This window comes from Kribbella sp. NPDC104740 (genome assembly GCF_055583505.1).
In genome coordinates this window covers 1,486,663-1,597,808 of record NZ_JBVJNV010000001.1, presented here as the reverse complement: position 1 = coordinate 1,597,808, position 111,146 = coordinate 1,486,663, and the positions used below count along the sequence as shown (strand labels likewise).

At 68.9% G+C, this 111,146-nt stretch carries 110 protein-coding genes, 1 other RNA gene and 3 pseudogenes (1 of these 114 running past the window's edge); 45 read left to right on the top strand and 69 right to left on the bottom strand.

The features are described 5' to 3' along the window. Positions 1-269 carry the 5' end (the start) of a Uma2 family endonuclease gene (locus ACZ6Z4_RS07420; protein ID WP_465559253.1) on the bottom strand. The gene continues 316 nt to the left of window position 1, outside the view, so 269 of the gene's 585 nt are visible here — the first part of the coding sequence; its start codon is at positions 267-269; its stop codon lies beyond the left edge, outside the window. Between the two features lie 129 nt (positions 270-398). Between ACZ6Z4_RS07420 and ACZ6Z4_RS07415 the strand changes: the two genes are divergently transcribed. Then, positions 399-665 (top strand): DUF3039 domain-containing protein, encoded by a 267-nt coding sequence (locus tag ACZ6Z4_RS07415; RefSeq protein WP_465559250.1) that lies wholly within the window; start codon positions 399-401, stop codon positions 663-665. A 9-nt stretch (positions 666-674) separates the two neighbouring features. On the opposite strand, the gene ACZ6Z4_RS07410 is transcribed toward ACZ6Z4_RS07415, so the two are convergent. From ACZ6Z4_RS07410 to ACZ6Z4_RS07400, 3 genes are read right to left on the bottom strand one after another with little or no spacing between them, the layout of a single operon-like run. Beyond that, a complete protein-coding gene (locus ACZ6Z4_RS07410; protein WP_465559247.1) occupies positions 675-1,232 on the bottom strand; it encodes a YqgE/AlgH family protein in 558 nt (185 codons plus the stop codon). Between the two features lie 7 nt (positions 1,233-1,239). Beyond that, the gene (locus tag ACZ6Z4_RS07405; protein ID WP_465559244.1) at positions 1,240-1,590 is read right to left on the bottom strand and encodes a VanZ family protein; all 351 of its coding nucleotides are present in this window, start codon (positions 1,588-1,590) and stop codon (positions 1,240-1,242) included. Then, positions 1,590-3,026 (bottom strand): NAD-dependent malic enzyme, encoded by a 1,437-nt coding sequence (locus tag ACZ6Z4_RS07400; RefSeq protein ID WP_363673117.1) that lies wholly within the window; start codon positions 3,024-3,026, stop codon positions 1,590-1,592. Before ACZ6Z4_RS07400 ends, ACZ6Z4_RS07405 begins: the two co-directional genes overlap by 1 nt. A gap of 119 nt (positions 3,027-3,145) precedes the next feature. On the opposite strand from ACZ6Z4_RS07400, the gene ACZ6Z4_RS07395 reads away from it, so the two are divergent. Further along, positions 3,146-4,141, top strand: a complete 996-nt coding sequence (locus ACZ6Z4_RS07395) for a LacI family DNA-binding transcriptional regulator (RefSeq protein ID WP_465559240.1) — start codon at positions 3,146-3,148, stop codon at positions 4,139-4,141. Positions 4,142-4,171: 30 nt separating this feature from the next. Here ACZ6Z4_RS07395 and ACZ6Z4_RS07390 read toward each other — a convergent pair whose 3' ends face one another. From ACZ6Z4_RS07390 to ACZ6Z4_RS07380, 3 genes are read right to left on the bottom strand one after another with little or no spacing between them, the layout of a single operon-like run. Continuing rightward, on the bottom strand, positions 4,172-5,179 hold the full coding sequence (locus tag ACZ6Z4_RS07390) for a substrate-binding domain-containing protein (RefSeq protein ID WP_465559237.1): 1,008 nt from the start codon (positions 5,177-5,179) through the stop codon (positions 4,172-4,174). A 16-nt stretch (positions 5,180-5,195) separates the two neighbouring features. Continuing rightward, complete coding sequence (locus tag ACZ6Z4_RS07385; protein WP_363673123.1) at positions 5,196-6,221, bottom strand: ABC transporter permease; 1,026 nt, start codon at positions 6,219-6,221, stop codon at positions 5,196-5,198. Next, complete coding sequence (locus ACZ6Z4_RS07380; RefSeq protein WP_465559233.1) at positions 6,218-7,765, bottom strand: sugar ABC transporter ATP-binding protein; 1,548 nt, start codon at positions 7,763-7,765, stop codon at positions 6,218-6,220. The genes ACZ6Z4_RS07385 and ACZ6Z4_RS07380 overlap by 4 nt, the downstream gene beginning before the upstream one ends. A gap of 175 nt (positions 7,766-7,940) precedes the next feature. Between ACZ6Z4_RS07380 and ACZ6Z4_RS07375 the strand changes: the two genes are divergently transcribed. Beyond that, complete coding sequence (locus ACZ6Z4_RS07375; protein ID WP_465559229.1) at positions 7,941-8,111, top strand: hypothetical protein; 171 nt, start codon at positions 7,941-7,943, stop codon at positions 8,109-8,111. Beyond that, positions 8,101-8,382 carry a hypothetical protein gene (locus ACZ6Z4_RS07370; RefSeq protein ID WP_465559226.1) on the top strand — a complete coding sequence of 94 codons (282 nt, stop codon included), beginning with the start codon at positions 8,101-8,103 and terminating at the stop codon, positions 8,380-8,382. Before ACZ6Z4_RS07375 ends, ACZ6Z4_RS07370 begins: the two co-directional genes overlap by 11 nt. On the opposite strand, the gene ACZ6Z4_RS07365 is transcribed toward ACZ6Z4_RS07370, so the two are convergent. The 3 genes from ACZ6Z4_RS07365 to ACZ6Z4_RS07355 are packed head-to-tail and all read right to left on the bottom strand — an operon-like array spanning position 8,379 to position 12,325. Next, positions 8,379-9,527 carry a CaiB/BaiF CoA transferase family protein gene (locus ACZ6Z4_RS07365; protein WP_465559221.1) on the bottom strand — a complete coding sequence of 383 codons (1,149 nt, stop codon included), beginning with the start codon at positions 9,525-9,527 and terminating at the stop codon, positions 8,379-8,381. The two genes, ACZ6Z4_RS07370 and ACZ6Z4_RS07365, sit on opposite strands and share 4 nt — an antisense overlap. A 45-nt stretch (positions 9,528-9,572) precedes the next feature. Beyond that, positions 9,573-10,511: an alpha/beta fold hydrolase gene (locus ACZ6Z4_RS07360; protein ID WP_465559217.1), complete on the bottom strand. Its 939-nt coding sequence runs from the start codon at positions 10,509-10,511 to the stop codon at positions 9,573-9,575. Next, positions 10,508-12,325 carry a hypothetical protein gene (locus tag ACZ6Z4_RS07355; RefSeq protein WP_465559214.1) on the bottom strand — a complete coding sequence of 606 codons (1,818 nt, stop codon included), beginning with the start codon at positions 12,323-12,325 and terminating at the stop codon, positions 10,508-10,510. Before ACZ6Z4_RS07355 ends, ACZ6Z4_RS07360 begins: the two co-directional genes overlap by 4 nt. Positions 12,326-12,419: 94 nt before the next feature. Between ACZ6Z4_RS07355 and ACZ6Z4_RS07350 the strand changes: the two genes are divergently transcribed. Together ACZ6Z4_RS07350 and ACZ6Z4_RS07345 are read left to right on the top strand one after the other, a co-directional pair. Next, a complete protein-coding gene (locus ACZ6Z4_RS07350; protein ID WP_465559211.1) occupies positions 12,420-13,175 on the top strand; it encodes a MerR family transcriptional regulator in 756 nt (251 codons plus the stop codon). A gap of 116 nt (positions 13,176-13,291) precedes the next feature. Next, entirely contained in the window at positions 13,292-14,359 is a 1,068-nt protein-coding gene (locus tag ACZ6Z4_RS07345) for a hypothetical protein (protein WP_465559208.1), read from the top strand. A gap of 327 nt (positions 14,360-14,686) precedes the next feature. On the opposite strand, the gene ACZ6Z4_RS07340 is transcribed toward ACZ6Z4_RS07345, so the two are convergent. Then, positions 14,687-15,679, bottom strand: a complete 993-nt coding sequence (locus ACZ6Z4_RS07340; protein WP_465559204.1) for an aldo/keto reductase — start codon at positions 15,677-15,679, stop codon at positions 14,687-14,689. A gap of 115 nt (positions 15,680-15,794) precedes the next feature. Here ACZ6Z4_RS07340 and ACZ6Z4_RS07335 point away from each other — a divergent pair, with 115 nt between their 5' ends. Genes ACZ6Z4_RS07335 through ACZ6Z4_RS07325 form a run of 3 tightly spaced genes read left to right on the top strand, consistent with a single transcriptional unit; the run spans position 15,795 to position 17,905 of the window. Next, a complete protein-coding gene (locus ACZ6Z4_RS07335) occupies positions 15,795-17,330 on the top strand; it encodes a fibronectin type III domain-containing protein (protein WP_465559201.1) in 1,536 nt (511 codons plus the stop codon). A gap of 42 nt (positions 17,331-17,372) precedes the next feature. Beyond that, positions 17,373-17,585 carry a hypervirulence associated TUDOR domain-containing protein gene (locus ACZ6Z4_RS07330; protein WP_465559198.1) on the top strand — a complete coding sequence of 71 codons (213 nt, stop codon included), beginning with the start codon at positions 17,373-17,375 and terminating at the stop codon, positions 17,583-17,585. Next, positions 17,582-17,905, top strand: a complete 324-nt coding sequence (locus ACZ6Z4_RS07325; RefSeq protein ID WP_465559194.1) for a DUF3140 domain-containing protein — start codon at positions 17,582-17,584, stop codon at positions 17,903-17,905. Before ACZ6Z4_RS07330 ends, ACZ6Z4_RS07325 begins: the two co-directional genes overlap by 4 nt. Here the strand turns inward: ACZ6Z4_RS07325 and ACZ6Z4_RS07320 are convergent. From ACZ6Z4_RS07320 to ACZ6Z4_RS07310, 3 genes are read right to left on the bottom strand one after another with little or no spacing between them, the layout of a single operon-like run. Continuing rightward, entirely contained in the window at positions 17,847-18,059 is a 213-nt protein-coding gene (locus ACZ6Z4_RS07320) for a hypothetical protein (protein WP_465559189.1), read from the bottom strand. The two genes, ACZ6Z4_RS07325 and ACZ6Z4_RS07320, sit on opposite strands and share 59 nt — an antisense overlap. Next, entirely contained in the window at positions 18,056-19,348 is a 1,293-nt protein-coding gene (locus ACZ6Z4_RS07315) for a hypothetical protein (RefSeq protein WP_465559183.1), read from the bottom strand. The genes ACZ6Z4_RS07320 and ACZ6Z4_RS07315 overlap by 4 nt, the downstream gene beginning before the upstream one ends. Positions 19,349-19,373: 25 nt before the next feature. Next, complete coding sequence (locus tag ACZ6Z4_RS07310) at positions 19,374-20,828, bottom strand: flavin-containing monooxygenase (protein ID WP_465559179.1); 1,455 nt, start codon at positions 20,826-20,828, stop codon at positions 19,374-19,376. A 65-nt stretch (positions 20,829-20,893) separates the two neighbouring features. Between ACZ6Z4_RS07310 and ACZ6Z4_RS07305 the strand changes: the two genes are divergently transcribed. From ACZ6Z4_RS07305 to ACZ6Z4_RS07280, 6 genes are all read left to right on the top strand, one after another. Then, positions 20,894-21,544: a TetR/AcrR family transcriptional regulator gene (locus ACZ6Z4_RS07305; protein WP_465559176.1), complete on the top strand. Its 651-nt coding sequence runs from the start codon at positions 20,894-20,896 to the stop codon at positions 21,542-21,544. 132 nt (positions 21,545-21,676) lie between these two features. Further along, the gene (locus ACZ6Z4_RS07300; protein ID WP_465559174.1) at positions 21,677-22,519 is read left to right on the top strand and encodes an EamA family transporter; all 843 of its coding nucleotides are present in this window, start codon (positions 21,677-21,679) and stop codon (positions 22,517-22,519) included. A 69-nt stretch (positions 22,520-22,588) separates the two neighbouring features. Beyond that, entirely contained in the window at positions 22,589-23,488 is a 900-nt protein-coding gene (locus tag ACZ6Z4_RS07295) for an ABC transporter ATP-binding protein (RefSeq protein ID WP_465559171.1), read from the top strand. Continuing rightward, complete coding sequence (locus ACZ6Z4_RS07290) at positions 23,485-24,219, top strand: ABC transporter permease (RefSeq protein WP_363673155.1); 735 nt, start codon at positions 23,485-23,487, stop codon at positions 24,217-24,219. The genes ACZ6Z4_RS07295 and ACZ6Z4_RS07290 overlap by 4 nt, the downstream gene beginning before the upstream one ends. 24 nt (positions 24,220-24,243) lie before the next feature. After that, on the top strand, positions 24,244-25,374 hold the full coding sequence (locus tag ACZ6Z4_RS07285; protein WP_465559166.1) for a sensor histidine kinase: 1,131 nt from the start codon (positions 24,244-24,246) through the stop codon (positions 25,372-25,374). Continuing rightward, positions 25,371-25,979 (top strand): response regulator transcription factor, encoded by a 609-nt coding sequence (locus tag ACZ6Z4_RS07280; RefSeq protein ID WP_465559163.1) that lies wholly within the window; start codon positions 25,371-25,373, stop codon positions 25,977-25,979. The genes ACZ6Z4_RS07285 and ACZ6Z4_RS07280 overlap by 4 nt, the downstream gene beginning before the upstream one ends. Before the next feature lies 1 nt (position 25,980). On the opposite strand, the gene ACZ6Z4_RS07275 is transcribed toward ACZ6Z4_RS07280, so the two are convergent. Further along, positions 25,981-26,781 carry an aminoglycoside adenylyltransferase domain-containing protein gene (locus ACZ6Z4_RS07275; RefSeq protein ID WP_465559160.1) on the bottom strand — a complete coding sequence of 267 codons (801 nt, stop codon included), beginning with the start codon at positions 26,779-26,781 and terminating at the stop codon, positions 25,981-25,983. Between the two features lie 91 nt (positions 26,782-26,872). Between ACZ6Z4_RS07275 and ACZ6Z4_RS07270 the strand changes: the two genes are divergently transcribed. Both ACZ6Z4_RS07270 and ACZ6Z4_RS07265 read left to right on the top strand, forming a co-directional pair. Continuing rightward, the gene (locus ACZ6Z4_RS07270) at positions 26,873-27,970 is read left to right on the top strand and encodes a sulfite oxidase (protein WP_465559157.1); all 1,098 of its coding nucleotides are present in this window, start codon (positions 26,873-26,875) and stop codon (positions 27,968-27,970) included. Between the two features lie 93 nt (positions 27,971-28,063). Continuing rightward, complete coding sequence (locus ACZ6Z4_RS07265) at positions 28,064-28,276, top strand: cyclin family protein (protein ID WP_465559154.1); 213 nt, start codon at positions 28,064-28,066, stop codon at positions 28,274-28,276. Between the two features lie 8 nt (positions 28,277-28,284). Here ACZ6Z4_RS07265 and ACZ6Z4_RS07260 read toward each other — a convergent pair whose 3' ends face one another. From ACZ6Z4_RS07260 to ACZ6Z4_RS07215, 10 genes and pseudogenes are all read right to left on the bottom strand, one after another. Beyond that, complete coding sequence (locus tag ACZ6Z4_RS07260; RefSeq protein ID WP_465559151.1) at positions 28,285-28,566, bottom strand: DUF6881 domain-containing protein; 282 nt, start codon at positions 28,564-28,566, stop codon at positions 28,285-28,287. A 2-nt stretch (positions 28,567-28,568) separates the two neighbouring features. Then, positions 28,569-28,931, bottom strand: coding sequence for an HYD1 signature containing ADP-ribosyltransferase family protein (locus tag ACZ6Z4_RS07255; RefSeq protein ID WP_465560605.1), 363 nt, complete (start codon positions 28,929-28,931; stop codon positions 28,569-28,571). Next, positions 28,926-29,303, bottom strand: a pseudogene (locus tag ACZ6Z4_RS07250) (polymorphic toxin-type HINT domain-containing protein); the annotation flags it as partial. The gene ACZ6Z4_RS07255 and the pseudogene ACZ6Z4_RS07250, both read right to left, overlap by 6 nt. 549 nt (positions 29,304-29,852) lie before the next feature. Further along, positions 29,853-30,743 (bottom strand): annotated as a pseudogene (locus tag ACZ6Z4_RS07245) (RHS repeat-associated core domain-containing protein); the annotation flags it as partial. 507 nt (positions 30,744-31,250) lie between these two features. Then, positions 31,251-31,628, bottom strand: a pseudogene (locus ACZ6Z4_RS07240) (hypothetical protein); the annotation flags it as partial. A 3,710-nt stretch (positions 31,629-35,338) separates the two neighbouring features. Beyond that, positions 35,339-38,125, bottom strand: coding sequence for a LamG-like jellyroll fold domain-containing protein (locus ACZ6Z4_RS07235; protein WP_465559148.1), 2,787 nt, complete (start codon positions 38,123-38,125; stop codon positions 35,339-35,341). A gap of 189 nt (positions 38,126-38,314) precedes the next feature. Beyond that, complete coding sequence (locus ACZ6Z4_RS07230; RefSeq protein ID WP_465559145.1) at positions 38,315-38,758, bottom strand: hypothetical protein; 444 nt, start codon at positions 38,756-38,758, stop codon at positions 38,315-38,317. 63 nt (positions 38,759-38,821) lie between these two features. Then, positions 38,822-40,333, bottom strand: a complete 1,512-nt coding sequence (locus ACZ6Z4_RS07225) for a multicopper oxidase family protein (protein ID WP_465559142.1) — start codon at positions 40,331-40,333, stop codon at positions 38,822-38,824. Then, entirely contained in the window at positions 40,326-40,733 is a 408-nt protein-coding gene (locus tag ACZ6Z4_RS07220) for a hypothetical protein (protein ID WP_465559140.1), read from the bottom strand. Before ACZ6Z4_RS07220 ends, ACZ6Z4_RS07225 begins: the two co-directional genes overlap by 8 nt. Then, positions 40,730-41,134: a DUF1707 SHOCT-like domain-containing protein gene (locus ACZ6Z4_RS07215; RefSeq protein ID WP_465559138.1), complete on the bottom strand. Its 405-nt coding sequence runs from the start codon at positions 41,132-41,134 to the stop codon at positions 40,730-40,732. Before ACZ6Z4_RS07215 ends, ACZ6Z4_RS07220 begins: the two co-directional genes overlap by 4 nt. Positions 41,135-41,459: 325 nt before the next feature. Here ACZ6Z4_RS07215 and ACZ6Z4_RS07210 point away from each other — a divergent pair, with 325 nt between their 5' ends. Genes ACZ6Z4_RS07210 through ACZ6Z4_RS07200 form a run of 3 tightly spaced genes read left to right on the top strand, consistent with a single transcriptional unit; the run spans position 41,460 to position 43,821 of the window. Then, complete coding sequence (locus tag ACZ6Z4_RS07210) at positions 41,460-42,266, top strand: ABC transporter ATP-binding protein (RefSeq protein WP_465559135.1); 807 nt, start codon at positions 41,460-41,462, stop codon at positions 42,264-42,266. Further along, positions 42,263-43,054, top strand: a complete 792-nt coding sequence (locus ACZ6Z4_RS07205) for an ABC transporter permease (protein ID WP_465559132.1) — start codon at positions 42,263-42,265, stop codon at positions 43,052-43,054. The genes ACZ6Z4_RS07210 and ACZ6Z4_RS07205 overlap by 4 nt, the downstream gene beginning before the upstream one ends. Next, complete coding sequence (locus tag ACZ6Z4_RS07200) at positions 43,051-43,821, top strand: ABC transporter permease (protein ID WP_465559129.1); 771 nt, start codon at positions 43,051-43,053, stop codon at positions 43,819-43,821. The genes ACZ6Z4_RS07205 and ACZ6Z4_RS07200 overlap by 4 nt, the downstream gene beginning before the upstream one ends. Positions 43,822-43,850: 29 nt before the next feature. Here ACZ6Z4_RS07200 and ACZ6Z4_RS07195 read toward each other — a convergent pair whose 3' ends face one another. From ACZ6Z4_RS07195 to ACZ6Z4_RS07170, 6 genes are all read right to left on the bottom strand, one after another. Further along, a complete protein-coding gene (locus tag ACZ6Z4_RS07195) occupies positions 43,851-45,206 on the bottom strand; it encodes an extracellular solute-binding protein (RefSeq protein WP_465559126.1) in 1,356 nt (451 codons plus the stop codon). Between the two features lie 7 nt (positions 45,207-45,213). Further along, positions 45,214-46,095 carry a carbohydrate ABC transporter permease gene (locus ACZ6Z4_RS07190; protein ID WP_363673192.1) on the bottom strand — a complete coding sequence of 294 codons (882 nt, stop codon included), beginning with the start codon at positions 46,093-46,095 and terminating at the stop codon, positions 45,214-45,216. Continuing rightward, positions 46,092-47,000, bottom strand: coding sequence for a carbohydrate ABC transporter permease (locus ACZ6Z4_RS07185; RefSeq protein WP_465559123.1), 909 nt, complete (start codon positions 46,998-47,000; stop codon positions 46,092-46,094). The genes ACZ6Z4_RS07190 and ACZ6Z4_RS07185 overlap by 4 nt, the downstream gene beginning before the upstream one ends. A gap of 14 nt (positions 47,001-47,014) precedes the next feature. Continuing rightward, positions 47,015-49,135, bottom strand: a complete 2,121-nt coding sequence (locus tag ACZ6Z4_RS07180) for an alpha-galactosidase (protein WP_465559120.1) — start codon at positions 49,133-49,135, stop codon at positions 47,015-47,017. Positions 49,136-49,299: 164 nt separating this feature from the next. Then, on the bottom strand, positions 49,300-50,061 hold the full coding sequence (locus ACZ6Z4_RS07175; RefSeq protein ID WP_465559117.1) for a nucleotidyltransferase domain-containing protein: 762 nt from the start codon (positions 50,059-50,061) through the stop codon (positions 49,300-49,302). Beyond that, entirely contained in the window at positions 50,051-50,968 is a 918-nt protein-coding gene (locus ACZ6Z4_RS07170; RefSeq protein ID WP_465559114.1) for a nucleotidyltransferase domain-containing protein, read from the bottom strand. The genes ACZ6Z4_RS07175 and ACZ6Z4_RS07170 overlap by 11 nt, the downstream gene beginning before the upstream one ends. A gap of 156 nt (positions 50,969-51,124) precedes the next feature. Here ACZ6Z4_RS07170 and ACZ6Z4_RS07165 point away from each other — a divergent pair, with 156 nt between their 5' ends. From ACZ6Z4_RS07165 to ACZ6Z4_RS07155, 3 genes are all read left to right on the top strand, one after another. After that, a complete protein-coding gene (locus tag ACZ6Z4_RS07165; protein ID WP_465559112.1) occupies positions 51,125-51,712 on the top strand; it encodes an ArsR/SmtB family transcription factor in 588 nt (195 codons plus the stop codon). Further along, positions 51,709-52,416: an SRPBCC family protein gene (locus tag ACZ6Z4_RS07160; protein ID WP_465559109.1), complete on the top strand. Its 708-nt coding sequence runs from the start codon at positions 51,709-51,711 to the stop codon at positions 52,414-52,416. The genes ACZ6Z4_RS07165 and ACZ6Z4_RS07160 overlap by 4 nt, the downstream gene beginning before the upstream one ends. Positions 52,417-52,556: 140 nt before the next feature. After that, positions 52,557-53,744, top strand: coding sequence for an SGNH/GDSL hydrolase family protein (locus tag ACZ6Z4_RS07155; protein ID WP_465559107.1), 1,188 nt, complete (start codon positions 52,557-52,559; stop codon positions 53,742-53,744). A 52-nt stretch (positions 53,745-53,796) separates the two neighbouring features. On the opposite strand, the gene ACZ6Z4_RS07150 is transcribed toward ACZ6Z4_RS07155, so the two are convergent. The 9 genes from ACZ6Z4_RS07150 to ACZ6Z4_RS07110 form a co-directional block, all read right to left on the bottom strand. Further along, entirely contained in the window at positions 53,797-54,603 is an 807-nt protein-coding gene (locus ACZ6Z4_RS07150) for an LLM class flavin-dependent oxidoreductase (RefSeq protein ID WP_465559105.1), read from the bottom strand. 93 nt (positions 54,604-54,696) lie between these two features. Next, positions 54,697-55,074, bottom strand: a transfer-messenger RNA (tmRNA) gene (gene ssrA / locus ACZ6Z4_RS07145). Between the two features lie 87 nt (positions 55,075-55,161). Further along, on the bottom strand, positions 55,162-55,722 hold the full coding sequence (locus tag ACZ6Z4_RS07140; RefSeq protein ID WP_363673210.1) for a DUF1707 and DUF4870 domain-containing protein: 561 nt from the start codon (positions 55,720-55,722) through the stop codon (positions 55,162-55,164). Positions 55,723-55,843: 121 nt separating this feature from the next. After that, positions 55,844-56,314 (bottom strand): SsrA-binding protein SmpB, encoded by a 471-nt coding sequence (smpB, locus tag ACZ6Z4_RS07135; protein ID WP_363673212.1) that lies wholly within the window; start codon positions 56,312-56,314, stop codon positions 55,844-55,846. Between the two features lie 21 nt (positions 56,315-56,335). After that, entirely contained in the window at positions 56,336-57,613 is a 1,278-nt protein-coding gene (locus ACZ6Z4_RS07130) for a peptidoglycan DD-metalloendopeptidase family protein (RefSeq protein WP_465559102.1), read from the bottom strand. Positions 57,614-57,823: 210 nt separating this feature from the next. Further along, positions 57,824-58,735 carry a permease-like cell division protein FtsX gene (gene ftsX, locus ACZ6Z4_RS07125; protein ID WP_465559099.1) on the bottom strand — a complete coding sequence of 304 codons (912 nt, stop codon included), beginning with the start codon at positions 58,733-58,735 and terminating at the stop codon, positions 57,824-57,826. 30 nt (positions 58,736-58,765) lie between these two features. Beyond that, positions 58,766-59,455 (bottom strand): cell division ATP-binding protein FtsE, encoded by a 690-nt coding sequence (gene ftsE / locus ACZ6Z4_RS07120; RefSeq protein ID WP_077013482.1) that lies wholly within the window; start codon positions 59,453-59,455, stop codon positions 58,766-58,768. 141 nt (positions 59,456-59,596) lie between these two features. Then, the gene (locus ACZ6Z4_RS07115; protein ID WP_344174524.1) at positions 59,597-59,761 is read right to left on the bottom strand and encodes a hypothetical protein; all 165 of its coding nucleotides are present in this window, start codon (positions 59,759-59,761) and stop codon (positions 59,597-59,599) included. Continuing rightward, positions 59,740-60,150, bottom strand: a complete 411-nt coding sequence (locus ACZ6Z4_RS07110; protein WP_465559095.1) for a hypothetical protein — start codon at positions 60,148-60,150, stop codon at positions 59,740-59,742. Before ACZ6Z4_RS07110 ends, ACZ6Z4_RS07115 begins: the two co-directional genes overlap by 22 nt. A 104-nt stretch (positions 60,151-60,254) precedes the next feature. Between ACZ6Z4_RS07110 and ACZ6Z4_RS07105 the strand changes: the two genes are divergently transcribed. Next, the gene (locus tag ACZ6Z4_RS07105) at positions 60,255-61,301 is read left to right on the top strand and encodes a carbohydrate kinase family protein (protein WP_363673221.1); all 1,047 of its coding nucleotides are present in this window, start codon (positions 60,255-60,257) and stop codon (positions 61,299-61,301) included. Here ACZ6Z4_RS07105 and ACZ6Z4_RS07100 read toward each other — a convergent pair. Further along, the gene (locus tag ACZ6Z4_RS07100) at positions 61,219-62,451 is read right to left on the bottom strand and encodes an MFS transporter (RefSeq protein ID WP_465559092.1); all 1,233 of its coding nucleotides are present in this window, start codon (positions 62,449-62,451) and stop codon (positions 61,219-61,221) included. The genes ACZ6Z4_RS07105 and ACZ6Z4_RS07100 overlap by 83 nt on opposite strands. A 238-nt stretch (positions 62,452-62,689) precedes the next feature. On the opposite strand from ACZ6Z4_RS07100, the gene ACZ6Z4_RS07095 reads away from it, so the two are divergent. The 4 genes from ACZ6Z4_RS07095 to ACZ6Z4_RS07080 are packed head-to-tail and all read left to right on the top strand — an operon-like array spanning position 62,690 to position 67,153. Beyond that, the gene (locus tag ACZ6Z4_RS07095; protein ID WP_465559090.1) at positions 62,690-63,976 is read left to right on the top strand and encodes an ABC transporter substrate-binding protein; all 1,287 of its coding nucleotides are present in this window, start codon (positions 62,690-62,692) and stop codon (positions 63,974-63,976) included. After that, a complete protein-coding gene (locus ACZ6Z4_RS07090; RefSeq protein ID WP_465559086.1) occupies positions 63,976-64,896 on the top strand; it encodes a carbohydrate ABC transporter permease in 921 nt (306 codons plus the stop codon). Before ACZ6Z4_RS07095 ends, ACZ6Z4_RS07090 begins: the two co-directional genes overlap by 1 nt. 1 nt (position 64,897) lies before the next feature. Beyond that, positions 64,898-65,743, top strand: coding sequence for a carbohydrate ABC transporter permease (locus ACZ6Z4_RS07085; RefSeq protein ID WP_465559083.1), 846 nt, complete (start codon positions 64,898-64,900; stop codon positions 65,741-65,743). Between the two features lie 18 nt (positions 65,744-65,761). Then, complete coding sequence (locus ACZ6Z4_RS07080) at positions 65,762-67,153, top strand: FAD-binding oxidoreductase (protein WP_465559080.1); 1,392 nt, start codon at positions 65,762-65,764, stop codon at positions 67,151-67,153. Here ACZ6Z4_RS07080 and ACZ6Z4_RS07075 read toward each other — a convergent pair. From ACZ6Z4_RS07075 to ACZ6Z4_RS07065, 3 genes are read right to left on the bottom strand one after another with little or no spacing between them, the layout of a single operon-like run. Continuing rightward, on the bottom strand, positions 67,137-68,129 hold the full coding sequence (locus tag ACZ6Z4_RS07075; protein ID WP_465559075.1) for a TIGR03842 family LLM class F420-dependent oxidoreductase: 993 nt from the start codon (positions 68,127-68,129) through the stop codon (positions 67,137-67,139). The two genes, ACZ6Z4_RS07080 and ACZ6Z4_RS07075, sit on opposite strands and share 17 nt — an antisense overlap. 12 nt (positions 68,130-68,141) lie before the next feature. Beyond that, positions 68,142-69,548, bottom strand: a complete 1,407-nt coding sequence (hydA, locus tag ACZ6Z4_RS07070; protein WP_465559071.1) for a dihydropyrimidinase — start codon at positions 69,546-69,548, stop codon at positions 68,142-68,144. Positions 69,549-69,593: 45 nt separating this feature from the next. After that, positions 69,594-70,433 (bottom strand): nitrilase-related carbon-nitrogen hydrolase, encoded by an 840-nt coding sequence (locus ACZ6Z4_RS07065; protein WP_465559068.1) that lies wholly within the window; start codon positions 70,431-70,433, stop codon positions 69,594-69,596. A 128-nt stretch (positions 70,434-70,561) separates the two neighbouring features. On the opposite strand from ACZ6Z4_RS07065, the gene ACZ6Z4_RS07060 reads away from it, so the two are divergent. Then, positions 70,562-71,569: a LacI family DNA-binding transcriptional regulator gene (locus ACZ6Z4_RS07060; RefSeq protein WP_465559063.1), complete on the top strand. Its 1,008-nt coding sequence runs from the start codon at positions 70,562-70,564 to the stop codon at positions 71,567-71,569. A 4-nt stretch (positions 71,570-71,573) separates the two neighbouring features. Here ACZ6Z4_RS07060 and ACZ6Z4_RS07055 read toward each other — a convergent pair whose 3' ends face one another. The 6 genes from ACZ6Z4_RS07055 to ACZ6Z4_RS07030 all read right to left on the bottom strand — a co-directional run bounded on the left by ACZ6Z4_RS07055 (position 71,574) and on the right by ACZ6Z4_RS07030 (position 78,278). Then, the gene (locus tag ACZ6Z4_RS07055; protein ID WP_465559061.1) at positions 71,574-73,928 is read right to left on the bottom strand and encodes a glycoside hydrolase family 31 protein; all 2,355 of its coding nucleotides are present in this window, start codon (positions 73,926-73,928) and stop codon (positions 71,574-71,576) included. A 12-nt stretch (positions 73,929-73,940) separates the two neighbouring features. Beyond that, positions 73,941-74,807 carry a carbohydrate ABC transporter permease gene (locus ACZ6Z4_RS07050; RefSeq protein ID WP_465559059.1) on the bottom strand — a complete coding sequence of 289 codons (867 nt, stop codon included), beginning with the start codon at positions 74,805-74,807 and terminating at the stop codon, positions 73,941-73,943. Beyond that, a complete protein-coding gene (locus ACZ6Z4_RS07045) occupies positions 74,804-75,685 on the bottom strand; it encodes a carbohydrate ABC transporter permease (protein ID WP_465559057.1) in 882 nt (293 codons plus the stop codon). Before ACZ6Z4_RS07045 ends, ACZ6Z4_RS07050 begins: the two co-directional genes overlap by 4 nt. Beyond that, positions 75,682-76,965, bottom strand: a complete 1,284-nt coding sequence (locus ACZ6Z4_RS07040; RefSeq protein WP_465559054.1) for an ABC transporter substrate-binding protein — start codon at positions 76,963-76,965, stop codon at positions 75,682-75,684. Before ACZ6Z4_RS07040 ends, ACZ6Z4_RS07045 begins: the two co-directional genes overlap by 4 nt. Positions 76,966-77,278: 313 nt before the next feature. After that, positions 77,279-77,956: a PhzF family phenazine biosynthesis protein gene (locus ACZ6Z4_RS07035; protein ID WP_465559051.1), complete on the bottom strand. Its 678-nt coding sequence runs from the start codon at positions 77,954-77,956 to the stop codon at positions 77,279-77,281. 127 nt (positions 77,957-78,083) lie between these two features. Next, positions 78,084-78,278 (bottom strand): hypothetical protein, encoded by a 195-nt coding sequence (locus ACZ6Z4_RS07030; RefSeq protein WP_363673252.1) that lies wholly within the window; start codon positions 78,276-78,278, stop codon positions 78,084-78,086. Positions 78,279-78,414: 136 nt separating this feature from the next. Here ACZ6Z4_RS07030 and ACZ6Z4_RS07025 point away from each other — a divergent pair, with 136 nt between their 5' ends. The 5 genes from ACZ6Z4_RS07025 to ACZ6Z4_RS07005 all read left to right on the top strand — a co-directional run bounded on the left by ACZ6Z4_RS07025 (position 78,415) and on the right by ACZ6Z4_RS07005 (position 81,205). Further along, positions 78,415-78,831 carry an SRPBCC family protein gene (locus tag ACZ6Z4_RS07025; RefSeq protein ID WP_465559047.1) on the top strand — a complete coding sequence of 139 codons (417 nt, stop codon included), beginning with the start codon at positions 78,415-78,417 and terminating at the stop codon, positions 78,829-78,831. A 70-nt stretch (positions 78,832-78,901) separates the two neighbouring features. Continuing rightward, positions 78,902-79,438, top strand: coding sequence for a TetR/AcrR family transcriptional regulator (locus ACZ6Z4_RS07020; RefSeq protein WP_465559045.1), 537 nt, complete (start codon positions 78,902-78,904; stop codon positions 79,436-79,438). 39 nt (positions 79,439-79,477) lie between these two features. Beyond that, positions 79,478-80,137 carry an alpha/beta hydrolase gene (locus ACZ6Z4_RS07015; protein WP_465559043.1) on the top strand — a complete coding sequence of 220 codons (660 nt, stop codon included), beginning with the start codon at positions 79,478-79,480 and terminating at the stop codon, positions 80,135-80,137. A 141-nt stretch (positions 80,138-80,278) separates the two neighbouring features. Continuing rightward, positions 80,279-81,034, top strand: coding sequence for a class I SAM-dependent methyltransferase (locus tag ACZ6Z4_RS07010; RefSeq protein WP_465559041.1), 756 nt, complete (start codon positions 80,279-80,281; stop codon positions 81,032-81,034). 18 nt (positions 81,035-81,052) lie between these two features. Beyond that, positions 81,053-81,205 (top strand): hypothetical protein, encoded by a 153-nt coding sequence (locus ACZ6Z4_RS07005; RefSeq protein WP_465559039.1) that lies wholly within the window; start codon positions 81,053-81,055, stop codon positions 81,203-81,205. Between the two features lie 194 nt (positions 81,206-81,399). Here the strand turns inward: ACZ6Z4_RS07005 and ACZ6Z4_RS07000 are convergent, their stop codons facing one another. After that, positions 81,400-82,578: a serpin family protein gene (locus tag ACZ6Z4_RS07000; protein ID WP_465559036.1), complete on the bottom strand. Its 1,179-nt coding sequence runs from the start codon at positions 82,576-82,578 to the stop codon at positions 81,400-81,402. Positions 82,579-82,742: 164 nt separating this feature from the next. Between ACZ6Z4_RS07000 and ACZ6Z4_RS06995 the strand changes: the two genes are divergently transcribed. Genes ACZ6Z4_RS06995 through ACZ6Z4_RS06985 form a run of 3 tightly spaced genes read left to right on the top strand, consistent with a single transcriptional unit; the run spans position 82,743 to position 85,088 of the window. Then, positions 82,743-83,825, top strand: coding sequence for a permease (locus ACZ6Z4_RS06995; RefSeq protein WP_465559034.1), 1,083 nt, complete (start codon positions 82,743-82,745; stop codon positions 83,823-83,825). Continuing rightward, on the top strand, positions 83,822-84,520 hold the full coding sequence (locus tag ACZ6Z4_RS06990; RefSeq protein ID WP_465559032.1) for a TIGR03943 family putative permease subunit: 699 nt from the start codon (positions 83,822-83,824) through the stop codon (positions 84,518-84,520). The genes ACZ6Z4_RS06995 and ACZ6Z4_RS06990 overlap by 4 nt, the downstream gene beginning before the upstream one ends. Position 84,521: 1 nt before the next feature. Then, the gene (locus ACZ6Z4_RS06985; RefSeq protein WP_465559030.1) at positions 84,522-85,088 is read left to right on the top strand and encodes an NADAR family protein; all 567 of its coding nucleotides are present in this window, start codon (positions 84,522-84,524) and stop codon (positions 85,086-85,088) included. On the opposite strand, the gene ACZ6Z4_RS06980 is transcribed toward ACZ6Z4_RS06985, so the two are convergent. After that, positions 85,061-85,954, bottom strand: a complete 894-nt coding sequence (locus ACZ6Z4_RS06980; RefSeq protein WP_465559028.1) for an EamA family transporter — start codon at positions 85,952-85,954, stop codon at positions 85,061-85,063. The two genes, ACZ6Z4_RS06985 and ACZ6Z4_RS06980, sit on opposite strands and share 28 nt — an antisense overlap. Positions 85,955-86,027: 73 nt before the next feature. Here ACZ6Z4_RS06980 and ACZ6Z4_RS06975 point away from each other — a divergent pair, with 73 nt between their 5' ends. The 3 genes from ACZ6Z4_RS06975 (at position 86,028) to ACZ6Z4_RS06965 (ending at position 90,059) form a co-directional block, all read left to right on the top strand. Continuing rightward, on the top strand, positions 86,028-86,936 hold the full coding sequence (locus ACZ6Z4_RS06975; RefSeq protein WP_465559026.1) for a LysR family transcriptional regulator: 909 nt from the start codon (positions 86,028-86,030) through the stop codon (positions 86,934-86,936). A 161-nt stretch (positions 86,937-87,097) separates the two neighbouring features. After that, the gene (locus tag ACZ6Z4_RS06970; RefSeq protein ID WP_465559023.1) at positions 87,098-88,525 is read left to right on the top strand and encodes a cellulase family glycosylhydrolase; all 1,428 of its coding nucleotides are present in this window, start codon (positions 87,098-87,100) and stop codon (positions 88,523-88,525) included. A gap of 88 nt (positions 88,526-88,613) precedes the next feature. After that, a complete protein-coding gene (locus ACZ6Z4_RS06965; protein ID WP_465559021.1) occupies positions 88,614-90,059 on the top strand; it encodes a PQQ-dependent sugar dehydrogenase in 1,446 nt (481 codons plus the stop codon). A 38-nt stretch (positions 90,060-90,097) separates the two neighbouring features. Here the strand turns inward: ACZ6Z4_RS06965 and ACZ6Z4_RS06960 are convergent, their stop codons facing one another. Beyond that, complete coding sequence (locus ACZ6Z4_RS06960; protein ID WP_465559019.1) at positions 90,098-90,973, bottom strand: helix-turn-helix transcriptional regulator; 876 nt, start codon at positions 90,971-90,973, stop codon at positions 90,098-90,100. A gap of 112 nt (positions 90,974-91,085) precedes the next feature. On the opposite strand from ACZ6Z4_RS06960, the gene ACZ6Z4_RS06955 reads away from it, so the two are divergent. Beyond that, positions 91,086-92,498, top strand: a complete 1,413-nt coding sequence (locus ACZ6Z4_RS06955; RefSeq protein ID WP_465559017.1) for an MFS transporter — start codon at positions 91,086-91,088, stop codon at positions 92,496-92,498. Here ACZ6Z4_RS06955 and ACZ6Z4_RS06950 read toward each other — a convergent pair. From ACZ6Z4_RS06950 to ACZ6Z4_RS06940, 3 genes are read right to left on the bottom strand one after another with little or no spacing between them, the layout of a single operon-like run. Then, positions 92,495-93,271 (bottom strand): pentapeptide repeat-containing protein, encoded by a 777-nt coding sequence (locus tag ACZ6Z4_RS06950; protein WP_465559015.1) that lies wholly within the window; start codon positions 93,269-93,271, stop codon positions 92,495-92,497. The two genes, ACZ6Z4_RS06955 and ACZ6Z4_RS06950, sit on opposite strands and share 4 nt — an antisense overlap. A 1-nt stretch (position 93,272) precedes the next feature. Beyond that, on the bottom strand, positions 93,273-94,394 hold the full coding sequence (prfB, locus tag ACZ6Z4_RS06945) for a peptide chain release factor 2 (RefSeq protein WP_363673284.1): 1,122 nt from the start codon (positions 94,392-94,394) through the stop codon (positions 93,273-93,275). A gap of 54 nt (positions 94,395-94,448) precedes the next feature. Then, positions 94,449-95,093: a TetR/AcrR family transcriptional regulator gene (locus tag ACZ6Z4_RS06940; RefSeq protein WP_465559012.1), complete on the bottom strand. Its 645-nt coding sequence runs from the start codon at positions 95,091-95,093 to the stop codon at positions 94,449-94,451. Positions 95,094-95,162: 69 nt separating this feature from the next. Between ACZ6Z4_RS06940 and ACZ6Z4_RS06935 the strand changes: the two genes are divergently transcribed. Then, positions 95,163-96,011 carry an SDR family oxidoreductase gene (locus ACZ6Z4_RS06935; RefSeq protein WP_465559010.1) on the top strand — a complete coding sequence of 283 codons (849 nt, stop codon included), beginning with the start codon at positions 95,163-95,165 and terminating at the stop codon, positions 96,009-96,011. Here the strand turns inward: ACZ6Z4_RS06935 and ACZ6Z4_RS06930 are convergent. The 8 genes from ACZ6Z4_RS06930 to ACZ6Z4_RS06895 all read right to left on the bottom strand — a co-directional run bounded on the left by ACZ6Z4_RS06930 (position 95,987) and on the right by ACZ6Z4_RS06895 (position 102,139). After that, entirely contained in the window at positions 95,987-96,781 is a 795-nt protein-coding gene (locus tag ACZ6Z4_RS06930; protein ID WP_465559008.1) for an SDR family NAD(P)-dependent oxidoreductase, read from the bottom strand. The genes ACZ6Z4_RS06935 and ACZ6Z4_RS06930 overlap by 25 nt on opposite strands. A gap of 112 nt (positions 96,782-96,893) precedes the next feature. After that, on the bottom strand, positions 96,894-97,292 hold the full coding sequence (locus tag ACZ6Z4_RS06925; RefSeq protein ID WP_465559005.1) for a Tad domain-containing protein: 399 nt from the start codon (positions 97,290-97,292) through the stop codon (positions 96,894-96,896). Positions 97,293-97,438: 146 nt separating this feature from the next. Then, positions 97,439-97,855 (bottom strand): hypothetical protein, encoded by a 417-nt coding sequence (locus ACZ6Z4_RS06920; protein ID WP_363673294.1) that lies wholly within the window; start codon positions 97,853-97,855, stop codon positions 97,439-97,441. A gap of 227 nt (positions 97,856-98,082) precedes the next feature. Next, the gene (locus ACZ6Z4_RS06915) at positions 98,083-98,478 is read right to left on the bottom strand and encodes a TadE/TadG family type IV pilus assembly protein (protein ID WP_465559002.1); all 396 of its coding nucleotides are present in this window, start codon (positions 98,476-98,478) and stop codon (positions 98,083-98,085) included. Positions 98,479-98,714: 236 nt separating this feature from the next. Then, positions 98,715-98,912, bottom strand: coding sequence for a hypothetical protein (locus ACZ6Z4_RS06910; protein WP_465559000.1), 198 nt, complete (start codon positions 98,910-98,912; stop codon positions 98,715-98,717). Between the two features lie 14 nt (positions 98,913-98,926). Further along, on the bottom strand, positions 98,927-99,865 hold the full coding sequence (locus ACZ6Z4_RS06905; RefSeq protein ID WP_465558997.1) for a type II secretion system F family protein: 939 nt from the start codon (positions 99,863-99,865) through the stop codon (positions 98,927-98,929). A gap of 130 nt (positions 99,866-99,995) precedes the next feature. Further along, a complete protein-coding gene (locus ACZ6Z4_RS06900; protein ID WP_465558995.1) occupies positions 99,996-100,856 on the bottom strand; it encodes a type II secretion system F family protein in 861 nt (286 codons plus the stop codon). After that, the gene (locus tag ACZ6Z4_RS06895; protein ID WP_363673306.1) at positions 100,856-102,139 is read right to left on the bottom strand and encodes a CpaF family protein; all 1,284 of its coding nucleotides are present in this window, start codon (positions 102,137-102,139) and stop codon (positions 100,856-100,858) included. The genes ACZ6Z4_RS06900 and ACZ6Z4_RS06895 overlap by 1 nt, the downstream gene beginning before the upstream one ends. 271 nt (positions 102,140-102,410) lie before the next feature. Here ACZ6Z4_RS06895 and ACZ6Z4_RS06890 point away from each other — a divergent pair, with 271 nt between their 5' ends. Further along, positions 102,411-102,908 (top strand): SigE family RNA polymerase sigma factor, encoded by a 498-nt coding sequence (locus ACZ6Z4_RS06890; protein WP_465558992.1) that lies wholly within the window; start codon positions 102,411-102,413, stop codon positions 102,906-102,908. A gap of 20 nt (positions 102,909-102,928) precedes the next feature. After that, the gene (locus ACZ6Z4_RS06885) at positions 102,929-104,176 is read left to right on the top strand and encodes a hypothetical protein (RefSeq protein WP_465558990.1); all 1,248 of its coding nucleotides are present in this window, start codon (positions 102,929-102,931) and stop codon (positions 104,174-104,176) included. A 37-nt stretch (positions 104,177-104,213) separates the two neighbouring features. Here the strand turns inward: ACZ6Z4_RS06885 and ACZ6Z4_RS06880 are convergent, their stop codons facing one another. The 3 genes from ACZ6Z4_RS06880 to ACZ6Z4_RS06870 all read right to left on the bottom strand — a co-directional run bounded on the left by ACZ6Z4_RS06880 (position 104,214) and on the right by ACZ6Z4_RS06870 (position 106,451). Further along, entirely contained in the window at positions 104,214-104,957 is a 744-nt protein-coding gene (locus tag ACZ6Z4_RS06880; RefSeq protein ID WP_363673312.1) for a GntR family transcriptional regulator, read from the bottom strand. Between the two features lie 103 nt (positions 104,958-105,060). Further along, positions 105,061-106,104 carry a Gfo/Idh/MocA family oxidoreductase gene (locus ACZ6Z4_RS06875; RefSeq protein ID WP_465558987.1) on the bottom strand — a complete coding sequence of 348 codons (1,044 nt, stop codon included), beginning with the start codon at positions 106,102-106,104 and terminating at the stop codon, positions 105,061-105,063. Then, positions 106,101-106,451, bottom strand: coding sequence for a DUF6086 family protein (locus ACZ6Z4_RS06870; RefSeq protein ID WP_465558985.1), 351 nt, complete (start codon positions 106,449-106,451; stop codon positions 106,101-106,103). Before ACZ6Z4_RS06870 ends, ACZ6Z4_RS06875 begins: the two co-directional genes overlap by 4 nt. Before the next feature lie 602 nt (positions 106,452-107,053). On the opposite strand from ACZ6Z4_RS06870, the gene ACZ6Z4_RS06865 reads away from it, so the two are divergent. After that, complete coding sequence (locus ACZ6Z4_RS06865; RefSeq protein WP_465558983.1) at positions 107,054-108,055, top strand: Gfo/Idh/MocA family protein; 1,002 nt, start codon at positions 107,054-107,056, stop codon at positions 108,053-108,055. A gap of 55 nt (positions 108,056-108,110) precedes the next feature. Here ACZ6Z4_RS06865 and ACZ6Z4_RS06860 read toward each other — a convergent pair whose 3' ends face one another. Then, complete coding sequence (locus ACZ6Z4_RS06860; protein ID WP_465558981.1) at positions 108,111-109,607, bottom strand: CoA-acylating methylmalonate-semialdehyde dehydrogenase; 1,497 nt, start codon at positions 109,605-109,607, stop codon at positions 108,111-108,113. Positions 109,608-109,719: 112 nt separating this feature from the next. After that, a complete protein-coding gene (locus ACZ6Z4_RS06855; RefSeq protein WP_465558979.1) occupies positions 109,720-110,898 on the bottom strand; it encodes a Gfo/Idh/MocA family protein in 1,179 nt (392 codons plus the stop codon). Positions 110,899-111,146: the final 248 nt, after the last annotated feature.

Genomic DNA, 111,146 nt, shown 5'->3' with positions numbered 1-111,146 from the left:
TCATCGGACAGGACGACGTCGAACGGGGCCGACAGAACGTACAGGTCGTCAGGACAGCTCAGCATCAGGCGGCTGAACAGACGACCGACCGCCAACTGATGCCGCAGGGACGGTGCCGGCGTCATGACCAGGACTCCGTCGATGAGCTCGTACCGGTGGCCGTCATTCGGCACCCGGTACAGATCGGCTCTGGTGATCGGGCGGAACGGGGCCCAGGGCATGCTGAATTCGGGTTCGGGCCGGGTCTCGATGGGTTCCACGAGTGTCATCGTGCCTCCTTGTTGTGGTCACACCAAGAACATGCCGTGATCTGCCCCGCGCCCGGCGGTTGTCCACAGACCAATTCGTGTCCACAACGTGCGGGCGCCCGCTGGCGCGGTCGGCCTACACTCGGTGCCATGAGTACTCAGTTGAGCCCGGGCGCGGAGACGGTTGTCGACGAGCGCACGCAGCCGTCGCTGGACAACGGTGACCACGAGCGGTTCTCGCACTACGTGCCGAAGGACAAGCTCACCGAGGCGATGGTGATGGGTACGCCGGTGGTCGCGCTCTGCGGCAAGGTCTGGGTGCCGAGCCGGGACCCGCAGAAGTTCCCGGTCTGCCCGGAGTGCAAGGAGATCTGGGACTCGCTCAACCCCGGTGACGACGACGAGGGTGACGAGTAGGCGCCCCAGTCAGTTCTGGGTGGGATCGTCCGGGTACGTCGCCAGGTAGGCCATCTGGTCCTTCTGGCGGCGCAGCACGCGCCGCCACAGGCCCTCGGGCTGCAGGCTGAAGACGTCGTCGGGCTCCGACGGTACGACGTACCAGGCGCCCTCGGTGATCTCGCCCTCGAGCTGCCCGCCGGACCAGCCCGCGTAGCCGGCGAAGATCCGCATCCGCTGGATCGCGCCCTCGATCAGCGCCGGCGGGACGTCGAGGTCGATCAGCCCGATCCGGCCGAAGCACTCGCGCCAGCCCGGCGGGTCCGCGGACTCGATCACCTCGGCGACCGCGAGCGCGCTGTCGGTGCCCACCGGGCCGCCCATGAACAGCACCCCCGGCTCGTTCACGGCGGTGGACCAGTCCGGCAGCACCTGGTCGACCTCGAGGTCGGCGGCCCGGTTGACCACCACGCCGAGCGCGCCGTCGTCGTCGTGGTCCAGCAGCAGGATCACCGAACGCCGAAAGGGCGGCTCGTCGAGCAACGGGGTCGCCACGAGCAACGATCCGGTCAGGGTCGAGGCCGTCATGACCCCATCATGTCGTGCCGCGGCGCTTTTGTACTGCGCGAAACCCGAGCCAGGCGCCGGTCGCCGTACCGAGCAGGTCGGCCAGCGAGTCCAACGGATCGCCGCTGCGCAGCGGCAGCAGGTAGTGCTGGACGAACTCGCTCCCGATCGCCTGGACGACCAGCGCCGCCAGCAACCACCGGGCCGGTACGCCGACCCGCAGGCCGAGGTACGCGACGACGGCGAAGATCGCGAAGTGGGCGACCTTGTCGAGGTACGGGATCCCCGCCGGCCCGGCCTGCCGGGGCGCGTAGAGCCCGTACAGCTGGACCAGGCAGGCCAGCACGAAGCCGGCCCGCCAGGCCCACACACTGCGCACTACAGCGACAGCGACGGCGCGTCGTCCGGGAAGACCTCGGCGGCCGGGGCCTTGCCGCCGGCGGCGTCCCGTACGGCGTGCGCCACCATCGTGTGCACCTCGGGGTGGAACACGCTCGGAATGATGTAGCTGGCGTTCAGCTCGTCGTCGGTGACGACGCCGGCCAGCGCCTTCGCGGCGGCCAGCTCCATCTCGATCGACACCGAGGACGACTGCGCGTCGAGCAGACCGCGGAAGACGCCCGGGAAGACCAGCACGTTGTTGATCTGGTTCGGGAAGTCGGACCGGCCGGTCGCGACCACCGCGGCGTGCTCGCCGGCGGCGGCCGGGTCGACCTCGGGGTCGGGGTTGGCCAGCGCGAACACAATCGCGCCGTCGTTCATGGTGGCGATGTCGTCGCCGTTCAGGATGTTCGGCGCGGACACCCCGATGAACACGTCGGCCCCGGCCACGGCGCCCTTCAGGTCGCCGCTGAACTGGGCGGCGTTGGTGTTCTCCGCGATCCAGCGCAGCTCCGGCGACAGCCCGTCGCGCCCGGTGTGGATGACGCCGCCGATGTCGGCGACGCAGGTGTCCTTGACCCCGGCCGCGATCAGCAGCTTGAGGATCGCCGTACCGGCCGCACCCGCGCCGGACAGCACGATCTTGACCTCGCTGATGTCCTTGCCGACCACGCGCAGCGCGTTGTACAGCGCGGCCACGACGACGATCGCCGTCCCGTGCTGGTCGTCGTGGAAGACCGGGATGTCGAGCTCCTCGCGCAGCTTGGCCTCGATCTCGAAGCAGCGCGGCGCGGAGATGTCCTCCAGGTTGATCCCGGCGAAGCCCGGCGCGATCGCCTTGACGATGCTGACGATCTCGTCGGGGTCCTGGGTGTCCAGGCACAGCGGCCAGGCGTCGATCCCGGCGAACCGCTTGAACAGCGCGGCCTTGCCCTCCATCACCGGCAGCGCGGCCTTCGGGCCGATGTTGCCCAGGCCGAGGACGGCCGACCCGTCGGTGACGACGGCGACGCTGTTGCGCTTGATGGTCAGCCGGCGCGCGTCCTCGGGGTTCTCCGCGATCGCGAGGCAGACCCGCGCCACCCCGGGGGTGTAGATCATCGAGAGGTCGTCACGGTTGCGGATCGGGTGCTTGGCCTCCATCGAGATCTTCCCGCCGAGGTGCATCAGGAAGGTCCGGTCGGAGACGCGGCCGATCTCGACGCCCGGTACGGCGCGCATCGCCTCGACCAGGCGGCCCGCGTGCGCGGTGTCGGCGGCGGCGCACGTCACGTCGATCCGGAGGCGCTCGTGGCCGGAGGCGGTCACGTCGAGCGCGGTCACCAGGCCGCCGGCCTGCTCGACCGCGGTCGTCAGTTTGCTCACCGTCGAGCCGCCCGCGGGCACCTCGAGCCGGACGGTGATGGAGTAGGAAACGCTCGGCAAGGCAGTCACGCCCGCGATCTTCTCATGGCCGTGGTGACGCCCCGGAGGTTCCGTACGTTGCGTCCATGAGCCGTCGCTGGGTAATCCTTTACTCGACGGCTAGGCTCGGCCCAGCGGAGGGAGGACGAATGGCCACGATCAGCGACGTCGCGGCGCTCGCGGGCGTCTCCACGGCGACCGTGTCGCGGGCCCTGAACGGCAAGGCGACGGTCGATCCCGACCTGGTCACGCGGGTCCGCAAGGCCGCCGACCAGCTCGGCTACCAGCCCAACGGGCCGGCCAGAAACCTGCGCAGGCAGGAGGCCGCGGTGGTTGCCCTGATCATCTCCGACGTGGAGAACCCGTTCTTCACCGCGATCGCCCGCGGCGTCGAGGACGTCGCGCACGAGGTCGGCTACTCGGTGGTGCTGTGCAACTCCGACGAGGACGCGAGCAAGGAGAACCGCTACATCGACATCGCGATCCAGGAAAGGGTTGCCGGTGTCATCTTGTCGCCAACCGGTACGACGTCCTCGGTCGAGAAACTGGCCGCCCGCGGGACGGCCTTCGTCGCCGTCGACCGGCCGTTGCCGCAGCAGGACAGCGATGTGGTGCTCGTCGACACCCGCCTGGCGGCGCGGCAGGCGACCGAGCATTTGATAGCCCAGGGCTATCAACGAATCGGTTGCATCACCGGCCCGGCCGGGGTCCGTACGGCGGACGACCGGCTCGCCGGCTACCGCGACGCGCTCAAGGCCGCCAAGCGGCGCAGCTCGACCAAGCTCGTACGCCGTACCGAGTACAAGGCCGCCGGCGCCCACAAGGCGGCGCAGGACGTGCTCGGCCAGGAGGAGCCGCCGGACGCGTTGCTGGTCGCCAACTCGGCGATGGCGGTCGGCGTGCTGCAGGCCCTGCAGGAGAACAAGATCCGCCCGGGCCTCGACGTCGGGATGGTCGCCTTCGACGACGCGCCCTGGGCCGCGCTGGTCGATCCCCCGCTGTCGGTCGTCGCGCAACCGGCGTACGAGATCGGGACGGTCGCGGCCCGGTTGCTGCTGGCAAGGATCACCGACGGCAGCCGGCCGCCGACCACGACCACGCTCGGCGCCCGGCTGATCGAACGCGGAAGCTCCCACCGCGGCTGACCTCGCCGCGGTGGGAGCCTCTCGAGCTACTCAGCCGTTCGGGTTCTCCTCGGCGTAGATCGACGCCGCGTTGGCCTTGTCGATCAGCCGCGTCGGCAACGTCTGCGACTTCTCGATCGTGCCGCAGTCGACCAGGATCTTCTTCGCCGCCGCGACCGCTTCCTTGCCGTTGGTCGGGTAGGTGAAGGTCGCGGTCAGCCGGCCCTGCTCGACGGCCTTGATGCCGCCGGACGGGATCGGCAGCGCGTCGATGCCGATGAACTTCATCTCCTTCTCGCGACCGACCGCCTTGGCCGCCAGGTACGCGCCCTCGGCCATCGGGTCGTTGTGCGCGTAGACCACGTCGATCTTCGGGTTGGCCTTGAGCAGCGCGTCCATCTGCGCCTGGCCCTTCTCCCGCAGCCAGTCGCCGGAAGCGGTGGCGATGATCTTGATCTTCGGGTTGGCCTTGATCCCGGCGGCGAAGCCCTCGTTACGCTCGGCCTGCGGCGTCGCGCCGGCCAGGCCCTTGAGCTCGACCACCGAGCCGCCGTTCGGCAGCACCTTCTCGGCGACGTACTTGCCGGCCTCGGTGCCGATCTGGACGTTGTCGCCGCCGATGAAACCGGTGTAGGCGTCGCCCTCGACCTTGCGGTCCAGGACCAGCACCGGAATGCCCTTGTCGAAGGCCTTCTTGACCACCGCGGTCAGCGGCTTGGCCTCGTTCGGGCTGATGATCAGCAGGTCGATCTGCTGGGTGATGTAGTTCTCGACGTCGGCGACCTGCTTGGCGTTGTCCTGCGCGGCGTCGGCGAACTTCACCTCGAACTGCGGCACCTGCGCCGCGGCGGCCTTGATGTCGTCGTCCATCCGCTGCCGGTACGGCTCGGCCACGTTGGCCTGGCTCATCCCGATCACGTACTTGCCGTCGGCCCCCTTGCACTCCTTGGAGCTCTGCGCCTGCGGTTCGTCCGACGTCCGCTCGCTGGTGGTCCCGCACCCGGCCAGGACCAGGGCAGCGACGGCCGCGACGGCCAGGGACAACTTGTGGATCTTCATCAGGGGTGGACCTTCCTCACGAGGCGGGCCGGAGCCGTTGCAGCGCGGCCGCCGCAACGATCACCAGGCCCTTGATCAGCAGCTGGATGTTGGAGTCGATGTTGTTCAGGGCAAGGATGTTGTTCAGTACGCCGAGCAGCAGCGCCCCGGCCACGGTCCCGGCCACCGAGCCGCGCCCGCCGGCCAGGCTGGTGCCGCCGATCACCACCGCGGCGATCGCGTCCAGCTCGTAGCCGATGCCGTCGTTCGGGCTGCCCTGGTTGAGCTGGACGGCGTGCACGACCCCGGCCAGCGAGGCGAGCAGCCCGCAGATCGCGAAGACCGCGATCTTGACCCGGATCACCGGTACGCCGGACAGCCGCGCGGCCTTCTCGTTGCCGCCGACGGCGTACAGGTGGCGGGAGAACGCGCTGATCCGCAGGAACACCACGGCCGCGACCGCGACCACGGCGAAGATCAGCACCGGGATCGGCACCAGGCCCCCGAAGGTCCGTTCACCCAGCAGAGCGAAGGTCGACGGCGCCTCGTTCGGCCCGTCGCCGTACGCGATCGCGACGCCCTGCCCGTCAGACCAGATCCGGGCCAGCCCGCGCGCTATCTGCAAGCCGGCCAACGTCACGATGAACGACTGGATCCCGATCATCGCCGTCGCCATCCCCTGCAGCGCGCCGAAGACCAGGCCGATCGCGAGCACCACCACGATCGAGGGCAGGAAACCCCAGTCGCTCTCGACCATCAGCACCGCCGAGCCGACCGCGGCCAGCCCGAGCACCGCGCCGACCGACAGGTCGATGCCGCCGATCAGGATCACGAACGTCATCCCGACCGCGATGATGCCGATCTCGGAGACCGCCCGGACCACGTTGGCCAGGTTGTCGGCGCTCAGGAACAGGATCGAGCCGTCGCGCCGGGGCGAGAAGATGATCGCGGCCACGAACACCGCCAGCAGCCCGAACACGCTCTGGAACCGGAACAGCGTCGCGGCCACGCCGCCGGACGCCCGCTCGACCGGCATCGCGGGCTTGTCCTGCACGGCGGTCACTGTGCTACCTCGTCGAACACGGCGCTCTCTCCCATGGCAGCGGCGAGCAGATCGCTCTCGCCGGAATCAGATGTCTTGAACGACGCGACGTCGCGTCCGTCCCGCAGTACGACGACGCGGTCGCAGACCCCGATCAGCTCGGGCAGCTCCGACGACGCCAGCAGGACGCCCAGTCCCTGCCCGGCGAGCTCGCCGAGCAGGCGGTAGATCTCGGCCTTGGCGCCGATGTCGACGCCGCGGGTCGGCTCGTCGAGCAGCAGCAGCTTCGGCTCGGTGAGCAGCATCTTGCCGAACACGACCTTCTGCTGGTTGCCGCCGGACAGCGTCCCGACGTCGTCCTGCAGCCGGCCGAACTTCAGCCGCAGCCGGTCGGCCATCTTCACCGACGCGACCCGTTCCATCCGGCGCGCGATCACGCCCAGCCGTCCGTACGCCGGCAGGCTGGACACGACCGTGTTGGCCAGGATCGAGTGGAACAGCACCAGCCCGGACGCGCGCCGGTCCTCGGGGACCAGGCCGATCCCCTGGGCCAGCGCGTGCCGTGGGTTGCGGGGCCGGATCTCCTGGCCCTGCAGGACGATCCGGCCGGTCTGCGTTCCGCCGGGCGCCACGCCGTACAGGGTCTCGAGCAGCTCGGTGCGGCCGGCGCCGAGCAGGCCGCAGAGGCCGACGATCTCGCCGGAGCGGACCGTGAGCGAGATGCCCTCGGGATCGCGGCGGCCCGGTCGCGGGCGGCGGGGCTTCAGCACCAGGTCCTCGACGCGCAGCAGCTCGTCGCCGGTGGAGACGTCGGGTGTGCTGAACATGGTCTGCACCGGACGCCCGACCATCGCCTCGACCACCTCGGCCGTGCTCAGCGCGCGCGGGTCGAAGCTGGTGACGATCTGCCCGTTGCGCAGCACGGTCGCGCGGTCGGCGACCTGGGCGATCTCCTCCATCCGGTGGCTGATGTAGACGATCCCGACGCCGGAGCGGCGCAGCTCGCGGATCACCGCGAACAGCCGCTCGACCTCGGAGTTGGTCAGCGCGGACGTCGGCTCGTCCATGATCAGCACGCGGGCGTCGAGCGAGATCGCCTTGGCGATCGTGACGAGCTGCTGCTCGCCGACCCGCAGCTCGCCGACCGGGCGGCGCGGATCGAGGTTCACACCGCTGCGTTCCAGCAGCGCGCGGGCCTCGCGGTCCATCCTGCGGCGGTCGACGGTCCGGTACGGCGTGCGCAGCTCGCGGCCGAGGAAGATGTTGTCGGCGACCGAGAGGGCGGGCACCAGGTCGAGCTCCTGGTGGATCATCGCGATCCCCGCGGCCTGCGCGTCGGTCGGCCCGTGGAAGCTGACCGGCGTACCGGCGATCTCGATCTGCCCGTCGTAGTCGGTGACGTCACCGGACAGGATCTTCATCAGCGTGGACTTGCCGGCGCCGTTCTCGCCGAGCAGCGCGTGCACCTCGCCGGAGCCCAGACTGAACTCGACCTGGTGGCACGCCTGCACCCCGCCGTACCGCTTGCCGATCCCCGACATCCGGACCAGGGCGGACTCGGCCATGACACCTCCGCGATCGGGTGAGTAATCGATTTCCCGGACGCTATGCCTGTGCTTGCCAGCCCGTCAACCCCTGGTTCGTTCCCGGACCGGAATCGATACCGGAACACCGTAGGAGGAGGGTGCCGCGGGCAGAACCTCTTCGATCCGGCTGGAAAGGCCGCCGTACGATCTGGCGGTGAGCATCGACCTGAACGTCGGGCCGCTGGCGGGGTCTGACGACAGCCCGTTCCAGCGGTTCCTGCTCGCGGCGCTGGAGGCCGCGAACGGGCACCTCGCGACGCTCGGTCTTCCACCGCACGACGAGCCTCGCGGGCCGGGTGGATTTTGCCGAGGTCGTGCACCTTGAAGTCGAGGGCGAGAACGTCGCGCTCGGCTCGGCACCGCGGTTGTTGTTCGAGTGCGCGCGGGTGCTCACGCTGATCGGCGCGGACGACTCAGACCTGAAGGTTGCCGTCGAGAGCTTCGGGGCTCAGCGGCTGGCTGAGCCGTTGCCGGGGTTTCCCGAGGAGCTACCGCTGTCGGACTACGGCGAGCCGGTTGGTGTGCTCGGGTGCGGGCAGCTGCTGTGGGCAGCCGGTCATGCGGTGCAGCTCAACGCATCCGTGTACGTGCACTAGTCCTCGTCGAGCCACGCCCGTACGGCGTCGTTGTGCTCGCCCAGTCGCGGCGGCGGCAGATTCGTCTCGCGCGCCCCGGCGTACGGGTTGTCGTCGAAGCGCAGCGGCGGGCCGGGGAGCTGGATCTTGCCCAGCTCCGGGTGCTCGACGTCGACCAGCAGGCCCTGCGACCGGGTCTGCTCCCACTCGTACACCTGCTGGAAGTCGCGCACCTTGCCCGCTGGGATCCCCGCCTCCGCGAGCCGCCGCAACCACACGTCAGCGGGCTCCGCGGCGAAGGCGGCTTCGATCGCCGCGGTCAGGAGATCGCGGTGCGCGACCCGCTCGGCGTTGCTCGCGAAGCGCCCGTCGTCCGGGTCGAGCCCGACGATCGGCGCGAACGTCCGCCACTGCCCCTCGCTGCCGACCGCGACCTGGATGCTGTCGTCCCGCGTGGAGTACATCCCGTACGGCGCGATCTGCGCGTGGTGGTTGCCGACCCGCTCGGGCAGCTGCCCGGCGACCGTCCACTTCGTCCCGTGGAACGCGTGCACGCCGACCACCGAGGCGAGCAGCGACGTCCGGACCACCCGGCCGCGCCCGGTGATCGCGCGTTCGTGCAGCGCCGCGAGCGCGCCGTACGCGCCGTACATCCCGGCCAGCAGGTCGGCGATCGGCATCCCGGTCTTGGTCGGCTCGCTGGCGCCGGTGATGCTCATCAGCCCACCCTCGCCCTGCGCGATCTGGTCGTACCCGGCCCGCCCACCCTCCGGCCCGTCGTGCCCGAACCCGGTGATCGACAGGATCACCAGGCCCGGATTCAGCTCGTGCAACCGCTCGACGGAGAACCCGAGCCGGTCGAGCACCCCCGGCCGGAAGTTCTCGATCAGCACATCGGCCTTACCGACCAGCCGGGTCAGGAAGTCCTTCCCCTCGGCCGACTTCAGATCAGCCGTCACCGACTCCTTGTTCCGGTTCGCCGACAGGAAGTACGTCGACTCGCCACCCACGAACGGCGGCCCCCACCCGCGGCTGTCGTCCCCACCGGCCGGCGTCTCGACCTTGATCACCCGCGCCCCGAGATCCCCCAGCATCATCGCGGCATGCGGCCCGGCCAGCGCACGGGTGAGGTCGACCACGACAACGTCCGAGAGAAGGTTCTGCACCCAACCACCCTAGGGGCGCAGCGCCATGGCGCAGTTCACAGCGCTCTAGGCGGCGGCCTTGCGAGCGAGTGATGCCAGGCGGTGGGTGACGTCTCTGGGGCGTTCCTGCATCAGCATGTGCCCGGCGCCCGGGTACATCCAGAGGCGGGAGGACGGGATCAGCTGGGCGATGCGGTTGGCGTGGCGTGGGGGCAGCAGGCGGTCGCGGGTGCCGTGCATGATCTCGACCGGGATGGTGTCCAGGACGGCGAGGGCGTGGCCGAGGTCGTGCTGGGTGATGGCCTCGAAGAAGCCGCTGAAGGAGCGGCCGGGGAGCACTTGCAGGTCGGCGAGCAGGACGTCGACCTCGGCGGGGTCGACCTTCTTGCCGAACACCAGTTGCTTCACCGCCGGGCGGCGGAGGCGGGTCGAGGCGAGCTGGCGCCAGGCCTTCAGCTCGGCCTCGACAGCTTGGCGCCGCTCGATGCGGGCGCCGGCGAGGTTCATCGCTCGCGGCGCGACCAGCGCGGCGGCGCCGTCCAAACGCGCCGGCAGCCCGAACGCCCGCGACGTCATCTGGCCGGACGACGTGCTGACCAGCGCCGCTCCAGCGATCCGCGAGCCGAAGAGCTCCGGGTGCCGGTCGGCGAGCGCCATCAGCGTCATCCCGCCCATCGAGTGCCCGGCGTACACCACCGGCCCAGTCGGCGCGACCTCGTCGAGCACCGTCACCAGGTCGTCGGCTAGCTGCTCGATGCGCGTCGTACCAGCAGGCGCCGCATCCGAGCGTCCGTGCCCGCGGTGGTCGTAGGCCACGACTCGCACCCCGTCCACCCCCAGTACGCCGGGCAGCCCCGCGAACTGGTGGTGCCAGCTGCGGGTCGAGCACGTCCAGCCGTGCGCGAGCACGACCGTCACCGGCGCGTCGGCCGAGCCGGTCGTCTCGACGTGCAACCGCACGCCGTCCGGCGTGATCACCCCAGCTCGCTCCGCCTGCATGGTCATATCTTCTCCACTCGATCCGCTTCGCGCTCGGACGCGCCGCTCAGGTACGCCGCGCGCATCCGCCCGCCGCGGGCGCCGCGCCCGACCAGCCAGGCGATCCCGAGGATCTCCAGCAGCCCGACGACCGCGAGCAGTGCGTACCCGCCGTTCCACATCCACTGCGGTACGTCGGTCCGCTCCTCCCGGCGCAGCACCTCCTGCTCGCCGATGAACTGCACGGTCTGCCCGTTCGACACCTGCACGGCCGGCTTCTGGATCGCCGCGTCCTCCGGCGCGTAGACCCAGGCCGCGACCAGGTCCCGCGCGCCCTGGTGCAGCCGCACCATCGACTTCCACTTCCCGTACATCGGCAACGGCTCCTGCGACCGGTAGACGCCGTCGGCAACCTTCTGCAGCGGGTGCAGCTCGAGCCCGCCGCCCTGCCAGGCCATCGCCTCGAACCAGCGCGCCCCCTCGGCCGCGTCGACCGGGTCCACCTTCACCGTCACGTACGCCGTCGGCTCGGCGCCGGTGGCAACTTGTTCCAGCGAGATCGTTGCCGACACCCCCGGTTCGGCCGACCGCGGCACGCAGAAGAACACCACGCCGAGCACCGCGACCAGCCCGACAGCTCCGAGCTGATGCGTACGCCGTACGTCGGACGCCACCCGCGCCTCGCCCGCGACCTCGGCGTACCGGGTCGCCAGCCACGCGCCGACCAGCCCGGCGCCGATCCCCGCGACCACCCCGAAGCCGAGCGCGGACGGTAGCATCGACGAGGGCCAGCGGATCGGCATCCAGACCTGGCTCCAGCCGTACTCCGCGAGCAAGCCGACGGTCCCGGTCAGCGCACCCGCGACCGCACCCAGCCGGAACCGGTTCTTGTTGCCCAGAGCAAGCGCCGTGAGCTCGACCAGCACCGCTTCGGCGATCAGCAGCGGGAAGTGCCCGAGGATCTCACCGAGCGGCTGGTCGACCGCCCAGGCGATCCCGCCGCGGATGATCAGGTAGACCGCGAGCGCCCCGAACGTGCTGAACGGCCCGCGCCGCGCCCGCAGTACGGTGAAGGCGAGAGCGGCCCCGAACACGATCAGGATCGGCTGCAGCACCAGCGGGAACTGCGGCACGCCGTAGTTGAACTCGGTGCTGAACAGGTCCCAGGCGATCAGCAAGGCGCCGACGGCAACGATCTCCTGGAACCGGCGCCACCGGTTGCTCCCGACAAGTTGTTCGACCTCGGCCGAGGCCAGCAGCCGGGCGAAGATCGACAGCACCACACCGCCGATCATCAGCAGGTGGGTCGGCCCCCAGAGCGTGACGTCCTCGCCGAACAGCCGGTGCCAGACGTCGTCGAGCGGGAAGCCGACCAGCGCGAACGTCCCGCAGACGGTGACCAGCGCGGCGCTGCACGGGATGTGCCAGCCCTGGGTCAGCTTCAGCGTCCGGGCCGGCAGCGGCTTGCGGGCGAGCGCGATCGGCAGCACGCCGGACACGATCACGCCGAGGATGCCGAAGAAGATCGGGTAGTGCGCCGGGGTCCCGAACGGGCCGGTGTCGCGGCCCTTGTCGATGTGCACCGCGATGTCCCACCAGACCCCGAAGGCGCAGGACAGCAGCGAGACGGCGTGCAGGTACGGCGTGAGCGCGGCCCATCGGGGGACTCCGTCCAGTCTCCCGATGGTGTCCGCGAGACGCCCTACCAGCGTGGCGTGCCCGGTGCGTTCCCGCCACAGCAGGACGGCGAGTGCGGCGTACAGCAGTCCGACGAGTCCGGTGACGATCGCGATCTGGTCGAAGCTCGCGGTACCGGTCGAGGCGGCCAGTGGGACGGTCATCGCGTCACTCCTGCGGGATCGGCGGGACAGCGGGCATGCGCCATGGAGGATGTTACATAAGATATGTAACGTCGAGTCTGGAAGACTGTCAAGCGTGGAGGGACAGCAGGCACCCGAGGAGTACACGGTCGACCAGCTCGCCGCGAAGGTGGGCATGACGGTCCGCAACGTGCGTGCGTACGCCGGACGCGGGCTGATCCCGCCGCCCCGGCTGGTCGGCCGGACCGGGTACTACGGCGCCGACCACGTGGCGCGGCTCACGCTGGTGCGCGAGCTGCTCGACAAGGGCTACACGCTGGCCGCGGTCGAACGGATGATGAGCGAGCTCCCGGACGGCGCGCTCGCGCTCGGGGTGTTCGAGACGCTGGTCAGCCCGTGGTCGCCGGCCGAGCCCGAGGTGATCACCGAGCACCAGCTGGCCGAGCGCGCCGGGATCCCGCACGACGCGAGGACGATCGAGAAGCTGATCGAGCTGGGCATCGCCGAGCGTGTCGAGGACGACCGGCTCCGGATCCCGAACCCGGACCTGCTCCGCACCGGCCTCGAGGTGATCAAGCTCGGCGTCCCGCTGGACGCGATCTTCGAGATGCTGCCGAAGCTGTTCGAGCAGGCCGACCAGGTGGCGAAGATCTACGTCGAGCTGTTCCGCGGCACGGTCTGGCGGCAGTTCGCCGACGCGGGGCTGCCCCCGGAGGGCTGGCCGGAGATCCAGCGCACGCTGGAGAACATCATCCCGCTGGCCGGCCAGGCCCTGGTCGCGGCGTTCCGCGAGGCGATGGGCCGCGAGATCGAGGTCGCGGCGTACGAGGAGCTCGGGCTGCCCCCGAACGACCTACCGTCGACCGGCTGATCCGGTAGCGCGATGTAACGAAGCTGAAGCCGGGACCGATAGTATCGGCAATACACGCACCTAACCCGCCAGACTCCCCCGAAGGATTTGAACCATGAATCATTTGGAGATTTAAGGTGGTTGGCAGGGATGCGCTGGTTGGCTATGTACTCGAAGAACTGATTGCCAAGCTGATTCAAAGCGCGGGCTACCGCGTGCTGACCGACGAGTCTGATGACCCCGAAGAGTTGACGACAAGGCCAGGAACAGGTGACCTACTTGTTCGGGGCCGTGGCGGCGTGCACCAAGTTGACGTGCTCGGTGAGTTCACAATTATTCCCGCCTTCAGTCAACCGATTCGCCTGTTCGTAGAGGCCAAGGCGCGAAAAGGAAAGACCGGAATCGGTGTGGTACGCAACGCCGTTGGAACGATTAACGACGTCAACCAAGCATGGATGATCAGATACTCGAAGAGTCGATCGCGGCGAACTTACCTTTATGCCCTATTCTCAGCAAGCGGATTCAGTAGGCCTGCCCAAGACTATGCACTTGCTCACCAAATCTCTCTTATAGATCTCTCTGGACCGGAATGGGCTCCGCTCCTCAGAGTGGCTTCCCAGACGGCCGACCGAATTCTTCGATCAATGCCAGGTGGCAATCAAGGGTTCCCGACAGCCCGCTTTCGAACCCTCGCTAGATCATCATTGGGAACGGCTAAGATCGGAATGCAGGAGAGCCTGCACGGCGCAGCCATCGAATCGGCGAGTTGGCTGAGAGCCGAATGTGAGACGATGGCCGCAGACCTGTCTGATGCCTTAAATGGCGCAGTCCTGGTGTTTCCCGCAGGAGGCCAAGCACTTCTCGCCAGGGTCGACGACATCGAGCAGTTCTTATCCATTGTCGACACCGCTCCAGATCAGCGCGTTTGGATCGACCCTCAAAGCGTGCGCCGGGGTGCAACATCAAGACGTTGGATTATCAGGAGCACTGACCACGAAAGCTACACAATCCAACTGACCTTACCAATTGAAACTGAAGAACAAGCCGTCGGAGAAGGTGAGCGGCGCGAGCAGGCGCCAGTTGCGATAAATGACCTCGGCGGCCAACTAGATATTCTGTGGGACCCTAGCGGTGAACTCGCACAAAGACTGCCAGGGCCTCGCATATTTCGGCTTCGATTCAGCACCCGAGGAATGCGTTCCTAAGTCGACCGGTAGGGGAGTCATATCTACCGGATATCCCAAACAAGCTTCACCGGGTATACCTGATTCAAATCCTGGCGCCACCTGGTCAGACCGTGCGACCTAGCCTCAAAGACCTCCCGACGAGCAGCCACATCCCCTAAGCCAGCCGTCGACCGTAACCCACCCGAATCCCCGCCGAGCTGAACGACGCCCTTGCGGTGTAGACACGGTGCATCCCAAGATGCCCACAGTCGGGCAGTCCGGTCTCGGCCCAGGATTGACCCCTTCCGCAGAACCACAGCGAACTCGTATGCGATATCCATCCCGAGGTCGTACCAAACCGCGGTATTACCCTCGTCGGACGAACTGCGGCATTTGCAGGATGTTGTGCGGGTACGGCAGCGGCTTCTCCCCCGCCTCGGTCAGCCGCTGCATCTGCTCCTCCTCCAGCACCCAACCGGCAGCCCCCAGGTTGTCCGCCAACTGCTCCGGCGTCCGCGCTCCGATGATCGGCGCGGTCAGCCCCGGCCGCTGCATCACCCATCGCAGCGCGACCTGCGCCGGCGTCTTGCCGGTCTCCTCAGCGACCGCCACCAGCGCGTCGATCACCCGCCAGGTCCGCTCGTTGTCGTGTGCCGCCCAGTCCTCAGCGCTCGATCGCGACTCAGCCGGCGGCGCACCAGCAGCCTTCGCGTACTTCCCCGACAACCACCCACCAGCCAGCGGACTCCAAGCGATCACCCCCGCACCTTCATTCAAGGCGACCGGGATCAAATCCAGCTCGGCGTCCCGATCGAGCAGGTTGTAGAGCGGCTGCAACGCGACGTACGGCTCCAGCCCGCGATGCCGCGACAGGTCGATCGCCTTCTGGAACTGCCACCCGGTCAGGTTGCTCGCCCCGACGAACCGGACCTTCCCGCTGCGCACCAGCGCGTCGAGCGTCGTCAGCGTCTCCTCGATCGGCGTCGCGTCGTCCCAGACGTGAATCTGGTAGAGGTCGATGAAGTCGGTCCCGAGCCGCCGCAGACTCGCCTCGACGCCAGCCATCACGTGCTTGCGACCAGCACCCCGCACCGGCAGCCCGGGCGCCGCTTCGCCGTACACCTTGGTCGCGATCACCAGCTCGTCGCGGTCCCGCGTCTTCAGCCAGCTGCCGATCATCTCCTCCGACACCCCGCCCGAGTAGGTGTCCGCGGTGTCGACGAACGTCCCGCCTGCCTCGACGAAGGCGTCCAGGATCCGGTGCGCGGTGGGCTCGTCGGTGCCGCCGCCGAACGTCATCGTGCCGAGGCACAGTTCGCTGACCTGCAGACCGGTGCGGCCGAGAAAGTTGGTGTCCATCCGGCCACTCAACCTGCTGGAGCGCGCTCCAGGTCAAGGCCCCGATTTCCCGGACTCCTGAGCGCACAGTTAGCGTAGCGTCGCACACTGTGACTCGCCGGGGTTGAGGACGTTCATGAAGAAGCTGGTTCTGGCAACCGTGACCGTTGCCGCCGTGGTCGCTGCCGCGCTCGTCCCGTCCGGCCCACCGGTCCAGGCCGCGCAGCAGGCCAAGGCCAAGACCGCCGCGCCGGGCTTCGGTTCCGCCGTGTCCTCCGTCGCGCGCCCGACCTGGCAGACCGACGACAGCGTGAACGCGCTCGCGACCGCCGGCAACACCGTGTACGCCGGGGGCCTGTTCACCCGGATCCGGCCGGGCGGGAAGCCGATCGGCGAGGGCGAGGCCGTGCGCCCGTACGTCGCCTCGTTCAACCGGACCACCGGCGCGCCGAGCGGCTGGGCGCCGCGCCTGAACGGCGCCGTCTGGTCGATCGCGACCAGCGCCGACGGCCGCTGGGTGGTGATCGGCGGCGACTTCACCAGCGTCAACGGCGTACCGCGCAATCGCGCAGCGATGTTCAACGTCGCGAACGGGCAGCTGACCAGCTGGAACCCCTCGGTCAGCTACCGGGTCTCCGCGCTCGCGATCTTCGGCAACACCGTCTACATCGGCGGCTCCTTCGGCCGCGTCGCCGGTACGACGCGCAACCGGCTCGCCGCCGTCTCCCTGAACGGCGCGCTGCTGCCGTGGAACCCGAATGCCGACGACGACGTGCACGCGATCGACCTGACCGACGACGGCCGCCGGGTGCTGGTCGGCGGCGGGTTCAAGAAGGTGGCCGGAGGCAACCACTACGCGCTGGCGATGCTCGACCCGATCAACGCCAAGGCGTACCCGCTCCCGGCCGCGGCGGCGATCCCGCCGCCGACCGACGAGTGCGTCAGCCGGGTCAAGGACATCGACACCCAGGGCAACCGCGCCTTCGTCGGCAACGCCGGCAGCGGCCTCGGCTGCTACGACGGCATCCTGGCCGCCGACACCAAGACCGGCAAGCTGGTCTGGCAGAGCAAGTGCCTCGGCGCGACCGAGGCGGTCAAGGCGATCGGCGGCTGGCTCTACAAGGGCTCGCACGCGCACGACTGCAGCCAGGACCGCAGCTTCGGCGACGGCAGCGGCATCCGGCACCTGCTCGTCCAGAGCACGACGACCGGCAAGTTCGGCCCCTGGTTCCCGAACACCGACGTCGGCGGCACCACCGAGGTCGGCCCGCTCGCCTTCACCTCCGGCGGCAACGACCTCTGGGCCGGCGGCGACTTCCTGTCGGTCAACGGCAAGCCCCAGCAGGGCCTGACCCGCTTCACCAACGCCGCAGGCGGCGCGCTCCCGACCCGCCCGACCGCACCCAAGGTCGCCAGCCCCGCCAAGGCCCGTACGACGGTCACTTTCCCGGCGGTCGTCGACACCGACAACATCACCCTCACCTACACGCTCTACCGCGGCACCACCAAGCTCGGCAGCTGGACCCGCAACTCCTACCCGTGGTCGCGCCCGACCGTCACGACGTACACCGACACGGGCGTCAAGACCGGCCAGCTCCCGGCGTACCACGTCGAGGTCACCGACGGCCGCACCCGCACGAAGGGCGCCTCGGCGACGGTCAGGGTCCGGTAGCCCGGGGTACCGGGGGCTGGAATCCGACTGAAGGAGCTCCCGGTGAACACGTTCCGCAAGGGCGACAAGGTGGAGTGGGACAGCCACGGCGGCACCGCCCACGGCACCGTCGAGAAGAAGCTGACCGAGCGCACCCACGCGGGCAAGCGCACGGTCGACGCCTCACCCGACGAACCGCAGTACCTGGTCCGCAGCGACAAGTCCGGGCGGACGGCGGTCCACAAGCCGTCGGCGCTGCGGAAGGTGTCGTCATGAGCGACGACGTGTACGCCGAGTTCAAGGACGCGGTGAACATGACGCCGTCGAGCCTGCGCGACTGGCTGGACACCGACGAGTCGAAGCAGGTCGGGCAGAAGTCGTCCGGCGGCTCCGAGTCGGTCGGGCATCGCAGCGGCCGGCGGATCGTCGAGCTGCTCGGGACGAAGAAGGCGGATCTCAGCGACGCCGATCTCGACCACATGCGCAAGGTCGTCGGCTACGTGCACCGGCACCTGAAGCAGCGGCCGTCCGGGGACGTCACGGAGACGGACTGGCGCTACTCGTTGATGAACTGGGGGCACGACCCGAAGAAGTAGGGCCGTCCTCGAAGTCGCCGAGGTCGCTGTCCCAGTCGTCGTCCTCGACGCTCGCCTCCTTGCGGCGGGCGATCCGGACGAAGGCGGCGATCAGGAGGATCGGGCCGAGGAACATCGCCAGCTCGGGGATGCCGCCCAGGTGCTGGGCGATCACGAGGCGGTCACCAGGGCGATGCCGCCGGCGGTGAAGGCGACCATGGCGGCGAGCATCGGGTACTGCGCGCGGCGCATCTCGCGGCGGCGGAACAGCAGGGTGGCGCGATCGTGCGCGGACACGACCCCGAGTACGTGTCCGAGCACGATCGCACCGATCTGGACCCCGGCGATCAGTCCGGTGCCGAGAACGCCGTAGTCGATCCCGGTCGCGCCGACGCCGAGCAGGTCCCAGCCGCGACCGAACGGGTCGGTCGCGAGCAGGACACCATCCTGCCCCTGGAACACCGCGAAGGAGAAGTAGTGGGCGACGGCGTACCCGATCGCGATCGGGACCAGCGAGTGCGCGAAGGCCCCGGGAAGGCCGGCGTTGCCGAGGGCACCGGGGCGGACGGAGGCGGATCCGGTCGCTCGGGCGGCGCCGAGGAAGAGAGCGGTCACCAGGGCGATGCAGGCTGCCAGACCGAGCGTGTGGACGAGCACGTGATCGGAGTCGCCGGTCAGCGACGTCCAGGCGCCCCAGCGGGAGATGCCGTCGAAGGCCGTTGAGCCGAGCAACAAGCAGAGGAGCGCGACCAGGCCGGGCTGCTGCGGCATGGTCGCGAGGCCGGCCAGGGGGTTGCGGAGGACGAGCTGCCGGTTCTCGCGGCCGAGCGGGCTGAGGCAGGCGAGCACTTCGGCGTACACCTCGAAGCTGTCGCCGACCGCGAACCAGCGCGGGCCGTAGACGATGCCGGCGGCAACGTTCACGACGGCGTACGCCGTGACGAAGGTGGCGACGACGAGCGGGGCGGAGCCTTCGGGGTAGGCCAGTTCGAGCCAGAGGAAGCCGAAGAGCCCGGCGACGGCCGGCCAGTAGGCGATGCCGCTCGGGAGCCGGCGATGGGTCCGTCGAGGGACCAGCGCGGCGAGCGTGCGTAGCGGGTTGGCCAGCCGCCAGACCGGGCCGAAGAGCAGTGAGAGCGGGATGATGCCGACCCAGATCCAGACGTAGAGCCAGGTCGGCGCCGGGTTGAGGGCGGGCGACGTACTGCCGAACCAGGCGGCGCCGAGCAGCAGCGCCAACGCGAGAACGCCCACGACCTTGAGCCCCCACCGAACCACCGGCGTGTCCACCAACTGGGTGAGCACCCGCAGAGGGCTACCGGAAGCGACTTCAAAGCGTGGTTTGGACCAGAACGCGGCCAGCGCGAAGAACGACACCGCAACGGCCGCGGCCGCCGAGTAGATCGCCAGCCACAGCGGCACCGGCAGGTCCCCACGCCCGCCGATTCCGTGCAAGGGGATCATGGGTCCGAATGTAACACGCCCTATGTCACATAGCTACTGTCTGATACTCCGACCGGTCGAACCGCCGGGTCAGCTGCCGGAACCGGAACGTGAACGACGGCCACAGCGTCGTGTTCCGCCCCTGCGCGTCCAGGTACCAGCTCGTGCAGCCACCGCGCGTCCAGACCGTGTTCCGCATCGACGACCGCACGCCGTCGACGAACGCCCGCTGCACCTCCGGCCGCACCTCGACCTGCCGCAGCCCCTCGGCGTCCATCGTCTTCAGCACGTCCAGGATGTACGCGATCTGCGACTCGATCATGAACACCATCGAGCTGTGCCCGAGCCCGGTGTTCGGCCCGATCAGCAGGAAGAAGTTCGGGAAGCCCGCGACCGCCGTACCGAGGTGGGCTTCCATCCCGTCCGACCACGCCTCGCGCAGCGTCAGGCCGTCGCGGCCGTGCAGCATGTCCATCACCGGCAGGTCGGTGACCCGGAAACCGGTGCCGTAGATGATCGTGTCGACCTCGTGCTTCACCCCGTCGTCGGTGACGATCGCGGTCGGCGTCACCTCGGTGATCCCGTCGGTGACCACGGAGACGTTGGGCCGCGCGACCGCCGGGTAGTAGTCGTCGGAGATCAGCACCCGCTTGCAGCCGAGGGTGAAGTCCGGCGTCAGCTTCGCCCGCAACTCGGGGTCGCGGACCTGCTGCTTCAGGTGCTTCTCGGCGACCTTCTGCGCCTGCGTCATGATCGCGGGCAACTTGGTGAACCCGAGCGCCATCGTCTCGCGCCCCCAGTAGATCCCGGCCCGGACCGCCTTCTGCACCAGCGGGAACCGCCGGTACACGGCTTTCTCGGCCCGGCTGATCTTCCGGTCCGGCCGCGGCATCACCCACGGCGGCGTCCGCTGGAACAGGTGCAGCTCCTCGACCTCGGGCTGGATCGCCGGCACGAACTGGATCGCCGACGCGCCGGTCCCGATCACCGCGACCTTGCGGCCGCTCAGGTCGAGATCGTGGTTCCACTGCGCCGAGTGGAACACCTCTCCCTCGAACGACTCGATCCCGTTCAGCTTCGGGTACGACGGCTCGGCCAGCGGGCCCATCCCGGACAGCAGGATGTCGGCGGTGAAATCGCCCTGGCTGGTGTGGATCAGCCAGTGGTCGTCGACCCAGTGCGCGTCCTGGACGGCATGCCCGAAGCGGATGTGCGGCCGGACCGCGAACCCGTCGGTGACCTGGCGCAGGTACGCCTCGATCTCGGGCTGCGGCGAGAACGTGCTCGACCACTCCGGGTTCGGCGCGAACGAGAACGAGTACAGGTGCGAGGGCACGTCGCAGCGGCAGCCCGGGTAGGTGTTGTCCCGCCAGGTCCCGCCGACGTCCTGGGCCCGCTCGAGCACGACGAAGTCGTCGTACCCGGCCTGCTTGAGCCGGACCGCCATCCCGATTCCCGCGAAGCCGGTGCCGATCACGACGATCCGGTGCTGCTGAGGCATGCGCTCGCCCTTCGTCGAAAGAACTTACTCCCAGTAAGTTACTCCGAGTCAGTTAGACTGCACAAGTGACCTCGACCACGCAGCCGATCCCGCCGGGCGCGCCGTCCGGCGACGCTCCGGTCAGGCGGAAACGCGACCGCGCCGCCCGCGAGCGCGAGATCCTCGACGCCGCCGAGCGGATCTTCGGCGACCACGGCTACCAGGGCACCTCGATGGACGAGATCGCCGCCCAGGTCGGCGTCAGCAAGCCGCTGATCTACCAGTACTACGGCTCGAAGGACGGCCTCTTCCTCGCCTGCCTGTCCCGCCTGCGCGCCCAGCTCCTGGAGGCGGTCTCCGAAGCCGTCCTCGCCGCTCCCGACGCCGAGCAGGCCATGTACGCCGGCTTCGTCGCCTGGTTCCAGTTCCTCGACGACCACCCCCGGTCCTGGTCGGTCATCGTCGACGAGGGCATGCTCTCCGCCGGCCCGGCCGCCCAGGCCGCCGACGAGGTCCGCGCCGACTTCGTCGAACTGATCGCGACGATGGTCCGCCTGAACGCGCCCGCGACGACGGACGAGGAGGAGATCCAGATCGTCGCCCAGACAATCTCCGGCGCGACCGAACGGCTGGCGATCTGGCGCACCCGCCTCGAGTCGCCGCCGTCGCCGGAGAAGACAGCAAGAACCCTGCAGGACCTGCTCTGGCAAGGGCTGGCCAACCTGCAGCAGCCCTGACAACGGGGAGGTCGGCCCAGACCGACGCTGCCTGTGGATAACCCAACTCCGCTGCGGACCTTCACTTGTAAACTCAACAAGGAAAGAGCAGGCGGGGGCGGCGGGCGTCCGGGCTCGTGATCTGATCCTCCTGTGCGCGTTCCACCCACCGCCATGGTCCTCGGCGGCGTCGTCTCGGTGCAGTTCGGCGGCGCCCTGGCCGCGACTCTGATCCACGAGATCGGTGCCCCCGGCACCGTCGCCGTCCGGCTCGCGCTCGCCGTACCGATCCTGCTGCTGATCGCCCGCCCCAGCCTGCGCCGCCGCTCCCGCCGCGACCTCGGAGCGGTGCTTGCCTTCGGCACCGTGCTCGGCCTGATGAACCTGTGCTTCTACCTGTCCCTCGAACGCCTCCCGCTCGGCGTCGCGGTGACCATCGAGTTCATCGGCCCGCTCGGCCTGGCCGCCGTCATGTCGCGGCGCCGCCGCGACTTCATCGCCGCCGCGGCCGCCGCGATCGGCGTCGTCCTGGTCAACGGTCACGAGCTCTCCGAGGTCGACTGGCTCGGCGTCGCCTTCGCCGCCGCGGCCGGCGTGCTCTGGGCCGGCTACATCCTGCTCAGCGCCGAGACCGGCCGCCGCTTCGCCCAGCTCGACGGCCTCGCGCTGGCGATGGTCGTCGCCACCGCGATCACCGTCCCGGTCGGCTTCGCGACCACCCCCGACCTGATCCACTGGCGCACGATCCTGATCGGCCTCGCGATCGCCGTACTGTCCTCGGTCCTGCCCTACTCCCTCGAAACCCTCGCACTCCGCACCATGCGCCCCGCCGTCTTCGGCATCCTGATGAGCCTCGAACCAGCCGTCGGCGCGACCGCCGGCTACCTGATCCTGCACCAGCTCCTCACCCCCGTGCAGCTCGCCGGGATGGCCTGCGTCGTCGGCGCCTCGATCGCGATCACCCGCACCTCACAAACGGAAGCCCCCGACCTCTGACGGATGTCACGGTCACCTCGTGACGCCCGATCCAGGCTCGCGCGCGCCGTTCCCAGGAGCATTCTGGGTATGACGACAACGACTGCGGTCACCCTCAGCGGAGTGACCAGGAGGTACGGCGAAGTGCAGGCCGTGGCCGGGGTGGACCTCACGATCCGGTCGGGCGAAGTCGTGGCCCTGCTCGGTCCGAACGGCGCCGGCAAGTCCACCACGCTGGAGATCCTGCTCGGGCTGGTCCGCCCGGACCAGGGCACCGTCCAGCTCTACGGCAAGACGCCGGTCGAGGCGATCGCGGCCGGGCAGGTCGGCGTGATGCTGCAGAGCGGCGGCATCATCGAGGACGCCAAGGTCGGCGAGCTGATCGACCTGGTCGCCGGGCTGCACAAGGACCCGCTACCGGTCGCCGACGCGCTGCAGCGGGCCGGTATCGCGGACCTGGCCGGGCGCAAGCTCAAGGCGCTGTCCGGCGGTCAGAAGCAGCGGGTCCGGTTCGCGATGGCGATCGTCGCGCAGCCCGACCTGATCGTGCTCGACGAGCCGACCACCGGGATGGACGTCGAGTCGCGGCGCGACTTCTGGGCCGCGATGCACGCCGAGACCGCGCGCGGCCGGACCGTGCTGTTCGCGACCCACTACCTGGAGGAGGCCGACGCGTACGCCGATCGCGTGGTGCTGATGCGGGCCGGCAAGATCGTTGCCGACGGCACCGCCGCGCAGATCAAGGCGAGCGTGTCCGGCCGGACCATCCGGGCGACCGTGCCGGGGGCGGACCTGGCCACGCTCGCGACGCTGCCCGGCGTACGGAACGTCGAAACCCGCGGGGACGTGGTGCTGCTGCAGTGCGCGGACTCCGACGGCACCCTGCGGTACCTGCTGGCCAACACGCCGGCCCACGACATCGAGATCACCTCGGCCGACCTGGAGGACGCCGTCCTCGCGATCGGCGCGGCACAGGAGAGCAACGCATGAACCTCGACTACCTCAAGTTCGACATCAAGCGCACGCTGCGCAACCGCCGCGTGCTGATCTTCGCGGTGCTGATGCCGCTGGTGCTGTTCCTGATCTTCGGTGCCACGCTGCACTCTTCCGACTCCGAGGGCGGCATCTCCGCGATCGCCTACGTGATGGTGAGCATGGCCATGTTCGGCTCGATGAACGCCGCGATGAGCAGCGGCGGCGTGATCGCGATGGAACGCGACGGCGGCTGGAACCGGACGCTGCGGCTGACGCCGCTCAAGCCGCAGGCGTACGTCGCCACGAAGGTGATCCTGTCGCTGCTGCTCGCGGTCCCGCCGCTGCTGGTCGTCTTCCTGGCCGGGATGATCATCGGCCACGTCGACCTGAGCGCCGGCCAGTGGATCTCGGTCGCGCTGGTCTCCTGGCTCGGCGCGCTGCCGTTCGCGGGTCTCGGCCTGGTGATCGGGTACGTCGCGAAGCCGGACAGCGTGCAGCCGATCACCGGCCTGACCACGATGCTGATCGCGGCCTTCGGCGGGCTCTGGCTGCCGATCGAGCAGATGCCGCACGTGATGAAGACGATCGCGCAGCTGACCCCGGCGTACTGGACCGGCCTGAGCTCGCGCAGCGCGCTGTCGGAGAGCGGGCTGGACATGCACGCGGTCTGGATCGTGCTGGTGTGGACCGTGGTGCTCGGGGCGATCGGGCTGCGCCGCTTCCGCGCGGACACCGCCCGCGCCTGAGCCGAGCGGGTTACCGTGACGACTGTGAAGACCGCACCGATCCTGCTGGGGACGGCGAGCGACGGCACCCGCCGTCGCCCGCCGAGCCGGTGGGGGTGGCTCGCAGCGATGATCTGGCTGTTCTACCTCGCCAGCCCGCTGAAGGAGATCCTCCAGCACAGCGACGGCCTGACCCGCGTGGTCGGGATCGTCGCGCTGCTGCTCTTCGCGGTCGGTTACATGGCCTTCTTCGTCTGGATCCGCCAGGTCGGCCTGAACGCCGGCGGCATGCCGGTCTGGCAGCGCGTCGGCTACCTGATCGGTCTGCTCCTGCTGGCGGCGCTGATGCTGCCGTCGGCCGGGCAGACCGCGCTGACGACGCTGGTCTACATCACGGCGATCGCGATGGTCTCGCTGGAGCTCCTGGTCGCCATCCCGATCATCCTGGTCCTGCTCGGCGGCGCCGAACTGTCGATGCGACTCGTCCCCGGCTGGCACGACGACAGCAGCTACGGACTCGCGATCTTCCTGTCCGCACTGGCCGTGTTCGGGCTCCGGCGGGCGATCCAGCGCTCGATCGAACTGACGATCGCCCGCCAGGACTTCGCCGAGCTGGCCGTCCAGGAGGAACGCAACCGGTTCGCCCGGGATCTGCACGACATCCTGGGCCACTCGCTGACAGTCATCACGGTCAAGGCCGAGCTCGCGGGCCGGCTGATCTCCGCGAACCCGTCGCGGGCCGCTCAGGAGGTCGCGGAGGTCGAGCAGCTCGCGCGCGCGGCGCTGGCCGACGTACGGGCTGCTGTCGCTGGGTATCGCGAGCTGAGCCTCGCCGGTGAGCTGGTGTCGGCTCGGGCGGCTTTGGAGGCCGCGGAGATCCGCGCGGATCTGCCGACCACGGTTGACGACGTACCTGAGTCGCACCGGGAGTTGTTCGCCTGGGTGGTGCGTGAGGGCGTCACGAACGTCATTCGGCACTCGGGGGCTCGCAAGTGCAGCGTGCGGTTGAGCGCACAGCAGATCGAGGTGCTGGACGACGGTCGGGGGCCGACGACCTCACCGGGCGGTCACGGGCTGATCGGGCTCCGCGAGCGCGCCGACCAGGTCGGAGCGACCTTGTCCGTCGGCCAGGCGCCCGGTGGCGGGTTCCGGCTGGCTGTCAGAGTGGGTCCGTGAGCATCCGACTGCTGATCGCCGACGACCAAGCGCTGGTCCGCGGCGCGCTGGCCGCCCTGCTCGACCTCGAACCCGACCTCGAGGTCGTCGCCGAGGTCGGCCGCGGCGACCAGGTCCTGGGGGCCGCCCGTACGGCGAAGCCGGACGTCGCGCTGCTCGACGTCGAGATGCCGGGACTGGACGGAATCGAGGCGGCCGCGGCGCTGCGGGCCGCCGTACCGGCTGTGCGGATCCTGATGGTGACCACGTTCGGCCGGCCCGGCTACCTGCGCCGTGCGATGGAGGCCGGCGCCGCGGGCTTCGTCGTCAAGGACACGCCCGCCGCGCAGCTCGCCGACGCCGTACGCCGGGTGCATCAGGGTCTGCGCGTCGTCGACCCGTCGCTGGCCGCCGAGACGCTGGTCGCGGGGACCAGCCCGCTGACGGCCCGCGAGTCCGACGTACTGCGGGCCGCTCGTACAGGCGGGACCGTCGCGGACATCGCCCGCGAGCTGCACCTCTCCGAGGGGACGGTCCGCAACCACCTGTCCTCAGCGATCGGCAAGACCGGCGCCCGGACCCGCGCCGAGGCCGCCCGCATCGCCGTCGACAACGGCTGGCTCTAACTCACCCAGCCGGCTCTACAAGTGCGCGGAAGGCTTCCAGCGCATGCCAATCCCATCCGTGCCCATCGGTCCCTCGCTCTTCCGGCGTGACCCGTCGCGCACTCCGGTAACACCTCAGCGCCTGCTCGACCACCGGCCTGTGCTCCTCCGGCAGGTTCCTGATCCCCCACTCCCCACCCTCTTCCTTGCTCACCACCTGCGGTGATTCCCGCACCATCAACACCCGGCACGCGTTCAGCACCCCGTAGTACGGCTCCGCCAGCAGATCCACCTCAGCCAGATCCGCCTCGATCGCCGCCAGATAGTCCTCCGCCGGCACCTCCGCGAACATCTCCGCCGGCCCCGGCCCACTCACCGCGACCCCGCGCGCCCTCACCACCGTGACGTGCGCCGCCAGATCCGGATCGACCCCCGGCCCGGCGTACTCCCCACTCAGCGCCCGCTCACTCCAGTACGCCGAGTAGTGCACCTCGAACTCCCGCGCCCCGCGCGCCGCCTGCCGCTCGGTCAGCACCGACACCTCGAGATCCCCCACCATCGGCCGGCCCTGCGACCGCTCCGCCAGCACCCGCGCGACCCGCTCCCGCTCACTCCCCGTCAGCGCATCCCGCACCACCACCAGCAGATCCACATCACTCTTGGCGCGGTAGAAGCACCCCATCGCCAGCGACCCGTGCACGTACACCGCGTTCGGCGTCAGCCCGGTCGCCGCCAGCGCCTCTCCGACGTACCGTTTGATGTCCTCGTCGCAGGAAGCCCATGACTGCGCTCGGTCACGAGGATGCGGTACGTCGTACGTCATGAGCCGACCGTAGCCAGGTCGGCGAGTTCGCGCTCTTGCTTTTCCCACCGCCGCGCGGCATAGGCTGACCTCCAGGGGAAGGGAAGTCGCCATGACGATCGAACAGTTCAGCGCCCGGGGCCGCCTGGCCGACACCGGCGAGGGCATCACCACCGACGAGCTCCAGCTGGCCGCCCGCAACCACGGCATCCCGCTGGAGGCGCTGCGCTACGACCTGACGCCGCCCGGGCTGCACTACGTGCTGGTCCACTACGACATCCCGCTGACCAACGCCTTCGACTGGCGCCTCACCGTCGACGGTTGCGTCGAGCAACCGATCGACTTCGGCCTGACCGAGCTCCGCGCGATGGGCCGCCAGACCGTCCGCGTCACGCTGGAGTGCGCGGGCAACGGCCGCGCCCAGCTGCACCCCCGGCCGATCAGCCAGCCCTGGTTGATGGAGGCCGTCGGCACCGCCGAGTGGACCGGCGTACCGCTGGCCGCGCTGCTGGAGGCCGCCGGCGTACGGGCGGACGCCGTCGACGTCGTCTTCACCGGCGCCGACCACGGCGTGGAACGAGGCATCGAACAGGACTACCAACGCGGCCTGTCGGTCGCCGAGGCCCTCGACTCCAACGCCCTCGTCGCCTGGGAAATGAACGGCATGCCCCTCCCACCCCAACACGGCTACCCGCTCCGCCTGGTCGTCCCCGGCTGGTACGGCATGGCGTCGGTCAAGTGGCTCCGCTCCATCGAGCTCATAGACCACCCCTTCACCGGCTACCAGAACGCCGAGGCCTACCGCATCCGCACCGAGCCCGACGAGCCCGGCGTAGCCGTCACCCGCATCGAACCCCGAGCCCTCCTCATCCCTCCCGGCCACCCCGACTTCATGACCCGCCACCGCTTCGTCCCCGCCGGCGAGGTCCTGCTCCAAGGCCGAGCCTGGTCCGGCTGGGCCCCGGTCGACCGCGTCGAGATCTCCACCAACGCCGGCGCCACCTGGCAAGACGCCACCCTCGATGCCTCCAGCAACGAAGACCTCGCCTGGCGCCCCTTCACCTTCACCTGGCAAGCCACCCCCGGCGAACACATCCTGACGGTCCGAGCCCACGACAAATCCGGCCGAGTCCAACCCATCGAAGCCCCCTGGAACCGAGGCGGCTTCGCCAACAACACCGCCCAACGCCTCACTGTTCTGGTTCAGTAAACCCGCGTGTCGCTCCTGCCGTTGCCCACTCCCCGCCACATCATCAGAAGTGGGCAACGCACCGATTCCTTCTCCCCAGGAGCGATCCGCGCGATGAACGACTTGAACCTGCACGCGAGAATCTTCCGCACCGGCACGGCGTGGTACGCCGACATCGACGACCTCGGCGACCCACTCCCGGAAGACCCGTACTGGTACGGCGTCTACGACACCCAACGAGCCGCCATAGACGCCGCGTGCACCCGAATCGCCACCCTCCACCAAACCCAGTGCCACCGCCTGAGCCACAGCCCGCTTTCCGCGTAGCGCGCCGATCACGAGGGAGAGCGAGACCGAACCCACGCCTGCTCGAAGTCCTTCGCATCGATCAACTCGGCATCGAACTCAGGCTGGTTAGAAATCTCCTCAAGCGCCGGAAATGGGATCTCCGAGAGTCCGACTGTCGCGGTCTCGTGATTTCGGTCTGCCCACTCGGCTCGCCCATCCCGATAGAACTGAACTTTCCGGGTTTCGTAACCGTCGTCACCCAACTCACTCAGATAGAGCACAGGCTCATCTTCAAAGTCATGCACCCAAGCGACCTTGACGTACCTCAAATCTAATTCCTCCCTGAGCTCAGGATGCGCCCGGTGAGATCCAACGGCCCACTGTTCGGAACAACGAACACACCGGGCCTCCCTTCGGCTGCGACAACATTCAGGCCCCTAACATCAATTTCGACATAGTGCGAGAACCTCCTCCCGGCCCAGGGAACTCTCAGAAAAGCCGCCGATAGTTGACCCGGAGTCCTGGTTCCTGGCTTTATATCCGACAGATACTGACCGTCTCCGTGACGAGCATCATTTGGGTTGTTTGCCTTCAGGGACGCGCGCAGCTGGCCACTTGCGATGATCCCATCGTGCCCCGCCTCATTTGTGTAGTGATAGAGACTTCTAGGGCAATTTGCGTTGTGAACGAGCACTGGCGTCTCACCCGTCAACACATAATACGTGTGAACCTTCCCTACGGTGAGGTTGTGCACGCGCGCCGGGGCGATGTACTCGCGGGCACCGCTGACCGTGATCGCTGCCCTGGCCATCGGCTCCGATTGCAACAGGTCACCGACTCGTAGATCACCGGCATCGACCCACCTGTGGTCGATCGGCCGGTAGAACGGGTGCCCTTGTGTAGCGACGACAGTCGACTGTTCGGTCTTGTTTCCGATACGGACGGTCGCGGTGAGCTCAACCAGCTCCTTCTGACCGTGACCTACGATCGTCGCCACTACTGGTTGTGCAGAAGTTTTACCAGTGTCCGGATCTGTCGCCAGCACCTGGTCACCGAGTTGCAACTCCTCGATGGGTCTGGAGGAACCATCGGCCATGACAACTCTGGTGCCTGGCACGAACGAGTTGCAATCTCCGAGTGCCTTGACTGATATCCGCCAGTCCTTGACGGCATCGACAGCCTGCTCAGCGAGCTTGCTGATCTTTGCTATCAACGCAGCCGCCTTGCCCCACTTGAGTGGAGAGCCATACTTGACGGCGAGTTTTCCGAGAATCCCGCCAGCGAAAGAGCTGAGGACGGTGACGCCGGTGGCAAGGCAAGAACTAATATCGCCTTGCGTGAAGCAGTTCAGCGCGTCGGTGACCCCCAGTTCGTCGGCGATGATCTTGACGAGGTCCTTGATGACTCGTTTGACCTTTGCCTTCGATTCGGCCGCCCGCTTCTTGTGGCTCGAGATCTGGTACTGGATCTCGTTCTGGACCTTTTCCTCATAGGAGATCGAGTTCCATTTGTCGACAGACTTCTTGTCGTCGTTGTAGACCTCGCTCTCGTTCTCAGGCTTGGTCGCTACTTTTCCGCCGGACGGGAGGTCGACGATCACTGCCAGACCGTCCGGGTCCGACATCGACACCGGACTGTTGGTGGCGTACGCGTAGGCGTTGAGCTGTTGCGGGTTGTTGTGGTCGACCACCGGGTCAACCGAGATGAAGCGGCCCAGGTCTGGGTCGTACTCTCGGGCACCCAGGTGTGTCAGACGAGTCGATGCGTCGAGTTGGCCGTCGACGAAGCCTCGGCTCTTGCTGTCCCAGGTCGACGATTGGCCTCTCGGGGTGCCGAACGGGTCCATGTAGCGGCGGGAGAGCTCGCTGGAGGTTCGGTCGATGCTGACCGTGGCGGTGCCGTGGTGGTCGGCGAAAAGGTTTTCTACCGCGTTCTCGCCGGTGCGCATCGCGACCGTGCCGCCGTTGAACTTGTAGTAGCGCGTCGACGAGACGGTGTCGGCGGCCTTGTCGAGGCGGACCTCGGTGTCGCCCAGGTAGAGGGTCGCTCCCGTCGGGTCGTGCTTGATGAGGCGGTCGCCCTCGGCGTCGTAGACGAAGTCGGTGGTGCCACTCGGGCCGGCGATCGACTTCAGGCTGCCGTCGACGTCCCAGGTGAAGGTGTCGGTGTCGCCGGACTCCGTGCGGGTCGCCATGTTGCCGGTAGCGTCGTATGTGTAGGAATCAGCTGACGTACCACCGGGTCCGGTGCTCGTCACTCCGGTCGTGGCGTGTGGGCGCGGCAGAGAGCCTGCCGGGTAAGAAAACTTGCGGACAGTGTTGCCGGCCGCGGCATGAGAGGTCTCTTCGGCGCGGTTGCCGGACTTCCAGTAGCCGTACGTCTTCCAGTACGGGTACGTCGAGCCGAGGTTGCCGGTCGTCGGAGCCGTGGTGCAGGACGCGTTCGACGTTGTCCGCGCCTCCGTGAGGCGACGGAGGAAGTCATACGTGAAGCACTGGCGATCCATGCTCGCGCCCTGGGCCTGCGAGTGGGCGATCGCCAGGATGTTGCCGCCGGCATCGTAGGTGTAGTCGAAGGAGTCGTCGGTCTTGGCCTGCGTCTGGCGATCGACCTTCATCCAGGTCAGGCGGTGCGTTCCCTCGTCGTAACCGAAGGTCTGGTGGGACGCCTTTCCGTTGAGGACGTCGCCCATCGTGTAGAGCGTGGGTTCACCGAACGGTGTGTAGTTCGCTCCTCCAACGTACGACGACCAGCCGCCCATTGCCACCAGGTTGCCGCTGTCGCTGTAGATCGTCTTGACTGTTTCATTCGGCAGCCCCGGCACCTGCGGCATTGTCACCTCGGCGACGCCGCCGTCGGGGTTGTACTTCGTCGACGAGGTGTACTCGCCGGCTAGCTTGCCTTCGACAGCCGGGATCGTGACCTTCGTCCCCGTCGGCCGGTTCAAGGCGTCGTAGCCCGTGATGGCCGAGATGTAGTTGTTGCCGCCTACCGTGCGGGTCGACGAGGTCAGCAGCCCCTTGCCGAGCGTGTCGTACTTCCACGACGCGAGCACCGTGCCGGTTGCCGAACCACTACGAGTAGCGGTTTTGCGGTCCAGGTTGTCGTACTCGAAGAACAAGGACTGGTTCCGTGCGTCCTTGGTCGACGTCAGCCGGTCGGCGGCGTCGTACGTCGAGGTTGTCGTTCCCTTGTCCGGATCAGTGGTCGAGATCTGGCGGCCTCGAAGGTCGTAGGTGTAGCTCCACGTGCTGCCACCCGCGTTCTTGACGCTCGCCAGCTCGTCGCGAGGCGTGTAGGTGTAGACCGTGTTGTCCGACGCCCCCTGCACGGCACCGCTGGGGTACTGGCGAAGCTCGACCGTGTTTCCCCGCGTGTCGACGACGCTCATCGTCGCCGTCTGGCCGACCGGTGGGTCGACGCCGACGAAGTTGCCGCCGTACGACGTGGTGGTGCGCCAGAGCTCGGAGTTCTTCGACTTCATCGTCTCGACGGTGACCCGGTTCGCGCCGTCCACGGTGTAGACGGTCTGGGTCGGGATCTGGACGTCGGTGACCTGGAAGATCTTGTTCGACGGGCCGCTGGAGTTGTCGAAGTACGGGCCGCCCTTCTTCTCCACGACACCGCGGAAGCTGTACTTGGTGTCGGTGATGACGCGGCCGTCGCCGTTCGCGCTCGGCGCCTGGGTCTGGCGTTCACGCAGCAGGCCGTCGAAGAGGGTCCGGGTGTTGGAGTAGGTGCCGTTCGGCAGGAGTTCCTGGGACGAGACGATGTTGGGCTGACCAGCCGTTTTCGACAGCAGGTAGGAGAAGACGGCGGAGGCCGACTTCCCTTCGGCCTTGGGCCGGTCAGGGAGCCACACCGAGGTCAGGCGCCCGGAGCCGTCGTAGGTCAGATCGGTGCGCTTGTCGTTGGCATCGATCTCGACGGTCGGCGAACCCCACGCGGGGTCCAGCGTCGTCTCGCTGGTGTTGTTCAGGGCGTCCGTCGTCTTGGTACCCGTCACCGGGCCACTCAGCGCGGGCACGTACTCGACCTTGCTGGTCCTCCGGTTGAGCCCGTCGTAGGTCTCGGTCGTCCGCCCGAGCTCGTCGTAGATCATCCGGGCGCGCTGTTCGTAGACAGGAGTGCTGCCCGTGGCGGACATCGTCTCGACCTTGGAGACCAGGCCCCGGGTGGGAGCGGCGTCCAGCGACGTGCTCTGGTCGTAGTACGTGCGCTCGTCGGACACGATCTGACCCGGGGCCGGATCTGCGACAGCGCAGCTGACGGAGGCCGTCTCCTTGCGCTTCACCGTGTCCATCACCCAGCCGCTGGAGCGCTGCGCGTACTCGTACTGCGTGCAGCGGTCGTCGTCGCCCTTGCTCACGTCTCCGAGGTCGCTCACCGAGGTCGGCAGGCCGAGTTGGTCGTCGAACTGGCTGTCGGTTCCGGACACCCGGTAGGTACCGTCGGTCAGCCGGGTCCGGACGCGAACGAAGCCGGTTGCCAGCAACGTCGCGATGTCACCAGGGCTCGACGCGGTCTGCTTGAGCCACGGCGTGTTGACGGTCCCGGTGATCTCGGCGCCGCCCGAACCGTTGTACGTGACCTGCTCGCGGACATAGCCGTTCAGGCGATCGAAGTCGTCGTAGCCGGTCGTGGACTGCGAGTCTTTGATCTGGACGCTCTTCGTCTGGGTGCCCGCTTTGTTCAGGCGGTCGCCATGCAGACCCCGGAAGTAGAGGAACTTCGTGGCGGTCTGCGACCCTGCCGGGCCTTCGAGCACCGTCACGTAGTTGTAGCCGCGCCAGTCGCCCCAGGTCCGGTACTTCAGGGCGGTCAGTTCGTTGTCGTCGAAGTGCCAGCCGGCGCTGCCCGCGTAGCTGTACGCCGTGTCCTTCGTCGGCGAGTCGCCGACCAGGTCGGTCTCGACCGTCCGGGTCACGATGTACTTGTGGAACCAGTGCAGGGTCGGGTTCTCGCCGCCCTCTCTCGTCCAGTACACCGGGAAGCACCGGCGGGTGTTCGTCGGCGCGGTTGCTTCGGCCGGGTTGGTGGTGCAGTCCTTCGCCGAGTAGTTGACCGAGATCAGCGCGCCCGACTCGGTGCGAATGCCGTTGACCCGCGGCTTGTTCATCGGGAACGCGCCGTTGGTGAAGTCACCTACGCGGTTGGACATCAGCGTGCCCTCGAAGGTGACCGGCGGATCGACGACCGCGGTGCCGTTGGCCGTACCGCTGTGCGTGATGCTGTTGAGCCAGAGGCCGGCCGACGTACCGTCGCCCGGGTCCTTGAACTCCTGCCCGAAGTCCCAGCGGTCCACGGTTCGGTAGTTGCCCCCGCCCGTGTGAACTCCGGTGTACAACGCGTCCAGCCGCTTGCGACTGAAGAACGCGGGCGAGGTCTTGCCCGGGCAGGTCGTGGCGGACGCGCAGATCTGGTCGAACGGCACGTCGGGCCACTTCGAGGCGTTGGCCGCTGTGAGCTGCTCGGGTGCGCACGTGACCGCTCCGCTCGGGAAACAACGCTCGGCGACCTCGAAGACGACCCTGGCCGGCGCCGCGACCGACGCGTCGGTGCCGTCGCGCTCGCCGTACTCGATGCTCGTCAGGTAGCTGCCGCGGTCGTAGCTGGAGACCGCGGTGTTGTTGTTGCGGCCGTAGTAGTTGGTCTCTTTCGCGTACCGGTAGGTCATGACGTTGCCGGACGTGTCGATCACCCGGTCGACGTTCCACCGCCAGGGCTGCGCACACTGCGAACCGGCGAAGTCGCCGGCCTTGAAGCAAGCCTCACCGTCGTTGTTGCCGTACACCGGAACCATGGAGACGGAGTTCGACCTGCTCGCCCCGAAAGCAGCCGGGTTCAGGCCGAAGAAGTACTGCGTTCCGTCCGTGGTCGTGAGGCGCCAGTGCTCACCGCTCACCGGACCGTTCACGGCGTCGTTGTCCGCGCCGGACAGTCGCTCGATGCGGGATCCGTCGTCCTTCTGCAGCTTCCAGCCCTTGACCGGGTCGTACAGCAGCTCACTGGAGTGACTTCCCAGCGAAAGCGTCGCGTTGTCGGAGCGCCAGCACAGGTCGCCGGTCTTGGTCTTGTTGTTCGACTCCGCGGTCATGTCGTCCGCGCACGAGACGTACTTGCGCTCGACGTAGCCGGGTTCCAGGGTGTGCCCCTGCCCGATCCACGAGCCCTGGTTGTTGGTCGACGCGGTCTGACCGTCGAGCGAGCCCGACGAGTAGCCGATCGAGAGCTCCGGCCGGGGACCTGTTGTGCCCGGCGGCACTCGCAGCGGGTAGCTCCAGTTGAAGTCGCCGGTCTGCTTGCCGACACTCCAGGTCGAGGCCGGCGACAAACTGGTCGCGCTGTACGCGCCGTTCGGGCCGTCCGCGGCAGCCGCTACGGCGAACGCGGCGACAGCCGAGCCCGACTTGTTGGCCGGTACGTCGACGTCGGCAGTGACGGTCTCGGTCTTGGCATCGACCGCCGAGCCCGGCACCACCGTCGCCTTCGAGCAGGTCGTCTCGTTGGAGCAGTCGAGTCTGACCATGCGGAGTCTGGTGGCCCAGTCCCCGCCGTACGCGTTCTTGAAGTCCGAGTACTTCACCTGCAGCCGCACCTTGCCCGGAGCGGCTGTCTTCTCGGCGGCTGCCACTCGCAGGACAACTCCACTGACGCCGAGTTGCTGCGCGCGGTCCTGCCCGAGCACGTCGACCCGTACGGACTTGACGGCCGCGGCTGCCTTCGCCGAGGCGGCCGACGGGGCGACCGTGACCGGAGACGCGCCGACTCGCTGCGGCGTCGTCACCGTCTTGGCCACACCGGTGAGGCCGACGGGCGCGAGGTTGACGACGCCAGTGGTCGCGGCGGGCCAGGTCGGCGACGTGACGTCGGCGGCCTTGCCCGGCGACTTCTCAGCCGGGAGATCCTTCTTGCCGGTGAACTCCGAGCCCTCGACCGGATCGGTCTTCTGCGGTGTCGGCGCCGGGCGGCTGTACGCCTTGGCCTCGGCTGCTGGGACGTAGGAGGCGACACCGGCGATCAGGCTGACGCCCAAGACCGTGACGAGGGCCGCTCGGCTTCTTCGCAGGGTGGGCCTACTGAGCTTCATCGTCCGTCCCATCAGTTGTCTCCGAAGGAGTAGGCCTGGATGTAGTCGTCGCTGACGACGTTCTGGTAAAGCCGGACGTCGTCCACCGCGCCGCGCAGGAAGTGCGTGCTCTGCCCGTCGATCGCCAAGCCGGTTCGGAACGGGCCGGAGCCGTCGGTGACGCTGGCCGACTCCTTGAAGTACCCGCTGCTGCGGGGGATGCCGTCGACGGCCAGCTTGAGGAAGTGGTCACCTGCCTCGTACACCGCCGCGACGTCGATCCAGTCACCCTCGTTGTGCGCGATCCACCCGGTCTCGAGCTTGGCCGGGCCTGCCGAGTCGTTGGTGGCAATGGTGAACGCGAACTTGACCTTTCGCTCGCTCGGAACATCATCGCCAGGGTCCGCGGTGTCCTTGCCGGTCCAGGTCATCTCCGTGGTGCCCAGCGTGAAGCTGCTGAGGCCCGGCCGGTCCTCGCTGAGGATGACCTGGCGGTTGCTCTTGATCCCGAGCTGCACACGAGCCATCACACTGAAGTTGTGACTGGTGTCCACGATGTTGGTCGCCGACGTCGCCGTGGTGGCACCGGTCGTCTGCAGGCCCGGCAGGTAGACGGCCCGGTCGGTGGGAAGCACGGCGGACTGGTCACCACCGGTCCAGGTGGCTCCGGTCCCCAGGTACATCGTGCGGCTGTTGCCGCTGCCGTCGACACTCGAGGATCCGGTGCCCTCGTCGAACATCCACTTGCCGTCGACATCCGGCCCGTTCACGCGCAGCACCACTTCGCCGTACCGGTCACTCGGGTTGCCCGCGGCATCGACGCTCCAGGCACGGATGTACCAGGGACCGATGTGGGCCGGTGTCGCCGTCAGCGTGCCGTTCGCCTTCGGAATCACCGTGGATCCGGGGCTGAAGGTGTCGAACGCGTAGCGGAAGCCGGTGACGTCGTTCGAGGGGCTGGCGATCTTGAAGCTGACGGCCTTGCCTGGCTGGTAAGGACCGGCCGTCGTCGCCACGATGGTCGGCGCCGGCGGCTTCGCCAGGTCCACCGCGAAGTAGCACTCGGTCGACCAGGCGGAGTGCGCGTCCCCGTCCCACGCTCGAGCCCGCCAGGCGTAGGTCACGTTCGAGTCCAGGACCTGCATCTCACCGCTCGGTATGAACCGTACGTCGGTTCCGGTGTTCGAGTAGCCCGCGGTCTTGAGCTGGCGGTACGGGCCGGCGTCGATCGCCCTGCGGACCTCGAACTCGACCATCGCCTGGTCGCCGTCCCACGCGTCTGGGTCTGTGACGCCGACGATCAGACGTGGCTGGGCGTCTCCGACGATCGGGGCGCTGCCTGCGGTGGTGGCACAGCTGGTCACGGGGTCCTCGGTCCGCGGACGCACGACGGTGGGCGCGAAGTTGTAGGTGATCGACAGCTCGACGTCGTACCGGAACCGCTTCCAGGCGTTCTGGTCGGACTCGTCGGCCGCGCGCATCCCGAGGTAGATGGTGGAGGCGTTGGCTGCCGCCTGTTGCGCCACCCCCGACTGCACGTTGAACGGCACCCAGGATCCACCCGGGTCGCATCCCTCACGGCCGTGGGCGACGGTCGCGGTTCCCAGCCGTTGCTGCCAGACCGACGCTCCGGAGCCTGCGTTCCAGTTCGTGTTCTCGGTGACCCGCGCCGTCTTCCAGACCTCGACCGGCTTGGGCGTGCACGACGCGGCCCAGGTCTCGAACGCGGTGAACGTGGCCGAGAGGATCTGGGCCTGAGCGACCTTCGCGACGTCGAAGCCGAAGAAGAGACGCTTGCGGCTCCACGGCTCGAACGCCTGGTACCCGACGCCCTCGTCGTTGGTCCAACCCCAGTACGGCGTACCTGGTTGGGCCTCGTTGATCATCGAACGCGCTACGCGGGTGCCCCTGACCGCTGGGTCGATGTGCAGGGGGTAGACCGTGCCGGGTGCATCGACGAGCGACTGCTGCGGCGTGATGGTCAGGCTGTCCTGATCGATCCCGACGGGCATCGCGGCGACCGTGTCGCCCTCGAGTGGCTCGGCGCCCCGGTCGGCCGAAGCCGGCTCGGCCTTCCGATCACCCGAGGAGTCCCACATCACCGGCTTCGGTGCGCTGAAGATCGTCGTACCGATCTCGTCGACGGCCTCGATGCCGCCGCCCGGCGAGTTCCGGACGGTCAGTCCCGGGGCGTCGAGGCCGAGCTCGATCTGCTGCAGCTGCGGCAGCTTGGCGGCCGCCGGGGTGTTGACGATCAGCACCTGGGAGAAGGAGTCGTTGGTGACGTTCACCCGGAGGTCGACGTCGGGGTAGACCGACTTGTACGTCATGTTGTCGCCGTCGACGACCGGCGCGGGCAGTGGCCGCGGCCAGGTCAGGGCGAACTCGTGCCCTTCCTTGGTGAGCGTCACCAGGTTCTTGTCGCCGCCGTCGGAGAACTCCATCTCCATCGACGTCGCCGCCGGCCGGATCACGCCGTCCTGGTGGGACAGAGTCGGGTCGAGGTCGACCCACTGGCCGTTCCGCTTCTTCCGGACCGGCTCCGCGGACTGCTCGAGGGTGAAGGTGCCGTCGGGGTTCGCGAAGTTCTTTGATGTCTCGGTGCGCTTCTCGACCACTTCGACCCGCTCGCCGGACTCTGCGGCTCGCTTGGCCGCACTCTTCTCCGGCTGCTTGGCCGGAGAAGCCGCCGGCGGCGGCGTCGCGGCGGTCGGCAGTGCTTGCAGCCCTCCGCCGGCGACCAGAGCGCCGACCACGAACCAGACAGCTGTACGCCGGCTGTGCCGGCGTGAACGAGACGTACGAGAGCCCCAGGTCACTTGCCCCACCCCACAGATCGATACAAAAGACAGTCGAGGGGTAACTCTGGGGTTATGTCGGGCTGTTGAACAGCGACAACCCATACAGTTCGGTTTGCATGGGTCGGTGATTCGGGTCACAAGGCGAATCGCCTGGATAATAGGCGCTCGCGGCGCTTCTCGCCTGCTCCGGCGGCGTTGCGGAGGTGGTTATTGCACCTTGTTGCGACGGCCGGTCAAGGCACCGGACAAGAGAGCCGCGAGGGTGATTGCAGGCAGCGCCGTGGCGGCGACCGTAGTCGTGTAGTCGAGCCAGCTCGGTGCCCAGTCGGCGGTGGTGATGAGTAGGCGAGTCCGATCGTCGGGATCGACGACGACGGGGACGTACGTGTTGGCAGCCGGGAGGGACAGGAGTTTGTCGGCGCCTTCGAGGGGAGTGGGGGCCGCCGTGTCGGGGTGGCGGACTATGACTGTGGTCATTTGGGTGTGGAGGGTTGTGGAGTAGACGGCGACGACCTCGACCTCTCGGACGGGTTGGGTTTCGATGAGGTGCTCGTTGTCGTCGAGGTGGGACAGGGCGAGGGGGGTGATGACCAGCCCGGCGAGCAGGACCGCGAGGGTGGCGGCGGTGCGGAGGGCTGTGGGGCAGGTCATCTTTCAGGGATACCTCACCGGGGGTGGGTTCGCCTGGTGGCGTGGTGGTTCGACACTGAATGGTTACTCCGGCTCGTTGCCGTTGCCGATCTTGTACGGCGTGCCGATGCCCTCGTACATCAGGTGGGTCATCAGGCCCTGTGACGCGTGCGGGAGGTTGTGGCAGTGGTCCATCCAGACGCCGGGGTTGTCGGCCAGGAAGGCGATTTCGTAGGTTTCGTCGTCGTCGACCTCGAGAGTGTCGGTCCACCAGGGGGTGCCTGTGGACGGGACGCCGTTGCGGGAGAGGACGACGGCGTGGTGGCCGTGCAGGTGCATGGGGTGGGACTGGCCGCTGGTGTTGGAGATCTTCATCTTGACGACATCGCCGGCGGTGACCATGAACATCGGGACGTCGGGGTACTTGTGGCCGTTGATCGTCCACCACAAGCCGGGTACGCCGTCGAGGAAGCCGGGGCTGCGGCCGATGCGGTACTCGAACGTGCGGTCGGGATTGCTGACGTCGAGGCCCGGAGTGGTGGGCTTGCCGTAGGTGAGGAGATCGATGGTTGCTGAAGACAAAGAATCTTCAGGGCCTGGTACGCCGGGCGGCGCGATCGTCAGGGCGACGCCTGCGTCGAGGCGGAGGCCGGTGGCGGGGACGGTGACTTCGAAGTCGGCTCGGGCTCCGGCGGCGAGGGGGAAGGCGTCGGTGGTCGGGGTCGGGCCGTGGAGTTCGCGGCCGTCGACGGCGACGAGTTTGGATGGTGCGCCGACGAGGCCGACGCGGATCAGGGCGTTGTCGGTGTTGATCATTCGCACGCGGAGCGTCGTACCGGCGGGGACGTCGACGCGGGAGGTGCCGGTCGAGCCGTTGACGGTACGGCGGCCGTCGTAGGTGTGGATAGCGGCGATGACGTCGCGCGGCGACGTGGCCGTCGCGGGAGGCGCACCGATGACGATCGTACCGAAGAGCCCGTTGCGGACCTGCTCGCTGGAGACCTGGTGGGAGTGGTACCAGTACGTCCCGGCGTCCGATGCCAGGAAGCGATAGGTGTGCCGCCCACCGACCGGTACGGCGTCCTGCGTGACGCCGGCGACGCCGTCCTCGGCGTTCGGGACGTCGATACCGTGCCAGTGCAGGGTCGCGCCGTCGGGGACGGACTCGTTCACCAGCGTCACCTCGATGAGATCGCCAACGGCGGCGCGGATCAGCGGGCCGGGTGAGGAGCCGTTGAGCGTGTAGCCGTCGACGGACTCGCCGGTTGCCAGCGTGATCGAGGCCTTCCGGGCGGTCAGCGTCACCGCGACGTCGGGCGTGCCGGTGCGCGGGCCGGTGAGGTCGGCGACGCTGCGGCCGCCGTGGTGCTGATGATGCGCGGCGCCGCCGCCGTAGTCGGCGTACCCCATGTCAGTTGCCGAGTACGACGACGGGACGAGGCTGGTCGCCCAGAGGTACGCCAGCGGCGCGAGCACCGCCAGCGTCACCCCTAGGGCGATCAGCCGGTTCCGGATCGTACGCCGGCCGCCGAGCGCCGCCGGGCGATCAGACGGCCCGGGGCGATCCTCCGGCGTACGAGCCTCCTCCTCAGGCACTGGCGACCACCGAAGCCGCAGCCCGCCGTGACGCCGCGCCCGCGACACCGGCGATCGCGAGCCCGTTGATCCCGTGCAGGATCCCCAGCGCGGGCAGCCCGAACGACACCACCGCCAGCACGAACTGGAGCGCGACCAGGCCGACCACAATCCCGGCCAGAGCACGCCCACGCGGCACATCGGTCAGGAACGACACGATCAGGAAGATCAGCGCGAGCAGCCCGATCGCCGTCCCGGCCATGCTGTGGTAGCTCTGCCCGAAGTTGCTGTAGTCGGCGCCGATCGTCGCCCCGTCCTCCGCGTCGGCCGCGGTCGTGAACCCGGCCAGCGCGATCGCCGCCACCTGCAGCACCACTGCAAGCGCGATCAGCGAGGCGAGCACCCGGTACGCCGTCCTCATGCGTGCCGCCGCTTCTTCACGAACACAACCGCCGCGACGATCAGCAGCAACGGCAGCACCGGCGGATGTCCACCACCGACCACACACCCGACGGACAGCAGCACCAGGAGCCCAGCCAACGCAATCAACAACGGCAGAGGAAGCCGCCGCAACGGCCCCTTCGAAGCCCACGGCGGACGCTGCCCAGACCACGGCGGCCCCTGCGGACCAGCCTCGGCCTTCTTCTCCCCCGGCAGATCCGCGAACACCGCCCCCAGATCCCCCGCGGTCTTCGCCTGCAGGATCCGATCCACCCGCTCCCCGTGCTCCTCCGCAGTCAACCGCCCGGCCTCGTAGTGCTCCCCCAGCCGCCTGACCGCCTCCTCGCGTTCCTGGTCCCCGACCCGCACGTTCTCGTTCATGACACTCCTCAAGTGGTCGCAAGAATCTGATGCCACCGATCGTGTCGCCCGAGCACCCCTCGCCGCGTCGCCTCCGCGGCGGCACCTCACCTACCTCCGGCGGAGCACGGCAGCCACCAGACGTAGTACGGCGTACTCCCCACGGCGTACGCCGACTCAGGGCCCGCCCAGGGCCGGTCCCTGAAAACCACAGGCGCGCCCGCACCGCGCGCGACTAAACTCGTCGACGGCCGCCCGCCGTCATGTGGGCCGGCTGCCGGCAGACTCCGGCTTGCTCCATCGACCCGGCTCCCCAGTCTGCGTGGGCCGGCCCTGGAGGCGCGCGATGAACGCGATCACCGCGACCGACCTGACAAAGGTCTACCGCTACACCGAGCAGGAACCCGGAATGCGAGGCGCCCTCAAAGGCCTGCTCAAACCCGTACGCCGGCAGCGCACCGCCGTCGACGCGCTCACCCTGACCGTCCCCGAGGGCCAGGTGATCGGCCTGCTCGGCCCGAACGGCGCCGGCAAGACCACCACGATCAAGATGCTCTGTGGCCTGCTCCGCCCGACCGGCGGCCAACTGACAGTCCTGGACCACGAGCCGCACAGGCGATCGTTCGACTTCCTCAGCCGGATCTCGGTCGTGTTCGGCCAGAAGTCGATGCTCTGGTGGGACGTCTCGACGTACGACTCGCTGCTGATCCACCGCGAGATGTACGCGATCCCGAAGCCGACGTTCGACGCGAGCGTCGCCGAGCTCACCGAGCGCCTCGACGTCGCGCACCTGGTCAACATCCCGGTCCGCAAGCTCTCGCTCGGCCAGCGGATGCGCTGCGAGCTCGTGCTCGCGCTGCTGCACCAGCCGGCGCTGCTGTTCGCCGACGAGCCGACCGTCGGCCTGGACGTCGTCGCGAAGCTTGCCCTGCGCAACTTCCTCGCGGAGATGAACCGTGACCACGGGACGACGATCGTGCTGACCAGTCACGACATGAGCGACGTCGCGGCACTGTGCCACCGGATCGCACTGATCGACCACGGCGTCCTGGGCTTCGACGGCGACCTCGCCGAGCTCCGGGAGCGCTCAGGTCAGCACGCGGATGCTGACCTGGACCAGGTCCTCGCCGCGATGTTCAAGAGCCGCTCATGACCCGGCAACTGCGGCTGCTCCGGATCCTGACCGTCCAAGAGGTCCGGATGATGATGAACCACCGCTGGTGGCTCTTCCTGCTCCAGATCGCCAACGTCCTCCCGCCGGCGATCGCGCTGCTGGTCTGGCACGGCGCCATCGCCCAGGGCGCCGACCCGCCCGTCTCCACGACGTACCTGACCAGCTACCTCGTCCTGGTCAGCGTCGTCGCGATGATCACGTCCAGCTGGACCTCGGGCTTCCTGGCCGAGTCGATCCGGCTCGGCGGCCTCAACTCCTGGCTCGTCCGTCCCTGCTCGACCCACCTGTCGTACCTGGCCAACAACTCCGCCGAGAAGTTCCTCAAGCTCGGTCTACTGCTACCACCGGTCGCTGCACTCGGCCTGGTCTTCCGCGACGACCTGCGGCTACCAGGCGATCCCCAACGCTGGCTGCTGTTCCTACCAGCACTGGCCGTCGCAGCAGCGATGACCTTCGCGCTGGACGTACTGATCGGCTCCCTGGCGTTCTGGATGGAGGACATCGCCGCCGTCGACCGCCTCCGCTACCTGCTGGCCAGGCTGCTCTCCGGCGGCCTGGTACCACTAGCGCTCTTCCCAGAAGCGTTCCAGCCGTTCCTGCACGCCCAGCCGTTCCGCTTCGTCATCTCGTTCCCGCTGGAGGTCCTGCTCGGTACGACGCGCGCGATCGACTACGTGTACCAGGCGGGCTGGTTCGCCGTACTGGTCGGCGGGGCGGTCCTGGTCTGGCGGCGGGGGCTGCGTGACTACCAGGGCGCGGGCGCATGACGCCGCGGCTGTTCTGGGCCTGTCTGAAGCAGGCGATCCGCCGGGACCTGCAGTTCCGCAGCCAGACCGCGATCAACGCGTTCTCGTCGGTCGGCGACCTGGTGCTCGGCGTCGTACCGGTCCTCATCCTCACCGACGCCGGCGGCACCTCCTGGTCCGGCCCGCTGGCCGTCGCCGTGGTGGGCCTGTTCGGGATCTCCACCGGCCTGATGGACTGCTTCGTCCGGCCGAACCTGGCCAAGATGCACAGCTACGTCCGCCAGGGCGACCTGGACCTGATCCTGATCCGCCCGGTCAACGCGCAGCTGTTCTCGGGCCTGCGCTGGATGGAGCCGGCCGAGCTCGGCCGCGTGCTGTCCGGCGCCGCGATGGTCGCGGTCGGGTTGCACCTGGCCGACGCCAGGCCCGACGCCGCGCTCGTCGTCCAAGCGATCGCCTGGGCGGTGATCGGCTTCGCCGGCTTCAGCCTGCTCTGGGCCAACCTCGCCTACTCGGCGTTCTGGTTCGAGAGCGCCGAGCCGGTCAACGAGATCGCCGGCCAGGTCCGCGAGGCCGGCAAGTACCCGATCAGCTACTTCACCGGTACGGCGCGCCTGATCCTGATCACGCTCGCCCCGGCCGGTCTCGTGGCAGCGGTGCCGGTCGAGACACTGACCGGCACCGCCACACCATTCCTGCTCGCCCTCCCGGCGCTGGTCGCCGGGCTCGTCGTCACCAAGCTCCACTGGCACCTGGCCAGCCGCCGCTACAGCTCAGCGAGCAGCTGACACAGCGTTTCACATCCAAGTACGACGTTTCAGGACGCCGCCGAGAGGATCTGGTTGACGTCGTCGTTGGCCTCGGCCAGCGACGACGGCTCGGCCTCGAACGCCATCACCGCGTCCATCGCCGGGGTCATCACCGCGGTCACGTCCGCGGCGTTCGGGTTGGCCGGGTACGGGAACACGTCCCCCGCCGCGACCGGCTCCAGGAACGGCGTCACGTCCCAGCCGTCGGCCTCGAACGCGGCCTTGGCCAGCGGCAGCGACGCGCTCACCGCCGGGAAGACCACCCCGGCCTTGGCGACGATGTCCTGCGCGGTCTGCGACCCGAGGAACTTCACCCACGCCCACGAGGCGTCCTTGCGGGTGGAGTCGCCCCAGATCGTGTCGGCCAGGCCGTTCATCATCGACATCCGCTTGCCGTTCGGCCCCTGCGGGAGCCTGGCCAGCTTGGTCTTGACCTGCTTCAGCCCGGCGTACGTCTCCAGCATCCAGGACCCGTTCGGCGTGATGGCGTACTTGCCGGCCCCGAACGACGTGGTCACGTCGACCCCGGACTTGGCCTGCGCGTACGTCGGCATGAAGCCCTTGGTGATCAGTCCGCGCCACCAGCCGATGGTCTCGGTGAACTTCGGGTCGCCGTAGAAGAACTTGGTCCCCCACGGCTCGCCCTCGGAGTACTTCCAGTCGTTGGTCGCGGCGTACCAGCTCCAGCTGGTCTGGCCGTCCGCGCCACCGGCGTCGCCGTACCCGAGGCCGTAGACCTTGACGTTGTCCTTGTCGAAACCGGGCTGGTCCCCGCGCCGGCCCTTGGAGTCGACGGTCAGCCGGGCCACGATCTGCTCGAAGGTGCCCCCGTCCTGCGGGTTCCAGGTCATCGCGTTCAGCTGGTCGGTGCTGATCCCGGCCGCCTCGGTGAGCGCGGAGTTGTAGAAGTAGACCTCGGTGTCGAAGTCCTTCGGCAGGCCGTAGCGCTTGCCGTCGGCACCGATCCAGCGCTCGGCCAGCCCCTTCTGGTAGATCGACAGGTCGACCCCGTCGCGCTCGACGAAGTCGTCCAGCGCCAGCACCTGACCCTTGTCGGCGAACAGCGGGTACTTCGCCGAGTGCGACGTGAACACGTCGGGCGCCGTACCGGAGATGAAGCCGGTGACGAGTTTGTTCCAGTAGTCGTTCCAGCCGTACTGCTCGATCTTCACGCTGTACTGCGGGTTCTGCTCGTGGAACACCTTCGCGCACTCGGTGTACATCGGCAGCTGGGCGGAGTCCCACAGCCAGTAGATGACCTCGCCGGAGCCGCGGGACGCGGCGCCGTTGTTGCAGCCCGCGACCGCCGAAGCGGCCAGTCCGGCCAGCGTCCCCTTGAGCAACGTGCGTCGTGAAATGTTCATCCGACCCTCACTTGATCCCGGAGAAACCGATGGAGTTGGTGATCCGCTTGGCGAAGGCCAGGAACAGGATGATCATCGGCAGCGCCGCGATCAGCGTCGCCGCCATCAGCCCGGCCCAGTCCGGCCCTCCCTGCGGAGTCTGCGACCGGAACACCCCGAGAGCAACGGTGAGCACCCGGACGTTCTCCTGCTGCCCGACCAGCAGCGGCCAGAAGTAGTCGTTCCAGGAGTTGATGTAGGTCAGGATCGCCAGCGTGGCGATCGGTGCCGCGCTGATCGGGATCACGATCCCGAAGAAGATCTTGCGGTGCCCGGCGCCGTCGATCATCGCCGCCTCCTCCAGCTCCCGGTTGATGCCGAGGAAGAACTGGCGCAGGAAGAAGATCGCGAACGGTGTCATGAAGGCGCCCGGCAGGATGATGCCGGCGAAGCTGTTCAGCAGCCCGAGGTTCTTGATCAGCACGAAGTTCGGCAGCGTGGTGAAGATCGGCGGCACCATCAGCGCGGCCAGGAACAGCGCGAACACCTTGTCCCGGCCGGGCCAGCGCAGCCGGGCGAACGCGTACGCCGCCATCGCGCTGAAGAACACCTGGCAGACCGTCGTCACCGTGGACACGATCAGCGAGTTGCGCAGGTACAGCCAGAAGTTGACCGCGGCACCGGAGCCGCCCTGGGCCTGCGCCTCCTCGACCGTCGACAGCCCGAGCACCCGCTTGAAGGCGCCGAGCGTGGTCTCGACCGGGAGCAGCGAGTTCGGGTGCCCGGCGAGCTGCGTGTTGTCCGACAGCGCCGTACGGAGCATCCAGTAGAACGGGAACAGCGTCAGCAGCATCAGGACGACGAGAACGACCCAGGCGACCGTACGGCCCGGAGTGATGGACTTCCTCATGCCAGGTCACTCTCCTTGGCGCGGAGCAGCCGCAGCTGCAGCAGCGAGACGACCGCGAGGATCGCGAACAGCACCAGCGCCATCGCCGAGGCGTACCCGAAGTCGAACCGGGTGAACGCGCGCTCGTAGATGTAGTAGTAGATGACCCGGGTGGCGTTGATCGGGCCGCCCTGGGTGGTCACCGCGATGGTGTCGAAGATCTGGAACGAGCCGATCATGGTGACCACCAGGACCATCACCAGGACCGGCCGCAGCAGCGGCAGCGTGATCCGCCAGAACGTCTGCATCTCACTGGATCCGTCGACCTCGGCTGCCTCGTAGACGTACGACGGGATCGTCTGCAGGCCGGCGAAGACCAGCAGCGCGGTGTAGCCCATGTGCCGCCAGATGTTGATCCCGGCAACGGTCGGGATCGCCCAGTGCGAGTCGCCGAAGAACGCGACCGGATCGATCCCGATCAGCTCCAGCCCCTGGTTGACGATGCCGACCTGGAAGTCGAGCATCCAGTACCAGACCAGCGCGACCACCACGTTGGCGATCAGGTACGGCAGCAGCATCACCGCGCGGACCGTGATCGACTTGGTCAGCCGGTACATCAGCATCGCGATCAGCACCGCCAGCACGGTCTGCAGGCCGATGTTGATCACGACGTACTCGACCGTGACGACGAGCGCGTTCCAGAAGAAGCTGTCGTGGATCATCCGTTCGTAGTTCTGCAGCCCGTTGAACTCCGGCGCCTGCAGCAGGCTGTACTCGGTGAAGCTCAGGTAGGCGCCGCGCAGGGTCGGCCAGATGTAGAAGACCACGAACCCGACGGTGGCCGGGGCCAGGAAGATCATCGCGACCTTCAGGTCCCCGAGACTTCGTCGTTGTCGCTTCGGTGGGGCACTCGTCGTCACGGTCACAGCCGATCTCCTCCTCAGTCGATGGCCTGGACGTCCAGCAGGATCGCGTTCTCGGGCCACTGGGCCGGGGTCTGGACCCCGACGGCGGCCAGCGTCGCTCCGTTCAGCTCGACCCCGTCGGCCCACCAGGCCGCGGTGTTGCGCGGCTCGGGACCAGGGGTCGCCCTCTTCGTGACCCGGTACGTCCGAGCAGCGTCGAGCCCGGGCAGCCGGACCCGGCCCAGGTCGGAGGTGATCGACTGGGTCAGCTGGACGGCGCTGTAGACCGCGCGCGACCCGTCCTGCGCGACGACACCGTGCAGCAGGAAGTCCTCCGAGCCACGGTCGGCCCGGACCACCCGGCCGGTGTGCAGCAGCGGCCGGAGCTCCTTGTGCAGCGCGACCCACCCTGCCAGCTCCGCGCGCTCCTCGGCCGACGCCGCGCTGATGTCCCACTCGATGCCGAAGTGGCCGAACAGCGCCGTGGTCGCCCGGAACGCCAGCGTCTGGGTGCGGCCGGTGGTGTGCGCCTTCGGCGGGCCGACGTGGCAGCCGATCAGCTCCGGCGGGAGCAGCAGCTGGGTGTAGCGCTGGATCTTCTGCCGCTCCAGCGCGTCGTTGCTGTCGCTGCCCCAGACCCGGTCGGTCCGCTCCAGTACGCCGAGGTCGACGCGCGCGCCGCCGGACGAGCAGGACTCGATCTCCAGGCCGGGGTGCCGGGCCTTCAGCTCGTCGAGCAGCCGGTACAGCGCCAGGGTCTGGGCGTGGATGCCCGCCGTCCCGGTCTGCTGGTTGCCGCCGTCAACGAAGTCGCGGTTGTGGTCCCACTTCAGGTACGAGATGTCGTACTCGTTCAGGATCGAGTCGAGCCGCTCGAGGATGTAGTCGTACGCCGCCGGGATGCCCAGGTTCAAGCCCTGCTGGTGCCGCGCGGTCGGCGGCATCCGGTTGCCGGTGGCAAGGATCCAGTCCGGGTGCTCGCGGGCCAGGTCGGAGTCGGGGTTGACCATCTCCGGCTCGACCCAGAGGCCGAACTGGAGACCGAGACCGGTGACGTGGTCGACCAGCGGGTGCAGGCCCTTCGGCCAGATGCCCTCGTCGACGTACCAGTCACCCAGGCCGGCGTGGTCGTCGCGGCGGCCGCGGAACCAGCCGTCGTCGAGCACGAACCGCTCCGCGCCGACCTCGGCAGCCGCGTCGGCGAGCGCCTTCAGCTTGTCCAGGTCGAGGTCGAAGTAGACCGCTTCCCAGGTGTTCAGCACGACCGGGCGGTCGGTGCTGGGGTGCGTCGAACGGGCGCGCAGGTAATCGTGGAAGCGCGTCGACAGCTGGTCCAGGCCGACGCCGTACGAGCCGTAGATCCAGGGGGTGCCGTAGCTGCCCTGCGGCTCCAGGCGGCCCTCGCCCGGCAGCAGCAGCTCGCCGCCGCCGATGACGGCGTACCCGCTCATGCCGCGCTCGGCGTACGACCGGTGGTTGCCGCTCCAGGCGGTGTGCACGGCCCAGACCTCGCCGGTGCCGAAGTCGAAGCCGCGAGTGCCGGCGATCAGCAGCAGCGTCGCGTCGGCGCCGGTACGGCCGCGGCGGTTGTCGCGGATGTGCGCGCCCTGCGTGAACGCGTGCCGCTGCGGGTGCCGCTCGCCGATGTGCCGGCCGGTCATGTCGAACAGCTCGGTCGCCTCGGTCGGCACCGGGAGCGCGAGGACCAGACCGTCCACCGTGTACGGCGTACCGCCGGTGTTCGTCAGGTCGGCCTTCGCCTTGACCAGACCGGAGTCGGTCAGCTCGACGGTCAGCGCGAGCGTGAGCTGCGCACCGGCGTCGGCGGCCTGGACGCGCACCGTGTTGCCGTCCTGCTCGACGCTCTGCAGCTGGAACGACGCGGAGAAGTCCTTGCCGTCGCGGTGCCCGTTCAGGCCCGGGAGGCCGAACCAGCCGGCGGAGTACTCGGGGACGATCGCGACCGGGAGGTTGTCGTCCAGACCGTTGCCGGTCTGCACCGCGCCGGCCCCCTGCCTGAGACCAACCAGGGCCGCCTCGGACAGCTCGCCGAGATCCGCACCCCAGTGCAGCACCGACGGAAGAGCCGGACCCGAGCAGTCCAGCACGAGACTGACGCCCGCCGAGCGGAGCTGCAGCACCTTGATGTTCGACACTGTTGATTCACTCTGCTTTCTGATTGATTTCAGGACGGAACTATTTACCCTGACACGCCGAATGTCAATGCTTCACGAAGTTAAGTAAGTACCCTACGCCTTTACAACGTAGGAACGCCCGACTACCGGAGTAGTCGGGCGTTCTCTGTGTGGTTCTGGCCGGCTCAGCCGAGCCTGGCGCGCACCACCAAGTCGTGCAGCGCATCATCGGCCGACGGCCGCTCCGGCAGCGCACTCGCCGCCTCCGCCTCGTCGAGCGCCGCCTGCAACGCGACGACATCCTTGGCCAGCTGCTCGGCGGCCGGCCCGACGAGCGGCCCGTGCTCGGCCTCCGCCTTCGCCGCCATCAGTTCCGGCAGGTACGCCGGCGCTTCGCGCAGTTCGAGCAGCTCGCGCAGATCCGCCTGCACCTCACCGGTCCGCATCAGGTGGATCCCGGTCAGCAGCACCCGGAACGTGTAGAGCAGCGGCTTCAGCTCCCGCTTCTTCCCGAAGAAGTCCCACTGCGTCTTGCCGAACCCGCGGTAGTGATGCGCGTGCCACTTGGTGATGCACCCAGGCGCGAGCGCGACCAGTTCCTCATGCTCCGGCGTCGACGCAACCACCAGCGGCGACAGCACCTGCTCGAGCACATAGCCGTTGCGACGCAGCATCAGTCGGACGAACTTCACCAGGTCGTGAGTGACCAGGTCGACCTCGGCGTCATTCTCGAACCAGGTCCGGTCGAGCGTGTCCGGCCCGGCCTTCAGCCCGACGATCTCCTCGAGCGGCAGCACGTGGACACCGCGCAGGTCGACGTCGGAGTCGCGCGACGGGAAGCCGTACAGGTGCGCACCGGAGACCGTCGCGAAGAGCAGCCGGTACGGCTGGCCGGCGATGATCTTCGCGAGCTCGCTGAAGTCGAGGTCTCGCATGTCACGTGTCATCGACGCCCCTCCTCCGGACCGATCTGAGCCAGGCGTCGACCCTGGCGACGTCGGGCGTCGCGGGCAGCATGGTTTTCTGCAGCGCCCGGTCGAGCTCCTCGTGCAGGCCGAGTCGCCAGCGCTCGACCTCGTCCCACGGCAGCGCGCCGGCCTTCACCGCGAGCAGCCGCTCGCGATCGTCGCCGACATCCACGACGAGCTTGCCCTCGGCCAGCAAAGTGCGGGCCGACAGCAACAACCGGATCAGGTGCATGACGTGCTTCCACTTCGGCGAGCCGTCCCGCCGGAAGTCCGCCTCCAGCTTCTTGAACTGGCTCAGCACGTAGCCCGAGTAGGTCTGGTACGCCAGCTGCGAGAGGAACGCTTCGCGCAGGTCGAGCAGTTCCTCGCCGAGCGGCGTGCAGGAGACGACGAGCGGTGAGTGCAGCACTTCGAGCAGGTTCGGGTTCGCCTTGAGTGCCAGCTCGCAGAAGCGTTCGACCTCCCACGAGAACCACTCCTGCTCCGGCCCGTCCACGTGCGTCGGCGGCTTCGCCAGCGACCAGAACGACGCGGTCGGCGCGACGTACACGCCGCGGGTGTCGGTGTCCGAGGTGTCCGTGTCGAGCCCGAACGCCCGCGACCCGACCACCGCCGCGTAGATCGTCCGCTCCCGCACCAGCACGTCACCGTCGGGCGCCTCGATCCCGATCGCCTCGTCCTGGTACGCCGTGCGCAAGCTCAGCTGATCCCGCCGTGCCATCGTCGCGCGCCCGTCGACCAGACGGACGTCGTACCGGCCGTCGGCCGTCACCCCGCTGATCCGCCCGGTCGCCCCACGCTGAGCGGTCCCGCCGGCGTCATCCGGCCCGGCCACCCGCAACACCACCTGCGTCCCCACCGGCAACTGCGGCCCCTCGATCGCCATGCGGCTCATCCTCCCCCAGCATCGGCCCACACCCACCACTGTCCAACCTCCCCGCCGGCCCGCGACACGCCGCGACACGCCGGCGAAAAGCTCCGACGGCGCCGCTTGGACAGTGGTGGGCGTCCGCCGACCCTATTGACAAATTTTCCTGTCAATATGACGCTGGTTCCCATGCAGCGCTACCTCGACGAACCGGACGCCGTCCGGATCGCGCTCTCGCCGATCCGCCGGCAACTGCTGGACCTCCTCCGGGAGCCGTCCTCCGCGACCCAGTTGGCGACCGCGCTCGAGCTGCCGAGGCAGCGGGTGAACTACCACCTGAAGGAGCTCGAGAAGGCCGGTCTGGTCGAGCTCGTCGAGGAGCGGCAGCGGCGCGGATTCGTCGAGCGCATCCTCAAAGCCTCGGCGACGATCGTCGTCGACCCCGGCGTGATGGGCCAGGCCTTCACCGCGATCCACGACCAGTACGCCGCCGAGCACCTGGTCGAAGTTGCCGCCGGCACCGTTCGGGACGTGGCCGGGATGCAGCGCAAGGCCGATGCCGCGGGCCAGCGGCTGCTCACCTTCACGCTGGAGACCGAGGTCCGGTTCGCCGAGCCCGGTGACGTGCACCGCTTCACCGACGCCCTGACCGAGGCCGTCCGGCAGGTCGTCGAGTCGTTCGACACCGCCGACGGCCGCCCGTACCGCCTGATCGCCGGCGGGCACCCCGCCGTCCGCCGTACCGAAGGAGAACAGACATGACCGAGCCGACCCCGCAGATCGTGGTCACCATCGCCGCACCGGTCGAGGCGGTGTGGGACGCGCTGCGCGACAAGGACAAGATCCGGCACTGGCACGGCTGGGAGTACGAGGGCGGCGTCGACGGCTCGCTCGACCAGGAGATCGACCTGATCTACTTCGACCACGTCGCGGTCGAGGACGCCGAGGCGCACGTGCTGGACATCCAGGGCGGCGACAAGTTCGAGGTCGAGCCGCACGAGGGCGGCGCGAAGATCACGCTGACCCGGGCCGCGCACGGCGACAACCCCGACTGGGAGGCGTACTACGACGACATCACCGAGGGCTGGACGACGTTCCTGCACCAGCTCCGCTTCGCGCTCGAGCGGCACCCGGGCGAGCCGCGCCGCACGCTCTTCTACTCCGGCACCGGTGTAAATCAGTTCAACCTGCCGGACCTGCCCGCCGGTACGCCGTACGAGCTGGACCTGCTCGGCGAGCAGGTGACCGGCACGGTCTTCTTCGTCTCCGAGCACCAGCGCGGCCTGACCGTCGACAGCTGGGGCGACGGCCTGCTCGTGCTGAGCCACCTCGGCCCGAACGAGCAGAAGCCCGCGGGTGCCGCGATGGCCGTCCTCAGCCTGTACGGCGACACCGATCGCGAAGAGATCGACAAGCGCTGGAACGACTGGTGGACGAGTCACTACCCGGCGCCGACCGCCGGTTGAAATCTGACGCAACGGTGACAGCGCGCAAAGGTGTCAGCACTCTCGGTCTGTTCTGAGGGGTTACCGGGGAGTACATTCTCGCTGCAACGGCGGCCGCGACGAGCGGCCGCCGGCCCTCCGGCGAGAAAGGCCGTCCGCCCATGCGCCTTCGTCTGTGTGTCGCCCTGACCACCGCCCTGCTGACCACCGTGATCACCACCGCCCCCGCCCGTGCCGACGGACCCGGCACCGGTACGCCGTACGTCGTGACCGTCGGCGACTCCTACATCTCGGGCGAGGCCGGCCGCTGGGCCGGCAGCTCGAACAACTCCGAGGCCCCCGCCGACGCGCTCGGCGCGCACGCCTACCACGACAACGCGGCCGGCACCGGCGAGCAGATCGCCAAGTGCCACCGCAGCAAGTCCGCCGAGGCCTACATCGGCGGCGGCGTCGGCGGCCTCAACCTGGCCTGCTCCGGCGCCCGGACGGCGACCTCGAACGGCGACGACTTCAAGCCCGGCCTCGACTTCTTCGACAACGGCGCCGGCCGGGTCGGCCAGGCCAAGCTGCTGCAGCAGTTCGCGACGACGCACAACGTCAAGCAGGTGGTCGTGTCGATCGGCGGCAACGACTTCAACTTCGCCTCGATCGTGCAGTCCTGCGTCACCGACTTCCTGCTCTCGCCGTCCTGGTTCCCCGACTACTGCAAGGACGACTCGTCGGTGGTCGCGAACTTCACCGCCGCCAACGTGAGCACCGTCCGCGGCCGGATCGCGACGTCGTTCCAGAACCTGCGCACCGCGATGCGCAACGCCGGGTACGCCGACAACGCCTGGTCGCTGGTCGTCCAGACCTACCCGTCCCCGATCCCCGCCGGCAGCGGCTTCCGCTACGGCCAGACCGGCTACACCCGCCAGAACATCGGCGGCTGCGGCTTCTGGAACGCCGACGCCGACTGGGCCAACGCCACCGCGCTCACCACCATCAACAACACCGTCCGCGCCGCGATCGGCCAGTCCGGCCTCACCAACACCCGCCTGCTCGAACTCCAGTCCACCTTCAACGGCCGCCGCCTCTGCGAGAAGACCGTAGGCCTGTACGAGGAAGTCGGCCTGACCTCCTGGACCCAGCCGACCGCCGTCGACCGCACCGAATGGGTCAACCAGATCCGCACGGTCACCACGATCGGCTCGAACTACTTCATCCAGGAGTCCATCCACCCCAACTACTGGGGCCAACTCGCCCTACGCTCCTGCGTCCGCCAGACCTACCTCCAAAACCGCGGCGGCACGTGCGCGATCGCAGGCACCGGCCTGGCCGGCGGGGAGCCACGGATGACGCTGAACTGAACCAGCTCTCAGCGGCGGCCGTCCCCGGCCGCCGCTGCAGTGTGGCCTTCGTTCAGACCGCCCCCTGCAGCTCCCCCGCCCACCGGTAGTCCTGCTGCCACCCCTGCCCGGTCGGCGCCAGGATCAGCCGTTCGACACCCGCTTGCTCGTACGCCGCCACCTGGTCGGCCGCTTTGGACAGGTCGGCGTCCAAGACCGGCGCGACGATGCTGACCGTCGGGCGCGGGCGACCGTGCTTCTCCGCGAGCTCGCCCAGCAACTGCAACCTGTCGGCGACGTCCCCGACAGGCAGTCCGATCGGCACCCACCCGTCGCCGAAGCGCGCCGCTCGGTCGAGCGCCTTGGTGCCGGCGCCTGCCACCAGGATCGGCGGCACGGTGGCCCCCGGTGCGAGCGTCACTTCGACGCGGTCTCGCATCACAGCGCCTGTTTCCACCACAGCAGCGTGCCCAGCGATCAGGTCCGGGAGCACCTCCAGCGCCTCGTCCGTCAGCCTCCCCCGGTCGGCGTACGACACCCCGGCCGCCCGCCAGCCCACATCCCCGTGCGCCGGGTTCCCCGTCCCCACGCCGAGCACCACGCGGTCCCCCGACACCTGCTGCAGCGACGCCACCTGTTTGGCGGCCCACGCCGCCGGGCGCAGCGCGAGCAGCATCACGCCGTACCCGACCTTCACGTGGGAAGTCACCGCGGCCGCCGTTGTCAGCGCGACCGTGCTGTCGACCATCGGTCCGCTCGCCACCAGGTGATCCGTCGCCCACACCGACCCGACTCCGGCCGCCTCAGCCGCCCGCGCAGCCTCCGCGACCTCCCGCCCGGTCTCAGCAGTCGGCAGGAACAACCCCAGCTCGATCGTCATACCAACCGGCAACCCACCAGACCCGCAGACTCTTCCCACCAAACGCAAGAAGACCGGTCCCGAGGGACCGGTCTTCTCAAAACTCGCAAGGGGTGGTGGAGGTGGCGGGAATCGAACCCGCGTCCTTCGGCGCCGACCCAAGACTTCTCCGGGCGCAGTCTGAATTAGTGCTTTCTCAGTCCCAGCGCTCGCACAGACACGTCGCTGACAGACTCAGTCACTGTAAATGTCCCATGCCCACCCCGTGACCGGGCTAGCACAGCAAGCTTCCTAGCTGAGGCCAGGAACCGGGTCGGAAGCACTCCCGGGCTGACCGCTTCTTTAAGTGCTCAGGCTGTCAGGCAGCGAGAGCGAAGCTCTGACGCGTATTAGCGGCAGTTATTGTTTTCCAGAGATCGTTAACGAGATAACCCTGGATCCTCGGCCCGCTTCTCTTGGAACGTACGTCCAAAGTCGAAACCGTTCACCCCCTGTTGAGTTGTCAAACTCCTACCGGTCCTCAGACCAGCAGAAGACCAACACTACCAAGTCCAACCCCGGAACCGCACCAGGGATTCCCTACTTGAGCAGCCGCAGCGTGAACGGGTACTTGAAGTCCGACCCGAGCAGCGCGGCCAGGCCGCCGATGCCGGTCAGCACGAACCAGACCAGCCCGACGATCGGGAACAGGAACCCGGTGAACCCGTCGGTGATCCCGGTGACGATCCCGAGCAGCGTGAACACCGCGAGCGCGCTGATCTGGAAGTTCACCGCCTCGACGGCGTGCTTGCGGACCACCGGGTTGGTCTTGCCGGCGGTCGCGACGACCAGCGCCGGGCCGACGAAGAACGTCGGGTACCCGAGCCAGTGCGAGATCGTGCCCATCCCGCGGCCGGAGCTCTGGTAGGGCTGCAGCGGCGCCGGGCGGGTGAACGCGGCCGGCGCGTAGGTGGGGACCGGGCGGGCCAGCAGCCCGTCGAACGAGCCGTTCAGCTCGGCCCGGGTCTTGGCCTTCAGCGCCAGCTCGAGCCGGGTGTCGAACTCGAGGTGGGTCAGCCGGCCGTCGGCGTACATCTCTTGCAGGATCTCGACCGCACGGTCCCGTTGGGCCGGCGTCACCAGCAGCTCTGAAGTGGACATGCCCCCACTTTGCTGCCGAAACGCCGTCCACCCCATCGGGTGCCGCCCGGAGCCACCCCTGAGCCGACCCCAGGGACCTCCGTACGACGATCGGCCACGCCCGTGCGCCGACCCGCGCCGATCAGCGCCGGCTGCGGTCCGACAGCGCCCGCTGCGCCTCCCGGTTCGCCTGCCGCTCGGCCAGCGCGTGCCGCTTGTCGTAGTCCTTCTTGCCGCGCGCCGTGGCCAGCTCGACCTTCGCGTACCCGTCCTTGAAGTACAGCGACAGCGGCACCAGCGTCACGCCCTGCTGCTCGACCGCGCGGATCAGCTTCTCCATCTCGTCGCGATGCAGCAGCAACTTGCGGGTCCGCCGCGGGTCGTGGTTGGTCCACGTGCCGTGCGTGTACTCCGGGATGTGCAGGTTCTGCAGCCACAGCTCGTTACCGCGCACCGAGCCGAAGGCGTCGACGAGCGAGGCCCGGCCCAGCCGCAGGGACTTCACCTCGGTCCCCGTCAGCACCAGGCCGGCCTCGACCACGTCGTCGATGTGGTAGTCGTGTCGCGCCTTACGGTTCTGCGCGATCGGCTTCTGGCCGGTCTCTTTCACCATCCGGCCAGTATCCCACTTCACTCACAGGTACTTCATCGGGTTTGTCACGCGCCCGTCGCGGTAGACCATGAAGTGCAGGTGGCAGCCGGTCGAGTAGCCGGTGGTCCCGACGTACCCGATCACCTGGCCTTTCTTCACGTGCTGGCCGACGCGGGCCTTGTAGCGGGACAGGTGGTTGTAGACGGTGGTGATCGAGTCGCCGCCGATGACGCCGTGGTTGACGAAGATCCGGTTCCCGTAGCCGCCGTTGTAGTAACGGTCGGTGACCACTCCGCTGGCCGCGGCGTGGATCGGCGTACCGCAGCCGGCGCCGAAGTCGGTGCCGTCGTGCAGCTTCCAGTAGTGCAGGATCGGGTGGAACCTCATCCCGTACGGCGACGTGATGTAGGTGTTGATCGGGAAGCTGAGCCCACCGTCGTTGTCCGGCTCGTCCGGTACGTCGCGCGGCGGCCGGTGCTCCTTCTTCGCCTTCGCCCGCTCCGCCGCCTCCGCGGCAGCCTTGCGCCGGGCCGCGGCGGCCTTCTCGGCCCGCGCCCGCGCGATCAGGATCTGCTCGACCCGGGACCGCTCGGCGACCAGCGACTGGTAGTGCGCCAGCTCGGAGTTCTTGTCCTTCTCCGCCGCCTGCTGCGCGACCAGCCGGGTCGCGGTGACGGCCGCCGCGGCGGCCTTCTCCGTCGCGACCTGCTGGGTCAGCGTGGTGACTTCCTGGACGGTCCGCGCCGCCTCGGCCTTCTGCGCCGCGACGATCCGCTCCGCCTCGGCGAGCTTGGCCTGCTTGTTCGCGAGCTGCGCCTGGGCGTTGTTCAGGTTGGTGATCGCGTTCCCGGTGATCCCGAAGACGTTGCGCTGCACCTGCATCCCGCTGGCCAGGTCGGCCGGCGAGGCGCCGCGGAGCACGATCGACAGCCCGACCAGCGGGTTCTGCTGCTGGTACGCCGAGCGCACGGCGCGTCCGGCGAGCGCCTGCTTGGCGGCGATCTCCTTCTGGCCCTCGGCAACGTTCGTCCGCGCGGTGCTCAGCGCCTGCTCGGCGGCGCGAAGCTTGCCCGCGGCCACCACGTCGGCGGCCTTGGCCGCGGCCAGCTTGCCCTGGACGGCGGCGTACCGGGCCTGGACGGCCTGGTACTGCGTCTCCGCCTGGTTGTAGGCGGCAACGGATTTCGACAGCTGGTCGTAGGACTCGTGCAGATCGGCCTTGGACTGGTTGATCTGGCTGTCGAGCTGCTTCTTCTGCGCGTTCGGATCAGGTGGGTCCGCCTGGGCAGACGGAACCACCGCCAGCGCTCCGGCGGTCATGGACAGGACAACGCAGCAAGCGGCGACAACCGTCTGCCGGGCGGCCGGTCGCTTGCGTGACCGGTCGCTCGATGTGGCGGTGGCGCCGATGCTGTCGTCTCGCTTGATGCGTCCCCGCTCACGCGGGTTCGCACCGGGGAAGTGCGGGACCACAGTCGACCCCTTGCTCTGGGTTGAGTTGTCGTGCTACTGCACGATAAGTCACCGAGGTCAGACTTTGAGGTATTTCCGCGTCGTCAGGAATGTCGGGACCACGGCGAGCACCAGGCCGACGACCACCATGATCAGGGTCGCCTGGAAGGTTTCGGCCGCGCCGACCCACTGCCAGACCCGGAACGTCTCCTGGGCGCGCTGCATGACGACGAAGTAGACGCCGACCCAGAGGGTGCCGCAGGCAAGGACCGCGCCGATCAGGGCCGCCAGCACCGCTTCGAGCAGGAACGGTAGCTGGATGTAGAAGTTCGAGGCGCCCACCAGGCGCATGATGCCTATCTCCCTACGTCTGGCGTACGCCGCCAGCCGGATCGTGTTCGAGATCTGCATCAGCGCGGCCACCAGCAGCAGGGCTGCCGCGACCAGCGCTCCGACTTGCAAGCCGTTCAGCGCCTTGAAGAGTGGATCGAGGTACTGTCTCAGGTCCTGCACGGTGTCGACGCCGGGTAGGCCGGCCACGGCGCTGACCAGGTTCTGGTAGCGCTGCGGGTCCTTCAGCTTGACCCGGTACGACTCCTGCATCTGGTCCTCGGTGACCGTGGAGACGATCGGCGAGTCCTTGTACAGCTTCTTGAACTGGTCGAAGGCTTCCTTCTTCGACTCGCCGAAGACGCCCTCGGGCGCGGTGTCGGGGCTGGCCTCGATCACCTGCTTGATCCGGTTCTTCTGCTCCGTGGTCACCTCGGCGCCGGTGCAGCCGCGGCCGCCGGAGTCCTTGGTGCACATGAAGATGGAGATCTGGATCTTGTCGTACCAGTTGCCCTTCATCAGGTCGACCTGCTCGCGAGCGAGCAGCGCGCTGCCGAACAGCGACAGCGAGACCCAGATGGTGACGACGACCGCGATCGTCATCGACAGGTTCCGCTTCAGACCGATGCCCAGGTCGGAAAGAATGTAGTTCAATCGCATAGCAAGTCAGTCCCTAAGATCAACGCAGTCTCAGTGCTGGTAGCCGTAGACGCCGCGCGACTCGTCGCGGACGACGTGGCCGTTCTCCAGCTCGATCACGCGCTTGCGCATCTGGTCGACGATCGAGACGTCGTGGGTGGCCATCACCACGGTCGTCCCGGTCCGGTTGATCCGGTCCAGCAGCTTCATGATGCCGACCGACGTGCCCGGGTCGAGGTTTCCGGTCGGCTCGTCGGCGATCAGGATCATCGGCCGGTTCACGAACGCGCGGGCGATCGCGACCCGCTGCTGCTCACCGCCGGACAGCTCGTCGGGGAGCCGGTCCTCCTTGCCGTCCAGACCGACCAGCTCGAGCACCTCGGGCACCGTCTTGCGGATGTGCGAGCGCGGCTTGCCGATCACCTGCAGCGCGAACGCGACGTTCTCGGCGACGGTCTTGTTCGGCAGCAGCCGGAAGTCCTGGAAGACGGTGCCGATCTGCCGGCGCATCTGCGGGATCCGCCAGCTGGCCAGCCGGTTCAGGTCCTTGCCGGCGACCATGATGTGGCCCTTGGAGGTCCGGTGCTCACGCAGCACGAGACGAAGGAACGTCGACTTGCCGGACCCGGAGGTGCCGACCAGGAAGACGAACTCGCCCTTCTCGATCTCGACGTTCACGTTCAGCAGGGCAGCCTTGGACTGACCCTCGTACGTCTTGGAAACATTCTCGAAGCGGATCACGGGACATTCCGGCCGTGGTCGGGAACAGGGAGTGACGTGTCGGTAACCACGAAAGCACCGTACGCCACCGGGAGCGGCCGCCGATCAGTCTAGGGGCATCCGGGCGGTGTTCCGGTCAGGCGTGCCGCCCTCGCCGCGCGCTCAGGCGGGAGCGGGCGCCGTACCGCTGCCGTTCTCCGGCCGGGCGTCCGCAATCCGGGCGACGCCGGGCTCCGGTTTGCGTCCGGCCCGGCGGGCCGCCTCGACGTGCAGCCGGGCCAGCTCCACGGCCTGCCGGGAGACCTTCACGGTCTTCTTCTCAGCCATCGGCGGGCTCCTTCTTCCTCGACCACCTCGATGTCGGCGTCGGTCTCGGGGTCGGCAAGTTCAGCGTACGTCGACTCGCCGACGCGGTCGATCGCGACCGCGGCGGTCAGCGCGGCGACCAGCTCGTAGTCCTCGGGCTGCAACAGTTCCGACCGCATCAGTGAACGCAGCGTGACCACGCCGGCGTCGGTCCCGGTGTCGTCGTCGTTCATGATCTGCTCGACCGCCCAGCGGACCATCCGCATCGTCTCCTCGCGGTGCCGCCAGGTGTCCAGCTCGCGGTCGGACTTCCGGGTCAGGTACGCGCCCAGGGCGACGCCGCCGAGCGCCAGCAACGGGCTCAGCACGGTCATCACGACCCCGACCACCGAGATCCAGGTCGGGATCACGGACACACCCCCACAGCCATGGCCGTCCTCCCAAATCCCTGGTGATGACCGGTCGATGATGTTACGAAGGACAGCAAACCACTCACCACCGACAAGGACGTCACGTGGAAGATCCGGACTGCTACGACGTGTTCGTGCAGGGCACCGTGTTCCTGGACATCGTGCTCACCGGACTGGAGACCGCCCCGACCACGGGGACCGAGATCTTCGCCGAGGGGATGGGTTCCTGCCCGGGCGGCGTCGCCAACTTCGCGATCGCCGCCAGCCGGCTCGGCCTGCGCAGCGGCCTGGCCGCGGTCTTCGGCGACGACGTGTACGCCGACTTCTGCTGGCGCACGCTGGCCGACCAGGAGAAGGTCGACCTGTCGCACTCGCGCCGGATCGGCCACTGGCACTCCCCGGTCACGGTCTCGATGTCGATCGACCGGGACCGGGCGATGGTCACCCACGCCCACGAGGCGCCCGGCGACCCGAGCAAACTGGTCGGCCCCGGGCTGAAGACCCGCTCGGCGATCGTGCCGGTCGCCGAGGAGCTCCCGGGCTGGACTGCCGAGGCCCGTGAGTCCGGGGCGCTGCTGTTCGGCGACGTCGGCTGGGACCCGACCGACACCTGGTCACCCGCGGTGCTCGACGTGCTGGAGGGCTTCCACGCCTTCACCCCGAACGCCGGCGAGGCGATGGCCTACACCCGCACCGACACCCCCAAGGCCGCGCTGCACAAGCTCGCCGAGCGGGTGCCGCTGGCGGTCGTGACGAACGGTTCGGACGGCGTACTGGCGATCGACTCGGCCACCGGCGAGGAGGAGCACATCCCCGCGCTGCCGGTGCGGTCGTACGACCCGACCGGTGCTGGGGACGTGTTCCTGGCCTCGCTGGTGCTCGGCACGCTGCGCGGCTGGCCGCTGGCGCACAGGCTCGCGTTCGGCAACCTGTGCGCCGGGCTGTCGGTGCAGCACTTCGGCGGCTCGCTGGCGGCGCCCGGCTGGGGCGACATCATCGACTGGGTCCGCGACCACAGCCGCACTCGCCCGGGCGGCGTCGATCCCGAGATCCTGCGGCACTACACCTTCATCGGCGACGTCCTGCCCGAGGGCCCGGTCCCGATCGTCCGCCGGGCCGGCGCGACCATCGCCCGGCTGTCGGACGCCTGAGCAGCGTCACCGACACCAGCACGAGCAGCACTCCCCCGGCAACGAACCCGTACGACGACCCGGCCCGGTCGATCAGCAGCCCGGTCAGCGACGCCCCGGCGGCGCTGCCGAGGTTGTTGGCCGTGTTGATCCAGGTGCTCGCCTCGGTGCGCTGGTCCGGCGGCGTGAGCTCGTCGGCCGCGACGTACGACACCACGAACAGCGGCGACACCGCCAGCCCGAACGCGGCCATCACCACGCCCAGCACCACCAGGTGGCTGACCAGCGAAGCAGCAAGCAGCCCAACAGCCAGTACGCCGATCAGCCCCGCCAGCTGCGTCTCAGCGGGCCGCGTGTGCTTCCGGCGTCCCCACGCCAGCCCCCCGACGACGCTGCCCAGCCCGATGCCCGCCTCGACGAAGCCGGCCGCTCCCGGCCGCCCCTCCGCCTGTGCCGCACCGGCGATACACAGGTACGCCGTACTGACTCCGGCTGCTGTCACCAGGATGACCAGCAGGATCCGGCGCAGCCCCCGGTTGGTCAGTGGGCCCAGCGGATGCCGGGCCGGGCTCGGTGGGCTGGTCCGCCGGGTCAGCGGCGCGGTGACCATCAGGCAGGTACCAGCGGCCAGCAGCGCCGCCGTACAGATGAGTGATGCGGGTGCTGACCAGAAGCTGATCAGCAGACCGGCCAGCAACGGCCCGGCGAGGTAGAGGGACTCCTCGCAGATCGCGTCGAGCGCGTAGGCGCGCTCCTTGAGCCCGGTGTCGTCGGTGATGAGCCGCCAGTTGGCGCGCATCGACGGGCCGAGCGGTGGGGCGAAGAGGCCGGTCACGGTGACCAGGGCAACCAGGAGAGCCGGCGTAGTGAGCTGAGTGGCTACGACCAGGCCTAGTGCGCAGACGAGAGCCAGTGGCGGCAGGACGACGCGCTGGCTGTAGCGGTCGACCAGTCGAGCTTTGAACGGCATCGACAACGAAGACAGGCCGAAGCCGGCTCCAGCGGCTCCGGCGACGGCGAAGGATCCGGTTGCTGCGTGGACAGTGAACAGAATGGACAGCGGGAGCAGACCGTACGCCAGCCGGCCGAACAACGCGGGCACGAAGGTGCGCAGCGCGGACGGCAGCAGCAGGACAGCACGGTAGCTCCCAGCACGCGTGGTGCTGGACATGAGAAGGCGCTCCTAGAGAGCCCCGGCCTCGGACAGAGACGGGGACGACAGATGGGCTCGGTAGCGAGCCCTCTCTAGTGCGGCAGGCGGGACATGCGGCACACCCTACAGCGCCGAGCGCCCCGCGCCACTGGTTTTCCGAGAGCCGGAAATAGGGCACCTGGGAACCCGGGCGGCCGTAGGGTCGATCCAGGGCGCGCGGGCTGTGGGACCGCGCCAGAGCTGGAGGTACGACGAGATGCCGGGTGCTGACGGGTTCAACCGCAGGAGCTTCCTCGCCCTCGGAGGCGGGCTGGCCGCGATGGCCGTCGCCGGCTGCGGGTCGAACACCGGCCGCGGCGACTCCGGCGGTGGTGGCGCCTCCGGCGACAAGCCGGCGCTCGCCCAGTGGTACCACCAGTACGGCGAAGCCGGCACCCAGCAGGCCGTCGAGCGCTACGCCAAGGAGTACCCGGACGCGACCGTCACGGTTCAGTGGTCCCCCGGCGACTACGACAAGAAGACCGCGGCCGCGCTGCTCACCGACGGCGGGCCGGACGTCTTCGAGTACGGCAACGGCCCGTCGATCGACATGATCAAGGGCGGCCAGGTCGCCGACCTGACCGATCTGCTCGGCGACGCGAAGAGCGACTTCACGCCGTCGCTGCTGGCCCGGGTGACCTACCAGGGCAAGCTCTACGCGATCCCGCAGGCCACCGACATGCAGCTGCTGGTCTACCGCAAGAGCCTGCTGCAGCAGGCCGGCGTCCAGCCGCCGACGACTGTCGACGAGCTGATCGCCGCCGCGAAGAAGTTGACCACCGACAAGGTGAAAGGCCTGTTCGTCGGCAACGACGGCGGCGTCGGGATCCTCGGCGGCCCGGCGCTCTGGTCGGCCGGCGTCGACTACCTGACCGAGGACGGCAAGTTCGGCTTCGACAGCCCGGCCGCGGCCGAGTCGCTGCGCAAGCTGCGTGAGCTGTTCACCTCGAAGGCGTTGTTGCTCGGGGCACCGACCGACTGGTCGGACCCGTCGGCGTTCACCCAGGGCCTGACCGCGATGCAGTTCACCGGGCTGTGGACGTTCCCGGTGATCCAGAAGGCGTTCGGTGACGACTTCGGCGTCCTGCCCTGGCCGAAGCTGAACGCGACCACCGGCGCCCCGAGCGTCCCGGTCGGCGCGTACGGCGCGTCGGTCAGCACCAAGTCGAAGAACGTCGACGCGGCGAAGAAGTTCGTCAAGTGGCTGTGGGTCGACCAGACCGACAAGCAGCTCGACTGGGCGCAGAGCTACGGCTTCCACATCCCGGCCCGCAAATCGCTGGCGGAGAAGGCCGACAAGCTGAAGTCCGGCCCGGCCGCCGACGCGGTGAAGTTCGTCAACGAGAACGGGCACGCCCAGACCCCGCTGCTGTGGACCCCGAAGTCCGGTACGGCGTACTCGGACGCGGTCAGCCGGATCGTCAAGAACGGCAGCGACCCGGCCACCGAGATCAAGGCGGTCAAGGCCGTCGTGGAGGCTGAGCTCGAGCGCATCGCCGGCTGATGCCGGCGCTCGCCACGCGGCTGCGCGGCCGCTACGACCGCAACCTGTGGTTCGCGGTCTTCGTCGGCCCGTTCGTGCTCGGGCTGCTGGTCTTCGTCTACGTACCGATCGTCTGGTCGGTGGTGCTGAGCTTCTTCGACGCGCGCAACACCGTCACGCCGACCAAGTTCGTAGGCCTGGGCAACTACCTCGACATGCTCCGGGACTCCGCGTTCCGGTCCAGCCTGCTCACCTTCCTGCTGTTCGCGCTGTTCATCGTCCCGACCACGTTCGTCTTCTCGCTCGGCCTGGCCCTGCTGGTGAACCGGACCCGGGTCGCCAGGACGTTCTTCCGCTCGGTGTTCTTCCTGCCGACCGCCTGCTCGTACGTCGTGGCGTCGCTGATCTGGAAGCTGTCGATCTTCAACGGCGTCCGCTTCGGCCTGGCCAACACCGTGCTGGGCTGGTTCGGCGCGGAGCCGATCGCCTGGCTCTCGGTCACTCAGCCGCCCTGGTACTGGCTGGTGATCGTGTCCGCGCGGATGTGGCTGCAGACCGGGTTCTACATGATCCTGTTCCTGGCCGGCCTGCAGCGGATCGCGCCGGCACTGTACGAAGCGGCGGCGATCGACGGCGCGACCGGCTGGAAGGTGCTGCGCTACATCACCCTGCCGCAGCTGCGCGCCACGTCGACCGCCGTATTGCTGCTGCTCCTGATCAACGCGTTCCAGGCGTTCGACGAGTTCTACAACCTGCTGTCGAGCGCCAGCGGCTACCCGCCGTACGCGCGTCCGCCGCTGGTCTACCTGTACTACGCGGCGCTCGGCCAGGGCCAGGACTTCGGCCACGGCAGCGCCGGCGCCGTGCTGCTGACGCTCCTGATCGCGCTGGTCGCGCTGGTGCAGGGCAGGTTCCTCGGACTCGGCAAGCGGGAGGACTGAGATGGCCATCCAGCGATCCAGCGCCGACCGGGCCGGCTCGGTCGTCCGGTACGTCGTACTGGCGGTCCTCGCGCTGCTGTTCCTGCTGCCGTTCTACCTGCTGGTCCGCAACGGCCTGTCGACCGAGCAGGACATCACGTCACCGGACTGGAAGCTCTTCCCGTCGTCGCTGCAGTGGCACAACGTCGTTGACCTCTTCAACGATCCGCTGGTCCCGATCGGTCGGGCGCTGCTCAACTCGCTGGTGATCTCGGTCGTGCAGACGGTCGGCGTCCTGGTGATCTCCGGCCTGGCCGGCTACGGGCTGGCCCGGATCCCGTTCCGGTACGCCAACGCGGTCTTCTACTTCATCGTCGCGACGCTGCTGATCCCGGCCGCGGTCACGTTCGTGCCGAGCTTCGTGCTGGTCTCGACACTCGGCTGGGTGAGCACGCTGCGCGGGCTGATCGTGCCCGGGTTGTTCCAGGCGTTCGCGACGTTCCTGTTCCGGCAGTACTTCCTGAACTTCCCGCGCGAGCTGGAGGAAGCGGCGCAGCTCGACGGTACGGCGTACTGGGGGACGTTCTGGCGGATCGTGGTGCCGAACTCGACCGGGTTCATCGCCGCGATCGGGACGATCACGTTCATCGGGTCCTGGAACGCGTTCCTGTGGCCGCTGGTGATCGCGCCGGACCAGAGCGCCTGGACGGTGCAGGTCGCGCTGTCGACGTTCCTGACCGCGCAGACCGTCAACCTGCCGCAACTCTTCGTCGCCGCCAGTGTCGCGATCGTGCCGCTGGTGGTGATGTTCGTCTTCCTGCAGCGCTGGATCGTCGAAGGCGTCGAGCGCTCGGGGATCAGTGAATAGTCTCTTGGAGGGGGCACCATGATCGACCAGTTACGCAAGGAAGTCTCCGGACCGGTTCTCGCCCGGGGCGACGAGGGCTTCGCGGCCGAGGTGGTCGCGCAGAACACCGCGACCGTGCACACACCGGAAGTTGCTGTCGGCATCGAGTCCGAGGAGGACGCGGCGGCCGTCGTACGGATCGCCGCCGCCACCGGTACGCCGGTCCGGGTGCTGGCCACCGGCCACGGTTCCGCCGTACCGGTGACGGACGGGATCCTCGTCACCACGCGGCGGCTCGGCGGGGTGAGCATCGACCCCGAGACCCGGATCGCGACCATCGGCGCCGGCGTGCGCTGGGCCGAGGTGATCGCCGCGGGCGCCGAGCACGGGCTCGCACCGATCGCCGGCGCGTCCGACAACGTCGGCGTGATCGGCTACACCACCGGCGGCGGCCTCGGCCCGCTGGCGCGCAACTTCGGCTTCTCGTCGGACTGGGCGCGCAGCTTCCGGCTCGTCACCGCCGACGGCACCGTCCGGACGGCGTCGGCCGACGAGAACCCGGACCTGTTCTGGGCGCTGCGCGGCGGCAAGTCCGGCTTCGGCATCGTCACCTCGATGGACTTCGAGTTGGTCGAGCTGAGCACCCTGTACGGCGGTTCGCTGATCTACGACGCCGACCAGATCGCGCCGGTCTTCAGCGCCTGGGTCGACTGGACCAAGACGCTGCCGAGGGAGGCGACCACGTCGGTGGTGATCCTGCGGCTGCCGCCGCTGGAGTTCATCCCCGAGCCGCTGCGCGGCAAGACGGTGCTGAGCCTGCGGTTCGCGTACGTCGGCGACCCCGCGGGCGGACGGTCGCCGAAGGTCGACGTCGCCGAGGGCGAGCGGCTGCTGCAGCCGATGCGCGACGCGGGGACGGCGCTGATGGACGGCGTACAAGAGATGCCGGCGTCACGGATCGCGGACATCCATAACGACCCGCGGGACCCTGGTCCGGGCTGGGACCGCGGGCATCTGCTGTCCGACATCGACGCCTCGTTCGCCTCGGCATTTCTCGGCGTGGCGGGCCCTGACCAGCAGATCCCCTTCGTGGCCGTGGAGATCCGGCACCTCGGCGGAGCGGTCGCCCGGGACGTCCCCGAGGGCTCGGCCGTCGGCGGCCGCGGGGCGGCGTACACGCTGATCCTGATCGGTGCGCCGGACCCGTCGCTGTTCGCCACCGTGCTCCCGCCCGCCGCCGAGGCCGTCCTGAAACCGCTCGAGCCGTGGAAGTCGCCCGAGCACAACGTCAACTACGCCGGCGGCCTGACCGTCCCCGGCTCCTACGAGGCCTGCTGGCCGGCCGAGACCTTCCAGCGCCTCGCCGAGATCCGCAAGACCTACGACCCGAACGTGCTGTTCCCGTACGGCCCGCCTACAGCGCAGGGATGACGTCCCGCCCGTACGACGCCAGGGTCTCCTCCTTGGCGTCGTGCTGCAGGTAGAGCGCGAACTGGTCCACGCCGAGGTCGCGCAGCTCGCGCAGCCGGGCGAGGTGGTTCTCGACCGGACCGAGGATGCAGAACCGGTCGACCACCTCGTCCGGCACGAACGCGGTGTGGGAGTTGCCGGCCCGGCCGTGCTCGGCGTAGTCGTAACCCTCGCGGCCCTTGATGTAGTCGGTCAGCGCGGGCGGGACGGTCCCGCTCGCGCCGTACCGGGCGACGATGTCGGCGACGTGGTTGCCGACCATCCCGCCGAACCAGCGGGTCTGCTCGCGCTGGTGCTCCAGGTCGGCACCGACGTACGCCGGGGCCGCGACGCAGAACTTGATCGCCGCCGGATCGCGCCCGGCCGCCTCGGCCGCGCCGCGGACGGCCGAGATCATCCAGGCGGCGATGTCCGGGTCGGCGAGCTGCAGGATGTAGCCGTCGCCGACCTGCCCGGTCGCGGCCAGCGCCTTCGGCCCGTACGCCGCCACCCAGACCTCCAGCGCACCGTTCTCGACCCAGGCGAACTTGAGCTGCTGCCCGCGGTACTCGACCGTGCGCCCGCAGGCCAGCTCGCGGACGACCTCGACGCACTGCTTCAGCTCCGCGATCGTGCCCGGCTTCGCCCCGAGCGTGCGCAGCGCGGAGTCGCCGCGGCCGATGCCGCAGATCGTCCGGTTGCCGAACAGCTCGTTCAGCGTGGCGAACTGGGAGGCGATCACGGTCCAGTCCCTGGTACCGGGATTGGTCACCATCGGGCCGACGATCACGTTCTGCGTCGCGGCGAGGATCTGCGGGTAGATCACGAACGGTTCCTGCCAGAGCAGGTGCGAGTCGAACGTCCAGACGTGGCTGAAGCCGGCCTGCTCGGCCTTCACCGCCAGGTCGACGACTGCCGAGGCCGGCGGATCGCACTGGAACACCACTCCGAAGTCCACCGGGCTCCTCCTTCAGACCAGGTACGACGACAGGCCGCGGCGCAGGTACCGACCGTGTCCCTTCCGCCCATGGTAGTTGCCGTCGGCCACGATCACGCTGCCGCGCGAGATCACCGTGTCGACATGTCCCCTGATCTCGAACCCCTCGTACGCCGAGTGGTCCATGTTCATGTGATGGGTCTCCGCGCTGATCCGGGTCTGGCCGTTCGGGTCGTAGACCACCACGTCGCCGTCCGCGCCCGGCTGGATCACGCCCTTCCGCGGGTACAGCCCGAACATCCGGGCCGGCGTGGTCGCGATCGTCTCCACCCAGCGCTCCAGCGACAGCTGCCCGTCGACGACCCCTTGGTAGACCAGGTCGACGCGGTGCTCGACGCCGCCGATCCCGTTCGGGATCTTCGAGAAGTCGCCGATCCCGAGCTCCTTCTGGTCCTTCATGCAGAACGGGCAGTGGTCGGTCGACACGATCGCCAGATCGTTGCTCCGGAGCCCTTTCCACAGGTCGCGCGCGTGGTTCTCGTGCTTGCTGCGCAGCGGCGTCGAGCAGACCCACTTCGCCCCCTCGAACCCGGGCGCGCCGAGCTGGTCCTCGAGCGTCAGGTACAGGTACTGCGGACAGGTCTCGGCGAACACGTTGCGGCCCCGGTCGCGCGCGGCGGCCACCGCTTCGAGCGCGCCACTGGCCGACAGGTGCACGATGTACAGCGGGCAGTCCTCCGCGACCTCGGCGAGCGCGATCGCGCGGCTGGTCGCCTCGGTCTCCAGCGCCGGCGGCCGGGTGATGCCGTGGTAGATCGGGTCGGTCTCGCCGCGGGCCAGCGCCTGCTGGACCAGCACGTCGATCGCGATCCCGTTCTCGGCGTGCATCATCACCATCGCGCCGTTCGCGCGGGCGGTCTGCATGGCTTTGAGGATCTGCCCGTCGTCGGAGTAGAAGACCCCGGGGTAGGCCATGAACAGCTTGAAACTCGTGATCCCCTCGTCGGTGACCAGCTGGTCCATCGCCTTCAGCGCGTCGGTGTCGACGCCGCCGAGGATCATGTGGAACGCGTAGTCGACGTGGCAGTTGCCCTCGGCCTTGGCGTGCCAGGCCGCTAGCCCGTCCTGGACCACCTCGCCGGTGCGCTGCACGGCGAAGTCGATGATCGTCGTCGTCCCGCCCCAGGCCGCTGCCCGGGTCCCGGTGTCGAAGGTGTCGCTGGCCGCCGTACCGCCGAACGGCAGCTCCATGTGCGTGTGCGCGTCGATCCCGCCCGGGATCACGTACTTGCCGGCCGCATCGATCACCTCGTCGGCCTGCACCTGCGCACTGTGCTCCGGGTCGAAGACCGCCGCGATCTTCTCGCCCACGATCAGCACGTCCGCCGGGTGGGCGCCGGCCGGCCCCACCACCGTCCCACCCTTGACCAGCAACGACATCCTCGACGCTCCTCCGCTAGGGGGTTGGTGCTAGGGGGTTTGGTGCTAGGGCTTGGTCAGGTCTCCGTAGGCGTCCGGCCGCCGGTCCCGGTAGAACTGCCACCGGTCCCGCACGGTGTCGAGCAGCCCCAGGTCCAGGTCCCGCACGATCAGCTCCGGGTTGTGGTCGTCGCCGACCTCCCCGACGAACTTCCCCTCCGGGTCCACGAAGTACGACGTCCCGTAGAAGTCGTTCTCCCCGTACTCCTCGACCCCGACCCGGTTGATCGCCCCGATGAAGTACTCGTTGGCCACTGCCGACGCCGGCTGCTCCAGCTTCCACAGGTACGACGAGAGTCCCCGGCTGGTCGCGGACGGGTTGAACACGATCTTCGCCCCCGCCAGCCCGAGCGCCCGCCACCCCTCCGGGAAGTGCCGGTCGTAACAGATGTAGACCCCGATCCGGCCCACCGCGGTGTCGAACACCGGATACCCCAGGTTCCCCGGCCGGAAGTAGAACTTCTCCCAGAACCCCTTCACCTGCGGAATGTGGTTCTTCCGGTACTTCCCCAAGTACTTGCCGTCAGCATCGATCACGGCCGCGGTGTTGTACAGCACCCCCGGCTGCTCCTGCTCGTACATGGGCAGCACCATCACCATCCCGAGCTCCGCCGCCAGCGCCTGGAACCGCTCGGTCGTCGGCCCCGGCACACTCTCGGCGTACGCGTAGAACTCAGGATCCTGAACCTGACAGAAATAGGGCCCGTAGAACAGCTCCTGGAAGCAGATCACCTTCGCCCCCTGAGCGGCCGCCTCCCGCGCATACCCCTCATGCGCCTTGACCATCGACTCCTGGTCCCCGGTCCACCCCGTCTGCACCAACGCCGCCCGCACGATCTCCGCCATCGCGAACCTCCCGCTAGCCGAGCACCCATGCTCCGCCCGATCACCACCCGGAGTCAACGACCCTGCTACTTGTCCACAGCCGGGTGAAGGTGCAACCCCGGTAAGGTCTTGCTGTGGAGAGGGTTACGTTGCGAGACGTTGCCGCGCGGGCCGGGGTTTCGATGAAGACCGTGTCGAACGTGGTGCGTGGGTACAAGCACGTGAGCCCCCGGATGCGGGAGCGGGTGCAGGCGGCGCTCGACGAGCTCGGGTACCGGCCGAATCTGAGTGGGCGGAGTCTCGCGACCGGGCGGTCGAGCATGCTGGCGCTCGCCGTACCGGATCTTCGGCGGCCGTACTTCGGGGAGCTGGCGCATGTCTTCGCCCGGGTGAGCACCGAGCGCGGGTACCGGCTGCTGCTGGAGGAGACCGGCGGTACGGCGGAGGGCGAGCGGGCGGTGCTGCGGGATCTCGAGGTGGGGGTCGTGGCGGGCATGGTGATCCACCCGCAGGCGCTGACCGCCGCCGAGCTGGAACTCCTGCGGCACGACACGCCGCTGGTGTTCCTCGGCGAGGATCCGCGCCCGCCGACGGCTGATCAGGTCGCGATCGACAACGTCGCCGCCGCGGCCGAGGCGGTCGCCCACCTGGTCGCGCTCGGCCGGCGGCGGATCGGCTTCCTCGGGCACGAGGTCGGCCCGCTCTCCAGCCCGTCGGAGCTCCGCCTGACCGGCTACCGTCAGGCGCTGACCGCCGCCGGGCTCCCGTACGACGAGACGCTACTGGTGGCCCGCACCGAAGGCGACGCGATCGGCGCCGAGGCCGCACTGGACGCGGCGCTGGAGTCCGGTCTCCAGGTCGACGCCCTCCTCTGCCGCGACGACCTCGCCGCCGTCGGCGCACTCCGCGCGCTCACCAGGCACGGGTACGCCGTACCGACCGATGTCGCCGTCATCGGCTGGGACGCGATCGAGCTGGGCGCCAGTACGACGCCCAGCCTGACCAGCGTCGAGCCCGACACCCACGCGCTGGTCGAGCGCGCCCTGGACCTGCTCCTGGACCGCATGGAGACACCCGACTCCCCCGGGCACCAGGCGACGGTCGGGCATCGCCTGGTCTTCCGGGAGAGCGCTCCAGCAGCCGCTAGCCCGGGCTGAGCCGTCAGCCCACGACAGCGCCCAAGAGCTCGATCACCGCGGCGCGCACCGGCTCGGGCAGATCCACCGCCGCCAGCTCCGCGATCCGCTCGGCCGCGGGCCGATCGGCGGTGATGATCTCCCAAGCCTCCAGCTTCTCCGGGTTGCCGCACTGCGCCCGCTCCAGCAGCTGCAGGATCGCCTCCGACTGATCGATCCCCACCCGCAGCTCACCCTCGACCCGCACGACGGTCTCCACGTCAGCCCGAGCGCTGAACGACACACTCCACCGCCCATCGCCCCCGACCACCTCGACCGGCTTCCCATCCACACTCACCGCCCCGGAAGACAGCTTCGCGAGGAACGTGATCGTCCACCCCCGCACCTCCGGCACGACGTCAGCCCGGTCAACCGCTCCGACCCGGAACGTGCCTTGCTCAGCATCCCAACCGAGCGCCGTCCGTACCGGAGCATCACTCACCCGGTCGTCCTCGGCGTCCTCCAGCAACTCGAACTCTCCGGACGACGCCGGCGCCACCAGCACCTCGAACGACCCCGGGTTCCGCGTCGCGTCCAGCTCATCCGTCAGCGGCAGAATCCCACCGGCCTTCAGCAGCACCGGAATCGACTCCACCGACCGGTGCAGCTCCACCGCCCGGTCTCCCCGGTAGACCGTCCCGGTGAACACGTCCGTCCACACACCCGACGGCAACCAAGCCCGCACCCGCCCATGCAACGACTCCGGCGACCGCGGCGCGGTGATCGGCGCGACCACCAGCTCCGTCCCGAACGCATACTGATTCGGTACGCCGTACGCCTCCGCCCGCCGCGGCTCCAGGTGATACATCGGCCGCACCAACGGCGTACCGGCCGCAGCCAGGTGGTTCATCGAGTGCAGATAAGGCACCATCCGGTGCCGGTACCGCAAAGCCTCCCCCATCGCCGACCGATGCTCGGACGGGAACGCCCAAGGCTCCTTCCGGATGAACGGGTTGTTCGCCGAGTGCAGCCGCGAGATCGGTGAGAACACCCCGAACTGCACCCACCGCGTCGCCAACTCGTCGTCGCGGACGCCCCGCGTGTGACCGCCGATGTCGTGGCTCCACCAGCAGTACCCGATGTTCGCCGCCGTCGCCGTGAACTCCGGCTGGAACGCCAGCGACGCCCACGACACGACCGCGTCCCCCGAGAACCCCACGGCGTACCGGTGACTTCCCGGCCCGGCGTACCGCGAGAACGTCATCCCGGGCCGCCCGTCGCGTGCGGCGTCGAGCGCATGGAAGTGGTTCAGCAACCACAACGGATCGACCCCGACGGCGTTCGAGCTCGACCCCTGCTGCCAGTCGATCCACCAGAAGTCGACGCCCTCGGCCTCGAGCGGGTGGTGCAGTTGCTCGAAGTACGCGCGCAGGAACGTCTGGTCCGTCGGGTCGAACGGAATCGCCGCGCCACTCTCCGGATCGACCCCAACAGCCCGCGCCACCGCAGGGTAGGCATCCTCAAATGCCCGTACGCCGTCCGCCGGGTGCAGGTTGAGCGTCGTCCGCAGCCCCCGCTCGTGCAGACCCTTCAGAAACGCCGGCGGATCAGGGATCAGCGACCGCTCCCACGAGTACCCGGTCCAGCCGTTCCCGTACTCCGGCGGCACCGAGTCCACGCGATGCCAGTCCATGTCGATCACCGCGACCGAGAACGGCAGCTCCTCGTCAGCGAACCGGTCCATCAGCGCCAGGTACGAGTCGCTCGTGTACGGGTGGTACCGGCTCCACCAGTTCCCCAGCGCCCACCGCGGCAGCCGCGTCGGCGCACCCGACACCGCGTAGAACGCCTCGACAGCCGCCGCGTACTCGCGCCCGTACGCGAACACGTACAGGTCCCGCCGGCCATCGACCCGCGTACCGATCCACCCGTCGTCCTCGAACAGGAACGACTCCGAGTCGTCCAGTACGGCGACGCCGTTCGGCGCCACGACTCCCGGCCCGAGCTCGGCGCGACCGTCGACGTCGTCGAGCGTGCGCGTCGTGCCGCCGAGATCGCGCGACGGTTCGCCGTACCGCCAGCGGCCGCTGTCGCGCCCGAGGCACTCGACGAGCAGCCCGTGCGTCGAGAACGGCTGCCCGTCGTACCGGAGCCGGGCCCGCTCGGTGGTGATCACGACGCCGCGCTCGTCGCGCTCGACGGTGAACTCGACCGGCGCGACGTCCCGGCGTACGGCGAAGGTCGAGACGCGGTCCTCGAACGCGCCGTCCTCGGACCACTCGATCCGGAACAGCCCACTGCCGAGCACCGAGACCCGCCAGTGCTCGCCGCTGACCTGGTGGTCGGCGCGCGCTCGCGGTGATGCCTCGGGCAACGGCCGGACAACGGGCAGGTCGGTCATGGATCTCCTCGGTCAGCTCTTGACGGCGCCCTGGGTGACGCCGCTGATCACCCAGCGCTGGGCGAACAGGTACACGATGATGGTCGGGGCCATCGTCATCAGGTAGGAGGCGAAGGCAACGTTGTAGTCGGTGCCGAAGTCGCTCTGGAAGATGTTCTGCACGACCGGGAGGGTCTGCAGTTTCGGGTCGGCGGTGATCAGCGACGGCAGCATGAAGTCGTTCCAGGATGCCAGGAACGCGAAGATCCCGACGGTCGCGTTCATCGGGCCGAGCAGCGGCAGCACGATCCGGCGGAAGATCTGCCAGGTCGAGGCGCCGTCGATCCGGGCGCTCTCCTCGAGCTCGGCGGGGACCGTGCGCAGGTACGCCGTGTAGAGCAGCACGCTGAACGACAGCTGGAACATCGCGTGCAGCACACCGACCCCGACCGGGTTGTCGAGCCCGGTCAGCGCGGTCAGCTTGATCTGCGGCAGCGCGACCACCGGGAACGGCAGGAACATTGCCGCCAGCAAGTAGATGAACGACCAGCGGAAGAACCGGCGGTTCCAGTTCTTCGAGATCGCGTACGCCGCCAGCGAGCTGAGCAGCAGCGTCAGCACCACAGTGATCACGGCGACCGCGAGCGACACCGAGAACGCGACCGGGAAGCGGGTCAGCTCCCACGCGTCGGAGAAGCTGCTCAGGTTGAACGGTTTCGGCAGCGCGAACGCGTTGCCGTCGACCGACTGGCCGCTGGTCTTGAACGCCATCGACAGCGTCACGTACAGCGGCGCGAGCACGGTCAGCGACGCCAGCGCAAGGACGATCGTGACCGGCCAGTTCGTACGGCGCTGCCGGCGCCGGCGGGGCGCGACGGCCGTGGACTGCAGCGTGGTCACAGGCGGACCATCCTTCCTCGGGTGGCGACCAGCTGGACGATCGAGATCAGCACGGTGAGGACGAAGAACACGGTCGCGTTGGTCATCTGGTAGGCGTAGTCACCGCCGGTGAAGCCGCCGAAGATCGTGATCGCGACGCTCCGGGTCGCCGTGCCGGGGCCGCCGCCGGTGAGGCCGACGATCACGTCGTACGCACCGAGGTAGCCCTTCACCCCGAGGATCGTGTTGATCACGATGAAGCCGCTGATCAGCGGGACCGTGATCGAGCGGAACTGGCGCCACGGCCCGGCGCCGTCGAGCGCGCTCACCTCGTACAGCTCGCCGGGGATCGCGGTCAGGCCGCCGAGGTAGACCAGCATCGCGCCGGGGATCGTCTGCCAGGCCGAGACGATCACGATCGACAGCCAGGCCAGGTCGGGGTCGCCGAGGATGCTCTGCTCCAACGGCGCGAACCCGGCCGAGGTGGCGATCGCCGGGAGCGTGTTGGAGAACAGGAAGCTGAACACGTACGCGACGACGATGCCGGACAGGACCATCGGGAGCACGAACACGCTGCGCAGTGCGGCGGCCGCCCGGATCTTGGCCGACAGGCCGACCGCGAGGGCGAGCGCGATCAGCTGGGCGATCACGACGGTGACCGCGGCGAAGCCGATCGTGAACGTGTACGACTCGAGGATCGCCGGGTCGTCGAACAGCGCCTGGTAGTTGCGCAGGCCGAGGAACGACCAGTCGCCGACGCCGATGTAGTCGGTGAAGCTGTAGAAGATGCCGACCAGCGCGGGACCGACGACGAACGCGGTGAACAGGATCAGGGTCGGGACGAGGAAGAGGTAGTAGACCGGTTCGACTCTGCGCCGGGCCGGTTTGCGGGTGCTCACGTGGTTGCTCCTCGCTTGGCGAGCCGGCGCCAGTCGGCGTCGAGGTCGGTCAGCAGCTTGTCGAAGTTCCCGCTGCCGATCGCCGACTGCAGGTAGTTGCCGAGCGGAACCGAGGTCGGGATGAAGGTGCCCGCGCCCTGGTAGAACGCGCCGCTGTCGACGTACGGCTGGAGGCCCGTCAGGCGCGGATCCTTCTGCGCCGGGGCGTCCTTGGTGGTCGCGTAGGCCAGGTTGTCCTGGTTGTAGGCGTTGATGATCTCGGGCCGCATCAGGAACTCGACCAGGTCGCCGGCCGCCTGCACCTTCGCCGAGCGCTGCGGGATGTAGAGGCCGAGGTCGACGTTCACCCGGGCCTTGCGGTCGGCGGCGTTCTCGCTGACCGGGAGCGCGAAGGTCCCGATCTCGAGCTTCGGGTCGACGAGCGCGATCTGCCCGATCGCCCACGGCCCCTGCAGGTACATCGCCGCCTGGCCTTTGCCGAAGGCGAGGTTCCCGTCCTCGTAGGAGCGGACGGCGTGGTCGGGATTGAAGAACGTCGAGATCGTCTTCGCCCGTTCCATCGCGACCGCGAACGTCTTCTGGAACGACACCTCGGATTCCGGCCCGACGTTCTCGCCGATCTGGTTCATCTTCGCGAAGAAGTCCGCGGTGTCGACCAGGCTGCCCACGGAGTAGTCGAACAGCCCCTGCCAGATCGTCCAGGTGGTCCGCCCGGTGGCGTAGACCGGGACGATCTTCGCCTTCCTCAGCTCGGTGCACACGGCAACGAACTCGCTCCAGGTCGTCGGCACCGGCAACTGGTGATCGGCGAAGATCTTCTTGTTGTAGATGACTCCGGCGGCGGCCAGCGAGTACGGCAGCACCGCCGTACGGCCTGGGTACGTCGCGTACTGGTCGGTCAGCCCACCGATATCGCTTCTGATCCGCTGCGCCGAAGGCAGGTGCGACAGGTCGCTCAACTGCCCCCGCTTGATGTAACGCGCCAGCTCGAGGTTGTCGTTGAAGCACCCGACGTCGGCCGGCTCGTTCCGCACGAACTGCGGCGCGATCGAGGAGGTGGTGTCGTGCACCACCGTGATCCCCGGATGCTCCTTCTCGAACGCCCGCAGCAGCCGGTCGAAGTACGCGATCACTTCCTGCTTCTGCTCGAAGAACCGGAGCTTTCGCCCGTTCTGGGTCCCCGGCGAGCACCCCACACCCAACGCGGCGACCGCCGCAACACCACCCAGCCGCAACACCGCCCGCCGACTCAACCCGCCCTGCCGGACGCCAGAACCCACGAGCCATCTCCCAACCTCGACTTTTACAGCGCTGTAAATTTACAACGATGCAAAACCCGGGTCAAGGAAGCCGTCTCAGAGCGTGATCCGCGCCGGATCGACAGCCCGCGCGTCCCAGGCGAAGTCGTTGCCGTCGAGAACCCAGAGCTGCCCGGGGGCGCTCGGCCAAGACGGCGACGGTGTTCGCGAAGAGGGTCTCCCACCGGCACTCGACGTACGCCGTACCGACCGGGAGCTCGAGGTTGGGTGGGTGCAGCCCTGGCTTCGCGGGGACGATCGAGATGTCGCGCCAGTCGGCGCGCTTTTCACTGGCTCAGAACGTGATCGTACGGGTGGGCGACGGGAGGACTCGGCCGCCTACTGTGGTCCAGCCGCCCGACAGGTTGGTGGTGATCAGCTGCGAGCCGGAGCCTTGGGTGATGTGGAGCGAGCGGGCCAGGCGGGCGGTGAGCTGAGTCGCGGCCGAACCGGTGGCCTCGTCTTCGGGCACACCCATCGCCGGGGCGAAGACCCGAGCGCGGATACGGCCTTGGGTTTCATCCTCCCAGGCCCACAGATAGGTGTGACCGGCCGAGTACGCCTCCGGGTTGGCAGCGAGCACGTCGGCGGGAGTGTCGAGCTGCTGCCAGTCGAAGGTGCTGCCCCAGGAGGCATTCGCACGCACCGCGGTGATGCCGTTGCTGCGGACAACCGGGACTTCACCGGCGGGAACGCGCAGCACGTCGATCGACTGCCCCTGCGCGTGCAACCACCAGGCGACGCCGACGGTCGGGTGGCCGGCGAACGGCATCTCGCCGGTCGGGCTGAAGATCTGGATCCGGCCGGTCGCGGCGTCGTCGACGAAGACGGTCTCGCTGTAGCCGAGCCGGGCCGCCAGCTGCCGGCGGGCCTCGGGTGCGACCAGTGCGCCGTCGACGATCCCCAGCGGGTTGCCGAACGCGCCCGCGGGGTCGACGAAGACCCGGACGACGTGAACGTCCACGGTGGTCATTCGGTCGGACCGCAGACGGGCGTACGGCGTACTCGGGTGGTCACCTGTTCAGACGGCCGACCGACGTACGGCGCTCGGATGGTCATCCGCTCTGGCCGACCGACGTACAGCACCCTCGGGTACTCGGTCAGAGGACGAGGATCGCGGCGATCACAGCGATCAGGACGACGCCGGCGCCGACGGCGGCCAGCATCCGGCCGTTCATCTTCGGCTCTTCCTTGGCGTGGACCTCGCCCTCGCTGACGAAGGCGCGGAACATCTGGGTGCTCGCGCCCGGGTCCTGCTCGTTCTCGGTGGCGTGGTTCGTGTTCTGGTCAGCCATGGGCCCGACCCTACCGGCGGCACCGCGGCGTCAGCACACTGCAATCGCCGATCTGACCCGACTCTTACCGTCCGTACACGCAGCGTCCACGTTCGGCTGATCGACGGCCACGGATCGCGCATGTACCATTTGGTACATGCGCTTCGATCACTCCACCACCGTGAACGCCCCGGCCGAACGCGTCTGGGCGGTCTTCAGCGACGTCGCCCACTGGCCCGACTGGACGCCGACCGTCGACGCGGTCGAGCGCCTCGACGAGGGCGCCCTGCGGGTCGGTTCCCGGACCCGGATCCGCCAGCCGAAGCTCCCGGTCGCCGTCTGGGAGGTGACCGAGCTGAAGGACGGCGAGTACTTCGAATGGGTTTCCCGCGCACCGGGCATCAAGACCACCGGCGGCCACCGGGTGATCAGTACGCCGGAGGGCACGGTCGCGACGGCGACGATCATCCAGGAGGGCCCGCTCGGCTGGCTGTTCGGTCGCCTCTACGCGAAGCTGACCAGGAACTACATCCAGCTCGAAACCGAGAACCTGAAGAGAGTCACCGAGGCGTGAGCAACCATCCGAAGGCTGCACCCGAGGACACCGCGATGGGGCCGGCCGCGGACGACCGGGTCCCCGGCCGGTGAGCCGGGAGTCCTTGCTCACCGACGCTGTCGAGCACTTCGCGAAGAACGGCATCGGGGATGCCAGCCTGCGAGCGATCGCGACGTCGATCGGTACGAGCCACCGGATGCTGATCTACCACTTCGGTTCGCGCGAGGGGCTGCTCGCCGAGGTTGTCCGGACGGTCGAGCAGCAGCAGCGCGATCTGCTCGCGGAGCTCGAGGACCTTCCCCTCGAACAGCAAGCCGAGGAGTTCTGGCGTCGCGTCACCGAGGCGACGCTGATCTACGGCCCGCTGTTCTTCGAACTCTCCGCCCACGCGATGCAGGACCTCCCGCACACCGAGGCCCTGAAGGCCGACCTGATCAACGTCTGGCTTCCCCCGCTGATCAGGCTCTGCGTGAAGTCCGGAATCCCCGAGGACCAGGCACCGGCGTACGCCCGCCTGGGCCTGGCGTCCTCACGTGGACTGCTCTTCGACCTCCTGCTCACCGGCGATCGCGCGGGTGTCGACGAAGCCTCGGCGCTGCTCAACCACCTCTTCACTCTCCGCTGACACGATCACCGCAGTAGGTTCGACCCGGAGGTGGGACTCATGCCCCAAGCAGCAGGCGAGCTCGTCACCGAGACCTTCGACTACGACGGCGGCCGGCCGGTCACCGTCTACGTGCCACCGGATCCACCCGAGGCGGTCGTCTACGCCGGGGACGGCCGGCTCATCTCCCAGTGGGGCGGACACCTCGAAGCCGCCGACGGACCGCCCACGATGATCGTGGGCGCCCATCGGACCCACTCCGAGGACGAGATGGACCGGATCAAGGAGTACTCCCCCTCCTTCGACGAGCAACGCTTCGCGGCCCACGAGAAGTTCTTCGTCGAGGACGTCCGCCAGTGGGTCACGAGGCACTTCGGCCTCGCGCTGCCCGCGGAACGTACGGCGGTGTGCGGAGTGTCGGCGAGCGGCGAACTTTCCCTGGCGCTGGGGCTGCGGCACCCGGACCTCTACGGCGTGATCTTCTCCGCCTCACCAGGTGGCGGCTACAAACCACCGGAGACGCTACCGAGTCCACTACCCCGCACCTATCTGGTCGCCGGCACTCTGGAGCCCTGGTTCCTGGAGAACGCGACCCGCTGGGCCGATGCACTCCGTGAAGCCGACGCAGACGTCGTACTGACGGAAAGAGCCGGCGACCACGGCGATCCTTTCTGGGCGGAAGAGTTCCCACTGATGGTCAAGTGGGCCTTCGGCCGGTAGCGGCTCCAGCAGCCCACGGAGCAGCCACCACCTGGACCGAGGACCCGGAACGCTCCGGATCGGCCCACGCGATTCGCGAGCATCGCTTCGGCCGCGCGATATTCGCTGTGCCTTTCACTGTCATCCAGCCAGGATGGATGCGTGGTCACAGACGAGATGCCCGGGCACTGGTACGAGGACTACGAGCGTGGCCGGCCCGGCTACCCAGATCAGGTCGTTGATCTCGCCGAGCTCACGCCGTCGGGGACGGCGCTGGAACTTGCCGCCGGTACGGGCAAGTTCACCCGGCAGCTGGTCTCGAGGATCGCGCACGTGGTGGCTGTCGAACCGGACTCCGGCATGCGCCGTCTGCTCGTCTCGGGCTGTCCTGGCGTCGAGGTGATCGACGGTAGCGCGGAACAGATTCCGCTCGCGGACGGCGCGGTCGATGCGGTCTTCGTGGCCCAGGCCTTCCACTGGTTCGACAACGAACCCGCGTTGCGGGAGATCGCCCGAGTCCTGCGACCGGGCGGGGCCCTCGTGGTGATGTGGAACGTGGCCAGCGGATCAGCTTTCCCGTCCATCACGGCTGTCGAAGAGCTGCTCGCCCCCATCTGGCCTCGAGACTCCGGGTTTCCGCTCGACATGATGAGTGGCGATTGGGCACCCAGTGCCTGGAAGCTGCCCTTCGCCAAGAAGACGTTCACCGAGATCCAGGAAGTGCGGCTGGCGAATCCTCAGACCGTCGACTCGTCAGGGCTCGTCGCCTACTTCGGCTCGATGGGCTGGATCGCAAACCTTCCGGACGACAAGCGACAGCCGCTGGTGGACGCCATGACGTCTCGACTAACTGCCGAAGAGTATGTGTTGCCCTGGCAAACCCGCGTGCAGTGGACACGACTCAGCTCACCGAGCTGACCACCCAACGGTGCATGGATGGATGTCGGCCCGGCTGCTCCCGTCACTCCGACATCCGGCGACAACTTCGCGACCGGCTCGGCCGGCTCGGCCGGCGGCCGGCTCGGCTGGCTCGGCCGGCGGCCGGCTCGGCTGGCTCGGCTGGCGGCCGGCACCAGCCGGCTCGGCTAGCATCGGCTGGCACCGGCTGGTGGCACCGGCTGGGCACACGCAGCGCTGCCGGTGTGAGTTGCCAGGTCCGACGGCACCGCGGTGGTCGCGTGAACTGGGCGACTGGCCGGCCGAGGGCGTGAGGTCCACTGGGTCCTGCGGATGGGTTGGTCCTTGCATCGCGTGAAGGTCGGCACGCCTCGGACCGGCGGCGGCTACTCGGGTTCCGTGGGGGTTTGGATCCAGCCGGTGACCACCGGGAGACCGGTGGGTCGGTGGACGGCGGTGAAGGCGAACGGGCGGTCGAGGGTGACCGCCAGTCGTGGCGATTGCGGTAGCACGGCGGCGGCTCTGGTCATGCCGAACGCCGTGATCGCGGCGGCTTCGAAGCCGGTTGCGTAGAAGCGCGCCAGAACCGACTGCTTGGCCTGCCCGACCGCCAGCGGGTCGGGGCTGATCGCGGAGAAGTGACCCTGCTCCCCCGGGTCCGTGCTGACCGCAGTGAGCCCGAAGAGCGAGCGCAGTGCGAGCAGATCGTGCTCCACGGAGACGGAGAACGACGGCAGCGCGAGGGTGAGATCGGGGACCGGGGCCGTGCTCTGGGCGAGCGTCACGGCGGGCGCCAACTGATCGCCTCGTTCAGCGCCGACCAACAGCGAACTGCCGGGCCGACCACCATCAGAACCAACAGCAGTCAGCAGACCAGCCAGTACGTCGGGCTGAGGCGTTTCAGGGGCCGCAATACCCAAGAGAACATCCACGTCGGCATCACCCGCGACCGTGACGACGGTCAGCGGCCCTGCGACCGGGTCGTCGTGGACGCGCAGCGAGTCCAGGTCGCGGTCGCTGCGGTCGAGCCAGTGCCACGCGCCGGCCCAGTCGCCGTCGTGGATCCGCTTGATCTGCTCGCGGAACGGCCGCGCCCAGGTCAGCCGCAGCGACAGCGCCGAGGCCAGGACGAGCGCGAGGTCGGGGGTGAACTCGAGCGGCATCTCGCGGATCAGGTCGCCGGTGTGCTCGGCGGCCCAGGTGTCCAGGTTCAGCTTGTCGACCGACGGGTCGCCCGTCAGGATCCCGGTCAGCTCGGTGGGCAGGACGCTGTCGAAGGACTCGCTCAGCTTGAGCTGCTGGTGCACCCACAGGCCGAGCGCCGCGTGCAGATCCGTCGAGCTGTCGAGGGCACCGATCAGCTCCACCGCCTGCGCGGCGGCGGCTGCTGGGTCGGCACCGGCCGCTTCGGCGATCTCGGAGCGCCCTGGTTCGTCGGCGGCTGTGCTCAGCAGCGCCAGCAGTGGCCAGACCCCCAGGCCGGAGATCACGGTGTTGCCCGGCGCGAGCGTGCGCGCCCAGCGTGAGGTGAGGCTGTTGACCGCGGTCACGACGTTGGCATCCATGCGTTCCACCCTGCCATGTCACCGAGGACCCCAACAGGAACTCAACCGGCCCTTTACCGGCCCTCTGCCGGACCACCCAGTATTCGGCGGAACGACGGTGATTTTCATTTGCGGACACGCAAGGTAGTCGAGCACCTCCGGTCTGCTGTGTCAGGATGCCGCCCATGAGCACGCCCGAAGTGACGGAAAACGCCGAACTGACGCCGTCCCCGCCACCACCCGAGACCCCCCAAAAGGGCGCCGAGACCGGCCACGAGCACGGCCACCAGCCGACCGACCCCAAGGAGCCCACCGGCTCCTCGATCGCCTTCACGATCACCCTCGTCGTCCTGGTCGGTCTCGCCCTGTTCGGCCGCAAGCTCTTCGCCGGCCTCTTCACCGACGACGGCGTCCGCACCTGGGCGACGATGTTCGTCGGCGTCACCGTCCAGGCGCTCCCGTTCCTCGTCCTCGGCGTCCTCCTCTCCGCCGCGCTGACCGCGTTCGTCCCCGCGTCGTTCTTCGCCAAGGCACTCCCCAAGCACCCGGCCCTCGCCGTACCGGTCGCCAGCGCGTCCGGCGTCATCCTCCCCGGCTGCGAATGCGCGTCCGTCCCGGTTTCCGCCGCACTCATGGCACGCGGCGTCACCCCAGCAGCAGCGATCGCCTTCCTCCTCTCGGCGCCGGCGATCAACCCGGTCGTGCTCGCGTCGACAGCAGTCGCCTTCCCGGGCCAACCCAAGGTCGTCGTCGCAAGAGCGATCACCTCGCTCGCGGTGAGCATGGCGCTCGGCTGGCTCTGGCTGGCGACCGGCAAGGGCGGCTCCTGGCTCCGGATGCCGAAGAACCGCCACGCAGAGGGCACTGGCAAGCTCGAGATCTTCCGCTCGTCGATGCTGCACGACTTCCTGCACGCCGGCGGCTTCCTGGTGATCGGCGCGGCCGCCGCGGCCACGCTCAACGTCGTCGTACCGCGGGAGTGGCTCGACCACGTCGCGAGCAACCTGCTGCTCTCGGTCGTCGTACTGGGTCTGCTCGCGGTGCTGCTGGCGATCTGCTCCGAGGCGGATGCGTTCGTCGCGGCCAGTCTGACCCAGTTCTCGCTGACCGCGCGGCTCGCGTTCATGGTGGTCGGGCCGATCGTCGACGTGAAGCTGGTCGCGCTGCAGGCCGGAACGTTCGGCCCGAAGTTCGCCGCCCGGTTCGCGCCGGCCACGTTCGTCGTCGCGATCATTGCCAGTCTCGGAGTCGGATGGTGGTTGCTGTGAAGCGCAACGTCGCAGGGCTCGTGGTCGTCTTCGTCGGCGCGGCGATCGTCCAGCTGGCGATCTCCAACACCTATCTGCGGTACGTGAAGCCCGGCATGCGCTGGATGCTGCTCGCGGCCGGCATCATCCTGATCCTGCTCGCCGTCGCCGACGTCCTGGCCGACACCAGAGCGAAGCCGCAGGCAGACGACGGCCACGGCCACCACGGCCTCCCGAGAGCCGCCTGGCTGATGCTGATCCCCGTCTTCGCCCTGCTCGTCGTCGACCCGCCCGCGCTCGGCGCCGACGCCGCCCAGCGCCAGTCCCCGGTCGCGGCCAAACCCGTTGCCCCGAAGGGCAACAGCTGGCTCGCCGGGCAGCAGACCGGCCCGGTACCGTTGGCGGTCAGGGACTACGCCGTCTGGGCCGTGTGGGAGAAGGAGAGCATGAAGGGTCGCGACTTCCAGCTCACCGGTTTCGTCACGCCCGGCAAGAACGGCAGCTGGTACGTGTCCCGGATCGGCCTGACCTGCTGCGTCGCCGACGGTACGGCGTTCATGGTCGAGGCCCGCGGCCAGGCGGCCCCGCCGAAGAACCAGTGGGTGACCGTGACCGGCGAGTGGGCCGAGCCGACCAAGCGCTCCGACGGCGACGTCGCCGCGCTGACCGTCACCGAGGTGAAGAACGTGACCGCACCGGCCAACCCGTACGAGTGAGATGACCACACCGCTGTCCACCGCCGACCTGCTCGACGGCCTGTCCCGCAAGAAGCGCTACAAGTACGTCTTCTTCTGGGGCGACACCCCGCGCCGCGACGGGCAGGTCGACGCGAGCTGCCTGAGCCAGTGGTTCCACGCGCCGTTCACCGTGGACGACGTCCGGTACCGGACGGCCGAGCACTGGATGATGGCCGGCAAGGCGCGGCTGTTCGGCGACCGGGACGCCGAGCAGGCGGTGATCGCCGCGGGCCACCCGCAGCGGGCCAAGGCGATCGGGCGCGAGGTGCACGGCTTCGACACCGAGACCTGGCAACGGCACCGCCTCGACCTGGTTGTCGAGGGCAACATCCACAAGTTCGCCCAGAACGACGCGCTGCGCGACTACCTGCTCGGCACCGGCGACCGAATCCTGGTCGAGGCCAGCCCGGTCGACCGGATCTGGGGTATCGGCCTGGCCGCGGCCGACGACCGCGCCGAGCACCCGGCGCAGTGGCGCGGCCTCAATCTGCTCGGCTTCGCCCTGATGCGCGCCCGCGCTCACCTGGCCGACAACACCGGCGCCTGATCCACCGCGGCAGCCCGGGGCCGGACCACAGTGCACGCCATCCCACCCATGATCAGTACGGCGGCCACCGCCTGCTGCAGCCCGACCGCCTCTCCCCGCAGCAACCAGGCGGCGCCCATGCCGACCACCGGGACCAGCAGCGAGAACGGCGCGACGGTGCTGGCGTCGTACCGGCCCAGGAGGAAGCCCCAGGCGCCGAAGCCGAACAGTGTGGCGACAGCAGCCAGGTAGACCAGCGCAGCGACCCCTCCTACATCAATGCTTCGCAAGGCAGCTACGTCAGCGGCAGGTCCCTCTACCAGCAGCGACAGCCCAGTCAGCGGCAGTACGGCGACCGCACTCACCCACACCATGAACCGCAGCGTGTCCTGCGGCTTGGCGTAGCGGGTCACCGTGTTCGACACACCCCAGCACGCCCCCGCAGCGATCACCAGGAACAGCGCCCCGACCGGTGTCGCCAGCCCCCGGTCCAGCACGATCAGCAGCAGCCCCAAGCAGGCAACGCCGATCCCTGCCAGTTGCGTACGCCGCGGCCGCTCCCGCAGCACCAGTACGGCGAACAGCACCGTGAAGATCACCTGCGACTGCAGCACCAGCGACGCCAGCCCGGCCGGTACGCCGTGGTCCATCGCCACGAACAGCAGCCCGAACTTCGCCACCCCCAGCGCCAGCCCGACCGCGATCACGTACCGCCACGCGACCCGCGGCTTGCCGAGCAGGAAGATCGCCGGCACCGCCGCGAAGAAGAACCGCAGCGCCGAGAACAGCAGCGGCGGGAACTCCTCCAGCCCGACCTCGATGACCACGAAGTTGATCCCCCAGATGAGGACGACGGCGAGCGCGAGCAGGACGTGACGAGGGTTCATACGCTCCAGGATGGGACCGGCTACAGTTAAGGACCAGCACGGATTGCTACCACGCACGATGTAGGAGTGCTACATGATCGATCTCGGCCGGCTGCGCGCCCTGCACGCCGTCGCGCTCTACGGGTCGGTCGGATCAGCCGCCGACGCGCTCGGCTACACGCCGTCCGCGGTCTCCCAGCAGCTCGCCAAGCTCGAACGCGAGACCCGTACGACGTTGCTCGAGAAGCGCGGCCGCGGCGTCGTGCTCACCGACGCCGCGCAGGAGCTCGCGGCCACCGCATCGAAGGTTCTCGAGCTCGTCGAGGACGCCGAGCTGCGGCTCGAGGAGCAGCGCGGCCAGGCGATCGGCGAGCTGGTCATCGCCGCATTCCCGACCGCCGCGCGCGGCCTGCTCCCGATCGCGCTGCCCGGACTGATCGACGGCAACCCGGCGCTCGACGTACGGGTGGTCGAGATGGACCCGTTCGACGGCGTCGCCGCCGTACAGCGCGGTGAGGTCCACATCGCCGTGGTGCACGATTGGCACAACACGCCGCTGACGCTGACCGAGGACCTGTCCCGCGTGAAGCTCGGCACCGACCCGGCCGACGTGCTCGTCCCGACCACGCATCGCCTGGCCGGCAAGGAGTCCGTCCGCCCGACCGACCTGGTCGGCGAGCGCTGGATCTGCCAACCGCCGGGCACGATCTGCCACGACTGGCTGATCCGGACGATGCGCAAGGCGGGTGTCGAGCCCGATGTCGTCTACTCCGTCGCGGAGTACCAGACCCAGATCGCGATGCTCGACCGCGGCCTGGGCATCGGCATGATCCCGCGGCTCGGCCGCGGCCCGCTCCCGGCCGGCGTCACCGCCGTACCGCTGCAGCCCGTCGTCAGCCGCCGCCTGTACGCCGTCTGGCGGACGGCGACCGCCCGGCGGCCCGCCGTCGCCGTCACTCTGGGCGCTCTGAAGACCGCCTGGCGGGACCGCAGTACCGCTTGAGCGCTTCCAGCGGAACTCTCACCGGTAACTGACAGCGACCGATTGACAGCGAGCGGCATCCTCGCTAGGTTCCCCGGAACCGTTAGGAAACCTTCCTATTAGGTTCCGATGTAATCCCCCACTCCGTCCACCGCCCCCGGCGAAGTAGGAGGCAATTCGCGATGACGCGTACCCGCCGCTGGTCAGCGCTGGTCGCCAGTACCGCACTGGCCGCCACTGCCCTGGTCACCACAGGCGCGAGCACCAGCTCGGCCGCCCCCGTCCGCTACGAGTCCGAGAACGCCACGATCTCCCAAGGCGTCGTCGAGTCCAACCACGCCGGGTTCACCGGCTCCGGATTCGTCAACTACGACAACAACACCACCAGCTCGCTCGAGTACACCGTGACCGTGCCGTCGGCCGGCCCGTACTCGCTGGCGTTCCGCTACGCCAACGGCACCGCCACCAACCGCCCGCTCGACGTGTCCGTGAACGGGACGCAGGTCGCCAACGACCTCGGCTTCCCCGGGACCGGCGCCTGGACGTCGTACCAGACGGTCACCACCACGGCGAACCTGAGTGCCGGCAGCAACAAGATCAAGACCACGTCGGTGGTCGCCGACGGCGGCCCGAACGCCGACTCGCTGACCGTCGACACGGTCAACGCCGCGGCGACGCCGGTCTCGATCAACGGTCAGCTCCGGGTCTGCGGCGTGAAGCTGTGCAACCAGTACGGCAAGCCGATCCAGCTCCGCGGCATGAGCACGCACGGCATCCAGTGGTACAGCCAGTGCGTGAAGACCGCTTCGCTGGACGCCCTGGCCAACGACTGGAAGGCCGACGTCCTGCGGATCTCGATGTACATCCAGGAGGGTGGCTACGAGACCGACCCGCGGCGCTTCACCGACATGGTGCACAACTACATCGAGGAGGCCACCCGGCGGGGCATGTACGCCCTGGTCGACTGGCACCAGCTGACGCCCGGTGACCCGAACGCGAACCTGGCCCGGGCCAAGACGTTCTTCACCGAGATCGCGCAGCGGCACAAGAACAAGAACAACATCATCTACGACATCGCCAACGAGCCGAACAACGTCTCCTGGTCGCGGATCAAGTCGTACGCCGAGCAGATGATCCCGGTGATCCGCGCGCAGGACCCCGACGGCGTCGTCTTCGTCGGCACCCACGGCTGGGCCTCGCTCGGGATCTCCGACGGCGGCTCCGAGGCCGACGTGATCAACAACCCGATCAACGCGACGAACTTCATGTACACGTTCCACTTCTACGCCGCCTCGCACAAGAACGAGTACTTCAACGCGCTGTCCCGGGCGGCCGACCGGATCCCGCTGTTCATCACCGAGTTCGGCACCCAGACCGCGAGCGGTGACGGCACCAACGACTTCACCAACGCGCAGAAGTACCTGGACTTCCTGGCCAGCAAGAAGATCGGCTGGACGAACTGGAACTTCTCCGACGACTTCCGTTCCGGCGCCGTCTTCAAGGAGGGCACCTGCGCCGGGAACAACTTCTCCGGTACGTCGGTGCTGAAGCCGGCCGGGGTCTGGATCCGGGACCGGATCCGTTCCGCGGACGACTTCCCGACCAGCTGACACGCGCCCGGGCCGGTTCTTGCGCCCCCTAGGACCGGCCCGGGTCCTTCCCCTGAGTCCTTACCGCCCCCTCGAAAGGACACGCATCATGGGACGTCTGTTCCGAGCAGCACTACCGATCGCCCTGGTCGCCGGCCTGGTGCCCGCGACCCAGGCGGCCGCCGCCCCGGTCCGCTACCAGGCCGAGTCGGCAACGATCTCCCAGGGCGTGGTCGAGTCGAACCACGCCGGCTTCACCGGCAGCGGCTTCGTCAACGGCGACAACGTCGTCGGCAGCTACGTCCAGTGGAGCGTCCCGGTCTCGGCCGCGGGCCAGGCCCGCGTCTCGTTCCGCTTCGCCAACGGTACGGCGGCCAACCGGGCCGCCGACATCACGGTGAACGGCGCGCTGGTCTCCGACAACCTGTCGTTCACCGGCACCGGTGCGTGGACCACCTGGCAGGACCGGGTGATCACCGTCAACCTGACCGCCGGGACCAACACCATCCGCGCCACCTCGGCGACCGCCGACGGCCTGCCCAACCTGGACGCCGTCGACGTGGACACCGCGCCCGCGCCGGTGCGCGGCGTACCGCAGCAGCCGACCGACCTGGTCGCCGGTCTGTCGTTGCCCTGGGCCACTTCGTTCCTGCCCGACGGTCAATCCGCCCTGATGACCGAGCGGAACAGCTTCCGGGTCTCCCGGGTCACCCTCAACGGCACCCGGACCACGGTCGGCACGGTCCCCAACTCCGTCACCACCAACGGTGAGGGCGGCCTGATGGGGATCGCGGTCTCCCCGACCTGGAACGGCACCAGCGACCAAGCCGTGTACATCTTCCACACCTCCAACGACGGCGGTCAGACCCAGAACCGCATCGTCCGGATGAACTTCAACGGCACTTCCCTGTCCAACCGGACGGTGATCGTGTCGGGGATCCGCAGCAACACCTTCCACAACGGCGGTCAGCTCAAGTTCGGCCCCGACGGCTTCCTGTACGCCGGAACCGGCGACGCCCAGGACACCTCGACGTCGCAGAACAACAACTCGCTGAACGGCAAGATCCTGCGGTTCACCACCAGTGGCCAGGCCGCGCCGGGCAACCCCTTCGGCAACCTGGTCTACAGCAAGGGCCACCGCAACCCGCAGGGCCTGGCCTGGGACTCCGCCGGCCGGATGTGGTCCGCCGAGCTCGGCGACACCCAGTTCGACGAGCTCAACCTGATCGTCAGCGGCCACAACTACGGCTGGCCGACCTGCCAGGGCAACTGCAGCACGCCCGGCATGGACAACCCCAAGCGCACCTGGACGACGGCCGAGGCTTCACCGAGCAGCCTCGCGATCGTCAACGACACGGCGTACGTCGCCGCGCTGCGCGGCCAGCGGCTGTGGCGGGTCGAGCTGAACGGCGAGAGCGCCGGCGCGACCCAGGCGTACTTCACCAACACCTTCGGCCGGCTCCGGTCGATCGTGAAGGTACCGGGCGCGAACGCGATCTGGATCAGCACCTCGAACACCAACGGCGACCGGCTGCTCCGGTCCGCCATCCAGTGAGCTGAGTTGCCGGGGGCGCCCTGGACGCCCCCGGCAACCTACTGGCCGACCAGCAGGCGGAACTTCGCCTCGGTCTCGTCGTCCACGGGGGTGTAGACGGTCGCCCGGCCCTGGCCCGAACGGGTCAGCCACAGGTTCACCGGCTCGATCCGCATCAAACCGGCGCGTGGGTGGTCGACCAGCTTCACCTTGTTGCTGGGCGCAGCCACGTCGTACCGGTTCCAGAGCTCGGCGAACTCCGCCGAGTGGGTCAGCAACTGCTGGATCAGGTCGTGCCAGCTCGGCTCGCCCAGGTGGTCGGCGGACGCGGCCCGAAAGCCCGCCACCATGTGCATCTTGATCGACTCCTGGTCGGTGAACGAGCACTGCCACCGGTTCGACACGAAGCTCAGCCAGAGCAGGTTGCGGTCCTCGATCGGGATCTGGCTCAGGTCGAGCATCACCTTGCAGTACGCCTCGTTGAACGCCAGCACGTCGTACCGGGCGTTCAGCACGAGTGCCGGGTACGGCGAGACGTTGTCGAGCATCCGCTGCATCGACGGCGGCAGGTCGGCACAGTCGCCGCTCACCGGGCCGATCGGTACGCCGGTCAGCGTGAACAGGTGGTTGCGCTCCAACCTGTCCAGCCGCAGCGTCCTGGCGATCGCTTCGACGACCTGCGCCGAGACGTTGATGTCCCGGCCCTGCTCGAGCCAGGTGTACCAGGTGATGCCGACGCCGGCGAGCTGCGCGACCTCCTCGCGTCGCAGGCCCGGCGTACGGCGGCGGCCGCCCGGTGCGAAGCCGACCTCTTCGGGCTGGATGCGCTCGCGGCGGCTGCGCAGGAAGATCGCCAGCTCGCGCCGGCGCTCGTTGGGGCGGTTGGACACAGCTTCGTCGGACCGGGCCGCCGGCATTCTGCTCAGGACGCTCACCTCTCCATGGTGGTCCAGCGCGGCGACGCACGAAAGGCTGGTGCCAGGTGGTGCGGGTACCAGGATAACCAGGCTCTCACTACCCGGATCCGCGCGCGGGCACGCTGTCGGTATGACCCAAACCTCCGCTCCGCCGATCGGCGTACCGGCCAAGTCGCCGCTCGGACCGGTGGCGCTCACCACTCTGCTCTTCGGCGCCTTCCTGCCGATGCTCTCCTTCTTCATCATCAACGTCGCGCTCCCGGCGATCGGGACCGATCTGCACGCCACCCCCGGCGAGCTCCAGCTGGTCGTCGGCAGCTACGGCATCGCCAACGCGACCCTGCTCGTCGTCGGCGGCCGCCTCGGCGACGGCTTCGGCCGCAAGCGGCTGTTCCTGGCCGGCCTGGTCGGCTTCACCGTGATGTCGCTGCTCTGTGCGATCGCTCCTTCGATCGGCCTGCTGCTCGCGGCCCGCGTGCTGCAGGGTGCTGCCGCCGCGGCCATGACGCCGCAGGTGCTCGCGTCGATCAGCAGCCTGCTCACCGGGCAGCACCGGGGACGGGCGATGGCCATGTTCGGCGTCGCCGGTGGAACTGCTGCTGCGCTCGGCCAGATCCTGGGCGGCGTACTGGTCGAGGCTGACGTGTTCGGGCTCGGCTGGCGCGCGGTGTTCCTCGTCAACGTGCCGGTCGGGCTGATCGCCTTTGCTCTGGCGGTGCGGTTGCTGCCCGAGACTCGTGCGTCCCAGGCGCACCGGGTCGACCTGGTGGGAGCAGCGCTGCTGGCACTCGCTCTGGTGCTCCTGCTGCTGCCGCTGACCGAGGGGCGGCCGCTGGGCTGGCCGCTGTGGACGTGGCTGTCGCTGGCGGCCGTCGTACCGGCTGTTGCGCTGCTTGGCCTCCACCAGCACCGAGCGGAGAAGGCTGGGCGTGCTCCACTCATCCCACCGACAGTGCTGCGGCTCAAGGCGATGCGGATCGGGCTGCTGCTCGCTGTTGGGTTCTTCACGACGTTCGGTGGGTTCATGTTCGTCTTCGCGCTGGCAACTCAGGGCGAGGCCGGAATGTCCCCGCTGGAAGGCGGTCTGAGCCTGCTGCCGATGGCTGTCGGCTTCCTGATCACCTCTGTCTACGGCCCGCGGCTACAGGCCCGGTACGGCGCTGGCGTGATCCTGCGCGGCTGGCTGATCCAGGCCGTCGGGTACGCCGTACTGGCGGCTGCTGCGCTGGCGCTCTGGCCGGACGTGACTCCGTGGACGCTGGCTGTGCCGATGCTGGTCGCTGGGTTTGGCGGTGGGCTGGTGATGGTGCCGCTGATGGGTGTTGTCGTTGGGCAGGTGCCGCCGGCTCAGGCTGGGCTCGGTAGCGGGATCCTGCTGACCAGCCAGCAGACCTGTCTGGCGCTGGGCGCGGCGACGGTTGGTACGGCGTACCTGTCGCTGTCGGGGACGTCGTGGGGACAGGGCGGGTCGCTGGCCGCTGTGGCGCTGGCTATCACGGCGATCTCGTTGCTGATGACGCCGGTGACTCGGGCGCTGCGCTAGCTCCAGTGGGTGGGGCGCAGCAGGCTGCTGGGGATCCTGGTACTGCTGTCCCCCAGGGCCGCGTTCACCTGGGACTGCGTGACGAACAGCGCACCTGTCAGATCTGCTCCTTTGAGGTTGCAGTCCCGCAGGTCGGCGCCGATCAGATCCGCCTGGCGGAGATCGGCGCCGGCCAGGTCGGCCGCGATCAGGTAGGCGCCGCGCAGGTTGGCCCGGCTGAGATCGGCCTTGCGCAGCCTGGCGCCGACGAGGTCGGCGCCGCGGCGGTTCTTCTTCTTGGACTGCTTGCCGCGGACGAGCTCGCTGGTGGCCTGGAGGAGCTCGTTGACCTGCGCGCGCTCGTTGCCGAGGTCAACGTTCAGGACAGGTTGCTCGGTGAGCGCTTCGATCCGGCGTACGGCTTGCTGCAGGTCTTCGGCGATCTGGGCTGCTTCGGGCCGCTCCAGGGCGTCGTACAGGTACCAGAGCAGCTCGTGCAGCTGCCGCATGATCGGCAGCGCCGCGAACATCTCCTGCCCGGGCTGCTCGCGCCAGCTCGTCCCGGCCTGCCGCGAGATCTTCTGCCCGGCGCCGAAGCAGTCGTAGACCGTACACCCCCGAAAACCTGACGGCCTGAGCTTCTGATGGATCCCGCAGCGGAAGTCCTGCTCGAGGTTCGGGCAGGGCTCGCCGGCCGGCTTGTCGATCGCGAAGTCGGCCGACCGGGCGAACGTCAGCGCGACGCAGCACAGCCCGAAGCAGCTACCGCAGTCCGCGCGGAGCCCGTCCCGCACGTCAGTTCTGGTCGGCGACCGTCTGGCCGGTCCGGCGCCAGCGGATACCCGCCTCGACGAACTCGTCGATCTCGCCGTCGAAGACTCCCGAGGTGTTGCCGGACTCGAACTGGGTCCGCAGGTCCTTCACCATCTGGTACGGGTGCAGCACGTAGGAGCGCATCTGGTCACCCCACGAGCCCTGCACGTCACCGCGCAGCGCGTCGATCTGGGCCCGCTCCTCGGCCTTCTTCAGCGCCAGCAGCTTGGCCTTCAGGATCACCATCGCGCTGGCCTTGTTCTGCAGCTGCGACTTCTCGTTCTGGCAGGAGACCACCGTGCCGGTCGGGATGTGCGTGAGCCGGACCGCGGAGTCGGTCGTGTTGACGCTCTGCCCACCCGGGCCGGACGACCGGTACACGTCGACCCGGATCTCTTCGTCCGGGACGTCGATCTCGTCGGTCTGCTCGAGCACCGGCACGACCTCGACCGCGGCGAACGACGTCTGCCGGCGACCCTGGTTGTCGAACGGGGAGATCCGGACCAGCCGGTGCGTGCCGGACTCGACGCTCAGCGTGCCGTACGCGTACGGCGCCTTGACCGCGAAGGTGGTCGACTTGATCCCGGCCTCTTCGGCGTACGACGTGTCGTAGACCTCGCTCGGGTACCCGTGGCGTTCGGCCCAGCGCAGGTACATCCGCTGCAGCATCTCGGCGAAGTCGGCCGCGTCGACGCCACCGGCGCCGGAACGGATCGTCACCAGCGCCTCGCGCTCGTCGTACTCGCCGGACAGCAGGGTGCGGACCTCGAGCGACTGGATCGACTTGGCCAGCGAGGCGATCTCCTTCTCCGCCTCGGCCAGGCTGTCGGCGTCGTTCTCCTCGCGGGACAGCTCGATCAGCACGCCGAGGTCGTCGATCCGGCTGCGCAGCTTGGTCACCCGCTCCAGGTCGGCCTGCAGGCTGGACAGCCGCGACGTCACCTTCTGCGCGTTCGCCTGGTCGTCCCACAGGTCGGGCGCGGCCACCGCCTCCCCGAGGTCGGCGATCTCCCGGCGCATCGTGTCCAGATCGAGCACCTTCTCGATCGAGGTCAACGTCGTGTCGAGTTGCTTGAGCTCCGCGTCAAAGTCCAGTCCAGCCACAACCAAGCAGCGTACCCGGTCGCGGTGCTTCGCCGGGAATCCATTGCCGTCCGATCAGCCGCGGCTGTCCTCACCGTGCGTCGCCGCCCATCCCCGGCGTACGAGGTCGAAGACCTCCGCGGTGGCCCGCTCCAGCTCCGCGTTGGCCTGCGCCAACTCCTCCTCAGTCGCGTCCGCAGGCATCAGCCGGGCCAGCTCGTCCTCCAGTACCTTCTGCGCCGCCGCGAACTGCGCCGCCGCGAACCGGGCCCGCAACGGCGTGAGCTCAGGATCCCGCTCGCGCAGCGCGGCCGCGATCGTCTGCTCCATCTCCTCGGCGATCTGCCGACGCCGCGCGAGCAGCGCCTGACTCTCCGTCATCGTCTGGCTGAACTCCTGCCAGGTCGCAAGATGCCCCGACGCCAACCGGCCCCGCACCACGGTCAGGTACTGCTGTTCCAACGTGGTGACCGGATCCTGCCCGGCAGGCGCCTCACGGATCGCCTCCGCCGGCCCCGCCCACCAGCCGGTCTCGTCGAAGAACAGATCTTCCTTCGTCGGGAAGTGGTTGAACACGGTCTGCACCGCGACATCAGCCGCCTTCGCGACCTCGGCCACCGTCACCGCGTCGAACCCACGCTCCAGGAACAGCCGCGTCGCGACGTCCGAGATCAGCTGCCGGGTCTGCTGCTTCTTCCGCTCCCGCCGGCCGATCTCCATGGACGCACTCTACTGCGGCATGCTTTACTTCTTCCAATCTTGTGGTCACTACATTTTTGGAGCTAATCCATGACCATTCTCATTACCGGCGGTCGCGGCAAGATCGCCCGCGCCGTCACCGCCGGACTCGTGTCAGCCGGCCGCGACGTCCGAATCGCGAGCCGATCCCCACAGGACCTCCCCGGCGCGATCCCCTTTGACGCGACCGACCCGACGTCGGTCGCCGCCGCCCTCGACGGCATCAGCCAGGTCTTCCTGTACGCCGAACCGTCCACCGCCGGCCTCTTCGCCGCAGCAGCCGACGCCGCCGGCGTACAACAGGTCGTGCTGCTGTCGTCGATGTCGTCACACGCCGACAACGACGACGCGGCCGGCGACCCGCACGCGGAGACCGAACTGATCGTCGGCAGCGGCGCGTACGCGACGACGTACCTGCAACCGGGAGCGTTCATGTCGAACGCGCTGTTCTGGTCGCACGCGATCCGCGCAACCGGTCAGGTCCGGCTGCCGTACCTGGACGCCGAGGAGGCACCGATCCACGAACAGGACATCGCCGACGTCGCTGTCCGCGTCCTCCTGGACGGCCCCGGCGGCGACCACGACGCCCGCGGCTACCCGCTCACCGGCCCGGAGTCGATGACCCGCCGCGCACAGCTTGCCCAGCTCGCGTCGGTGACCGGTGCCGCCTTCGAGGTCGTCGACCTCACGCCGGCTGAAGCGCGCGTCGAGATGGGCGCAGTGATGCGGCGGCCGGCCCAACTCGAAGCGCTCTTGTCGTACTGGGCCTCACGCGTCGGCACCCCACACCCGATCGAACCAACGGTCGAGAAGCTGACCGGGCACTCCGGACGGACATTCCGCACCTGGCTCGCCGACCACCCAGAAATTCTCGTTCAGGGCAGGATCGAATCGATGTAGCCGCCGTCCACGCGAACGGCTCCGCCGGTGGTCACCGACGCCTGCTCGGAGCTCAGGTAGACGACCATGTTGCCGATCTCAGCGGGCTCGATCAGTCGCTCGATGAGTGAGTACGGCCGGTGCTCCTTCATGAACTGCCGCTGCGCCTCGTCCCACGGCTTGTCGTCCCCGACCAACTCAGCGACGAAGTCCTCCACACCCGGCGTGTGCGTCGGCCCGGCCATCACCGAGTTGATCGTCACACCCGTCCCCGCGGCCGCCTTCGCGAACCCGCGCGTCACCGCCAGCAGCGCGGTCTTGGTCACGCCGTAGTGCACCATCTCCAACGGCGTCACCACGGCCGAGTCGCTGGCGATGTTCATCACCCGCCCGAACCCGCGCTCCATCATCCCCGGCAGATACATCCGGATCAGCCGCACCGCCGACAGCACGTTGACCTCGAAGTACCGCCGCCACTCGTCGTCGTCGATCTCCAGCACCGGCTTCGCCCCGAAGATCCCGAGGTTGTTGACCAGGATGTCGAGCTCCCCCGCCCGCTCCTTCAACGCCTCGGCCCCTTCAGCCGACGCAAGATCGGCCCCGACCGGAATCAGCTCCGCCCCCGGCACCTCCTCGGCAATCGCCGCGGCCGCCCGCTCGGTCTTGTCCTGATCCCGCCCGTTCACCACCACACTCGCCCCGGCCCGCGCCAACTCAGTGGCAATCGCCTGCCCGATCCCCTGGCTGGATCCCGAAACCAACGCACGTCGCCCTGTCAGATCAATCCGCATACCTTCATGGTGCCCATCCGAGGTTGCCCCAGACAACGTTCACCACACGGGTCTGCGCGGTGTTCAGCGCACGGTCCGCGCATGCCGTTCAACTCACGGGTCTGTTCGCCGTTCACCGCACCGGCACGATCGCCGACGCACTCGACGCGATCTCCGCATCCTCCCGCCACCCCGGCGGCGTGAACGGCAGCTCCACACTCGACGACAACTCCACCGTCACCGTCGCACCGCTCACCTCAGCCGACCAGTCCAACCCGTCGAACCGCTCACTCGCCGACACCGTGTCGAGATAGTCAGCAGCCAACCGCCGAGCCTCCTCCGGATCGATCTGCGCGTTCCCACCTTCCCCGGTCTGCGCGTAGATCGCCGCCAGCCCATTGGCCGCCGCCAGCACCGCCCCGTCCGCCGTCGAATCCAGATCCCGCCGCACCAGGAACACCTTCGAGATGTCCGTCACCACCACAACCATCAGCAAGATCACCGCCGCAAACCCGATGATCAGCACAGTCATCTGCCCACGCTCATCGCGCACCCGCCCGCGCCCACCCCGCAGGCGTCCACGCTCACCCCGCAGGCGTCCGCGCTCGCCCCGCACCTGCCCGCGCTCGTCCCGCGCCCGTTCGCGCAAGCAGCCCGCGCCCTCACGCCGCCAGCCCCTCACGGCGTTCCTTTCGCTTCCCGATAATCCCCGTACGGCTCCGTGTGCGAAGCCGACACATGCACCGCCGGCCTCTCCCCACCCAGAGCCTCCGGAATGAACGGCAACGGAACCCGATAATCCAGCTGAACCGTCACCGTAGACCCCGGCTGCAGACACTCCGGCTCACAACTGATCCGCAGATCCCCCGACTCCAGCTCGATCCCCTGATCCTGCATCGCCAACCGAGCCGCCTCGAACGCCCGAGCCCGCGCGTCGTCCTCGGTCAGTCCCGCAGGCACGATCACAAACGCCCGCCCCGCCGCCCGCGTAGCCGCCGTCGCCCCGTACGACGCCCGCTGCACGTCGAACACCCCCAACATCACGTAGATCAAAGGCACCAGCAACAAGAGCGCCAACCAAGAAAACTCGACCACCGCACTCCCACGCTCTCCTCGAGCCCGCGCCGCAGCCGACCCTCGCCGCACCGCCCAAGCGCACACCGCCCGAGCCCGCGCCACGCCTGGCCCTCGCCGGACCGTCCGAGCCCACTTCGCCCCACGCCCTCGCCGCGCCATCCGGGCCCGCGCCGCGGTAGACCCGCGCCGGACCGCCCGAGCCTCCGCCGCGACCGACCCTCGGCCCACGCAAGCCCACCGCGCGCTCACTCCCCGGTCTCCTTCACCGCGTGCCCCTCGACGCTGAAGTCGATCCCCGGCCCCCACAACCCGAGCGCCGGCATGTGGGCCGACACGACCACCCGCACCACCGGCTGCCCGTTCACCTCGGTCTGCTCCGCCGTCACCGACTCGACCAGCTCGTCGCGCACCACCCCGTCGACCAGCTCCCGCGTCCGCGCCTCCCCGTCGGCGACGTCCCGGTTGAGCACAGCGGCGTACAAAGCTCCCTCGGATGCCGCCGCCGTCATCGTGTTCCGGATGTAGAGGAACAGCCCGACCTGCAAGATCCCCAGGAACAACGGCACCACGATCACCGACACCATCACGAAGTCGACGACCGCCGCCCCACGCTGGTCCCGCGAGCGGCATCGCTCACCCACTGAGTCACCGCGAGCCGAGCGAGCAACTCGCCTCGCCCCCGCTCGCCGCGCCTCCTCTCGCAGCGCCCGCTCGCGCCGCGCCTCCTCTCGCAGCGCCTCGTCTTGCCGCGCCCGCTCGCACTGCGCCCGCTCGCGCCGCGCGAGCCCAGGCGAGCCGGGCCGGGCGATCGCTGCCCGACCTCCTGACCGCGTGCCGCCGGCAGCAGTCCAGCGCAGCTCGTTGCCCTGGGCCCGGATCACTTGCCCGTGACGGATTCCAGCGCGCGCTCCAGCATCGCCTTCAACTGGTCAGCAGCCAGCGCCCAGATCGCGACCACCAAGCCCGCGGTCATCACCGTGATCAGCACCCACCCAGGCACGTCACCCCGCTCCCGCTCAGCAGGACGCGGCTTCAGCACCAGCGTCAGGAAGAGTCTGGTCATCAACAGGGACATGGTTTCTCCTCGTTTCATCCGGCGATCAGCCGGATGCCGACTGCGCCCGGGTAGAAGGCGAACGCGATGGTGACTGGCAGCACCAGGAACACGACGGGCACCATCATCGCGACCTCGCGACGGGCGCCCGACTCGATCAGTTCACGCCGGCCGGCCTCGCGGATGTCGCCGGCCTGCGCACGCAGTACGTCGGCCAACGGCGTACCGCGATCAAGCGCGACCGCCAAGCCGTCGGCGAACCGCGACAGCGCCACGAGCCCGGTCCGATCCGCGAGCCCGTCGAGCGCGCGGACCAGCGTCGACCCCGCCCGGGTCTCCGCGAGCACGCGCTGCAGCTCGTCGGCCAGCTCCCCCTTGCACGACCGCGCCACTCGGTCGAGCGCCGCCGCCGGTCCCTCCCCGGCCGCGACCGACAGCGCCAACAGCTCCGCCACCGTCGGCAGCTCAGCCAGCAACCGCCGCTCGCGATTGCGCACCTGAGTACTCAGATAGGTATCCCGCGAGAGCACTCCCAGGACGCCAAGCACCGCGCACAGCACCAGCAACCCGACCGGATTCCCGTACCCCAGCGACAACGCCACGAGCGCGAACAACAACCCCGCCCCGAACCCAGCCGTCCCCCACAGCACCTGCTCGACCCGGAACTCCTCCACGCTCCGCTCGATCCCCGCCCGCGCCAAGCGCCGCCGAATCGACGCGGCTCCGCCGAGAACCCGCTCCAACCGAGCAGCCCCCGCCCGCAGCGACGGCCCGAACATCCGCAGGATCGCGTGGAACGGCGACCCCGAGTCCACCACCCCGGAGAACACGTCCGCGCCGGCGAGATCCCGCAGGTACGGCCCGATCCGGTCGTCGACGGTCGGCTTCCGCAGAAACGGCAACCGCCGTACGACGAGCAACAGCCCGGCACCGAACACCGCACCCAGCAACGCACCCACCACGACCGGACTCATCCGCGCCACCCCGCTCCCTCAGCAGCACGCGGCTCCGCGGCGCACGATCCCGCGGTCAGATCCACAGCCCGCAACGCGAACACGTTCGCCGGCTCCCGCTCGAACAACCCCCAGATCGCCACGCATCGCCTCATCGCAGCACCCGCTCGGGCTCCGGCAGGCGGCCGATCCGCAGCATCACCCGGTACGCGATCACGCACACCACCGCGCCGATCCCGATGATCAGCGCCCCGACCGGCGAGTTGTACCGCTGGATCACATCCCCCTGGAACGACAGCAACCCCAGCACCAGCCAAGGCGCCGCGACAGCAACCCGCGCACCATTCACCGACCAGGACTGCCGAGACTCCAGCTCGGACCGCGTTCGCGCATCGTCCCGCAGGAAGCTCGACAGCGACCGCAGCAATCGCCCGAGATCCCCACCACCCACCTCACGAGCGATCCGCAACGCCTCCACCACCCGATCCCCGACCGGATCCGCCAGCCGCGCCTTCAACCGATCCAGCGAGTCAGCAAACCGCCCGGTCGACGCGTAGTCCGCCCCGAACCGCCGGAACGCATCCCGCAGCGGCAACGGCCCCCGCTCACCCACCTGCGCGAGCGCCTCCGACAGCGACAACCCAGCCCGTACGGCGGAAGCGATGTTGTCCACCACGTCCGGCCACAGCTCCCGGAACTCCGCCAGCCGCTTCCGCGCCCGGCTCTTCAGCAACGCGACCGGCACCCCACCGGCCATCAAGCCGAACACCACCCCGACCGGCAGCGCAGCCGACACCAGGAACATCAGCACGAACGCCAAGAACCCCGTCACTACGCACGCCCCGATGAACGCGCCCGGCGTCACGCCCTCGACCCCGGCCCGCGCAAGCAGGTCGCGACTGCGCGCCGTCAGCCGCCCGTCGGTCTTCGGCTTCTCCTCGTACGGCGCGACGAACGACCAGATGACCAGCAGCAGCCCGATCCCGAAGAACAGCCCGAGCAGCAGTCCCATCAGTTCACCCCGCGCGGCAACTCGGTGAGCAGACCCGACGGCGAGTACCCCGCCTGCTGGAAGCGCTCAGGGTGTGGCAGTTGGCCTTCGGCGCGGCGCAGCGTCCCGTCGTACGTGCTGAAGAGCGTCTCGGTCTCGATCGTCTGGTCCTCGATCCGGCCGCTGACCGCGACGATCTCGCGGACCCGGCGCTGCCCGTCGCTGCCGATCCCGAGGTGCACGACCAAGTCGACGCAGCCGGCCACCGTGGGCAGCACGAACCGGCTGCCGATGTTCTCGCCGGCGAGCAGCGGGAGCGTGCACATCTTGGTCAGCGCCTCGCGCGCCGAGTTCGCGTGGATCGTGCACATGCCCGGGAGGCCGCTGTTCAGCGCGAGCAGCAGGTCGAGGCACTCCTCGCCGCGGACCTCGCCGACGATCAGCCGGGACGGCCGCATCCGCAGCGACTCCTTGACCAGGTCCCGCAGCCGCACCTCGCCGGTGCCCTCCAGGCCGGCCTGACGGGTCTGCATCGACACCCAGTCGGGGATCGGCAGCTTGATCTCGAAGACCTCCTCGCAGCTGATCACCCGCTCCCGGCCCGGGATCGACCCGGCCAGCGCGTTCAGCATCGTGGTCTTGCCCGCCTGGGTGCCTCCGGCAACCAGGATGTTGAGGCCGACGGCAACGGACGCGTCCAGTACGGCGGCCGCGTGCGGCGTCAGCGAGCCGAGCGACACCAGGTCGGCGAGCTTGCTGGCCCGGACGGTGAACTTGCGGATGTTGATCGCGGCGTACCGCTGGGTGATGCCGCCGAGCACGATGTGCACCCGGCTGCCGTCGGGCAGCCGCGCGTCGGTGAACGGCTGCGAGACGTCGATCCGCCGGCCGGTGGTCTTCAGCATCCGCTCGACCAGGTCGGCGACCTCCTCCTCGGTCAGCACCGTCGTGGTCAGCTCGTGCCGGCCGTCGCGGGCGATGAACACCCGGGACGGCTCGTTGATCCAGATCTCCTCGACCTTCGGGTCGTCCAGGTACCGCTGGAGCGGTCCGAAGCCGGCCACCCGGTCGTGCACCTCGCGGCTGACCGCCTCGACGTCGCCGATCGGCGGCACGATCCCGGTCAGGCTGCGCTCGTCGTACTCGCGGACGACGGTCGCGACGATGGTGCTGACCGCGCCGGGGTCGCGGAGCGGGTCGATGCCCTCGCGCCGGACGACGTCGCGGACCTGCGCGTCGATCAGCTCGACCGCCCCGCCCCGGTCGAACCCGTTGCGGCGCGCGGCGACCCTGTCCGCTGTCATCGTCTCCCCGTGTTCGTCGGTTCTCCGGCGGCGACCGTTTCGTCACCCTGCGCGATCATTGTCCCAACCCGGAGGGCACCCGCGCCAACCCGATCCGCCCAGGCTGTGGATAACCAGCCGCTGGGCAGAGGCCGCCTGACGGTAACTGTCCGCTCACGGACGGGTCCACCCCGGTTGCAGCTTGTTGCAGAAACCGGCGGGCCGGAGTGCGCTGTAACCAAACCCGCGCCTGGTGGCGTCGTACTCAGTGAGACCACGACGAAGGGCAGTGATGGGATCGACGACGGACGATTTCGAGGAGTTCGCCAGAGCGCGGACCCCGCAGCTGTACCGGACGGCCTGGCTGCTCGCCGGGGACCGGCACCACGCCGAGGACCTGGTCCAGGAGACGCTGGCCAAGATGTACCGGTCCTGGTGGCGGATGCAGCGCGTCGAGAACCCCTCGGCGTACGCGCAGACCGTGCTGGCCCGGACCTTCATCTCGCAACGCCGCCGCCGGAGCTGGAGCGAGCAGCCGACCGACGCACTGCCCGAGACCGTTCACCACCCCGGTGACCTCGAGCTGCGGCTCGCCCTGCGCGACGCCCTGGCCGAACTCGCTCCCCTCGATCGTGCGGTGCTCGTCCTGCGGTTCTTCGAAGATCGCAGCGTCGAACAGGTCGCGCTCGATCTGGGCAAGAACGCCGGCGCGATCCGGACCCGGACCTCCAGAGCCCTGGACCGCCTGCGCGCGGTGCTCGGCGACGACGTCCACCTGATCGCTCTCTGACTCGCAGGAGAAGACACCCGATGAACAACCTGAACGACAGCCTGCCCGACCTGATGCGCCGGGCCACCGACGACCTCGCGCCGGAGTCGAACGACCTGGTGGAACGCGGCATCCGCCGCGGCGTGACGCTCCGCCGCCGCCGTACGGCGTTGCTGAGCCTCAGCGGCGCCGGTGCGGCGCTGGCCACGGCCGGCATCATCGTCGGCGGCACCCACCTCTTCGCCGGTACGCCGGAAGCACCGGTCGCCGGTACGACGACTGCATCGGCTCCCGAGGCCAAGCCGCCCGTCAGCAAGGCCGCGACACCCGCCGGAACACTCGCCACGCTGCGCGGCCTGCTGCCGGAGAACCTCCGGCAGAGCGCAGCCAAGTCCTACAACGACGGTGGCGGGCAGTACCGGGCCGACGTGGTCCTCGACGACGGCAAGGGCGGGTCACTGCTCTCGCTCACGATCGCGACCAGCAAGCCGATCACGAGCTGCGACGGCATGGACCACTGCAAGGTCCAGTCCGACGGATCGGTGGTGCGGTCCTTCGCGAACCAGTCGGTCAAGGACCCGCGGCGAAACCCAGGGGGCATCAAGCGCTCCGCTGTGGAGATCTATCGCCCCGACGGCCGGACGATCAGCTTGCAGCACTTCAACGCGTCGCTGGGCACCACCCAGCACACCAGGCCCGACCCGTTGCTCACGGTCGCCCAGCTGACGACCATCGCGACCAGCAACACCTGGGTCTACCCGGCCGAGCCGCCGGCCGCTCCCCGGCCGCCCCAGCAGGGCGACGGCAGGCCGACCGTACCGTTGCAGCAGACGCTGCAGACCTTGAAGAGTGTCCTGCCGAAGAACCTCCAGCTCACCAGGCCCGAGACCTGGGGCGGCGGCGAGGACGGCTTCAACGGCGCGGCGTACGTCGCCGACGACGGCAAGGGCGGGGCGCGGGTCGACGTGTTCGTGACGTACGAGACCCCGGTGACCAAGTGCACCGGTGAGGGCCCGCAGCACTGCAAGGTCCGCGCCGACGGCGCGGTGACCGGCTGGTCGAAGAACGAGCCGACGTACGGCGACGAGCGGCAGGAGATCAACGGCGTGCTGGCGAACCGGGTCGAGATCCACTACCCGGACGGCCGGATGATCAGCATGACCGCCTACAACGGCCCGCAGGAGAAGGACGCGAAGCACAGCCGGGCGCTGCCGCTGTTCAGCACCGACAAGTTGTTCGCGATGGCCGGGGCCAACGGGTGGAAGTTCCCGGGAACTGGTACAAAGTAGGGCTCTCTCGTCCGCCGCTGACTCTCTGAGGGGTGGGTCAGCGGTGGACGAGGGTGTGTTCGAAGGCGTACCGCGACGCACGGAACAGGTGCGAGCCGTACTCGACCGCGCGGCCGTGGTCGTCGTACGTGATCCGCGTGGTCGCGAGCAGCGGATGGCCCGGCTCCTCACCGAGGAGGCGGGCCTGCTCCAGTGTGGCGGGCTGGGCCGAGATGGTCTGGTGAGCGACCTTCAGGCGGACGCCCTCGGCGCGGAGCAGCTCGTACAGACCACGGTCGGCCAGCGTGCTCGGGTCGGTGTCCAGCATCTCCGGCGGCAGCCAGTTGCGCATCAGAGCCAGCGGCTCGCCGTCCGCTCGGCGGAGCCGCTCCAGCCGCAGGATGCGGTCGCCCGCCTCGAGCTGCAGAGCAGCAGCGACCTCAGGGCTCGCCGGTGCGATGCCGAAGCGGAGCACCTCGGTCTCGGGCTTGCGGTGCGCGGCCGCGAGGTCGTCGTACAGGCTGGTGAGCTCCAGCGAGCGGCGGACCTGGCCGGAGTTGCCGACGACCTGTGTGCCGACGCCGCGCTTGCGGACCAGCAGCCCCTGGTCGACCAGCCTGGCGATGGCCTGCCGCACTGTTGGACGGCTCAGCCCGTACGCCTCCGCGAGGTCCACCTCGTTGCTGAGCCGAGAGCCTACCGGGAGGTCACCGCCCTGGATCGCTGCCTCGAGCTGCTGCGCCAGCTGGACGTGGAGCGGGGTACGGCTGGTGCGATCGACGCTGACCTGGACGGTGCTCATGGGCACATCTTGGGCTGTCCGGGGCGCATCGTCGAGTCGGTGTGCAGATTTGATCAGATCTCTTCCTTTGTGAGGAGGGTTTCCGGGCGTGATCGGCGCGGGTCTAGCCGAGGCGGATCGGCTGCTGCTCCTCGTGCGATCGCATTGCAGCCAAGGCGATCGTCAGCGCCCGGCGCGCGTCCTCGCCCGTCACCGGCGGCTCGGCATCGCCACGAACGACCTCGGCGAAGTCGGTGAGCTCCTGTACGTACGCGTCGCGGAACATCTGCTCGTCGCTCCGCATCGTCTGCTGGTGCAGCCCGCTCGCGTCGTACTGCACCGCCGTCGTACTCGGCAGCCGCCCAGCCACGACCATCCCCTTGCTGCCGAACACCTCACCCCGTACGTCGTACCCGTACAACGCCGAGAAGTTGGCCTCCGCCGTCGCGATCGCCCCGTTGTCGAACGTCAGTACGACGACCGCGGTGTCGAGCAGCCCGTCGTCCTTGAACTGCGGCGCGACCAGCGCGTCCGCGCGCGTGTACACCTCGACGACCTCCGCGCCCGGGTTGAGCCAGAGCAACGTGTCGAAGTCGTGGATCAGCGTCTCCCGGAAGATCGTCCACGGCCGTACGCCGGCCGCGTGCTGCAGCCCCGCCGGCCACCCCGGGTCCCGCGTGATCGACCGCATCAACTGCGGCGTTCCGACCGCCCCCGCATCGACCGCCGCCCGCGCCGCCCGGAAGTCCGCCGCGAACCGCCGGTTGAACCCCACCTGAAACGCCACCCCCGCGTCTTTGGTCGCCGCGATCGCCCGATCGATCTCCTCCACCGTGAGCGAAGCCGGCTTCTCACACCAGACCGCTTTCCCCGCCGCGGCCGCCTTCACGATCAACTCCGACTGCACCGCGGCGATCGAGGCGATCAGCACGCCGTCCAGGTCGGGATCTTCCAGCAGCTCATCCACCCCTGAGACCCGAGCCCCGTACTTCTGCGCCAGCGCCTCGGCAGCCTCGCCCCGAGGATCAGCCACCGCCACCAACTCAGCCCCCGCCACATGCCGCGCCACGTTCCCCGCATGCATCGCCCCGATCCGCCCGGCCCCAACCAGCCCCAGCCGTACAACCCGCAGCCCGTGATCCGTCCGCATGTCCGCCCCCTCGCTCATCTCGGCATCTCCTGAACTCGTGACCGGCCTTCGGCCAGCAACTCGGCGGAAGCGTTCGGCACCTCGATGCCCGCGTTGATCGCGAGGCCGAGCGTCGTCCGGACGAAGCCACCGAGCAGGTCCCGCAGGACCCGGTGGTTCGCTCCCTGGTACCGGTCGGCGAGCGCGATCACGAACAGCCGGAACTGCTCCGGGTCGATCTGCACCGAGTCGTCGCCCGGCAGCCGGAACCCGGTTGGCGTGTCGAGCAGCGGTACGACGTCCTCCGCCATCCGCGCGTAGAAGAACCCCACCGCCGACGCCGGGTTCCACAAGGTCTCCCCGTCGATCTCGAAGTAGATGCTCACTGGCTCCCCTCACGGGCGGACGGACTACGGCGGATCACCAGGGTGATCTCACCATGGGATGTCAATCGTGGGAAGGGTGCCTAGGGCAAGCGAGTGGAGGTGAACGGGGTGAATCCGGGAGGTGAAGGTCCGGCGCTGCGGGGCGACCGTGGGAGTGGCGCCGTACGGCGGGCTCTACCCTGCGGGTGTGCACACGTTGTCAGGGTTCCCGGGGGTGGTCGCGGTGCGTGGTCGTGGCCTCGGCCGGTCCTCGTCACGGTGTGTTCGTGCGAGCGCTGAGCACGCCTCACGCACCGTTGCCGGGCTGCGCGAGCACACGCCGGGGACAGTCCGTGACCGGGTCCGGATGGCGGTCACGGCCTACCGGGTGCTGCCCGGACTCGGGCAGGATGTCGCCTTCGATCCGGACAACGTGATCGCCGCCCGGCGACGACCGTGCTTTCCGGTTCGGGATCTTCCGGCCGTTCCTGGAGCAGGACCGGCCGCTCCGCGCACTCCCGGCGGAACACCCCGCCACGGGACTCGACGGCACCTGGCCCACCGGCCACCGCCGGTACGGCCTCGACCAGCCCGCCGTACGGACGAACTCTGAAGGAGAAGGCATGGAACCGCTGCGCATCGGCATCCTCGGCGCCGCCCGGATCGCCGGCCGGGCGATCGCCGAACCGGCCAAGCTGACCGGCGCCCGGCTGGTCGCGGTCGCGGCCCGGGACACCGAACGGGCCGAGGCCTTCGCCGCCGAGCACGGCGTCGAGCGGGTGCACACGTCGTACGACGACGTGATCAACGACCCCGAGGTCGAGGCGATCTACAACCCGCTCGCCAACGGCCTGCACGGCCCGTGGAACCTGCGCGCGATTGCCGCCGGCAAGCATGTGCTGACCGAGAAGCCGTCGGCGAGCAACGCGGCCGAGGCCGCGGAGGTCCGCGACGCGGCGCGCGAGGCCGGCGTCGTGGTGATGGAGGGCTTCCATTACCTCTTCCACCCGGTCACCAAGCGTCTGCAGGAGCTGCTCGCGAAGGGTGAGCTCGGCGAACTGCAGCACGTCGAGGCGACGATGGTGATGGGCCCGCCTGCCGACGAGGACCCGCGCTGGTCGCTGGCGCTCGCCGGTGGAGCCTTGATGGACGTCGGCTGCTACGCGCTGCACGCGCAGCGCATGCTCGCGCCGTGGGGCGGCGGCCAGCCCAAGCTCGTCAGCGCTCGCGCCGGCGAACGCAAGCGCCTCCCCGGCGTCGACGAGTGGCTCAACGCCGACCTGGAGTTCCCGAACGGCGCCACCGGCGCGGTCCGGACCAGCATGGCGTCGGAGGAGTTCGAGTTCAGCCTGAAGGTGACCGGCACCCGCGGCGAGGCGTTCGCGCCGAGCTTCGTGCTGCCGCACCAGGACGACCGGGTGATCGTGACGACGAAGGAGGACCACTGGGTCGAGCAGCTCGGCCGCCGTTCGTCGTACACGTACCAGCTCGAGGCCTTCGCCGCCCACCTCCGCAACGGCACGCCGCTGCCGATCGACGCCGACGACGCGGTGGCCACGATGGAGCTCATCGACGCCTGCTACAAGGACGCGGGCCTGCAGCCCCGGCCGGTCACGCAGATCTGAGTACGACGTACGAGGCCCTGCGACCAGCGATGGTTGCAGGGCCTCGTGCTGTCGGTCAGTCGCCCGTCGGGAAGCCCAGGTTCAGCCCGCCGTGGCTCGGGTCGAGCCAGCGCGACGTGATGACCTTGCCGCGGGTGAAGAAGTGCACGCCCTCGGCGCCGTGCGCATGGGTGTCGCCGAACAGCGAGTTCTTCCAGCCGCCGAACGAGTAGTACGCCATCGGCACCGGGATCGGGACGTTGACGCCGACCATGCCGACCTCGACCTCGGTCTGGTACCGCCGCGCGGCCCCGCCGTCGTTGGTGAAGATCGCCGTGCCGTTCCCGTACGGGTTCGAGTTGACCAGGTCCAGCGCCGCGTCGTACGACGGAACGCGGACCACCGACAGCACCGGCCCGAAGATCTCGTCGGTGTAGATCGACATCTCCGGCGTCACCTTGTCGAACAGCGTGGGCCCGAGCCAGAATCCGTCGTCGGCGCCGTCGAACGGACCTTCGCGCCCGTCGACGGTCAGCTCGGCGCCGGACTCGACTCCGGCCTCGACGTACCCGACGACCTTGTCGCGGTGCGCGCCGGTGACCAGCGGACCCATGTCGCAGCCGCGGGTCCCGTCGCCGGTCTTCAGCGTCGCCATCCGCTCCTTGATCTTCGTGATCAGGTCGTCGGCGACCGGCTCGACCGCGATCAGCGCGGAGATCGCCATGCAGCGCTCACCGGCCGACCCGAAGCCGGCGTTGACGGCCGCGTCGGCGGCGAGGTCCAGGTCGGCGTCGGGCAGCACGACCATGTGGTTCTTCGCCCCGCCGAGCGCCTGCACGCGCTTGCCGTTCGCCGTACCGGTCTCGTACACGTACCGCGCGATCGGCGTCGACCCGACGAACGAGACCGCCTTGATGTCGGGGTGCTCGAGCAGCCGGTCGACGGCCTCCTTGTCGCCGTGCACGACGTTCATCACGCCGTCCGGCAGCCCGGCCTCCTTCCACAGCGCCGCGACCGCGTTCACCGCCGACGGGTCCTTCTCCGACGGCTTGATCACCACGCTGTTACCGCAGGCCACGGCGATCGGCACGAACCACAGCGGCACCATCGCCGGGAAGTTGAACGGCGAGATCACCGCGACCGCTCCGAGCGACTGCCGGATCGAGTACACGTCGACGTTGGTCGAGACGTTCTCGCTGAACCCGCCCTTGAGCAGGTGCGGGATGCCGCAGGCGAACTCGACGACCTCGAGCCCACGGGTCACCTCGCCGAGCGCGTCCGACAACACCTTGCCGTGCTCGGCGGTGATCAGGGCCGCGATGTCGCCCTTGCGCTCGTTGAGCAGCTCGCGAAACGCGAACAGCACCTGCGCGCGCTTGGTCAGCGACGTCCGGCCCCACGCCTTCGACGCCTCGTGGGCGACCTTGACCGCCTCGTCGACGGTCGCCGCCGAGGCCAGGTCCAACTCGCCCGTCACCTCGCCGGTGGCCGGGTTGTAGACCTTGCTGGTCCGCTCGGAGACGCCGGTCCAGGGCGTGCCGCCGATCAGGTGGGTGATCCGTTCAGTGCTCACAGCTGTGTCCTCGTCGTCGGTCCTGCGGTGTTCTCGTGTCCTGTGCTCCCAGTACGCCGGCCGCGCCGGTGCCAGGAGCGCGAGCGGGTGCTGTTGTCTTCGTCGTCCCGGGTCATCCGAGCACCTCGCTCTTGCGGGCCATCTCGACCTCGACCGGCCGGCCTTCCTGCAGCGACTGGATGCCGGCGGTGCAGACGGCCGCCGCGGCGTACCCGTCCCAGGCCGACGGCCCGTCGATCTCGCCCCGCCGGGTCGCGTCGACCCAGCGTTGCACCTCGATGTCGTACGCCGTACCGAACCTGGCCCGGTAGTCCTCCGGTACGACGCCGCCCCACTGCCCGGCGCGCTTGGTCAGGACGTCGACGCCCAGCCCGATGGTCGCGCTGCCCTTCTCCGCGACGGCCTCGCAGCGCACCTCGTACCCGACCTGGAAGTTCACGAACACCTCGACGTCGGCGATCGCGCCGCTCGCCATCTCCAGGATCGCGAACTGCGGGTCGAGCGCGCCGTTGGCGACCAGGCCGGTCGGCTTCGGCGCGTGCACGGTGATCTTGGCGATCTCGTCGTCGAACAGCCAGCGCGCGACGTCGACCTCGTGCACGAGCGAGTCGCGCACGATCATCTCGCTGCGGAACGTGTCCGGGACGGTCTTGTTGCGGTGCACGTTGTGCAGCAGGAGCGTGCGCCCGAGCTCACCGGAGTCGAGCAGTTCCTTGAGTGCGGCGTACTCCGGGTCGAAGCGGCGCATGAACCCGACCTGGATCAGCTGCCGGCCCAGTTTGTGCTCGGCCTCGACGACGCGCAGCGAGGACTCGGTGTCCATCGTCAGCGGCTTCTCGCAGAGCACCGGCTTCGCGTGCTCCAGACAGGCCATCAGCTGCTCGGCGTGCGCGAACCCGGGCGACGCGATGATCACCGCGTCGACCTGCGCGTCCGCGATCAGGTCGAGCGGGTCGACGATCACACGGATCGAGCTGGAGCCGATCGCTGCTCCGATCTGCTCGGCACCGGCGGTCCCCGGTGCTCCAGTCTGCTCCGCACCAGCGGTCCCCGCTGCTCCAGTCTGCTCCGGGGCTGACGTCCCCGCTGCTGCGGCAGTGCCGGCTTCCAGCCCACCCGTCGCCACGACGCCGGCCGGGCGCGACAGCGACTCGGCCAACGCGTTCGCCCGCGGCAGGTCCGGGTCCGAGACCGCGACCAGGCGCGCACCGGAGATCCGTCGCACCACCCGCTCGGCATGATCGGCGCCCATCACCCCGACACCGATGATCCCGATCCTCAGGTCCTGCATCTCCACCTACTCTCTGACGACGTTGTACGACGACTGCCCGCGCCGTACTCCCAGCAGCTCCGGGCCTCCCCGGGCGACTGCCCACCACCAGCGCCCACCAGGTCCCCCTGGCGAGCCGCCTAGTCCACGCCGATCACCGGGCTCGCCCGGCAACCGCTGCCTCCGCCGATCACCAGGTTTACCCAGGAACCGCCGCTTCCTCCGCCGACTACCAGGTCTCCCCAGCAACCGCCGCTTCCTCCACCGAC

What these genes read in the sequence shown, in the direction of transcription:
- ACZ6Z4_RS07415 (WP_465559250.1), top strand. Translation starts at nt 399, where the DNA reads ATGAGTACTCAGTTGAGCCCGGGCGCGGAGACGGTTGTCGACGAGCGC.
- ACZ6Z4_RS07410 (WP_465559247.1), bottom strand. Translation starts at nt 1,232, where the DNA reads ATGACGGCCTCGACCCTGACCGGATCGTTGCTCGTGGCGACCCCGTTG.
- ACZ6Z4_RS07395 (WP_465559240.1), top strand. Translation starts at nt 3,146, where the DNA reads ATGGCCACGATCAGCGACGTCGCGGCGCTCGCGGGCGTCTCCACGGCG.
- ACZ6Z4_RS07390 (WP_465559237.1), bottom strand. Translation starts at nt 5,179, where the DNA reads ATGAAGATCCACAAGTTGTCCCTGGCCGTCGCGGCCGTCGCTGCCCTG.
- ACZ6Z4_RS07380 (WP_465559233.1), bottom strand. Translation starts at nt 7,765, where the DNA reads ATGGCCGAGTCCGCCCTGGTCCGGATGTCGGGGATCGGCAAGCGGTAC.
- ACZ6Z4_RS07360 (WP_465559217.1), bottom strand. Translation starts at nt 10,511, where the DNA reads ATGACCATGCAGGCGGAGCGAGCTGGGGTGATCACGCCGGACGGCGTG.
- ACZ6Z4_RS07355 (WP_465559214.1), bottom strand. Translation starts at nt 12,325, where the DNA reads ATGACCGTCCCACTGGCCGCCTCGACCGGTACCGCGAGCTTCGACCAG.
- ACZ6Z4_RS07340 (WP_465559204.1), bottom strand. Translation starts at nt 15,679, where the DNA reads ATGGACACCAACTTTCTCGGCCGCACCGGTCTGCAGGTCAGCGAACTG.
- ACZ6Z4_RS07335 (WP_465559201.1), top strand. Translation starts at nt 15,795, where the DNA reads ATGAAGAAGCTGGTTCTGGCAACCGTGACCGTTGCCGCCGTGGTCGCT.
- ACZ6Z4_RS07325 (WP_465559194.1), top strand. Translation starts at nt 17,582, where the DNA reads ATGAGCGACGACGTGTACGCCGAGTTCAAGGACGCGGTGAACATGACG.
- ACZ6Z4_RS07315 (WP_465559183.1), bottom strand. Translation starts at nt 19,348, where the DNA reads ATGATCCCCTTGCACGGAATCGGCGGGCGTGGGGACCTGCCGGTGCCG.
- ACZ6Z4_RS07310 (WP_465559179.1), bottom strand. Translation starts at nt 20,828, where the DNA reads ATGCCTCAGCAGCACCGGATCGTCGTGATCGGCACCGGCTTCGCGGGA.
- ACZ6Z4_RS07295 (WP_465559171.1), top strand. Translation starts at nt 22,589, where the DNA reads ATGACGACAACGACTGCGGTCACCCTCAGCGGAGTGACCAGGAGGTAC.
- ACZ6Z4_RS07290 (WP_363673155.1), top strand. Translation starts at nt 23,485, where the DNA reads ATGAACCTCGACTACCTCAAGTTCGACATCAAGCGCACGCTGCGCAAC.
- ACZ6Z4_RS07275 (WP_465559160.1), bottom strand. Translation starts at nt 26,781, where the DNA reads ATGACGTACGACGTACCGCATCCTCGTGACCGAGCGCAGTCATGGGCT.
- ACZ6Z4_RS07270 (WP_465559157.1), top strand. Translation starts at nt 26,873, where the DNA reads ATGACGATCGAACAGTTCAGCGCCCGGGGCCGCCTGGCCGACACCGGC.
- ACZ6Z4_RS07265 (WP_465559154.1), top strand. Translation starts at nt 28,064, where the DNA reads ATGAACGACTTGAACCTGCACGCGAGAATCTTCCGCACCGGCACGGCG.
- ACZ6Z4_RS07230 (WP_465559145.1), bottom strand. Translation starts at nt 38,758, where the DNA reads ATGACCTGCCCCACAGCCCTCCGCACCGCCGCCACCCTCGCGGTCCTG.
- ACZ6Z4_RS07220 (WP_465559140.1), bottom strand. Translation starts at nt 40,733, where the DNA reads ATGAGGACGGCGTACCGGGTGCTCGCCTCGCTGATCGCGCTTGCAGTG.
- ACZ6Z4_RS07215 (WP_465559138.1), bottom strand. Translation starts at nt 41,134, where the DNA reads ATGAACGAGAACGTGCGGGTCGGGGACCAGGAACGCGAGGAGGCGGTC.
- ACZ6Z4_RS07210 (WP_465559135.1), top strand. Translation starts at nt 41,460, where the DNA reads ATGAACGCGATCACCGCGACCGACCTGACAAAGGTCTACCGCTACACC.
- ACZ6Z4_RS07205 (WP_465559132.1), top strand. Translation starts at nt 42,263, where the DNA reads ATGACCCGGCAACTGCGGCTGCTCCGGATCCTGACCGTCCAAGAGGTC.
- ACZ6Z4_RS07200 (WP_465559129.1), top strand. Translation starts at nt 43,051, where the DNA reads ATGACGCCGCGGCTGTTCTGGGCCTGTCTGAAGCAGGCGATCCGCCGG.
- ACZ6Z4_RS07195 (WP_465559126.1), bottom strand. Translation starts at nt 45,206, where the DNA reads ATGAACATTTCACGACGCACGTTGCTCAAGGGGACGCTGGCCGGACTG.
- ACZ6Z4_RS07190 (WP_363673192.1), bottom strand. Translation starts at nt 46,095, where the DNA reads ATGAGGAAGTCCATCACTCCGGGCCGTACGGTCGCCTGGGTCGTTCTC.
- ACZ6Z4_RS07175 (WP_465559117.1), bottom strand. Translation starts at nt 50,061, where the DNA reads ATGACACGTGACATGCGAGACCTCGACTTCAGCGAGCTCGCGAAGATC.
- ACZ6Z4_RS07170 (WP_465559114.1), bottom strand. Translation starts at nt 50,968, where the DNA reads ATGGCGATCGAGGGGCCGCAGTTGCCGGTGGGGACGCAGGTGGTGTTG.
- ACZ6Z4_RS07165 (WP_465559112.1), top strand. Translation starts at nt 51,125, where the DNA reads ATGACGCTGGTTCCCATGCAGCGCTACCTCGACGAACCGGACGCCGTC.
- ACZ6Z4_RS07160 (WP_465559109.1), top strand. Translation starts at nt 51,709, where the DNA reads ATGACCGAGCCGACCCCGCAGATCGTGGTCACCATCGCCGCACCGGTC.
- ACZ6Z4_RS07155 (WP_465559107.1), top strand. Translation starts at nt 52,557, where the DNA reads ATGCGCCTTCGTCTGTGTGTCGCCCTGACCACCGCCCTGCTGACCACC.
- ACZ6Z4_RS07150 (WP_465559105.1), bottom strand. Translation starts at nt 54,603, where the DNA reads ATGACGATCGAGCTGGGGTTGTTCCTGCCGACTGCTGAGACCGGGCGG.
- ACZ6Z4_RS07140 (WP_363673210.1), bottom strand. Translation starts at nt 55,722, where the DNA reads ATGTCCACTTCAGAGCTGCTGGTGACGCCGGCCCAACGGGACCGTGCG.
- smpB (WP_363673212.1), bottom strand. Translation starts at nt 56,314, where the DNA reads ATGGTGAAAGAGACCGGCCAGAAGCCGATCGCGCAGAACCGTAAGGCG.
- ACZ6Z4_RS07130 (WP_465559102.1), bottom strand. Translation starts at nt 57,613, where the DNA reads ATGACCGCCGGAGCGCTGGCGGTGGTTCCGTCTGCCCAGGCGGACCCA.
- ftsX (WP_465559099.1), bottom strand. Translation starts at nt 58,735, where the DNA reads ATGCGATTGAACTACATTCTTTCCGACCTGGGCATCGGTCTGAAGCGG.
- ACZ6Z4_RS07115 (WP_344174524.1), bottom strand. Translation starts at nt 59,761, where the DNA reads ATGGCTGAGAAGAAGACCGTGAAGGTCTCCCGGCAGGCCGTGGAGCTG.
- ACZ6Z4_RS07100 (WP_465559092.1), bottom strand. Translation starts at nt 62,451, where the DNA reads ATGTCCAGCACCACGCGTGCTGGGAGCTACCGTGCTGTCCTGCTGCTG.
- ACZ6Z4_RS07095 (WP_465559090.1), top strand. Translation starts at nt 62,690, where the DNA reads ATGCCGGGTGCTGACGGGTTCAACCGCAGGAGCTTCCTCGCCCTCGGA.
- ACZ6Z4_RS07090 (WP_465559086.1), top strand. Translation starts at nt 63,976, where the DNA reads ATGCCGGCGCTCGCCACGCGGCTGCGCGGCCGCTACGACCGCAACCTG.
- ACZ6Z4_RS07085 (WP_465559083.1), top strand. Translation starts at nt 64,898, where the DNA reads ATGGCCATCCAGCGATCCAGCGCCGACCGGGCCGGCTCGGTCGTCCGG.
- ACZ6Z4_RS07080 (WP_465559080.1), top strand. Translation starts at nt 65,762, where the DNA reads ATGATCGACCAGTTACGCAAGGAAGTCTCCGGACCGGTTCTCGCCCGG.
- hydA (WP_465559071.1), bottom strand. Translation starts at nt 69,548, where the DNA reads ATGTCGTTGCTGGTCAAGGGTGGGACGGTGGTGGGGCCGGCCGGCGCC.
- ACZ6Z4_RS07065 (WP_465559068.1), bottom strand. Translation starts at nt 70,433, where the DNA reads ATGGCGGAGATCGTGCGGGCGGCGTTGGTGCAGACGGGGTGGACCGGG.
- ACZ6Z4_RS07055 (WP_465559061.1), bottom strand. Translation starts at nt 73,928, where the DNA reads ATGACCGACCTGCCCGTTGTCCGGCCGTTGCCCGAGGCATCACCGCGA.
- ACZ6Z4_RS07035 (WP_465559051.1), bottom strand. Translation starts at nt 77,956, where the DNA reads ATGACCACCGTGGACGTTCACGTCGTCCGGGTCTTCGTCGACCCCGCG.
- ACZ6Z4_RS07030 (WP_363673252.1), bottom strand. Translation starts at nt 78,278, where the DNA reads ATGGCTGACCAGAACACGAACCACGCCACCGAGAACGAGCAGGACCCG.
- ACZ6Z4_RS07025 (WP_465559047.1), top strand. Translation starts at nt 78,415, where the DNA reads ATGCGCTTCGATCACTCCACCACCGTGAACGCCCCGGCCGAACGCGTC.
- ACZ6Z4_RS07015 (WP_465559043.1), top strand. Translation starts at nt 79,478, where the DNA reads ATGCCCCAAGCAGCAGGCGAGCTCGTCACCGAGACCTTCGACTACGAC.
- ACZ6Z4_RS07005 (WP_465559039.1), top strand. Translation starts at nt 81,053, where the DNA reads ATGGATGTCGGCCCGGCTGCTCCCGTCACTCCGACATCCGGCGACAAC.
- ACZ6Z4_RS07000 (WP_465559036.1), bottom strand. Translation starts at nt 82,578, where the DNA reads ATGGATGCCAACGTCGTGACCGCGGTCAACAGCCTCACCTCACGCTGG.
- ACZ6Z4_RS06995 (WP_465559034.1), top strand. Translation starts at nt 82,743, where the DNA reads ATGAGCACGCCCGAAGTGACGGAAAACGCCGAACTGACGCCGTCCCCG.
- ACZ6Z4_RS06985 (WP_465559030.1), top strand. Translation starts at nt 84,522, where the DNA reads ATGACCACACCGCTGTCCACCGCCGACCTGCTCGACGGCCTGTCCCGC.
- ACZ6Z4_RS06980 (WP_465559028.1), bottom strand. Translation starts at nt 85,954, where the DNA reads ATGAACCCTCGTCACGTCCTGCTCGCGCTCGCCGTCGTCCTCATCTGG.
- ACZ6Z4_RS06975 (WP_465559026.1), top strand. Translation starts at nt 86,028, where the DNA reads ATGATCGATCTCGGCCGGCTGCGCGCCCTGCACGCCGTCGCGCTCTAC.
- ACZ6Z4_RS06970 (WP_465559023.1), top strand. Translation starts at nt 87,098, where the DNA reads ATGACGCGTACCCGCCGCTGGTCAGCGCTGGTCGCCAGTACCGCACTG.
- ACZ6Z4_RS06965 (WP_465559021.1), top strand. Translation starts at nt 88,614, where the DNA reads ATGGGACGTCTGTTCCGAGCAGCACTACCGATCGCCCTGGTCGCCGGC.
- ACZ6Z4_RS06955 (WP_465559017.1), top strand. Translation starts at nt 91,086, where the DNA reads ATGACCCAAACCTCCGCTCCGCCGATCGGCGTACCGGCCAAGTCGCCG.
- ACZ6Z4_RS06940 (WP_465559012.1), bottom strand. Translation starts at nt 95,093, where the DNA reads ATGGAGATCGGCCGGCGGGAGCGGAAGAAGCAGCAGACCCGGCAGCTG.
- ACZ6Z4_RS06935 (WP_465559010.1), top strand. Translation starts at nt 95,163, where the DNA reads ATGACCATTCTCATTACCGGCGGTCGCGGCAAGATCGCCCGCGCCGTC.
- ACZ6Z4_RS06930 (WP_465559008.1), bottom strand. Translation starts at nt 96,781, where the DNA reads ATGCGGATTGATCTGACAGGGCGACGTGCGTTGGTTTCGGGATCCAGC.
- ACZ6Z4_RS06925 (WP_465559005.1), bottom strand. Translation starts at nt 97,292, where the DNA reads ATGACTGTGCTGATCATCGGGTTTGCGGCGGTGATCTTGCTGATGGTT.
- ACZ6Z4_RS06910 (WP_465559000.1), bottom strand. Translation starts at nt 98,912, where the DNA reads ATGTCCCTGTTGATGACCAGACTCTTCCTGACGCTGGTGCTGAAGCCG.
- ACZ6Z4_RS06905 (WP_465558997.1), bottom strand. Translation starts at nt 99,865, where the DNA reads ATGAGTCCGGTCGTGGTGGGTGCGTTGCTGGGTGCGGTGTTCGGTGCC.
- ACZ6Z4_RS06900 (WP_465558995.1), bottom strand. Translation starts at nt 100,856, where the DNA reads ATGGGACTGCTGCTCGGGCTGTTCTTCGGGATCGGGCTGCTGCTGGTC.
- ACZ6Z4_RS06895 (WP_363673306.1), bottom strand. Translation starts at nt 102,139, where the DNA reads ATGACAGCGGACAGGGTCGCCGCGCGCCGCAACGGGTTCGACCGGGGC.
- ACZ6Z4_RS06890 (WP_465558992.1), top strand. Translation starts at nt 102,411, where the DNA reads ATGGGATCGACGACGGACGATTTCGAGGAGTTCGCCAGAGCGCGGACC.
- ACZ6Z4_RS06885 (WP_465558990.1), top strand. Translation starts at nt 102,929, where the DNA reads ATGAACAACCTGAACGACAGCCTGCCCGACCTGATGCGCCGGGCCACC.
- ACZ6Z4_RS06880 (WP_363673312.1), bottom strand. Translation starts at nt 104,957, where the DNA reads ATGAGCACCGTCCAGGTCAGCGTCGATCGCACCAGCCGTACCCCGCTC.
- ACZ6Z4_RS06875 (WP_465558987.1), bottom strand. Translation starts at nt 106,104, where the DNA reads ATGAGCGAGGGGGCGGACATGCGGACGGATCACGGGCTGCGGGTTGTA.
- ACZ6Z4_RS06865 (WP_465558983.1), top strand. Translation starts at nt 107,054, where the DNA reads ATGGAACCGCTGCGCATCGGCATCCTCGGCGCCGCCCGGATCGCCGGC.
- ACZ6Z4_RS06855 (WP_465558979.1), bottom strand. Translation starts at nt 110,898, where the DNA reads ATGCAGGACCTGAGGATCGGGATCATCGGTGTCGGGGTGATGGGCGCC.